This is a genomic window from Pseudolabrys sp., assembly GCF_050250095.1.
GTDB lineage: Bacteria > Pseudomonadota > Alphaproteobacteria > Rhizobiales > Xanthobacteraceae > Pseudolabrys.
Genome location: NZ_JBFWPH010000003.1, coordinates 613,105 through 723,876, shown reverse-complemented (window position 1 = coordinate 723,876; position 110,772 = coordinate 613,105). Strand labels below are relative to the sequence as shown.

At 62.8% G+C, this 110,772-nt stretch carries 88 protein-coding genes and 1 tRNA gene (1 of these 89 only partly in view); 54 read left to right on the top strand and 35 right to left on the bottom strand.

Features of this window, described 5'->3' with window-relative positions:
- The 4 genes from AB7F10_RS12875 to AB7F10_RS12860 all read right to left on the bottom strand — a co-directional run.
- The coding region (locus tag AB7F10_RS12875; protein WP_428587163.1) for an ArdC family protein at positions 1–943 on the bottom strand (943 nt) is incomplete at its 3' end.
- A gap of 239 nt (positions 944–1,182) precedes the next feature.
- Positions 1,183–1,479, bottom strand: a complete 297-nt coding sequence (locus tag AB7F10_RS12870; RefSeq protein WP_428561538.1) for a hypothetical protein — start codon at positions 1,477–1,479, stop codon at positions 1,183–1,185.
- Between the two features lie 189 nt (positions 1,480–1,668).
- Entirely contained in the window at positions 1,669–3,693 is a 2,025-nt protein-coding gene (locus tag AB7F10_RS12865) for a Druantia anti-phage system protein DruA (RefSeq protein WP_428561536.1), read from the bottom strand.
- A 9-nt stretch (positions 3,694–3,702) separates the two neighbouring features.
- The gene (locus AB7F10_RS12860) at positions 3,703–5,289 is read right to left on the bottom strand and encodes an ATP-binding protein (RefSeq protein WP_428561534.1); all 1,587 of its coding nucleotides are present in this window, start codon (positions 5,287–5,289) and stop codon (positions 3,703–3,705) included.
- A 321-nt stretch (positions 5,290–5,610) separates the two neighbouring features.
- Here AB7F10_RS12860 and AB7F10_RS12855 point away from each other — a divergent pair, with 321 nt between their 5' ends.
- The 6 genes from AB7F10_RS12855 (at position 5,611) to AB7F10_RS12830 (ending at position 17,446) form a co-directional block, all read left to right on the top strand.
- Entirely contained in the window at positions 5,611–7,536 is a 1,926-nt protein-coding gene (locus AB7F10_RS12855; protein WP_428561532.1) for an ATP-binding protein, read from the top strand.
- A 188-nt stretch (positions 7,537–7,724) separates the two neighbouring features.
- Positions 7,725–8,318 (top strand): sigma factor, encoded by a 594-nt coding sequence (locus AB7F10_RS12850; protein ID WP_428561529.1) that lies wholly within the window; start codon positions 7,725–7,727, stop codon positions 8,316–8,318.
- A gap of 148 nt (positions 8,319–8,466) precedes the next feature.
- Positions 8,467–9,867: a toll/interleukin-1 receptor domain-containing protein gene (locus tag AB7F10_RS12845; protein ID WP_428561526.1), complete on the top strand. Its 1,401-nt coding sequence runs from the start codon at positions 8,467–8,469 to the stop codon at positions 9,865–9,867.
- Positions 9,864–11,405: an argonaute/piwi family protein gene (locus AB7F10_RS12840; protein ID WP_428561525.1), complete on the top strand. Its 1,542-nt coding sequence runs from the start codon at positions 9,864–9,866 to the stop codon at positions 11,403–11,405. Before AB7F10_RS12845 ends, AB7F10_RS12840 begins: the two co-directional genes overlap by 4 nt.
- A gap of 282 nt (positions 11,406–11,687) precedes the next feature.
- Positions 11,688–14,591, top strand: a complete 2,904-nt coding sequence (locus AB7F10_RS12835) for a hypothetical protein (protein WP_428561522.1) — start codon at positions 11,688–11,690, stop codon at positions 14,589–14,591.
- Complete coding sequence (locus AB7F10_RS12830) at positions 14,588–17,446, top strand: helicase-related protein (protein WP_428561520.1); 2,859 nt, start codon at positions 14,588–14,590, stop codon at positions 17,444–17,446. The genes AB7F10_RS12835 and AB7F10_RS12830 overlap by 4 nt, the downstream gene beginning before the upstream one ends.
- Here the strand turns inward: AB7F10_RS12830 and AB7F10_RS12825 are convergent.
- Genes AB7F10_RS12825 through AB7F10_RS12815 form a run of 3 tightly spaced genes read right to left on the bottom strand, consistent with a single transcriptional unit; the run spans position 17,427 to position 26,283 of the window.
- Positions 17,427–18,392, bottom strand: coding sequence for a hypothetical protein (locus AB7F10_RS12825; RefSeq protein WP_428561518.1), 966 nt, complete (start codon positions 18,390–18,392; stop codon positions 17,427–17,429). The two genes, AB7F10_RS12830 and AB7F10_RS12825, sit on opposite strands and share 20 nt — an antisense overlap.
- Positions 18,389–20,110, bottom strand: coding sequence for an NERD domain-containing protein (locus AB7F10_RS12820; protein WP_428561515.1), 1,722 nt, complete (start codon positions 20,108–20,110; stop codon positions 18,389–18,391). Before AB7F10_RS12820 ends, AB7F10_RS12825 begins: the two co-directional genes overlap by 4 nt.
- A complete protein-coding gene (locus AB7F10_RS12815; protein ID WP_428561513.1) occupies positions 20,110–26,283 on the bottom strand; it encodes a DEAD/DEAH box helicase in 6,174 nt (2,057 codons plus the stop codon). The genes AB7F10_RS12820 and AB7F10_RS12815 overlap by 1 nt, the downstream gene beginning before the upstream one ends.
- Before the next feature lie 233 nt (positions 26,284–26,516).
- On the opposite strand from AB7F10_RS12815, the gene AB7F10_RS12810 reads away from it, so the two are divergent.
- On the top strand, positions 26,517–27,320 hold the full coding sequence (locus tag AB7F10_RS12810) for a hypothetical protein (protein ID WP_428587161.1): 804 nt from the start codon (positions 26,517–26,519) through the stop codon (positions 27,318–27,320).
- Positions 27,321–27,400: 80 nt separating this feature from the next.
- Positions 27,401–29,704, top strand: coding sequence for a hypothetical protein (locus tag AB7F10_RS12805; RefSeq protein ID WP_428561507.1), 2,304 nt, complete (start codon positions 27,401–27,403; stop codon positions 29,702–29,704).
- A 75-nt stretch (positions 29,705–29,779) separates the two neighbouring features.
- Here the strand turns inward: AB7F10_RS12805 and AB7F10_RS12800 are convergent, their stop codons facing one another.
- Positions 29,780–31,138, bottom strand: a complete 1,359-nt coding sequence (locus AB7F10_RS12800) for a tyrosine-type recombinase/integrase (protein ID WP_428561505.1) — start codon at positions 31,136–31,138, stop codon at positions 29,780–29,782.
- Between the two features lie 304 nt (positions 31,139–31,442).
- Between AB7F10_RS12800 and AB7F10_RS12795 the strand changes: the two genes are divergently transcribed.
- Positions 31,443–32,459 carry a tyrosine-type recombinase/integrase gene (locus AB7F10_RS12795; protein WP_428561502.1) on the top strand — a complete coding sequence of 339 codons (1,017 nt, stop codon included), beginning with the start codon at positions 31,443–31,445 and terminating at the stop codon, positions 32,457–32,459.
- Between the two features lie 13 nt (positions 32,460–32,472).
- Here the strand turns inward: AB7F10_RS12795 and AB7F10_RS12790 are convergent, their stop codons facing one another.
- The 3 genes from AB7F10_RS12790 to AB7F10_RS12780 all read right to left on the bottom strand — a co-directional run bounded on the left by AB7F10_RS12790 (position 32,473) and on the right by AB7F10_RS12780 (position 37,083).
- Positions 32,473–32,907, bottom strand: coding sequence for a hypothetical protein (locus AB7F10_RS12790; RefSeq protein WP_428561500.1), 435 nt, complete (start codon positions 32,905–32,907; stop codon positions 32,473–32,475).
- Positions 32,908–32,918: 11 nt separating this feature from the next.
- Complete coding sequence (locus AB7F10_RS12785; protein WP_428561497.1) at positions 32,919–33,431, bottom strand: hypothetical protein; 513 nt, start codon at positions 33,429–33,431, stop codon at positions 32,919–32,921.
- A gap of 286 nt (positions 33,432–33,717) precedes the next feature.
- On the bottom strand, positions 33,718–37,083 hold the full coding sequence (locus AB7F10_RS12780; protein WP_428561495.1) for a type ISP restriction/modification enzyme: 3,366 nt from the start codon (positions 37,081–37,083) through the stop codon (positions 33,718–33,720).
- A 717-nt stretch (positions 37,084–37,800) separates the two neighbouring features.
- On the opposite strand from AB7F10_RS12780, the gene AB7F10_RS12775 reads away from it, so the two are divergent.
- The 3 genes from AB7F10_RS12775 (at position 37,801) to AB7F10_RS12765 (ending at position 41,694) form a co-directional block, all read left to right on the top strand.
- Positions 37,801–40,617, top strand: a complete 2,817-nt coding sequence (locus AB7F10_RS12775; RefSeq protein WP_428561493.1) for a PriCT-2 domain-containing protein — start codon at positions 37,801–37,803, stop codon at positions 40,615–40,617.
- 599 nt (positions 40,618–41,216) lie between these two features.
- Positions 41,217–41,293 (top strand) — tRNA-Arg (locus AB7F10_RS12770).
- Between the two features lie 44 nt (positions 41,294–41,337).
- Positions 41,338–41,694, top strand: coding sequence for a YbaN family protein (locus AB7F10_RS12765; RefSeq protein WP_428561490.1), 357 nt, complete (start codon positions 41,338–41,340; stop codon positions 41,692–41,694).
- A gap of 78 nt (positions 41,695–41,772) precedes the next feature.
- On the opposite strand, the gene AB7F10_RS12760 is transcribed toward AB7F10_RS12765, so the two are convergent.
- Both AB7F10_RS12760 and AB7F10_RS12755 read right to left on the bottom strand, forming a co-directional pair.
- A complete protein-coding gene (locus AB7F10_RS12760) occupies positions 41,773–42,072 on the bottom strand; it encodes an HU family DNA-binding protein (protein ID WP_428561487.1) in 300 nt (99 codons plus the stop codon).
- A 171-nt stretch (positions 42,073–42,243) separates the two neighbouring features.
- Positions 42,244–42,816 (bottom strand): bactofilin family protein, encoded by a 573-nt coding sequence (locus AB7F10_RS12755; RefSeq protein ID WP_428561485.1) that lies wholly within the window; start codon positions 42,814–42,816, stop codon positions 42,244–42,246.
- 180 nt (positions 42,817–42,996) lie between these two features.
- On the opposite strand from AB7F10_RS12755, the gene AB7F10_RS12750 reads away from it, so the two are divergent.
- Both AB7F10_RS12750 and AB7F10_RS12745 read left to right on the top strand, forming a co-directional pair.
- A complete protein-coding gene (locus AB7F10_RS12750; protein WP_428561483.1) occupies positions 42,997–43,200 on the top strand; it encodes a DUF6494 family protein in 204 nt (67 codons plus the stop codon).
- A gap of 37 nt (positions 43,201–43,237) precedes the next feature.
- Positions 43,238–43,597, top strand: coding sequence for a DUF427 domain-containing protein (locus AB7F10_RS12745; RefSeq protein ID WP_428561480.1), 360 nt, complete (start codon positions 43,238–43,240; stop codon positions 43,595–43,597).
- A 23-nt stretch (positions 43,598–43,620) separates the two neighbouring features.
- Here the strand turns inward: AB7F10_RS12745 and AB7F10_RS12740 are convergent, their stop codons facing one another.
- A complete protein-coding gene (locus AB7F10_RS12740) occupies positions 43,621–44,106 on the bottom strand; it encodes a response regulator (RefSeq protein ID WP_428561478.1) in 486 nt (161 codons plus the stop codon).
- A gap of 274 nt (positions 44,107–44,380) precedes the next feature.
- Here AB7F10_RS12740 and AB7F10_RS12735 point away from each other — a divergent pair, with 274 nt between their 5' ends.
- A complete protein-coding gene (locus AB7F10_RS12735) occupies positions 44,381–44,869 on the top strand; it encodes a hypothetical protein (RefSeq protein ID WP_428561476.1) in 489 nt (162 codons plus the stop codon).
- Here the strand turns inward: AB7F10_RS12735 and AB7F10_RS12730 are convergent.
- Positions 44,866–45,837 (bottom strand): S1C family serine protease, encoded by a 972-nt coding sequence (locus tag AB7F10_RS12730; protein WP_428561474.1) that lies wholly within the window; start codon positions 45,835–45,837, stop codon positions 44,866–44,868. The two genes, AB7F10_RS12735 and AB7F10_RS12730, sit on opposite strands and share 4 nt — an antisense overlap.
- Before the next feature lie 114 nt (positions 45,838–45,951).
- Between AB7F10_RS12730 and AB7F10_RS12725 the strand changes: the two genes are divergently transcribed.
- Together AB7F10_RS12725 and AB7F10_RS12720 are read left to right on the top strand one after the other, a co-directional pair.
- The gene (locus AB7F10_RS12725) at positions 45,952–46,980 is read left to right on the top strand and encodes an LLM class flavin-dependent oxidoreductase (protein ID WP_428561472.1); all 1,029 of its coding nucleotides are present in this window, start codon (positions 45,952–45,954) and stop codon (positions 46,978–46,980) included.
- 78 nt (positions 46,981–47,058) lie between these two features.
- Positions 47,059–47,730, top strand: coding sequence for a dienelactone hydrolase family protein (locus AB7F10_RS12720; protein ID WP_428561469.1), 672 nt, complete (start codon positions 47,059–47,061; stop codon positions 47,728–47,730).
- A gap of 99 nt (positions 47,731–47,829) precedes the next feature.
- Here the strand turns inward: AB7F10_RS12720 and AB7F10_RS12715 are convergent, their stop codons facing one another.
- From AB7F10_RS12715 to AB7F10_RS12705, 3 genes are all read right to left on the bottom strand, one after another.
- Positions 47,830–48,747 (bottom strand): polysaccharide biosynthesis/export family protein, encoded by a 918-nt coding sequence (locus AB7F10_RS12715; RefSeq protein WP_428561467.1) that lies wholly within the window; start codon positions 48,745–48,747, stop codon positions 47,830–47,832.
- A gap of 177 nt (positions 48,748–48,924) precedes the next feature.
- A complete protein-coding gene (msrA, locus tag AB7F10_RS12710; protein WP_428561464.1) occupies positions 48,925–49,587 on the bottom strand; it encodes a peptide-methionine (S)-S-oxide reductase MsrA in 663 nt (220 codons plus the stop codon).
- Positions 49,588–49,713: 126 nt separating this feature from the next.
- Positions 49,714–50,031 (bottom strand): hypothetical protein, encoded by a 318-nt coding sequence (locus AB7F10_RS12705; RefSeq protein ID WP_428561462.1) that lies wholly within the window; start codon positions 50,029–50,031, stop codon positions 49,714–49,716.
- 193 nt (positions 50,032–50,224) lie between these two features.
- On the opposite strand from AB7F10_RS12705, the gene AB7F10_RS12700 reads away from it, so the two are divergent.
- The 7 genes from AB7F10_RS12700 to gyrB all read left to right on the top strand — a co-directional run bounded on the left by AB7F10_RS12700 (position 50,225) and on the right by gyrB (position 61,682).
- On the top strand, positions 50,225–52,516 hold the full coding sequence (locus AB7F10_RS12700) for an NADP-dependent malic enzyme (RefSeq protein ID WP_428561460.1): 2,292 nt from the start codon (positions 50,225–50,227) through the stop codon (positions 52,514–52,516).
- Between the two features lie 25 nt (positions 52,517–52,541).
- Complete coding sequence (locus AB7F10_RS12695; protein ID WP_428561457.1) at positions 52,542–53,435, top strand: dihydrodipicolinate synthase family protein; 894 nt, start codon at positions 52,542–52,544, stop codon at positions 53,433–53,435.
- A 185-nt stretch (positions 53,436–53,620) separates the two neighbouring features.
- Positions 53,621–53,887 (top strand): 30S ribosomal protein S20, encoded by a 267-nt coding sequence (gene rpsT, locus AB7F10_RS12690; RefSeq protein ID WP_428561455.1) that lies wholly within the window; start codon positions 53,621–53,623, stop codon positions 53,885–53,887.
- Positions 53,888–55,030: 1,143 nt separating this feature from the next.
- Complete coding sequence (gene dnaA / locus AB7F10_RS12685) at positions 55,031–56,461, top strand: chromosomal replication initiator protein DnaA (protein WP_428561453.1); 1,431 nt, start codon at positions 55,031–55,033, stop codon at positions 56,459–56,461.
- Positions 56,462–56,742: 281 nt separating this feature from the next.
- The gene (gene dnaN, locus AB7F10_RS12680) at positions 56,743–57,861 is read left to right on the top strand and encodes a DNA polymerase III subunit beta (protein ID WP_428561450.1); all 1,119 of its coding nucleotides are present in this window, start codon (positions 56,743–56,745) and stop codon (positions 57,859–57,861) included.
- Positions 57,862–57,892: 31 nt separating this feature from the next.
- Entirely contained in the window at positions 57,893–59,035 is a 1,143-nt protein-coding gene (recF, locus tag AB7F10_RS12675) for a DNA replication/repair protein RecF (RefSeq protein WP_428561447.1), read from the top strand.
- A 220-nt stretch (positions 59,036–59,255) separates the two neighbouring features.
- The gene (gene gyrB / locus AB7F10_RS12670) at positions 59,256–61,682 is read left to right on the top strand and encodes a DNA topoisomerase (ATP-hydrolyzing) subunit B (protein WP_428561444.1); all 2,427 of its coding nucleotides are present in this window, start codon (positions 59,256–59,258) and stop codon (positions 61,680–61,682) included.
- 24 nt (positions 61,683–61,706) lie between these two features.
- On the opposite strand, the gene AB7F10_RS12665 is transcribed toward gyrB, so the two are convergent.
- From AB7F10_RS12665 to AB7F10_RS12655, 3 genes are all read right to left on the bottom strand, one after another.
- Complete coding sequence (locus AB7F10_RS12665) at positions 61,707–61,886, bottom strand: DUF1328 domain-containing protein (RefSeq protein WP_428561442.1); 180 nt, start codon at positions 61,884–61,886, stop codon at positions 61,707–61,709.
- A 129-nt stretch (positions 61,887–62,015) separates the two neighbouring features.
- Positions 62,016–63,494 (bottom strand): glutamine synthetase family protein, encoded by a 1,479-nt coding sequence (locus tag AB7F10_RS12660; protein WP_428561440.1) that lies wholly within the window; start codon positions 63,492–63,494, stop codon positions 62,016–62,018.
- Positions 63,495–63,514: 20 nt separating this feature from the next.
- Positions 63,515–64,831, bottom strand: a complete 1,317-nt coding sequence (locus AB7F10_RS12655; protein ID WP_428561438.1) for a Rieske 2Fe-2S domain-containing protein — start codon at positions 64,829–64,831, stop codon at positions 63,515–63,517.
- 173 nt (positions 64,832–65,004) lie between these two features.
- Here AB7F10_RS12655 and AB7F10_RS12650 point away from each other — a divergent pair, with 173 nt between their 5' ends.
- Positions 65,005–65,805, top strand: a complete 801-nt coding sequence (locus AB7F10_RS12650; protein WP_428561435.1) for an IclR family transcriptional regulator domain-containing protein — start codon at positions 65,005–65,007, stop codon at positions 65,803–65,805.
- Between the two features lie 56 nt (positions 65,806–65,861).
- Here AB7F10_RS12650 and AB7F10_RS12645 read toward each other — a convergent pair whose 3' ends face one another.
- The 4 genes from AB7F10_RS12645 to AB7F10_RS12630 all read right to left on the bottom strand — a co-directional run bounded on the left by AB7F10_RS12645 (position 65,862) and on the right by AB7F10_RS12630 (position 69,499).
- Positions 65,862–66,233, bottom strand: coding sequence for a hypothetical protein (locus AB7F10_RS12645; RefSeq protein ID WP_428561432.1), 372 nt, complete (start codon positions 66,231–66,233; stop codon positions 65,862–65,864).
- A gap of 177 nt (positions 66,234–66,410) precedes the next feature.
- Entirely contained in the window at positions 66,411–67,262 is an 852-nt protein-coding gene (locus tag AB7F10_RS12640; RefSeq protein WP_428561429.1) for an MBL fold metallo-hydrolase, read from the bottom strand.
- 145 nt (positions 67,263–67,407) lie between these two features.
- Complete coding sequence (locus AB7F10_RS12635; RefSeq protein WP_428561427.1) at positions 67,408–68,385, bottom strand: hypothetical protein; 978 nt, start codon at positions 68,383–68,385, stop codon at positions 67,408–67,410.
- Positions 68,386–68,497: 112 nt separating this feature from the next.
- Entirely contained in the window at positions 68,498–69,499 is a 1,002-nt protein-coding gene (locus AB7F10_RS12630; RefSeq protein ID WP_428561425.1) for an adenosine kinase, read from the bottom strand.
- Positions 69,500–69,960: 461 nt separating this feature from the next.
- Here AB7F10_RS12630 and trpS point away from each other — a divergent pair, with 461 nt between their 5' ends.
- From trpS to trmB, 15 genes are all read left to right on the top strand, one after another.
- On the top strand, positions 69,961–70,995 hold the full coding sequence (trpS, locus tag AB7F10_RS12625; protein WP_428561423.1) for a tryptophan--tRNA ligase: 1,035 nt from the start codon (positions 69,961–69,963) through the stop codon (positions 70,993–70,995).
- 104 nt (positions 70,996–71,099) lie between these two features.
- On the top strand, positions 71,100–71,597 hold the full coding sequence (locus tag AB7F10_RS12620) for a universal stress protein (protein WP_428561420.1): 498 nt from the start codon (positions 71,100–71,102) through the stop codon (positions 71,595–71,597).
- A 110-nt stretch (positions 71,598–71,707) separates the two neighbouring features.
- Positions 71,708–72,268, top strand: coding sequence for a NifU family protein (locus AB7F10_RS12615; RefSeq protein WP_428561418.1), 561 nt, complete (start codon positions 71,708–71,710; stop codon positions 72,266–72,268).
- A gap of 123 nt (positions 72,269–72,391) precedes the next feature.
- Positions 72,392–73,075 (top strand): tRNA (adenosine(37)-N6)-threonylcarbamoyltransferase complex dimerization subunit type 1 TsaB, encoded by a 684-nt coding sequence (gene tsaB / locus AB7F10_RS12610; RefSeq protein WP_428561416.1) that lies wholly within the window; start codon positions 72,392–72,394, stop codon positions 73,073–73,075.
- Positions 73,072–73,557 (top strand): GNAT family N-acetyltransferase, encoded by a 486-nt coding sequence (locus tag AB7F10_RS12605; protein WP_428561413.1) that lies wholly within the window; start codon positions 73,072–73,074, stop codon positions 73,555–73,557. The genes tsaB and AB7F10_RS12605 overlap by 4 nt, the downstream gene beginning before the upstream one ends.
- 103 nt (positions 73,558–73,660) lie before the next feature.
- On the top strand, positions 73,661–74,092 hold the full coding sequence (locus AB7F10_RS12600) for a Fur family transcriptional regulator (RefSeq protein ID WP_428561411.1): 432 nt from the start codon (positions 73,661–73,663) through the stop codon (positions 74,090–74,092).
- 6 nt (positions 74,093–74,098) lie between these two features.
- Positions 74,099–74,881 carry a lysophospholipid acyltransferase family protein gene (locus AB7F10_RS12595; RefSeq protein WP_428561409.1) on the top strand — a complete coding sequence of 261 codons (783 nt, stop codon included), beginning with the start codon at positions 74,099–74,101 and terminating at the stop codon, positions 74,879–74,881.
- Between the two features lie 222 nt (positions 74,882–75,103).
- Entirely contained in the window at positions 75,104–76,489 is a 1,386-nt protein-coding gene (miaB, locus tag AB7F10_RS12590; RefSeq protein ID WP_428561406.1) for a tRNA (N6-isopentenyl adenosine(37)-C2)-methylthiotransferase MiaB, read from the top strand.
- A 6-nt stretch (positions 76,490–76,495) separates the two neighbouring features.
- Positions 76,496–77,530 (top strand): PhoH family protein, encoded by a 1,035-nt coding sequence (locus tag AB7F10_RS12585; RefSeq protein ID WP_428561404.1) that lies wholly within the window; start codon positions 76,496–76,498, stop codon positions 77,528–77,530.
- Positions 77,527–78,036, top strand: a complete 510-nt coding sequence (gene ybeY, locus AB7F10_RS12580; protein WP_428561402.1) for an rRNA maturation RNase YbeY — start codon at positions 77,527–77,529, stop codon at positions 78,034–78,036. Before AB7F10_RS12585 ends, ybeY begins: the two co-directional genes overlap by 4 nt.
- 34 nt (positions 78,037–78,070) lie before the next feature.
- A complete protein-coding gene (locus AB7F10_RS12575; protein WP_428561399.1) occupies positions 78,071–79,183 on the top strand; it encodes a hemolysin family protein in 1,113 nt (370 codons plus the stop codon).
- Positions 79,180–80,769: an apolipoprotein N-acyltransferase gene (gene lnt, locus AB7F10_RS12570; RefSeq protein WP_428561396.1), complete on the top strand. Its 1,590-nt coding sequence runs from the start codon at positions 79,180–79,182 to the stop codon at positions 80,767–80,769. The genes AB7F10_RS12575 and lnt overlap by 4 nt, the downstream gene beginning before the upstream one ends.
- Before the next feature lie 271 nt (positions 80,770–81,040).
- Positions 81,041–81,448: a helix-turn-helix domain-containing protein gene (locus AB7F10_RS12565; protein ID WP_428561393.1), complete on the top strand. Its 408-nt coding sequence runs from the start codon at positions 81,041–81,043 to the stop codon at positions 81,446–81,448.
- A 155-nt stretch (positions 81,449–81,603) separates the two neighbouring features.
- Entirely contained in the window at positions 81,604–82,875 is a 1,272-nt protein-coding gene (metK, locus tag AB7F10_RS12560; RefSeq protein ID WP_428561391.1) for a methionine adenosyltransferase, read from the top strand.
- Positions 82,876–82,957: 82 nt separating this feature from the next.
- Positions 82,958–83,662, top strand: a complete 705-nt coding sequence (gene trmB / locus AB7F10_RS12555) for a tRNA (guanine(46)-N(7))-methyltransferase TrmB (RefSeq protein WP_428561610.1) — start codon at positions 82,958–82,960, stop codon at positions 83,660–83,662.
- A gap of 18 nt (positions 83,663–83,680) precedes the next feature.
- On the opposite strand, the gene AB7F10_RS12550 is transcribed toward trmB, so the two are convergent.
- Positions 83,681–84,751 carry a DUF2336 domain-containing protein gene (locus tag AB7F10_RS12550; RefSeq protein WP_428561389.1) on the bottom strand — a complete coding sequence of 357 codons (1,071 nt, stop codon included), beginning with the start codon at positions 84,749–84,751 and terminating at the stop codon, positions 83,681–83,683.
- Positions 84,752–85,003: 252 nt separating this feature from the next.
- Between AB7F10_RS12550 and rimP the strand changes: the two genes are divergently transcribed.
- The 8 genes from rimP (at position 85,004) to pnp (ending at position 94,951) form a co-directional block, all read left to right on the top strand.
- On the top strand, positions 85,004–85,678 hold the full coding sequence (rimP, locus tag AB7F10_RS12545) for a ribosome maturation factor RimP (RefSeq protein WP_428561387.1): 675 nt from the start codon (positions 85,004–85,006) through the stop codon (positions 85,676–85,678).
- Positions 85,679–85,681: 3 nt separating this feature from the next.
- Complete coding sequence (nusA, locus tag AB7F10_RS12540; RefSeq protein WP_428561384.1) at positions 85,682–87,298, top strand: transcription termination factor NusA; 1,617 nt, start codon at positions 85,682–85,684, stop codon at positions 87,296–87,298.
- A gap of 15 nt (positions 87,299–87,313) precedes the next feature.
- Positions 87,314–88,027 (top strand): RNA-binding protein, encoded by a 714-nt coding sequence (locus AB7F10_RS12535; protein ID WP_428561382.1) that lies wholly within the window; start codon positions 87,314–87,316, stop codon positions 88,025–88,027.
- Positions 88,024–90,585, top strand: coding sequence for a translation initiation factor IF-2 (gene infB / locus AB7F10_RS12530; RefSeq protein ID WP_428561380.1), 2,562 nt, complete (start codon positions 88,024–88,026; stop codon positions 90,583–90,585). Before AB7F10_RS12535 ends, infB begins: the two co-directional genes overlap by 4 nt.
- Before the next feature lie 156 nt (positions 90,586–90,741).
- Positions 90,742–91,152, top strand: coding sequence for a 30S ribosome-binding factor RbfA (rbfA, locus tag AB7F10_RS12525; RefSeq protein WP_428561377.1), 411 nt, complete (start codon positions 90,742–90,744; stop codon positions 91,150–91,152).
- Positions 91,153–91,154: 2 nt separating this feature from the next.
- Positions 91,155–92,264: a tRNA pseudouridine(55) synthase TruB gene (truB, locus tag AB7F10_RS12520; protein WP_428561374.1), complete on the top strand. Its 1,110-nt coding sequence runs from the start codon at positions 91,155–91,157 to the stop codon at positions 92,262–92,264.
- A gap of 3 nt (positions 92,265–92,267) precedes the next feature.
- Complete coding sequence (gene rpsO / locus AB7F10_RS12515; protein ID WP_428561372.1) at positions 92,268–92,537, top strand: 30S ribosomal protein S15; 270 nt, start codon at positions 92,268–92,270, stop codon at positions 92,535–92,537.
- A 263-nt stretch (positions 92,538–92,800) separates the two neighbouring features.
- Positions 92,801–94,951: a polyribonucleotide nucleotidyltransferase gene (pnp, locus tag AB7F10_RS12510; protein ID WP_428561370.1), complete on the top strand. Its 2,151-nt coding sequence runs from the start codon at positions 92,801–92,803 to the stop codon at positions 94,949–94,951.
- 169 nt (positions 94,952–95,120) lie between these two features.
- Here the strand turns inward: pnp and AB7F10_RS12505 are convergent, their stop codons facing one another.
- Positions 95,121–96,008 carry a LysR substrate-binding domain-containing protein gene (locus AB7F10_RS12505; RefSeq protein WP_428561367.1) on the bottom strand — a complete coding sequence of 296 codons (888 nt, stop codon included), beginning with the start codon at positions 96,006–96,008 and terminating at the stop codon, positions 95,121–95,123.
- Positions 96,009–96,262: 254 nt separating this feature from the next.
- Here AB7F10_RS12505 and katG point away from each other — a divergent pair, with 254 nt between their 5' ends.
- The gene (gene katG, locus AB7F10_RS12500; RefSeq protein WP_428561364.1) at positions 96,263–98,446 is read left to right on the top strand and encodes a catalase/peroxidase HPI; all 2,184 of its coding nucleotides are present in this window, start codon (positions 96,263–96,265) and stop codon (positions 98,444–98,446) included.
- A 72-nt stretch (positions 98,447–98,518) separates the two neighbouring features.
- Here the strand turns inward: katG and fabI are convergent, their stop codons facing one another.
- The 3 genes from fabI to fabA all read right to left on the bottom strand — a co-directional run bounded on the left by fabI (position 98,519) and on the right by fabA (position 101,395).
- Positions 98,519–99,382, bottom strand: coding sequence for an enoyl-ACP reductase FabI (gene fabI / locus AB7F10_RS12495; protein ID WP_428561362.1), 864 nt, complete (start codon positions 99,380–99,382; stop codon positions 98,519–98,521).
- Positions 99,383–99,553: 171 nt separating this feature from the next.
- Positions 99,554–100,771 (bottom strand): beta-ketoacyl-ACP synthase I, encoded by a 1,218-nt coding sequence (gene fabB / locus AB7F10_RS12490; protein WP_428561359.1) that lies wholly within the window; start codon positions 100,769–100,771, stop codon positions 99,554–99,556.
- 90 nt (positions 100,772–100,861) lie between these two features.
- Positions 100,862–101,395 carry a 3-hydroxyacyl-[acyl-carrier-protein] dehydratase FabA gene (gene fabA / locus AB7F10_RS12485; protein WP_428561356.1) on the bottom strand — a complete coding sequence of 178 codons (534 nt, stop codon included), beginning with the start codon at positions 101,393–101,395 and terminating at the stop codon, positions 100,862–100,864.
- Between the two features lie 355 nt (positions 101,396–101,750).
- On the opposite strand from fabA, the gene irrA reads away from it, so the two are divergent.
- Positions 101,751–102,167 carry an iron response transcriptional regulator IrrA gene (gene irrA, locus AB7F10_RS12480; RefSeq protein ID WP_428561608.1) on the top strand — a complete coding sequence of 139 codons (417 nt, stop codon included), beginning with the start codon at positions 101,751–101,753 and terminating at the stop codon, positions 102,165–102,167.
- Between the two features lie 101 nt (positions 102,168–102,268).
- Here the strand turns inward: irrA and AB7F10_RS12475 are convergent, their stop codons facing one another.
- Positions 102,269–102,832 (bottom strand): SH3 domain-containing protein, encoded by a 564-nt coding sequence (locus tag AB7F10_RS12475; protein WP_428561354.1) that lies wholly within the window; start codon positions 102,830–102,832, stop codon positions 102,269–102,271.
- A gap of 151 nt (positions 102,833–102,983) precedes the next feature.
- On the opposite strand from AB7F10_RS12475, the gene AB7F10_RS12470 reads away from it, so the two are divergent.
- Positions 102,984–103,985 (top strand): 2-hydroxyacid dehydrogenase, encoded by a 1,002-nt coding sequence (locus AB7F10_RS12470; protein ID WP_428561352.1) that lies wholly within the window; start codon positions 102,984–102,986, stop codon positions 103,983–103,985.
- Between the two features lie 9 nt (positions 103,986–103,994).
- On the opposite strand, the gene AB7F10_RS12465 is transcribed toward AB7F10_RS12470, so the two are convergent.
- Positions 103,995–104,795 (bottom strand): HesA/MoeB/ThiF family protein, encoded by an 801-nt coding sequence (locus AB7F10_RS12465; protein WP_428561350.1) that lies wholly within the window; start codon positions 104,793–104,795, stop codon positions 103,995–103,997.
- 158 nt (positions 104,796–104,953) lie between these two features.
- On the opposite strand from AB7F10_RS12465, the gene AB7F10_RS12460 reads away from it, so the two are divergent.
- Together AB7F10_RS12460 and AB7F10_RS12455 are read left to right on the top strand one after the other, a co-directional pair.
- Positions 104,954–106,582, top strand: coding sequence for a S1 family peptidase (locus AB7F10_RS12460; RefSeq protein WP_428561348.1), 1,629 nt, complete (start codon positions 104,954–104,956; stop codon positions 106,580–106,582).
- A gap of 30 nt (positions 106,583–106,612) precedes the next feature.
- On the top strand, positions 106,613–107,518 hold the full coding sequence (locus tag AB7F10_RS12455; protein ID WP_428561346.1) for an MBL fold metallo-hydrolase: 906 nt from the start codon (positions 106,613–106,615) through the stop codon (positions 107,516–107,518).
- Positions 107,519–107,643: 125 nt separating this feature from the next.
- On the opposite strand, the gene AB7F10_RS12450 is transcribed toward AB7F10_RS12455, so the two are convergent.
- Genes AB7F10_RS12450 through mutM form a run of 3 tightly spaced genes read right to left on the bottom strand, consistent with a single transcriptional unit; the run spans position 107,644 to position 109,941 of the window.
- On the bottom strand, positions 107,644–108,255 hold the full coding sequence (locus tag AB7F10_RS12450) for a LysE family translocator (RefSeq protein ID WP_428561343.1): 612 nt from the start codon (positions 108,253–108,255) through the stop codon (positions 107,644–107,646).
- A gap of 10 nt (positions 108,256–108,265) precedes the next feature.
- Positions 108,266–109,039 carry an enoyl-CoA hydratase gene (locus AB7F10_RS12445; RefSeq protein WP_428561341.1) on the bottom strand — a complete coding sequence of 258 codons (774 nt, stop codon included), beginning with the start codon at positions 109,037–109,039 and terminating at the stop codon, positions 108,266–108,268.
- Between the two features lie 32 nt (positions 109,040–109,071).
- Positions 109,072–109,941 (bottom strand): bifunctional DNA-formamidopyrimidine glycosylase/DNA-(apurinic or apyrimidinic site) lyase, encoded by an 870-nt coding sequence (gene mutM / locus AB7F10_RS12440; RefSeq protein WP_428561339.1) that lies wholly within the window; start codon positions 109,939–109,941, stop codon positions 109,072–109,074.
- Between the two features lie 78 nt (positions 109,942–110,019).
- On the opposite strand from mutM, the gene ubiE reads away from it, so the two are divergent.
- Positions 110,020–110,772, top strand: partial view of a bifunctional demethylmenaquinone methyltransferase/2-methoxy-6-polyprenyl-1,4-benzoquinol methylase UbiE gene (ubiE, locus tag AB7F10_RS12435; protein WP_428561336.1) — the 5' portion only. 18 nt of this gene lie beyond the right edge of the window; only the first 753 of its 771 coding nucleotides appear in the window; it begins with the start codon at positions 110,020–110,022; its stop codon lies beyond the right edge, outside the window.

The window sequence follows — 110,772 nt, the reverse complement described above, 5'->3', positions numbered from 1 at the left end:
CGCCGGCTATATCAATGGAGGTGCTCACGAGCGGGTCTGAACGGAAGCTAAGCAGCCACTCGGCCGCTTTGCTTGCTTGCGACGCGGCGCGGACGATGGCGCGATTGTCCTCGCGCAGCACATTCAGCCACGAACCGATGTAGTCCGCGTGCCGCACCGTCGGCACGATTCCGAGCGACGCACACGAGAACGCGGCGCACAGTTCCGCGATCAGTTCTTCGAAGGCGTACTTCTTTGAGCCGAACGAGCCAGACAGATCGCGGTTGAGACGAGAACGGTGGCCGCTGGCATGACCCAACTCGTGCAACGCCGTGCGGTGCCAATTAATCGGTTCGAAATACGCGGCAGGCGGCGGCACCTGCACGTAGTCTTCCGATGGTATGTAGAAGGCGCGGTTGCCCCCGATGCGAAAGTCGATGCCGGTCGACTTGATTAGCGCTTCCACCTCCGGCTCGATCATGCCGGGCGGTGGCAGCGGCGGGACTGTTGCGATCTCGTCCGGCAGCGCGTCACACTGGTCGGTGTTAAAGACCGTAAAGCGCTTCAGGAACGGAATCGCCTGCGCTTCTTCCCCGCTTTCTGCTGCGCGCTTTTTCTCATCATCGGGAATGAAGCGGTCGGCATAGACGACGGTGGTGCCACGCTCGCCCTTGCGGACATGGCCGCCGAGCGACAAGGCCTGGCGGAAGGTCAGCCAGTTCTGGCCGGCGAAGCCGTGCTCGATCACCGCTCCCCAGAGGATGAGGACGTTCACGCCGCTATACTGTCGGCTCGTGGAAGCGTTTTTCGGCATGGCGAGCGGCGCTTTTGCCGCTGCCGTGCCCCAGGGCTGGACCCACGGCACGCGGCCGGCCTCCAATTCGGCGATGATCTTGTCGGTGATCTCGTCATAGAGGCTCGCCCGGTCCTCGCCGGCGCGCGCCCGGTATCGATGTCTGGACATCGCGGGTCTCCGCGACGGGCGCCGCGAGCCTCTCTCGCAGCCTTAAACCCGTCGCGGAAAAGTTGTCCGCACTCTCGCTCTTCTGCTGCGACGCCTTATGCCGACACAGACGGGTCCTGAGAGCGCCGCGTCAGGGATGGAAGCCCGAAGGGTGAAGACCCGGCGCTTGCCGGGGCTTCAGCGGAGCCGACAGCCCGGCCCCGTAGGGAGACGCCCCGACGTGAACAATGTCGAGGCGGTCAACGTTCGGGATCGATCGGCACCAAGTGCCAATGCCAACCACCATTGCCGCCAGTAGAAAGGAAGGGAACGACATAGATGAGCTCGCGCTTGCATATGGTGCATTCGCAAGATGTGGGGCCGGGTTTGTCTTCCCAATCATTGATGTCTACACGGGCGCCTTCGAAAAAGTTCAGCGCATGTCCGCAATTAGGACATGCGTTTTTCTGTACCAGAGAGCGCAAGACATACTGGCGTTGCTTGTCGATCGGCGGAAGATCTTGACGCTTGGCCGTCAGCAGTTCGGAATTCTTCATGGCGGGCTCTCCACGACGGGCGGCCAAGAGCTTTTCTCTCAACCTCCAACCCGTCACGGAACGTCGCCCGAACTTTCCCTCTCTGGCTGACAGTCCGGTCCGGCCAACCGACTCCGACCAATCCGTCTCGACCGCTTTTCACATCTGCACGAGTCCAACTGTGAGCGAGCGCCGCGGTGCGCTACTGGATCAATCGACCCGGAACGACAATTGGTCTGTGTCATCGGTAGGCAGCAACACGCGGGCTCCATGGCGGATTGGGCGCACAAGCGTATGAGCCAACAACTTCAATTCTGTTTCGCTTCGTTCCATACGTGCCGAAGCCCAACGTTCAAACCAATGTTGCGCGATCCTCACCGTACTCGCTTGTGCCTCATCGAGCGAGAAAAGGTATTGAGGCATGTCATCTAGTCGAAGGAGGTACCGGGCAGTGTTTGAGATCAATGTCGCGCCATAGACCACTTTTTCTATGCCGTGTTGGAGCATTTCGTCCGAACTCATGCCGAGGGCATTCAGGCCATCACGGAGCGAACGAAGCTTTGGACTCGTGCCCTCGCCAAACACATTGTTGACCCGGCGTCCATTTGTTGTGCTCGACAGATATTTCTCGATTGCAGCTTTTGTGTCGCGACCGAACTGAAAGGTACCGACACCCGACGTGCGGTTGCGTTCGTGACTCGTAAGATATCGATAACGAACAGATTCCCCTTTCGGTCCGCCGACAACGTCGCAGGGATACGATGTTCGGTCGTATTGGTTTGGACGCTCGCCGTACAGGCTGGTGGTTCCAATGAACACGAGATTTGCAGGACGCACGATCGCACGGCCGGCCATTGAGGACGCGATGATGCTCGGAAGCGATTGATACCGCTTTCTGTACTCAACAACGACTTCGGGGCTTGCGGCCAGCATCGCCACCAACTTTCCGCCCAGGAGCGCATTGTAAGGCGGCACCGCACCACACACCGTGAGATCCGCGATCTCAGTCCCGACGGTCATCGAGCGGGCAAGGCGCACGACTTTTGAAAAAGCCGTGCGGCCAGTTCCAGACGCAAACAGGGCTTCGAGTCGCTTCGCTTTGGCCACGCCGTCGAAAGTTATTTGCAACGTATTGCGCGTTTCGAGGAGGGCCGCGATCTCTCGTGCGCGCTTAGAGGTGAAAAGCGGAGAGCGTGCGTATCTTTGCCAATCTGCCGCCTTCACTCTGGACGCATCACCGCTCGCCTTATTTAACGTCGCTTCCGCGCGCGCGTAGTGATCGTCGCGTGCTTTCGCGGCAAGCTTCTGCAGCTTCGTGACAACCGACTGCGGGATATGTTTGGGAAGTTTCGCAGGCAAGATGCCCTTCTCAAGGAAATCTTGCCGATAGATCGCCTTCAGAGCTTTATCGATCGTTGTGAGTGCCCAATCGGCATATTCTGGATTGGGATTCTTTTGACACTCTGCGATGATATCTTCGCCGAGCCATCCAATGAAGCGATCTCGTGCATCCAGTTGGACAGCAGCGCTGCTGATGGCTCCGATACCCATGACCGGATGGTTGGGCGCGGCTCCATCCCGCACGAGGAACAGCATGCTGCGTCCGGGCACACTCTCATAGGGATTGGTCCAAGTGTGACGAAAATAGCGCCAAATGTCCTGCAGCGGTAAGCCGGTGATGGCGCAATTCGACGCGGAGTGAACGAACTGGATATAAGGCCGCACAAGATCGGCAAGTGTTTTCCCTGATGTGCCTGCTAGTGCGCCGGTGATCTCGAATTGGAGATGTCGACCATCCCGCATCAACGAGAAGATTGAATGGCGTCCGGTGCTCGTCAGCACGCCGCGCTCCATACGCTCGATGAATGCACGCGTGGCAGGCTGCCTGAGTTGTGCATCCCGCGCGGCTTGATAACGGCGGCGCTTGTGTACACGTACTTCCTCATCGTCGTCGGATGGACGATGGGCAAGAATTCTTTCTTTCCTGTTGACCTTGATGAGCCAGCCTTGGTCGATCAGATCGGCGATAACTGTCGCTGACGCAATGAGACCGAGTTTATCCTTTGTCTTCAATTTTTCTGCATTGGCAAGCAAGCGGCTTCGCGCACGGAGTCGCTGCGACTTGACCTCCGCGAGATCGGCTCCGCCGAGAGACAGATCCGTTACGAACTGCGCAAGAAGGTGCTTCGATGCTGCAGCCGTAACTGCTGTCGGTGTGATGTCAATGGCGCCCAATATGTCATCCTATGAGCGCAGCAGAGCGTCGAACACCTCACTCCATTCCTTGCGGAACTTGGCGAGCGTCTTTCGTTCGTCTTTATTGTTCAAAAGCGCTTCAGCACGCGTCGCGGCCAGAAGCATAAGATTTATTATGTGGGATGCTTTGGTCGAATCCAAACCGTTCTGACCAACGAGGGGCTCATAGAACTTCCGGAAGAAGAGATGATTTGAGTTGAGAACTGCAACGAGAACTCCGTCGGAGACGAGCGGCTTGTAAAATGGCCCGCTGTCTTGCTCGTCCTGGACCAGGAGATATTTTGTTTCCGAGCCTTTCTGCGTTAGCGCGTCTTTGACTCTCGTGTGACGATCTGCGAGATCGGAAAGTGCTCTTGTGTCGCTACCTTGTCCCTTCGCTCTGGGAATCGGGCGAAGGCGGTCATGCCGCTTAGCAGCTAGTTTTTCGGCTTCGATGCCTGTCTTCTCAGTTTTGAGATTCAGATGCTTTTGCCGGACACGTGAGTTGAGGGCCTTTGCCGTATCTTCAAGGATTGGCTGAAGCGCTTCGCTCAGGTAGTCTTTCGGCCTGATCTGCTGCTTGGTGTGTGTGATACCAAATGCATCGTCGAGGTCGGGGTTGAATCTGATTTCGCAGCGCCACCAGTCGTCGTAATTCTCGCGACGCTTTGCTCCCATGAAGAACCAGCCGAAATCGACCTCACGTTTGCCACGCACAATGGACACACCGGCACCGTTCGCAACGCCGCGAGCGCGCTTTTCCTCGTTAGATAGTTCGTGCCATTCCGCGACGGGCAATTCGGTGAAGATTATCTCGACCTGTCCCGCAGGGCTCGAGGGATTTTCGGGGTCTGTCGCAACTTCGACCGTAATGACGTCTTGAAATTTCTTGGCGCTACCGTCGTCGAAGGACGTCTGAAGGAATATTGGATCGACGGGAGCGATCGCTTTGCCGTTCAGCGCGATCACGGTCCCGGCCCAGAGGAAATGGCGGAAGATACGCCCAAGCCCCGCGTGCAGACGCTTTTCAATCGTGGAAGCGCGGCGATGGTCGAGGCGATCGCAACGGGTCCAGACCACGAGAGTGCCGGACTTCTTGGCCTTTACGGCAGTCGGAAGCGATTGACGCATCGGCTTCGGGATAGCCGAGAGGGTGCCGGAGACGATCTGATCAACGTCGAGATAACTCGTGATCGGCGCCTCGCCCTGCTGCCATGTGTACACGTCCACACGCCGGGCTTGGCTAAGCGAGGCATTCGGCAATCCCATGCCGAATCGACCCAGTCCTTTGCGGCTGTTGAATCGTGTCGTCCCTCCGAAGCGCAACGCCTCCGTCAGCGTCTCGGCGTCCATACCGGTGCCGTCATCCAGAACCGAGACCTCGAAGTCATCCCCGGTTGCCGATTTCCGGACATGGATGTCGATGCGCCGGGCGGATGCTTCCAGAGCGTTATCGACCAGTTCGGCGATGGCGCTGACGGTGCCCTTGTAACCGGAGTCCCGCGTGGACTGGATGAAGCGGTCCAGGGCGATGATCGAGGTGTCGGGCTCCGAACCGGCTGTGCCCCCTCTTCGGATTGCGGTAACTTTCGACATTTCTCGTATTCCACCCTGCCCGCGACCTCGCCCGCTAACCGATAAAGCAATCCGAGCGGCCCGTCAGCTCCTTTTGACGATGCCGCCCCCCTGAGCCGCCACGATCCACTGAAAACGCTCGATCTAGGCGGACTAAGGGAGGGGACGTACCAAATCTAGCACTAACGAGCCTGGGCGTGGGGATGCCGAAGATCTTCGGGCCCGTCGGACGGCGGCGGCCGTCAAAAAATTCTGGGCTCGCGTGCACATCTTCCTAGAATCCGGCCCATATTGCATTGTCACCACCGCTGCCACGCGCAGCCATGAAAACGGAGATCGAAAATGACTGTCACTGTTGACGCCTTGGACGCCGAAGTCGCGCGCCAAGAGAAGCACCTCGCGCAACTGCCCGAGAACTTCGACTTCCCCCTGTTCAATTCCAAGCACGCGATCGAATCGCAGCGCCGGAGCGGGTACCGCAACACCTCCGCCGCTGCGCGTGAAATCGTGGACAATGCGATCGAGGCGAAGGCCTCTCGGATCGACATCTTCTTCGATCAGGCCAAGCGCCAGAAGGGGAAGAAGGACGCCGAAGCCGTTACGGCGGTCGCCTTCATGGACGACGGGTCCGGGATGTCCGCGAAGATGGTTCGCTACGCCCTCAGTTGGGGCGCAGGGACGCATTTTGACGAAATGGGCACCATCGGCAAGTTCGGCTTTGGCCTCCCGAACGCGTCCATCAATCAGACGCGGCGCGTCGAGGTCTACACCAAGCGACGCACCGACACGGTCATTACCAAGGCGTGGCTCGACATCAACAATGTCCAGGCCCACGGCCTCACGCATATTGAGGAACCCGAGATCGCGGAGTTGCCTGAGTTCGTTCAGCGCTATCTCAAAGACAATGGCCTGACCTTCGATCACGGCACCGTCGTGATCTGGGTCACGCCGGATCGGCTGACTTACCGCAAGGCATCGACGCTGAAGGAGCATCTCCTCGACGATTTCGGCGTGGTCTATCGCTACATGCTGGGGGACGTCACGTTGAACGTCGCCGGCAAGACGGTGGAGCCGGTGGATCCGCTGTTCCTGACGCCCGGCGCTCGCTACCACATTCCCAAGGATAAGGGCGGCGCGATCGAGGTCTACAACCAGATGATCCCGGTCCGGTATTATCAGGACGAGGAAACGGGCGGTCTGCACCTGTCGCACGTCGAGAAGGCGAGCGACCTCGATCCGGACAACGAGAAGACGCTGGCGGTGGGGGCTATCGAAGTCCGCATTGTGCGGTTTCCCCCGGGCTTTTCGGTGCACAAGAAGGGCAAGGCCGAATCCGACGCCAACCGCCGGTTCGAAATCCGGAAAGCGCGGCGCGGAATGTCGTTCGTGCGGCATGATCGCGAGATCGAGACGGTCGATGTCTTCCCGCGGTCGATGCGCGACATCAGCGCCGGACTTGGTGACTGGCCGTTGCTCCAGGGCTACGCCTATCACTGGGGCATTGAGGTGAAGTTCAATCCTCAACTCGACGAGGTCTTCGGCATCGCCAACGACAAGCAGACCGTGCGTCCGATCGAGGATTTCTGGCGCCTGCTTGCCTCAGAGCCCTTCGAAATCGACGCTTTGCTTAAGGCCGAGAACCTTTGGCAGACGAAGAACCGCCAGAAGCCCGATCCGGTCGTCGAGACTCGCGAAGAACCCTCGCCGGCCGAGAACGCGGCGGCTCTGGCCGACCGAATCGACGGCGAACTTATCCAGGTCCCGGAAAAGGACAAGGAGAAGGTCGAGAAGGCGACCGAGGAGGAGGCGAAGAAGCGTGTCGGCGTCACTGAAAAGACGCTGGAGGAGGCGAAGGAAGCCATCAAGAAGCAGGGCCAGCGTCGCGGCTATAGGATCGAGTACTTCGACGATCCGAATGGCGCGTTCTTCGAGCCTGAGTGGCAGCCGGGCAACGTCGTGGTCGCGAAAGTGAACCGCCAGCACCCCTTCTACTCGGCTTTTTATGCCGCGCTGCTGAACCTCGAAGGGGGTAACCGGGCCAGGTACGCGCTCGACCTTATGCTTCTCGCGCTGGCGAAGGGCGAACTGCGGATCGACGACCCCGTCACCAAGCTCTGGAACGAGAACCTTCGCAAGAAGCAGTGGAGCCCGTTCTTGTCCAACGCCTTGAGGGTGCTTGAACAAACGGCCCATGCGGGCGACTCGCATGAGGAATCCCAAGGCGACCAGGAAGACACGTTCACCGCCGACGCGCCAAGCGTCGCGTGAACCTTGGGGCGCGCTCGCGAAATCGGGCGCGCCTCTCCGGCATATCGCTTGCAGGTTGCGGTATTGCCTTGTATTTTAACGATTGCGATAGGCAGAGCAGGCGTGGCCATGTGCCACCAGGTCCCCCAGGGCACTGCATTGACCTCCGCAAGACATGGTCAATGCAGTAACCGGAAGGGACTCGAAGTATGCCTACGCCCGATGACTCCAATTTGAATCAAAGCCTTATTGCTTTTCTCGGCGGCAACCGCCGCGCGGGCGATGCGATCTATACGCAGATGCGGGCCGCTGTTCTCGCGATCGTGCGCGATCGCGCTCCCGATCTCGCCAATGACCGCGAAGATGTTCTCAACGAGATCTTCGTGTTGATGATGGAGGCCCCGCACCGTTTCGATCCCGGGCGCGGTTCAGCACGTGTCTTCATCACATCGGTGATTCTCCCCGATGCGATGCAGCGCGTTCGCGCCAAGATGGCTCGCCCCGGGACCACGACTCGCCGCCGCAAGGTCGTCGAACCTACGCGCGAGGCGACCTTCCCGATGCTGTATCCGGCGCCAGACCCTGAGACCGTCGAAGTGATCGGCTATGGCTCTCTGGCAGCAATGGAAGCCGCATGCGATGCGCGCGTGATCTGGTCGCGGGCGACGCCGCCGGTGCGTGTGATTATTGGCGGCCTGATGGACGGTAAGGCCCAGATCGACATCGCGTCGGAGATGAACATGGACAGGTTTAAAGTCGCGCGTATGGTCACGACGCTGCGCCAGTTCGCGGACGCCGCGTAAAATACGAGATGCCCGATCAGCGCAAACGCGCTGATCGGGCATGACTTTGGTCATTGGGTTTCGTCCGCCACCTGCTTGGAACTGGCGTTTTCCGTCATTTCGGTCCCGCTTAACGCGTCGCCTCCCTCAGACTTGGAGCGAATCGAGAATGCAAATTATGGGGAATTCGCCGCGCGACGCGCTGTTCATCAGTCACGCCACGCCTGACGACAATGCTTTTACGCTCTGGTTGGGCGCGAAATTGACAGCGCTTGGCTATACCGTATTTGCCGATGTGCTTCGGTTGCGAGGAGGCGACGATTGGGAGCGCATTCTGGAAGATGCCATCCGCAATAAAGCAGCCAAAGTCCTGCTGGCGGCGACTCCCCACGGCGTTCAGAAGCAGGGCGTGCGCAACGAAATCACCATCGCGTCGCAGGTGGCGAAAAACCTCGGCGACACCAATTTTATTATCCCGCTCCGCCTCGCGCCATTTGAACCCCAATTGCAGATCGCGCATGCGCAGTATCTCGAGTTTTCCAAGAGTTGGGCTGCAGGACTGAGCGACCTTCTGGCCTTGTTGGTCGAGTCGAAAATTCCATGCACCGGAAATTCGTCGCATGCGGATATGTGGCGCGGCGTGCAACTGAAGGACGCGCGCACAATTGGCACAACACCCGAACGGCTGACGTCAAACTGGCTCGCGATCGACGCCGTACCGGACCAGATCCGACTCTACGATTTCAAGGGCGGCATCTCGCTCGGCACCGCGCAGAAGGCCATCAAGGAATCCCCGATTCCACTTGCGGCTTTTAATCGTGGTTTCCTGTCGTTCGCTCCGCTTCATCAACTTCAGGAGTATTTTGGTCCAAATCTTCCCCTTGAAGCAATTTCGGAATGCACGACGGATGTTTTTCTGGAAAAGGGTTGGCGGGATCTCAACATCGCAGTGCGGGACAGCCGGCCCAAGTTCACCGACCTGGCGCGTCAAGGTATGGATGCGTTCTTCCTTGCAAAAGGACTCGAGTCATTTGAACTGGCGTCAGGACACTTAGCTTGGTGGCCGACAGCCGGTCAGGCGACGACCAAGCGGCTGAGTTTCAGATGGAATGACGGGCCTTCGGGTTCGCGGCAGATCGTGGGTCGCTCGGACAAGCGGGGATTTCACTGGCACTACGGCATAAGTTGCTGGGCGCGAACCATGCCCGTGCGCCATATGCGTATCGCGGGCCGCGTGATTTTCACGGCAGATGGAAAAGACCCTATTGGCGACACCAGGCGCCTGCACCGGATGCGTCGATCCTTTTGCAAGAGTTGGCGCAACGACAAATGGCGCGATCTCCTGCTCGCATTCTGGTTTTGGTTGGCCGAGGGCGCGGATGTCGTGGACATTCCCATGGGCGACGGCGTCGCGATGCGACTCCGGCTTCCGCCGATAGGTTTCGATGCCAGCTTTGGGATCGACGACCAAGAGGACAGCGACGAGGATCAAGACGAGAGCGGAGACAGGCAGACGTCCGGCGACGAAGGCGGCGAGGACGATCCTGATGAACTGGATGACGACGAATGACTAGCCTCGCCCTCATTCATGTTGACGAGCCGCTGCTCGAATTCCGCTTCGGGCAAACACTCGCGTATCCGCGAGATGGCCTGTTCCTGTACGGTCCCGTTGATGGCGGACGGCCGAGCATTAACTATGGAGCGATTGGGACGCCCGCGGGTCTTGCACGACTCGGGCGCTGGACGGAGGCCGTTAACGGCTTCTTGCCGCCACCGGACCCCCGCCGCGGGGCAAAGCTGGTTGAGCCGCAGCATGTCGCATTCCCAGGATTTTCCGCCGCTTACAATTCGATCTGGCCCATCAAACCTCGCGCCATGATTGCGACGATCGATGGCGAAGCGCTCGCCAAGGCGCTCCGTATTTCCAATCGTAATGAAGCGATCAAGGCTGCTGTAGACCTGTATGTCGACCCCTTAATCGCGGCCGCAGCTCGGCTGGAGGACCCACCCAGTTTCTGGTTCGTGGTGATCCCGGAAGAGGTGTACGAACTTGGACGTCCGTTGTCGAAGGTGCCGGTGCCTGAACGAATCCAGGGTCACGTCCGCATGACGAAGGGCGAGGCATTGAAGCTAGACGAGCAGCATACACTCTTCGGCATCGAGGAGGCTGAGGCCGAAGTCTACAAGTACGCGACCCATTTTCGACGCCAACTCAAGGCGCGACTGTTGAATGACAAGATTGTCACGCAGATCGTACGAGAGACGACGCTAGCCCCAAATGATTTCCTGAAGAGCAACGGTCAACTCAAGCGCCGCGTCGAGGATCCAGCAACCATAGCCTGGAAACTCACCACCGGCGCATACTACAAAGACGGCGGCAGACCCTGGCAGCTTGCCAACGTACGTTCGGGAGTCTGCTACGTTGGGTTGGCTTACAAGCGCCGCAATGCGGAGAGCGACGATCGCTTCTCGGTCTGCGCGGCGCAGATGTTCTTGTCGAGCGGCGAAGGCGTAGTGTTTCGAGGCGCGCTCGGGCCTTGGTATCGCGCAGATTCAAAGCAATTTCATCTCGATGAGGCGGCAGCACGCAATCTGATCGCGATGGTGGTCAAAGAATATCGGGATCAGCATAATGACCAGCCACCAGTCGAACTATTCCTGCACGCCAAATCATCCTTCACGGACGAAGAATGGAAGGGCTTTGTCAGCGGCGCTCCGCCGGAGACAAATGTCGTTGGTGTGCAGATTGCGGATGCCAAGGATAATTTGAAGCTCTTTCGACCGGGCAAGTATCCAATCCTGCGCGGGTCGTCGCTGCTACTGGATGATGGCCAAGCGTTCTTGTGGACGGCCGGATACGCGCCGCGGCTTGACACTTATCTTGGCCCGGAAACACCAAATCCATTGCTGATCCGGCGACAACGGGGCGAATGCTCCTTCGACACGATTCTTCGTGATGTAATGGGACTGACGAAGATCAATTTCAATTCGTGTCTACATAACGACCGCCTGCCTGTAACGATCCGCTTTGCCGACGCGGTGGGAGATATCATGCTTGCGGCTCCGCAAACGGGGGAGCCACGCCTACCGTTCAAGTTCTACATTTGATCCACGCGGCGGATCAGAACTTCGCTGAAAGGGGGGACCTCTACGGGGGCAAGAGTGCGCCGAAGGACATACGGCTTGTTGGCGGTGCGCTCCCGTTTCGTCCGGGCAGTGAACTTCACAAAGAGCGGGAGTTCGATTCGCTTCTTCGTTGATCATCTTCATCCAGGCAGCCGATCGGCTGGCGCTCTTCGCTGGCGACAGTGGTCGGCGTGCTCGATCTAGGTAGGGACTTACTTGTTGCCAATCCTACGCTATTGTCAGTTGTGATTTTCCCGGTGGGCCATGTTGAACCGTAGCGAGCTTAAACAGATTGAGGGGCGACTTCGCGCGTCTGCTCTTGCCCTCGCCCGGCGCAACATTCCTGACATAACGACGATCGAGGTAATCGATGAGGCGGGCGTCTGGTCACAGAATTTCGATGGGATTGATTTGAAAGACGGAAAACTTGATCTCGACTACTTGATTGAACACACGCCGTTGCTCATTTGCGCAATCGCAACGGAAATAGGGTTTCGCTTCGAAGGTGTCGGCACAGTATTCTGGGCGCATTTCGACGAAGTGTTCGGGCATTCGGCGACAATGGCCCAGCGACAGCGCATAGCGGACATATTTCGCGCACAAGCTGACCGTTACAGTCTTTCGCGCCCGGCCCAAACGGCGTTCAGCGAACATTTCTCAAATATCTCCTGGCCGATTGCCAATGCTTTGCTGCCCTCCGATTTGATCGGTGCCGTAACGCGGCTTCTAGCGCGGGCGCCCGTGGGCGCGCTTCCGGGGCCAGGGCGCTCCCCAAGCTTTCCCAGCCTTCGCGCGTGGGCGAGCGCAGCCGAAGGCGCGCGGCTTGCCGATTGGCTACGTCTTGAGGCACCGACCGCGCGTGTGCTCACGGCGCTTCTTACGGAAAACCATGGAAACTCGCTGTCCCCAGCAAGCTATCAGCGGCTTCGTGATGCAATTGCCAAGCGGCCCGATGCGTTTTTCACGGCTCGTGCCGCTCGCTTGCGCGCGCGTACAGCCAAATTGCCGACGCCTACAGGATCCACCTTGGGCCAACTCGCTCTGGCCCATGAGGCGTCGGGCCTTCGGATGTTCGTAAGTTGGCCGACCTTACCGGTGGTCCTCTTCGAGGAGGCGCGGACGGTCGCGCGATCGGCTGCCTGGCGCCCGCGACTTTGGAATGCCGGTGGCTATCTTCATCCCGACATGGCGCTTGGTCCCGGACCGTTTGCTTTAGCATTTGACACTGTACAAGGCGACGACGAGCCTGCTTATCCCGGCGCCGCAGCAATCTTCGGCGAAGGCAGCGAAGCGGCAGCAGCGCTCGCCGCCCGAATAATCGCATGGAAGGAAGTTCTCCTGTTCGATCCGAGCGAGGATCGGACCCGCGCTGAACAGCGCTTCGACGCGCTCACGGAAACTTCTGGGCACGTCTGGGTCGCGAGCCGCTCTGGCAACGCGTCGCTGGAAGGGCTGCGCAGGTTGGGACACGCTTGCGGCTACACGGTGTTCGAAGCCGATCTCGCCGCTGCCAGCGACCGCGCCATACTAGGCCGCGTCGGGCTCACCAGCGCAGACAAACGTTCCCTTATCGCGCGTCATCCGACGGACGCCTTAACCGCTCCGCATGGCATCGTTCGGCCCGATCGGCCCTTTCTTGTTTACACGGAGGATCTCAATGAGCATGAGCGTATGCCCCAGCAACTTTCCGCCGGCGGACGTTTGGCGCCAATTACGGGTGCCTCGGGGCGGCCGGGTCTCCGTGTCGAGCCCGCGGCACCCGGCCTAGCGAGTGTTGTCGATCTTGTCTTATTTGAGCGCGAGAATCTCTTCGACGCTTTGGTCGAACGTCGCCTGCAACTCCGCCTAGAAAGCCTCCTTCCTCTGATCGACGTGCCGATGGTGGCGGAGTTAGAGGTCGGCGGTCGATTGATCGCGCGTGGCCGCGCTACCTTTGCGTCCGTCCCGATCACGGTGCCACGCGATTCGTCCCTGTTCGCGCCACTTTATGACGATTATGCCCGAGGCAAACTGCTTGAGTTTGGGAACGCTTCACTACACCTTGCCGTTAATCACTCCGCCATACTTCGGGTCGAACTGCAACGCCCTGCAGCCTCCGTCGAATGGGCCGACGGTACACCACGATCAGTCGGGTCCAGCCTTGATACGAAGTTGGTCGCGGCCAAAGGCCGCCGCCCACATCGCTTCGCACCGACAGCAATCATCGAGGCGCCTGCTCGCGGGGCGACTGCTTATGGGCTGCAGTTCTCGGACGGGCGCATTGCCGATCCGGTGCAGATTCTGACTTCCGGCAAGTTTGATTTAGGCGACCTTGCCGTGCAATTTGGCGAGGACATGGGATCGCGGCGCATGTTCGATGATGGTGGAGGTGTTGGCGACATCGCGCGCGCTCTGGTCGTTTGGTCACGCGGAGTCTGCTCCTCGCTGCCGGCGGTTGCTGCCAAGACTCGGATCGTGCGGCAGTTCGAAGAGCCGCTCGTCATCAGCCTGTGCGGGCGCTCCTGGTGGCGAGCGGAAGAAGCGTCGCTTTCAGAGGCGACGGACGCGCACATCGCTCTTTGGCATGTCGCACTTGAGCGAGGGCTCGTTCATGTGCCGGAAGGTTTCACGCCCGACAACGTGCAAGCCTTTGCTCTCGCCTTTCGGCGCCATGCCCGGGCGCTTGCTCCGGATTGGCCCGCGGGTGATCAACCGCCACTGGATGGCATCATGGATGATGCGCTCAACCAAGCTTTTGCTCAGGTTGTCCACGAAGGCCAGACGAAGGGAGCGCTGCTAGACATCGATGCGGACGATGTTGACTTCGGCAGCCCAGCCGAAGACTGGGAACGCAGTGCCGGTGATGCTCTTAACATTATTCGGCGACCGCGCCTCTATGAACTGATGGTGCCCTCTGGTGGCGCACGCGAACTCATGCAACGCTCCTACGCCAATCTCAGTCTTCCTGAACTTGCTGAAGATCTATCAGCCTGGACCCGACGATGGGCTCTCGCGCGCGGTCGAATGAGTCCCGATGTCGCGGCCAGTGCGCTTCATCTTTGGCTGACGCCCGCCGCCTGCGATGACGTTGATGGCGCTACACATGCGCTGGTAGTTGATCCCTTTGTAGCGCGCGCGGTGCGCTACGCTGCGCTTCGGTTCTCAAGCACAATCGAAGGCCATATGTGAGCGAATTCCACCGGCTTCTTCTAGGACTACACGCTCGGGCGCGCCGAATCGATCGCGACCAGGCCTTGCTTGGCGCGCTGGGGGTCGCCGCGCTCGCTTATGAGCATCAGATTGACAACGTGCATCGTATGGTGACCGGGACGAACTGCCGCTGGCTGTTGGCCGACGAGGTCGGCCTCGGAAAGACCATTCAGGCGATTATGGTCATGCGCGCGCTAGCGGCACAAAGTCCACGCCTCCTCAATGTGGCGTTGGTAGTGCCCGACGACCTTGCTTCGCAGTGGGCTGAAGAATTGCTTGCGCGGGGGCATGTCCTTCCGCTCGAAGCGGGTCAAGACGGGGGCATTAGCGGCAATCTCGTGCTTAGGCTAGCGCGCCCGAGCCGCCTCGCGGCGGGGGGCCGACTCGCCGCGGAGAAGATCGATCTACTCATCATTGACGAATTTACAAAGCTCCAAGTGCAGGTTCGTCGCGATCTCATCGTCGCGTCGCGCAGCGTTCCGCATGTCCTGGTCGTGACGGCGACGCCGGCGCTTCACCTTGCGTCGATGCGCCAAGAATTGATGGCGCTGATCGAACCTGAAGCGGACCGAATGGCACAGGCGGAAGAGCGCGACATTTTGGCCGTGCTAGCGGAACGCGAGCGACGTGCGATCGAACACCACAGCGATCGTCTTAAAGATGCTGGCGGCCGGCGTGCGCTCGAGCAAGCCCATGGCCTCTATCGCCGTCTGATCCGTACCGTACGGACCGACTATCCCAATGCATTACCGAAGCGACACTACCAGCCCATTCGGCTCAACCCTACTGATGGCGACGTGGAGCGTGCCCGGACCACTCGCACATATCTTGATGCGGCCAAAGCTAGCGACGTTGAGATTAGGCGCGACCTTCTATTGCAGGTCGCCAGCCGCAGCCCGGTGTCCCTGCGCGAGCGCCTAAGCACACTTCGGCGGAGTTCACCCTCTTTGCACGCCTCCTGGCAACAGATCGATATCTGTTTGCGTGAAGAACCGGGCGACGCCAAGCTCGATGCCTTGATTGATCATCTTCGTGCGCTGCACGCCCGCAATGAAAAGACTCGCGTCGTCATCGTCGCCGAGGACAATCCGACCACGGACTATCTGCGGGAAGCGATCGAAGCGCTTGCCGACCTCAAGGTAGCCAACAAGCGCCGTGTTGTTAGCGCTGCCGAAGAGCTTGCGGTGCAAGTCGCTGGGCTGAAGGAGGCCCTTGAGGATTTTATCACCGGTGAGGCCAAGGTTCTGGTTGCCGCCGACGTAGCCAAGGAAGGGCATAATCTCCAGTTTGCGAACGAGATCATCTTCTTCGCTTTGCCTTGGTCGCCGCTCGACATCCAACAATGGATCGGGCGCATTGATCGTCTTGGCACGAAAGGCATACCAGCTAATCGGCACATCACGATCACGCCCATCGTGACTGAAGGCTCGATCGAAGACCAGATTCTGAGTGTTCTCGAAGGGACCGGCGTGTTTCTTCGCAGCGAAGTGTTCGACGAGGCGGAATGGCAGGACATTAGCAACGCCATCAACGCGGCAGCCGAGGGTATCGCTGGCGCCAGTTGGAACGATGCGCTCCGTACCGCCAAGGCCTTGGGCGAAACCTACGACGCTTGGCTGGACACAGCGAGCCTGAAGCCAATGCCGAGAGCGGAGATCGCCGCACGTCGCATGTCGCAGTTTCGCGATCGGCACTACGCCATGCCGATGGCCGAGGTCGATGGCTATTCGTGGAACTGGTATCACATGCGCGAGCGCGCCGCCGACCTCATGCTGAGACTTGCACGCGAAGACTATCTCGCCTTACGCAACGGCTACATGGGCGAGCAGCGTTTCCGGACCATGTGGTACAAGTCGAAACCAGGGCCCGAAGATTTTACGATCCCTGATCTCGATACGCGTAATTCCTGGTACCACTTGGCCTTCATCACGCGCCGCTCAGCGATTGAGTGCCCGCCCTACACGTACGTCGTTCAAAACAACGGCGATAAGCGGCAACTTCATTTCTTCGATCACGGCTGTTCGCTGCACGACCATGCGGTCGCTGCGTTCGAGCGGCAGATGCCGGCGACGGATATTCAGACGGAATTCACGGTCGAATATCCTTCCGGCCATCCCATCTTGCAGTGGGAAGGCCGTCGGCTGTTGATCGGCATCAGCGAGTTCGATGTTCGCGATGTTTTTGCCTTTGATTTCGAAACAATGATTCCGCCTCAGACTGGCCGCACGTCAAAGGCGGAGCAAGACGCGCGCGAAGCCGTCTCGCGGTCGGCGCTGGTGGAGTTCGAGGCCGACCGGCGCTGGCTAATCGATCTGGCACCGCCCGAACTTTTGGTGGCCGTGCTTGCCGAAGATAGGGGCCATCTCGCTGTTGCGGAACAATCGGCTGCGGCGTTGTTTGATCCCTCATACGAGGGGGCTTACGCCCGGCAAATCGGCAAGCGTCGCCTCATGCCATCCGAAAATCTCAACGCAGCCCGCGCAGCACTCGACAACCGCCTTCAGCAACTTGGCCGCGATGGCCTTAACCGGACGCTGACGGCTCTGCGCGGCGCGTTCGAAAGTCGGCTCTTTGCCGTGCAGGCTGACATCGAGAATCTGACAGCCGCCGCCAAAGCCGAGATCACGGCTGCGGCATCGCTCGACGCCAAGCTTGAGTTTAATCGTGCCATCCAGCGCGGCGCCGCGCTGAGGCTTGAGCTAACGGAAAGAGCAGCAGTTCTGCGCCTGGCGCGTCTCAAGAGACTGCAGGATGCCGTCAAGGGGACCGCTCGGATATCAACTGCCAAAGTCTTTTGGCTTTTGCCGCGTGGGGTCAGCGCGTCGTCCCCATAATTTTGGCCAGCGTCTCGTAGGCCTTATCATCGATGCGCCAAGACCAAGGACTTGTTTGGTGCCCGGTTAAGAGCGCGGCGCGCTCAACCTGCCGCGGTGGTGGCGTCAGAAAATCAAGCGCGCCCGTGGTTCGATCATACCGCAGTACGGGATTGTCCAGCGCTAGAGTCGCGCCGACGACAACCCAACGCCACAAGTCCAAAGACGGGGGCTGCCATAGTGTCGCGCTGTTACCCGCAATCGCCAAGACCACCAGTCGCGTGGTGAAGCCCGTTCGGATCGCAGCTGGAAAGCAGCCATCGCCGTCGATGCGTTTCCATCGGCCTGAAGGTGCATTTTCGGATTTGCCGAAGAATTCGCCGCGTCCGCCAACGACCGCCACCCGCTCAGGCTCGTCTAGAGAATATCGCTCGCCGCTCGCCGCCAGCGCTTGAGAATGTTGAAAGAGAGTTACTGCATTGCCTTGTGGCTCGTCGCTTCCCCCTAATTCAACGAGCGCAGATCGCCAGTCTGGCCGGCCCAACTCATCATCGAGTTGAACATTCATCAGCGTTTCTTCGGTCTCGGATACGGCCATGCGGCGAACAGTCACTGGCGAAGCAGCGATCGTTGTTGCACCGAGCACGGCCACCTCGCTGCCGCCCCATTCGACTCGTCGCGGCGGTGTCGCAGCGTATCCACGGCCCGCACTGGTGTGAAATTCGTCGATATCTCCGCTCAGGCGAAGCAGATCTATGGACTGCTTGATCTTCGCGGTCAGCGCGGATTCATCGAGATGAAATGGTCCATAAGCTTCTTTAAGGCCTCGCGTGATTTTTCCCCGGCTGACGAAGCCGGCTTCAACGACGGCGGATCGAATATGGTGGAGAACGCTTGCAAGCGCGAGTTGTCCGTCCTCGTCGCGCTCAAATTCGATCGCTTGCGCCCAGGGATCGGTGCTGTTCATTCATCTGCACCCATCGCGATAGCTGCCGCAAGCGCCGATTCAAGGCGCTCTTTGGCCGTCCGGTCATGCGCAACGATGATCAAGAAGGAGCGGGCGCGTGTCAGCACCACGTAGAGATCGCTGACCGTGAAGAGATGGCCGATCCCGGAGAAGTCACAAAGGATCACGACATCGGCCTCAAGGCCCTTGAAACTTCGCGCTGTGCTACAAAGCACGCCTCGACCTTCACGCCAGGAGACGGCATCTTCGACGAGCGGTATGCCATCAATGTTCGAGACAGGACCGAGCGGCCCCTTGGCTTTGCTTGCAGGGCCGATAATCGCGATCTGTCGCGGCTCAAGGCGATGGTCCTTTAGGAGCGTACGGACCTCCGCTTGAACGAGTCCGCTGATCGCCGCGGGATTGGACGGCACTATCATTCTCGGCGGCTGGCCGAGCGGCGCCATTTCGAAGGCGCCGCTTACAACGTTGGCAGCGGCGTTAGCGCAGGCGACAATGCGGCGTGTGTTGCGGCAATTCACATCGAGCGCGAACTGAAACGCGTCTTTGAGCGGCGGCTCCATCGGCTCGCGGCGCAGGCTCTGCGCCTTGTCGAGAAACGCCCATATCGGCCCCTTGTTATCCCAAAGATAGTCAAGTGCATCCCACCAACCTGGGCTAAAATCCTGCGCTTCATCGACCACGATCGCCGCGTACGGCTGCTCGCCTCCGTAAAGGTCGAGGGCCGCCTGCGCGAGCAGGTCGGGCGCTATCTCATCCCACCAGCGCGCGGGATCATCTGCACTGACGTTGAAATCGAGTCCAGCCCGCTTGCAGAGTTCGGCGGCGAGGCGGTGAAAATTCGACACCGTGATCTTGCCCCCGTTCTCGACCAAGTCGTCTGCCAATTCTTCACGCATCCATTTGGCGAGTTCTGCATTGAAGCAGGTGAGTAGTACAGTTGGGTACTTAGCAGCGAAGGAGCGGGCGCGCTGCATTGCCAGTAGAGTCTTTCCCGAACCGGCCACGCCTTCGATGATCGCGCGTGGATTTGCGTCAAAGCCGCGCAGCACCTGAAGCTGCTGGCGGGTCAATAGCGCGAGCATCTGAGCATTGGTATCGACGCTGAGCCGAAGCGGCTCGTAAACCCGGAACTCGGGCGCCAGCGCGCGGCGCACGGCTTCGAAATCCGCGGCTGACATTTCTTTTTGCCCGCCGCCCCCCGCGCGATAGGCGCGCAGGATCGCCGGTTCAAGGTCGGCCATGTCGTCCATCGAAATGATGGCGCCGCGCGGTAAATCGGGTGGCGGTTGATCCTTAAACAAACAGTGCGGAAATCCGACCGCGACCGAGATCACGGTTTGATCCGCGACCGCTTTACCGCAGATATGCGCAATTCTAGTCTTGAAGGCCCAGAGGCTTCGTCGCGCTTGACGCACCGGGTCCTTAATCGGCTTCAGATTCGCTTTGACGTGGCGATACCAGAGGCGCCCTTTCAGCGTGATTTCGCCGCCTTTCACTTCAAGGATCAGCAAGCCGTACTGGCGATGCAGAATTAAGAAATCGGCCTCGCCCTCGCGCGCTGGTGCGTCGAGGTCATCGCGAGCCGGATTAACCCAGGGTAGCGAGTGCATCACGATGTAGCTCGCCGATAGGCACTTGAGCATCGCGCGAGCGACGTCGGCCTCCGAGCCATGCTCCATGGTTGACGGATCAATCGGGGGAGTGAAGAGGGCCATTAACTCACCGGTTTGACAAAAGCAGCGATGGCTTCGACAGCGCTCGCGGGCATGACCAGTTCGCTTGCGCACTCTATGTGCTGCACGGCAGCGCGATAGCGAACACGCATTCCGCCGTTGCTGGTTTGCTGAAGAAGTCCAACAGTCCACGCGGCGCCCGTTGCGCCGAAGGCCAGGCCGTCGGTGCGGCGGATCAGATAGACATCGACCTTTGAGGCTTCGCCGGAGAAGGGGCGGAAAAGGCACAAGCTGCCTTTCGCCACCGGCGCTCCCGTGCCATCGCCTTTCTTTCCGCTAAGGGTATTCGCGTTCAAACGGAACAGGAAATCGTCCCTCTCCGCTCCGGCAACCGCAAAGCGGACGGCGGGCGCCGCGGGCTTCACGTTCCCCTCAACCGCCTGCTCGGGTTTGAGTTCGGGAACCCCATCGGCACTCGGCCTGAGCGTCATTGCAACTGCGACGTTCGGCACCGCTAGCGCGACGTTTGACGCAATCGGCAACGCGCGCAGCACGAGTAAGAGATCGACCGCTGTCGCCCTCTTGCCGTCAGCGAGTTCGCGCGCGTGTTTCGAACAAGGTTCGCGGTCCAAGAAGGGATGCGAGAGTGCAACGACTCGGCCATCGCCGAGGATCAGGCCGCCATCGACGCGGGTCACCGTCGCGCCACTTTCCTCGAGATCATTTGCAAGACGCTTGAGCGCATAGTCTTCGCGCGCGGGATCGATATTCAGTGGCACGCCCTTGAAACAGGCACGCAGAAGGTCGGCGCCGATATGCCGATCGAACAGTGCGTGCTCATACCGGTTCTTATACGATCGGAGGCACTGGTAGCAGCTGTCGTCGCACGTGCAGCCGTCGAGAAGCTTGAGGGCTGCACCGACTAAGCGTTGCGGATCGCGCGCCGCAGCTTTCACGAAGCCGGCACCGCCCGCCGCCTGATCATAAAGGTAAAGGTCGATAAACTGCCGCGTGCTGTCTCCGGGTGCAAAGCGGAAGTCGCCATCGATATCGTTGGGTTCGAGGTCCTCCAGCAGGCAAGCTGCGCGCCGAAGCGCTTCTACTGCCGATCGCGCGGCGATGGTCGTCGAGGGCCTGTCGGGATCGAGTTGCCAGTGGCTCGGCAGCGCCAAGCGGAAGACCGACACGTCGCTGCGAAACTCGTTGCCGAGCACGATCCGCATGACCGTTCCGGTACATTGATCCGGTTCCTTGGGGCGCTTAGGCCTGGGACGATTGTGCGGCTGGCCGCCGCCCAACTGCCGCATCGTCGGGTCAAAGTCGGCGGGTTCGATGCGTCCGCACTGGGTGCAATAATTGAATCCGGGATCGGTCGCGCTGAGGGAGCCGCGATTGGTCACGACGAGCGTCTTGCTGTCGCTCCAACCTTCCCAACCGGTTCCAATGGGCCAGCTTTCGCTGCCAAGCCGCGCGCCATCTGAGAATTGTAAGGAGTCGAGCGTGGCGCGTGTCGGCCGTAGCGGGGTTCCTGCATCAAAGTCAGGCGGCAGCGCTGTCACGCTCGGCGGATGCGAAAAGCCGGGCGGCCGAACCCAGCGCCGCGCAGGCCCCAGCGTCGCACGCCGGCCGCAGGCCGGGCAATCGCGTGTTTGCTCGGGATGACCTTCGTCGAGGTTGCGGAGATCGGCATAGTTGCAGACGCGACATTGAAAATAGAGTCGCCGGTCCTGATAAGCCTGAAGCCGATCCTCTTCATGCTCGGCATAGAGCCCAAGCGAAATGTAACGCTTGCCGTCCACCCAAACCTCGTGGCCTGGCGCATACTGGCTGAGCGCCGCGTTCAGGCTTTGCTGCGGCGAGTAGCGACGCTTCGGATTCCAGGGGTCCGCACCTTCTTCGAACACGCTGAAGGTCGCGACGTCGGTCGGAAAAGCGTATTTGGGAAGCAGCGCCTCGTCGAATAGCCGATCAAGCAGTTTGCCGTTGTCGACCACGCCACGTTCGTCGTCGCCACTGTCCTCCATGATCTCGTCTTCGACATCTAGACCATCCACGGCAGGCTTGGGCGTGATTTTGATCGGTTCGTTGGCTTGATCACCTGTGCCGAGATGCTGCTCCAGAATTTGAGGAAACTCATTGAGCACCCCATCGGGATCGAGCGTTGGACAGGAGGCGGTAAACAGCCGTTGAAGATCAGCGCGCAGAGCGCGTCGCTCGTCGGCGAACCATTTCTTTAGGCCGCGGACCGAGAACACGTCTTCCGCCCCATCGACGAAATCGGCGACGCTGCCAAGCGACGAGAAAACATCCGAACTGCTCCCGACCGTATCAATGCGCTCCTGCTGAAAGCGACCAATGAGGTAGGCGAAGGCTTGCCGACGCGCGATCACCGGGTTGTCGAGGTTGAGAATCGGGTCAGGGGCGGGGCCGGCGACCATCGGTGCTGGATCGCGGAAAAAGCTCTGGTCGTGACTATCGGCGCCACAGAACATCACGACCGTCGATAAACCCGCGCCACGGCGACCCGCGCGCCCGGCACGTTGCTGATAGTTGGCGCGGCCCGGCGGCACATTGCGCAGCGCGACCGCGGTGAGGCCGCCAATGTCGATGCCCACCTCCATGGTTGTTGTGCAACTCAGGATATCGATGGGCGATCCGATCTGACCGTCCTGCTCGATCGGAATATCCTGAAAACGCAATTCGTAGGCCTCGTTGCGCGACATCGCGTTCGCGAGGCCGCTATCGTTGAGCGCCGCTGAATGCTCTTCGGCGATCAGTTGGTGCGGCGCATAGCCGTCCTCGGCATCGCTTAAGCGTTCCCAGAGCCGTCGATAGAAGGCCTTGCGGCTCCGGAACACGGAGTCGCTGGTCGGGTCGATGATCTTGGCCGCGCCACCGCAATAGCCGCAGTTGGCGCCGAGGAGCGGGTTGTGCGGGCTCACGCTCGTGCAGCGCTCACACCGAATCCATTCCGCTTTATCACCCCGATCGAGCGCGATTTTGGACCCCTGCACAAAGAAAGAATCCCCGGCGCCCTGGCCGAACACGCCGCGCAGCGCGGGCTGGCACGCGTTCGCATAATCGCCCTTGAGCCAAACCTTCAAACCCCGGGCTTCGAGCAGTTTCGACACCACCCCGGAAAAGCGTCCGTTCCATTCGCGGATGCCCGACCACCCCTGCGCGCCCACGACGTTGTCCGGCGTGTGCTGAAGTTTGATTGCGTGCCGACGCATCGCTTGCCAGAGCCACAATTCAATCAGGGCAACTCGAACATCCTCCTCTTTCATCCCTTGAAGCGCCGGCAGTTTCAGTGCGTCCTTGAGTTTTTGTTGCTCGGTCTTGGTCAGTTTGGATCGCAGCATCGCCAGCGCGAGAGGGAACAAACCCGTGTGATCGTCCTGCAGGACCGCGTAGATACTCTGATAGACGGACAACGGCGTTTCGGCCGACGTTTGATTGGAAAGCGAGCGGAAATCCTCATTTTCGGCATCGTCGTTGCCGAGTAACTCGAGCGCTTGCTGGCCGGCCCGGTCCATGCGGCCATCATCGTCGCCGGCGGGACGCAGCCGCACCTCATGCGTCGCGGCGCCAAAGGCGATCGCGAGCGGGGCGTCATCGAGTGACGGACGGTAAGCCGGATGCCTAAGGCCATCCATGCCGACTAGCAGGAGTGGCCGCAGACTATCGCGGAAGGAAAAGGTCTTGAGCGTGCCGGCAAGGCGCGACGCCGTCTGGCGACCGTCGGAAAAAACCAACGCCTTCCGGCCCTGAAGGGCGGTCCGAACATATGGCCGCGGCGGTTGTTCGAGTACCTGGACTGATATCAGTTCCTGAAACGGCTGCTCCCCCTTCGTCTGTAGGTCCGAGATGCCCGCCGCTGCCGTCGGACCGGTCGCCGCGCCGCATCGCGGGCAACGATCGAAGAGCTTTGGCCCCATCTGCGGCGGCAACCAGATTTCACGGACGAATGACCCCGTCCCGTCGATCCGACCCGAACTTAGATCGACGAAAGCTGGCCGCACTGCGCTCGCGTCCTGCGGCATGGGATCTTCCAAGCAAACATGAATTGGCTCAATGAGCCCAGTGTCGCCCGCATAGGCACTGCCGTTGTCCTGCCAGAGATGCTCAACACCGGCTGGCGACCCGACATTGGCTCGGGCCACCGAAAGCCCGCACGACCGACAGCTATGCAACTCGTACACCTGCGATCCGCACGCGCAATTCTGACGCGGTTCGGCGTAAAGTGCGCCCGTTGGGCCTCCGCGATCCCCGGGCGGGATCTCACTGCATTTGGGGTTGGCACATGCCCATAACCCAGGAAGCCCGCGGAAAAGCATGTGCACGCGGGCAGGCAAGATTGGAGGTCCGTCCGGTGCGGGTTTGGCCAGCGAAGCGAGTTCGAGCAACGCATCAACGGCAGCGGCGCCCTTGGCGGCGGGCGTGTTCGGAAACAGCGCTTGCGGCAATTTTGAAATCGCCCAAGCGGCACCCGGTGAGTCTAGGGGGTCAGCAGCCGATTGAGCACCACTTGTTATATTGCGCAGACGCCCAATGACGGGTAACTCGGCCAGAATTTCGGCAAGCGCAGCGGGCAAATCGTCGGCCGTGGTCTTGAACCCTTCAACATCAGCTGTTCCAAGTTCATAGCGGCGACCAATAGTGACTCGGCCCTTCGGGCAAAGGACATCGTCCACGACCAAGAAACGCTGCTCGGTCTGGGCGACGCCGCCCGACGACAGCAGCACTTCTTCATCCACGCGTTCTCCCTTAGCGTTGAGGCCGTTGACCGTTACGATGATCTCACCCGTTCCGCTATCGATGCGGCGCACGGTCACGACCGCGCCAGTATTATGGGGTACGACCTTGGCGAGCGGCGTCACGACGGCGGAGCGCTCGCTTAACGACGACGAGTTCAATTGGAGCAGCGGCACTGAGGCCAACGCCTCCGCCAGGTCGACCGGTCCCTCCCCGGCGGGCTCGAACGTGCGCTTCGTCCCCGTGAGGGTCGTAATCGCGCTCTTATCGAGACCCGAAAGTCCGGCGACAAATTCCTTGGCGGACTCGGCGTTGGAGAACGACGCGCTCGTCGCGATGAAGATCACGCGCGAGGGCTCCAAGCCGAGCCGATCAAGGAGCCGCCGGATCAGGTAGGCTACCTCTGTGCCATTGGCGCCGCGATAGAGATGCGCTTCGTCGAGGATGAGGATGAATTTTTCCTCAGGATGCGCTGCGAAGAAATCGCGCGTGTCCGCAAAAATCTGCCGCTCAATCGGCCGCAGCAGCATATATTCCAACATCGAATAGTTGGTGACGAGCAGATCTGGACAAGCCGCCTGAATCTCATGCCGGGTCAGTAACTCAGCATCCTCAGCAGACTCGATGGCGCGCAGTGGCTCGCCGTTCGCGTCCTCCCAATGTTGCCCTGGATTGCCGTACCAGCGGCGAAGGCCGTCGAAGGCACCAACCACACTATCAGGCTTAGCCGGCCAACGTCCTTTCTGCTTCAGGACGTTCACGAGGGATTGGCCGCTGGCGTTTCCGCCCCGCGCGTCGTCCTCGATTCTTAAGTAATACTCCAATGTCTTAAGGCGCTTTTGATCGCGCGCGCCGTCGCGCACGCCCGGATAGAGCGTCCGTCCGGTGTAGCGTCCGAACTTCGCCGGACGACCACCGGTCGTTGTGAACCATTGCCGGACAGTCGAAGCGCCAAACAGCATTCGAAGGCGTCCGAGTTGGTCATTGACTAAGGCGTTCATGGGGTAAAGGAGCAGCGACCGGACTGCGCGCTCGGCGAACTGCTCTGATCGGTGCGCGGCCTCGTTGGCAAGCCGGGCCAATACCGGAAGCAAGAAGCTTTCGGTTTTGCCCGAACCGGTGCCGGTGGTGACGACGATGCCTGTACCACCCGCCTCGGGCGCCATGCTCAGTTCGAGCGCCTGCGACTGGTGCTCGTAAGGCGGATCGAAGAGAAGTTGCTCGCCGTCCTTGGTCGCTAGACTCGTAAGAAAATGGCGCACCGTTTGGTCGAGGGCGAGCGAAGCGAATTTGCGTTCACCGACATAGGCTGGCGTGCTCTCGACATAGGGGGTCTGAGCAATGCCGCCTTGCGTGAGCAGCCGCCGGCGCAACTCTACCACTTTGGGATGCGAAAGGTGGTAAGTCGCTTCGATGTAGGAAGCGAGCGCCTCCTGCATATGATTGATTTCGTTACGCATTCTGTCTGCCCTCCCGAGCTCGGCCAATCCCATCGGCCTGGTATCTTGGCACCAGTTTTTGATTCGGGCCCGGCACTTGTCCCAAACTATACTGAAGCGGGAACTCGGCAAATGCGCTCGTAAATCGAGAAGGTCGCGGGATGGCGTCAATCACGAAAGCCGTAGGACGGGGTACACGGCGACAAATCTGGTAGCATCGCGGTATGAAGAGAGGCTCACGATCACCTGGCGGCGTGGAGCCGCCCAAACCGGCGGCACCGGCCACACGTCCGCCATCGGATGATTTTCGCAAGCTCGTGAACGAGCAACCGGTCGATCTCAGCGAACTGCCCTCGGTACATATCAGCGATGGCCTGGGATTCCGCTCGATTGTCAAAGACGGCTACCTATCGGCTGAGCCTTGCTCGGTCTTCAACAACGAACCGCTGCTATACCTCTTCTATGGACGGCCCTCGTACCGGGTGAACAGCCAAATCCTCGCGTCGGCCATACGGGCCTATGCGCCCGTGTGCTTTGTGCTCAAGCCGGGCATAGTCCGATCGCCGCAGCGAGTTTTCCCTTTCGACAGCGGTGCATTTCACAACGATCTGTTCCGCGCTTCGATGCACCGCAAGATGCAGCGGGACGACTTCGCGCTGGAGCCCGACCCGGCCTCTGCTCAGCGTCTTATCCGGCTCTTTTTCAGCGACAATCAAAGCTACTACGACAACAAGCCCGTGGCCTCGGTCGACTTGCCACCGCTCGCATTCGAGGCGTCGAGCTATCACGCGCTGATCACCGACCGCCAGGAGAATGACTACGACGAGCGCATCTCCTCGGTCGAAATTCAGATTGCGGAAGATCTCCCGCTTAGGGGAGTCGTCGAGGCAGTTGTCCTGCCAGACGCCTTCCTCAGCGATGAAGTCACCAAATCGCTCACCGCGATGGAGGTAGAGGTCATCCCATACCCATTCATTGATCGCCTTCGTCCGGAACTCTACACCGCTTCCATCTATACGATCGTGAGGGACTATTATCGTCGGCGAGGCTATCTCTGAGTCAGACGGTCGAAAGTTTTCGCCTTTATGGAACCATAGATCCGGTCGGCGTGCCGCCTGGGTTTGTGGTGCCACTGTTCTTGAAGACCACTCAGAGCAACAGTCTTTACGTTCAAAAGATCGGTGAGGACGATCGGATCAAGGGGTTCGAACTCATCGACATCGGCGAAGCGCTCGTTTCGCCGCACGATTTCGAAGTCATCCGTGGTCCGGGCGATCTGGCGCTTTGGGCATTTCAGATGGAGAACGGGACCTGCGCCATTGAGGAGCGCGAAGCGCTGCGCTCCCACCTTATGCCACTCGAGCGACGCTTCCTGCCTCTTGTCCGGCTCCAGATCGCGACGCTTTTCGGCACGCCGGACGTCGCTACGCACATCAAATCCGCCAACGAAACCATAGCAAAATGCGGGTCGAGATCGGTCGATCTTTGGCGCGATCTAGTTATCCTTCTGCCGCGCATCCGCCAAGCCGCTTACGATAACCTCAGGCGCCCAGATGCTCGCTTGCGATCAAGCATTGATGCGATTGACCTCATCACTCGCGACGGCATCGCGCAGATCGGTGTTCCAGTTAATCTAGTTGAAAATGCAGGCGGCGATCGCGAATTCGCCGCCTGGCTCTCGCCCCTCAAGCCAATTTTCGCTGCCCTCGGCGTCGCGCGCTTGACAATCCAGCAACGCAGCGCTGTTACACCCATCCCGCGGGGACCAGCGGCCATCCCGCCGAGCGGGCTCGCGATCATCCATTGCTTGCGCAACGCAGGATCGGGACCAGCAAGCAAACTACGCGACGTTCGCCACCTCTTCCATGCCGACTTGGTGGCCGCCGGTAGAATTATTAGCCCCACAAGCGTGGCAAACCCGCGCGAAATCGTCTTCCTACTTATTGAAGATGATCCTGAACTTATCAGCGCTGCGATTGCTATCGCGGAGTCCTCGGCAGGCCGCAGTTCGATGACCGGCGCACTAATCGTCCCACGGATCGACGAGATGGGCACTGTGAAATACCAGCGTTCGATCATCGGGACACAGCGATTTTCGAAATTGGCGAGCCATTGTCACTGGATCGCCTTCGCGGGCGCGGTCTCCGAGTTTGAGGATGAGGATTTGGAACTGCTTGGCTCTAATCCGCATGTCAAACGACATACCACCGAGGTCAGCCGCTGGACACCGCACGCGTTACGCGCTTGCATCAATGTGGGCGAGGCAGGCCTTGCAGCGCTCCGCGCTCTCACCGTGGCCACTTCTAGCTTTAGAAGTACATCGATCACCACCATGGCATCGCGCGGAAAGAATGCCGGGGCGATAGCCGCACATGACGCGCTCAGCGCCAGCAAGCGGACCAAACATCCTGCGGTCAGCGCTCAGTTGATCGTTCTAGTGGCGTTTCACAATCGACCGCTCAGCGGCGAGACCTGCAACGAGATCGAACATGCGGCGCTAGCGTGCAGTCCAGAAGCAAAAATCGTGGTCGTCGAAGAGCATCGCAAGGAGATGTTGAAGCGCGTTCGGGTCGTCGCTTTCACTGCCGGCAATCAGCCTGTCGCTCGAGAAGCCTACACACCACCTGTCCAACTCATGCCTCTTGTGCGCGCAGGATGGAGAGTCGGTCCGTCGGCTCATTATTCGCCGTCGCCGATTCACACGATCCGATATGCCGGCCATTCCTACGCGTTGCGATTCGAGCCCGAACTCGTGGTGACGCTCGACAATGTCGACGACATCGTGAACTCCACACAGATGCACAACGGCGAGGTTGCACTGCTTGCGAAGGCGATCGGCGACGACCACGCTGTTGAACGGCTACTTTCCTCGGGCATCTTCTGCGCAAAAATCAGCACTCCCCAGTCCTTCGATCGCTTCGGCAGTGCGCCTGGTGCGGCAATGCGGTCCGCGCATGCGAGTTTAAACAGACCACAGATTTGCGAAAGGCTCGGCCAACTCGCCCGCCACTACGCGCTAGCCGGTCTCTGGGGACTCGCATATGATTGGCAACGCAATGGCCAAGGCATCCACACTCAGTGGGCAACCGGTATCTATCATCGCGAGCCTGACCTCGAACTGTTCGAGTTGCATCGAGTGAACCAGGACGGCACCTGCTTTTTCCGGGGTATCATTCGACTGGATCCGACCGGCCCGGCCGTCCCACGGCTGCGCTATACATTCGGCATGGCGCTCGACAACAAGGGCGTGCGCCTTACTCGGATGAAGCCGATCGACGGTGAATATGACGTGCGCGCGGAGAATCGCCGCCTCCTCGATGAGCGTTACGACCGTACATATGGCCGCCACCGTCGCAGAAGTGGCGCACAGCGAAATGCTGCTGGCGATGACGCGAACGCACAACTGGGACTGCCAGGTCTTTCCGATCGGGAACCGCAATGATTTTGACTGCCCGATCGGTTCGGACATTTCGTTTCCATCTGGACCGGCGCGCTATCCCCCACCTTGCTGAGAGTTCTAAGCAGCAAGGCGTTCCGTTTCTTCGATTTCTACATCAACCTTACCCGCCGCCCTGCAGAGGAAGCGGGCAAGCGCCGCCTTCCGGGAATCGCGATCGAGCGCATAGGCAGTCTGCTTAAACTCGACGCCGTCGAGTAATCCGTTAATGTAGCCGGAGATCGTATCGGCCGCCATGATGAGCGCGGTGTCGAGGGTGTGAATATATTTGCTCGTAACCGAGCCCTTGGAATGCCCGAGCAAGGCCGCAATTGTGACCTCGGTGAACCCGAGGTCGTTACCGATACTCGCAAAACTGTGTCGCAGGACGTGCGGCGTAATATCGGCAAGCGGCGTGTCCTCGAAAATCTTCTCCCAGTGATTGGGAAAGCTGCCGAACGCGTTGTCGTCCCCTTGGCCGGAGAAGACATAGGTACCGACGGCGCCGACCCTGCGATTTTCCAAGTATTCGACAACAGGCAAGCCGATCGGTCGAGTCGAAGCGCCTTCCTTACTGTCGATCAGTCGCAGGCAACTCGCGTCTGTATCTGCCTCTGTCCACCGCAACGTGATCATCTCGGTGCGGCGGCACCCGGTCAGAGCGATCTGCCGGATGATGTCGACCGTCATTTGATATTTCTCGTTCTTCGCGGCGTTGCTGAGAATATCTCCGAGCGTGCGATACTCTGCCTCGGTCAGTCGGCGATTGCGAATGTTGTCCTTCGGCTTTCGGATTCCATGGGCCGGATTGATTTCGATGATGCCGGCTTCGACAGCATAGGTGAGGATTCCACCGAGCAGGCCGACAGTGCGCGTTGCCGTTCCCGCGCCGCCTCGCACAATGGCCTTCCCACGCAGTTTCTTTGTCTTGACGGAAACGCGAGTCTTACCGGCCATGATGTCCTTCAAGACCTTGTTGACGTCGGCCTTGACGAGATCCTTGACCCTCCGCGTACCGATGAGCGGAATAATGTGGCGATGGATGCGGCCTGTATCGGTGACGATCGTCGTCGGTTTCTTCGGGCGACCACCTTTTCCAAGTATGAGACCCGCGTTCAGATCATTCAGGTACAGATCGCACAGTTCTTTGACCGTGATCGCCTTATGATCGAGTTGGCGTTCCTCGGCAGGATTGTCTCCCTGGGCCACCCTGCCCAACTGGATCTTCGCTTCTTTTCTTGCGAGTTCTGGCGTCCAGACACCATGCAATCCGATCGTGTAACGGCGCGAGCGGCCAGCGGATCGATACTGAATGACGTAGCTGCACTTGCCGGAGGCGAATACGCGAAGGCCGAATCCGGGCAGGTCATCGTCCCAGATGACGTAATCTTTCTCGCGAAATTCGGCGGCGTCGACCGCTCTCTTGTTGAGCTTAGCCACGGCACTTCTCCGGCTTGATGCCCTTCGCTCGCGTAAGCACCACGTAAGCAGTTGGAGCGAAATCAGGGCGTAGCCCAGGATACGTCAAACCGCCCCACGTTTCAATTTCATCAACGATTTCAGTAATATAGCGCACCATGGCGTAACCCATCGATTTTCGTCGTAGGGCAGCCTAAATTGCTCCGAAGGCAGAGGTCAGGGGTTCGAATCCCTTCGGGCGCGCCAACAATCCCAAGAGCTTAGCGGCCTTTTGCTCAGCCCCTTCCGGTGACTGTCACAGCTGTGTCACACCGGAGCAAGGCGCGTGGCGACAATCAGAAGGCGGGGACAGCGCTGGCAGGTTCAGGTCCGGCGCAAAGGCAGCCCTCCCCTCAGCAAGAGCTTTCATCAGCGCAGGGATGCCGAAGCCTGGGCGCGCATGATGGAGGTCCAAGCCGACAGGCGCGATCTGCCGCCTGATCTCAAGGTTCTCGACGGCCTGACATTGGGATCGCTGGTGGAGCGCTATCGCGACGAAATCACTATCCACCATCGCGGAAGCCACACCGAGAAAATCGTACTCAACGCCTTCCTGCGCGACCAGAAGGCTCTTTGTGCAAGACCTGTCGGCTCACTGACAGCAAAAGACTTCGCTGCCTATCGCGACGAGCGCTTGAAGACGGTCAGCCAGGCAACCGTGCGGCGGCAGTTTGTCCCGCTCAAGCACCTGTTCAAGGTTGCGCGCCGCGATTGGGGGCTACCGATCGACAGTCCCCTCCAACAGATCGCAATACAGGACAACTCAGCAAGGCGAGAACGCCGATTACGCAAGGGGGAGCTTGATCGCCTGCTCAGAGCCGCCGAGTCCCGTCACAGCAGCATTGTCGGCCGGATCATCATCTTTGCCATCGAGACCGGGATGCGACGAGGCGAAATCCTCGCGATGCGCTGGCGGGATATCGATTTTGCGGAGCCTTCGCTGCTCATCCCTAGCAGCAAAAATGGCCATTCGAGAGTGATTCCGCTCACGCCAAGAGCCTTGATAGTCCTGACGCCGCACAGCGGCTCTCTGGTGTTCCCACTGTCAGCCAATGCCTTTCGACTGTCATGGGAGCGCGTGAAAGAGCGGGCCAAGATTCCCGATTTGCATTTCCACGACCTTCGCCACGAGGCGATCAGCCGATTCTTCGAACGAGGTCTAACGGTGCCAGAAGTCAGCCTGATTAGCGGCCATCGTGATCCGCGAATGCTGTTTCGCTATGCCCATGCGATGCGGGATACGGTTCGGCACAAGTTAAGCCAATACGACGAAGCCCGTAGATCAACCACTTGTAAAAGCTAGGTATAGTCCCTTTTCAGAGGACGTCCCACCGATCCTCGTATGGCTCAACAGACTTCAGCAGCATAAACGCATTTGCTGTCCATTTCGGTGGTTTGTGTACGTATTTGGCTAGCTCGCGATTTCTAGCGATAAAATACCGAACGGGCTTTTGGCCGTCTTCCTTGCCTAGCAGAACATATATCGTGACCTGGTCGCGAAGATCGCCCTCAAAGCTGGCAACGTTTACGTACCACGGCGGCACACGAACGGTTTTGACTTGAACCTTACGAAGCACCTTATCCTCGGATCGGCCCACCAACAGATCGTACCCTTTGGTATTTCGATCAGCCAGTTGCGCATCGTAGCCGCGCCTTAACAATTCGCCCATCACGAAATATTCGCCCGAATTCCCTGTAGGAATGCCAGATTTGCGTTTTTTCCTGACCGGAACAGAAGTGCTTTTCTTCATTTATCGAACCGCTATTTATCTCCGGTCATACACTCGAAGAATTTCTGCTGATCAAGCAGACGACTACGCTGACTCCGAAGAAATTCAAATGGCGGGAATTCGACCTCTGCATCATACAACCTGTTCTTCATCTCACATCGAAATTGTCTCTCAGGCGGGACCACCGACGCGTAATCGCTCAATCGGAAAAAACGACGAAGTGCCTTCTCGTTTTCAGCGAGACATTCCATTTTTTTGCTCTGAGTCTCCCAACTCACGGCACATTTATACATCGCATAAGCCTTCATATAACTTAAGCCTTTCAAGCCCTCTATCGCCATTTGCTTGGTTGCCTCGTCACTGGGCTTCATCTGCGAAATCATCCAGTCATATTGCGCTCTAATCATTTGTTCGATTTCGTTGCGAACGCGCAGCTTACGAGCCATCGGCGCCTCTTGAGCAACCGCTGCGTAGGAAGCAAGGATGAAAGCTGCGGCCATGACGGCACGCAACGTTATATTGGCGCTAATTGTTGCTGCGCGCATAACACCCTCTCGATCTAACCCATGAACGATGTGGATACGCCGCCTAGCGAGACTAAGACAGACGGGTGTCTCGCAATGTCAGCAGCTTAATTGCCTCAACAACAGAAAGACGCCCCTCGGAAATGAAGGAAAATAGACACAATAGCCCGGTGATATAAAGGAAGGCGACCTACCAATTAATACGCAGACCTATTGCGACAAAACGCTCCTATCATCGGCCAATGAGCGCACGAATTGTAATTTTCGTGACCAAACTTACCATTGGGAGGCCTGAGTAGAAACTCGTTCACTCGTCGTCTTGGTCGCTTTCATCCACTTCGTCCTCTTTCGTTTCTATGCCCATAAACTCGAACAAACCGCCAGCGGTGCTGGCCGTTCCGGGAGCTTTCCGTTCCTCCGGTGTTGGACTCGGTAGATCGGTGGCAATGAAGCAGGGACTGGCTACGACCTTATCGACAATCTTCTCCAGCTTTGGTTCATCCGCCAACGTCGCTTCAAGAACCCACAAGAGCTCCAGAAGCTCGTCGCTCATCCGAGCCGTCCAGCGTTCGGGACGTATGTCGTCCAGTGACGAGGATTTCTTGCCGGCCCGCTTTTCCATCCGATAGCCAAGCCATGACTGCACGACCTTGAGGCCCGATACCTCAAACTCCCAGACGTCTGGCACAACGGGGCCGAACCGCCCGTCACCCACGGCAATCTCGAACGTGGAGGGGTCATAGGCAAAGGCTTCGGGATATTTCTTTGGATCATCGGAGACGCCTTTGATAGCCTTCGCTGAACCGTGTGGAACCTCGTCACCACGTCCCTCGCCCCGGAAACGTTCGGCATAGGTGTGCAGCCAGATCAACCTGCGGCCCAACTTTGCAGCTTCCGCGAATATCGAGCCATCTTTGGTCAACGGGACGCGAGGGCCGGGAGTTTCGAGTTCGTTCCAAAAGCGGCGAGTGTAGGACTGGCCTCCGAGAATGGCATAGACATAGGCCGCTAGGTCCTCAGCCTTAGGCGCAGTTCCGTATTCTTTGCTCAGCGTATCCAACAGGCCTCCGGTCACATTCGGATCGGTCCCGGCGGCGTCCCGGTAAAGAGGAATCACATCTTTGCCGCCAAAGGAGCCCCGGAAATGATGTAGGTCGGGCAAATCACTGCACGCAATCAAAGCCGCGCCGAACCCAAGCGGCGTAGTTAGCAAGGTCGTAATGAAAATCTGCGCCCCTAATGTCTCCTGCAGTTCGCCTCGGAGGTAATCTCCAAAGCGCGGATCAATAATTCCGAATTGACGATCGAATGAGCGAAACGCATAGCGACTGATCGGCGGGAGGAGGCTCGACGGCGTTAATTCGTAGATGGAAGGTAGAGATTTATTACTTGGTCGCCAAGTGACCTTCCTATCGCGACTTTCTCTGAAAAGAGTTTTTCGGTCTTCGAGCTTCGCAGTTATAAGCTTGGAATATCGCTGCGAGAGGACAGCCTGTGTTTCTCCAATCGGCCAAGACCTCTTGAATTGCGCCCCTGAGTGAGTCCACGGGAATATATCCTCGATCTTGGGCCAAGCTGCATAATCGCCTTGTCCAATTGGCAGGAACGGTTTGTGCCAATCGTCGGGGCAATCTCGCCACATCAGATCGTCCAAATCTGCGATAGTTTCGAGTTGGGTCAGTTTATTCTCGCGGGCAATCCCCTCGATCTTCACATATCGCACCTCAGCAGGCTTGTCGGGTGACGGTGTCGCCGCGCGAACCCCGATGGCAATGGCTACTGGCGTCTGAATATTGAACACGTTGGGCGTTTTGCGGGTGCCGAGATTGTCGCCCCCAAGGTCAATGATCCAGAGATTATCGAAAGTGCGCCGCATCACCTCGCGAACACCTACAAACCCCGGTCCTGCCAGATAGCTTGACGCCGTGATGAAAGTTACAACGCCGCCGCATTTCTGCTGCTCAAACAGCCGCCACAATGCCCAACGCCAAAAATAGACATAGTCATTATAAAGATTCTTGAGATGGACACCCGCGCCAGCTTTCGTCGCCGGCTCAGTGAAGTCCTTAAAGATCGCGCGGGCACCTTGTTGTTCTTGCTTCGCGCCACCCTTAACTTGATCCCCGAACCGGACCCAACCGCCTTTGCGTTGCGTGGCTGTATCCCCTTCTTCTATTGTCTGCCGATCATAGGGAGGATTACCAAGGCAAACGAGAATATCGCCGCCCTGCTTTACCTTGCGCGCGGCCTCGTGTTCCTGCGTCAACGCCTTGTGAGTCAGGTCGAGGCCACCCGGCGGAGCCTTGTTCGGGCTTTCCAGGGTGTCGGCTAAGAAGATGTTGAGTCGATGAGCGAGCCTTTCCTCTGAGTCTCCCGCTGCCTTCACCTCGTTCACCGCGCCTTCCAGCGTTTGAGTCAGCCGTAAATGCGCAACAGCATAAGGCCCCACCAAAATCTCGAAGGCATACATGTTGCTAGCCATCTGGTGGGCGCGGGCGGCCACCGCGCCTGCACCGGACTTTGCGCTGACCTTTTCCAGACCATGTTTGACCGCCGCCACGAGATAGGTGCCGGTGCCCGCTGCGGGGTCAAGAAACACCACGCCATCGTCGGCAAATCCAAGCTTCTTGCCGAATCGCTTTTCCAGAAGCTCGCTAGCAAGGCGGACCTGTAATTCCACAACCTCTCGTGGAGTGTAATAAACCCCGTAGTCCTTGCGCAGCTTGGGGTCATAGGCCGCAAGGAAATCCTCATAGAAATATAACCAGAGATCAGGCTTCGATTTCAGGAAGTCGTCAGGGTTTAGAGCTTCGAGCGAACGTTGCAGCATCTCGAAGCCTACCGCCAATTCGTCACGCGCCGCGTTCTGGCCGAGGAGTTCCAATGCCCGGGCCAGCAGGCCATTGTTCTTGTCGAGCGTCTTGGCCGCTTCGATTGGTTCCAGCTTGGTCGCACCCGAGAGGCGTGCGAGCAGCATCGCGTAAGTTACCGTCTGAGCATAGGCGTCTGCGAACTTGGCATTGTCGGCATCAGGAAAGAAAAATTGCCGCCATTCATTGGCAAGTAGTTCAACGGCAGAGCCGGACTGTCCGAGCGCGTTTTCAACCTCCGACCGCAGGAAGCGACTCAGAGGCGCAAGATATTTAGCAAGGCCGGGAGGATTGTGCGGAACGATTGGCTGCCAACCAAGAAAATCGCGAAACAACCGCTCCAGAAACTCAGAATTTTCTTTGGCGACCGCAGCCTTGCCTTTCTCAGTCGGATCGTCGTGCAGGCGCACGATGGGCTGGCCGCTCGAGCGCTCACCACTACGATAAAGGGCCCATTCCCGCCCATCCGTATAGATGAGGTTCGGCAGACCCTTGAGTTTTTCCCACTGCTTCTTGTTGTGTTCGCCTTTGAGCTTCGGAGCATCCGCCCCAAGGCCGGGAGCTTTTAATTCGATGTAGCCACAGATTAGTCCGCCTACATAGATCGCGATGTCCGGGCGAACCTTCTGTTCCGGCAAATGTGTTTCGGTGCGCGTTTCGACGGTTAGACCATACGAGACACCGGCAGCCTTTATGAGACCGGCAACAGCTGGCTTTAATTGATCTTCGGGCGAAGCCGCGCCGGGAAGTGAAAACTTCGTCTTCAGGCCATCCGCAAAATTTTCAAGATCAGTAAGGTTCATCCCCACCCCATACCTAATCGTTTCTGACCTTTAATTTTCTCGATGCGCTTTACGCCAGATGCAGCATCGAATCCTAATATCTCCTACAGTTCCAGAAGCTTCATCACGCTCAACCGGACGCCGACCGCTTTCGAGGTGCGCAATAACGACTAATATGGTGCGGAGCACATCGACATTCAAAACACACCGCACCCCTGATATCGCCTTCCTGTGGCTGATGCCCGCGCAGCTTTTCGCTCGTAGCCCGCGATATACAAGGCAATCACAGCACGTATTCGTTAAGGTCGGGTCAGGCGTTAAGAAAGAAACGCAGAATCTGTCACGCAGAACAAACCTTAAACTTGATTCCCTAAGCGCGCGCCTTATAATTCGCTCAAGTTCTGGAGCCTCGTAGGCTCCGCCTCTCAGTGGGAGAGAAGGACTCATGGCCCTTCCATATTGGGCCCGGTGCCACAGCGCCTTGTGTCACTGACTGAAACGCTTGTGGCGGCCTCGCGAGGGTCAGGATCGGACCCCAGGCGATGGACGGCGGAAACGGAACCCGCCCTGAATCTAAACTCACCCGCATTGCGTCTTGTGCAATTGAATGCAGCTGTCGAGCGGACAGCCATAGCAGAACTGTGATCCCCATTTCCCGTTAGAACTGTTCATCCGAGCAGTTCAGGTCGGCTTCCCAAAAGGAGGCCGGCCTTTTTATTTTTTCAAAGGAGTCACGTCATGAGCGCGTATGAATTCCTCAAACATCTCGACCCCACAGCAGATGTTTTTTGTTTTCAGACTTTCCCTGAGACATCAGGAGCAACGGGCCGGCCATTTCTGCAACACAGGCAATTTCAGGACATTGAAGAAGCGCTCAGAAAGCTAAATGGCGACGGTCACGGCATCTCCGTCTGCATCAACGAGACGGATGGCCAAGGCCGAAAAGCGGAAAATATTACACGGATCAGGGCAGTCTGGCACGACAACGATCGCGATCCCGACATCAAGTTTCCTCTTGCGCCATCCGTAACCGTCGCAACGTCTCCTGGACGCTGCCACCACTACTGGTTTGTCGATTGCGACTGGCCTGCTGATGATAAGGGCCGCCGCGAGTTCAATGCGGTGATGACGGCTCTGGTGGAGCACTTTGGTGCAGACAAACAAGCCACCGACATTTCACACGTCATGCGACTGCCGGGCTTCAACCACATCAAAGAGGAGCCGCATCCAGTCATAATCCGCGATATGAGCGGCGTTAGATACACCCGCGCAGAGATCCTCAAGCATTTCGCGTTGTGGCCAGAGCATCCGGCTTATCCAGCATACAAAACCGATGAGGACACCGGACAGGTTATCGAGATTCCGGCTACCGCACCTGTCGAAGCCCCTTCACTGGCTCCCGAACCGCAAGACGATGAAGCCGGGGATGCTGATACTCCCGACATCGAGCGTATTCGCGATGCAGTTGGATACATATCGGCAGAGGGTCGCGATATCTGGCTGAAGGTTGGGATGGGGCTTCACCATGCCACGTCAGGCAGTGAAGACGGCTACGTCATCTGGGATGAATGGTCACAGAACACGAAGGCAAAAAACTACGATCCAAAGGAGCAGAAAAGAGCCTGGGATAGTTTTCGAGACAGCCATCCCGAACCAACGACCATCGCCACGCTGTTCCACCTGGCAAGGAAGTTTGGTTGGCGCGATCCCGTCATCATCCGGCCGCTGGCCGATATTCCCCAAGCTGTTCTCGATGTTCCACGACGGAAGGGCGATCTCGTAGCGAAGACCATGATCGCGGTTCGGAAGGACTTTGAAACAAAGGAGCATAAACCTTCGGACCGTCACTATGAGGCGCTACAACACATCGCGATTGCAATCCAAGGTATGGCCGAAGGTCATCCCTCGCTTGCCAACAACATCCACCTGTCTTGCCTTCCACCCGGGATCGGCAAAACAACAACCGCCATTCACGCCATTCGCAATGTCATTGAACTTAAGGAGTATGCCGAAACCGGCATCATCGTGTTTCTTGCCCGCGTGGAGGAAATTAGAAAACTTGTCGATGCCATGAGCCTCTCGAACGATGACTTCGCCGTGATCGTTTCAGAGAACTATGAGGAAAGAAATCTCGGCAACCCAGAGAAGACAAAAGCGCGTGTTCTGTTCACGACACAACAAATGTTGCAGTCCCGATTAAGGTACCACAGGTCATTTGCAGAAATTTCTGACTTTCATTGGAACGGCAGACCGCGAGAGGTCCGTATCTGGGATGAGGCGATTTCGCCAGCACTGCCGACAACCATCAACCAGTATCAGATTGCCGGTCTCATCCCCAGAGCGGCACAAGAAGGTGGTTCGAAATTTGCTGGCTTATTGGAGCAAACTGCCGAATCGCTGCGACACGCCACGGATCGATCGATCATTGACATTCCGGGGATCGCCGACAGCGAAATATCTCTTGGGGCTGCACAGTCATGGTACGACGGCGCATCAGACAAAAACTACTGCGACACGCTATTTAAGCTGTCCGGTCATAAGGTTCGCGTTCGAAAGGATATCGGCAATGCCGCTACACATTATGAAGCACTACTGCCAGACGATATTGGCCCGATGCTGGTGCTCGATGCGTCGGGGCAGTTTCGCACGCTATATGAATTTTGGAGTCGGTCACGAGGCGGCTTAGTTGCACTGCCAGGTTCACAAAAATCTTACAGGAACCTGACTATCCATCATTGGGATCATGCGACTGGATATCAGGCAAGACGAGAAGACGGAGACGAACTGGTCAGCGGCATCGTCAAGATGGTCAATGCAATTTCAGCCGAACAGGCTGTTTTGGTCATCTATCCCAACCGAAAATCAAAAGCGGAACCAGACTGGGAGCCGGACATTCAAGCGAGACTGGGGCGTGAAAACGTCTATTTCTGCAATTGGGGACGTCATCTAGCCACGAACGACTATCGTCATTGCCGGCACGTCATCCTGATTGGAGCGCATCGATACGCGACCAGTCAGTGCGAAGCCTTGGCGCGAGGCGCGAAGGCACTCGAAGCCATTGACGACCTGAGCGAGAACGATGTTCGCGATACCCGGATCAGCGAAATGGCTCACAACATCTTTCAGGCAGCCTGCCGAGGCAGGATACGCCTGTCTGTTGGCGACGACTGTCCGCCCGGCTGCCACCTCTATGTGATTGGCTCCAGCCACATACAAGCCGGCGTTTCCGATGAGTTGCTTTCGCAAATCTTTCCCGGCACAGCTATAGAGAAGTGGCTTCCGGAGATCAGGCTAAAGGGTCGAGCGAAAGAGCTTTATGAATTATTGGCGGGATGTGAGCCGAAGCAGCCGATAACGAAATGGAGCATCTGTGAAAAGCTCGGGTTCAATCATCTACAGCAATTAAACGCCTTGCTGGAGCGAGATGACCTTCGCGCAATCTTCAAGGCTAACGGGGTAGAAATTGAATTAGGCCGAAAAGCCATCACAATCCATCGCCCGCACGAAGTGATGTTCGACAAGCAGAAGCTGGATAGTCTCGATCTTCCATTCTGATGCGACAAGATCAGGAAAACTGAACAGAGGCTCATAAGAGCTATTATGGAATCTTGTTCACTTTAGCTGTCGAAAACACCATTCAGCGGCGGATGTATTCGCATGCAGGCCTTTCCACTGAGTTTTCCGGCCTATCGGGCGCACCTTCATTGAATCTAAGATTCTGAGAAACAAGGACTTCTGGAAAATATCCTGAAACTCAGGAGGCCTGAACGATCGCCGGATACTTCGGGGGAGGGTTCGGGGACCCTTCGGACCACCCTTGAGCCACCCCTGTTGCGTGAACTTGCCGGCAGAGACAGCGCTCAGGAGTTTTCAGCTGCTAACGAGAATCCATCGGAATTTTGTGCGGAAACTTTTTGCCATGGGTCCCCTTTTGGCGAGTGACACCCCCCGCCCCCCTGCTACCCCCCACCCAGCCCCCTCAACGTCTCGCACGTTCATTTGAAATCTCAGGTGCGGGGACAATCGACCTGTCACACTGGTGTCACAACGAGCGGACGATTCAGACTCGATCACGCAAGAGAAATTCTGTTCGCTCAATCGGCGTGATGTGGTAAGCCACTCAAACGGAAGGGGTTTCTGTTCAAGAGACAGAAGCGCCCGTAGCTCAGCTGGATAGAGCGCTGCCCTCCGAAGGCAGAGGTCAGGGGTTCGAATCCCTTCGGGCGCGCCATTCCTCGGCTGCCGGCGGCATGCGTGCTGAACGGTGATCGCCCGATGCGCCGCCTGTATCTTGCACTCGGTCTTGCCTGCGTCGCGACCGGTTTCGTCGGCGCCTTCCTGCCGGTGCTGCCGACGACGCCGTTTCTCATCCTCGCCGCCGCCTGCTTCGCGCGTTCGTCGCCACGGCTGGAACGTTGGCTGCTGGACCATCCGAGATTCGGGCCGGCGCTGCGTGCCTGGCGCGAACACGGCGCAATCCCCCGCTCCGCGAAACGGATGGCGCTCATCGGCACCAGTCTTGGCTTTGCCGTGTTCTGGATCGGAACCGGACCCGGTCCGGCGGTGACGGCGGGCGTCGCCGCGCTGATGCTGACCGGACTCGTTTATGTGTTCAGCAGGCCGTCGCTATGACCGCCGACGTGCGGGCGCACCGCCAAGCAAAAACCCGCCGGCGGCTGCCGGCGGGTTTTGCTCGCGAGACGTGTCGTCTCAGATCGCTTCCTTGAGATCCTTGGCCGCGCGGAACGCAACTTTCTTGCTGGCCTTGATCTTGATCGCTTCGCCGGTCGCAGGATTGCGGCCCATGCGGGCGGCGCGCTTGCGAACCTGAAGGATGCCGAGGCCGACGATCTTGACCCGCTCGCCCTTCTTCAGGTGCTTGGTGATCAGGCTCACCAAATCGTGGAGCATCTCCTGCCCCTGCTTCTTGCTGAGCTCATGATCCTCGGCCAATTGGTTGCCAAGGTCCCGGATCGTAACGGGCCGGCTCTTCGCTGGCTTGCTTGCCATCGGTCGCGTACTCCAAAAGCGCCCCATGCGCTGCCCTGAGCACTATGAGATTCGCAGGCCAATGGCAGCGGTTAAATCGCTTTCGGGGGACGTTTCCCACGTCAAGTTTGCGACAACGAAACGCGCGCCTTTTTCAAGGCGCGCGCCACAATTCAAAAGCCGGCAGCCGGGTCAGAGTGCCGGCGAAACGCCCGGCGCCTGCTGTTCGGCCCGGAGCTCGAGCGGCGGCGCCGCAACACCGGCGCCATTGGCGGCACCGTTGACGGCGGCCATGTAACCCCTCCCCGTGACGCCGGCAGCCTCATCGCCGGTCGGCGCGGCGACCGGCTGGTCGAGCCGGCGCGCGATGCCTTCGAAAACCGCGTCCTGCTCGATCGCCAGCGACTTGTTGTAAATCTCGCCTTCGACCACCGCGGTCCGCTGCAGCTTGACCGCGTTGCCGTGGATGCTGCCGTTGAACGAGCCCTGGATCACCGTTTCCGGCGCGACGATCTTGCCTTCGACACGCGCGCCTTCGCAGATCGTCAGCTGCGCGGCGTGGATGTCGCCGTTGACGCGGCCGTGAATTTGCAGCGGGCCGGCGCAGACGATGTTGCCGATGACATGCATGCCGCTGGCGAGCGTCGAGACGTTGGTCTGCGCTGCCGCGACGGCCGGGCGCGCAGCCGGCGCCGGCTGCAACCGCGCCGGTTCGGCGGGCAGCTTGACGTCCTTGTCGTTCTTCGAAGCCGTAAAGTAGCTCACGCGATCCTCCTGTCCCCGCACGTTGTGCCCGTCAATCATAGGCCGCTCGCCGCGGCAATCCAGCCAAACCCGCAAACAGAGCTAACGGGCGCCGCCACAATTTGTCATGATTAACTGCGATTGCAGACGCCGGATGACGGCCGCTGCCGGCGCTGTTAACTGTGGCGAAAAGAGGCGCGCATGAACGACACCGACGTCAGAATGGCCGTGGCCCGGTTCCTGAAGAACATCAACGTGACCGCCCAGCGCGAAATCGAAAAGGCTCTCCAGCGCGCGCTGTCGGAAGGCAAGCTGCGGGGCCGCGACCCGCTCTCCGCCGCCATCACGCTGTCGAGCGACAAGGTCGGCCTCAATGTGACGATCCATAGCCGGATCGAACTTTAATCGTTGTGTCGTCCGGCTCATCGTGCATGCTGCACGCATGAAAATTCCCGGTCCCGATCACCCGATCAGCATTTCACCGACGGCCGGCCGCGTGCGCGTCACGCTCAACGGCAAGGTCGTCGCCGACACTTCCCGCGCGCTGACGCTGCAGGAGGCGAACTACCCGCCGGTGCAATACATTCCGCGCGAAGATGCCGACATGGCGCTGCTCGAGCGCACCGCGCACACGACGCATTGTCCCTACAAGGGTGAGGCCCGTTATTTCAGCATCGTCGCGGACGGCAAGACGGCGGAGAACGCGATCTGGACTTACGAGGAGCCCTATCCGGCGGTGCGCGACATCGCCGGCTATCTCGCGTTCTATCCGAACCGCGTCGACAAGATCGAAATTTTTTGAGCGTGCGACGAGTGCTTCGCCGCTCAGGCCGGCGACGGCGCAGCCTGCCGGCGGATCCGCGGCTCGGGCACGTAATAGTCGCCGATCTGAACCATCGGCCGCGGATTGCAGAAGATTGACAGCAGCCGGTCCTGCAACGCCTTCGGCGACGTCGGCTTGATCAGGAATTCGTGGGCGCCGAGCCGCATCGCCTCGACGACGTCGGAGCGCCGCGCGCGGTCAGTGAGCATGATGACCGGCAATTCCGGACGCGGGAACACCTCCGGCGAGCGCACGATACGCATCACCTCCGGCCCGTTCAGCACCGGCATGTCCCATTCGATCACCATGATGTCGGGATCGAAGATGCGGATGATCTCCAGCGCCGCGAGCCCGTCGCCGGCTTCATAAACCGACTTGGCGCCGAGATTCATCAGCATCATGCGGGTGACGCGCCGCATATAGGCGTTGTCGTCGACCACCAGGATGCTGAGACCCTGGATCATGTTTTGCACGAAATTGTTGGACATCGGGCTCAGGTCACATTGCTGCGTTACCGGCAAAGCTACCCCGGCGCCTGCTGCCATATCGCAAATCCGCCTAACGCAATTTTCTCGAAAACACGAAGGCAGGGACTGACCGATCTTTAAGGCTAACGCTTCGCTAACGCTCGGCGGCAACGCAATCGCAACCCGTCCCGCTCATAATTTCCAGGCACAGCGCGATCAGCGCCGCGCAGGGGGATGGAGTGTGTCGATGGCGGATACGGGCGCATCGAGGCCGCATGGAGATGCGGATCGCGGATTGATCGCCGTCGGCCTGATTGTCGGCGCCGGCGGACTTTATCTCGTGCTGGCCGGGATCGGAGTCGTCGCGCCGCCCGGCCCGGTGCATGCGCCGGGCTTCATTGTTGTCTGCGCGGGACTGGCCTTTCTCGGCGGCGGCGGCTCGGTCGCGATCCGCGGCCTTGCCGGGGCGACCGATCGCCAGGCCGAACTGCCGGCGGAGACGCCGCGTGCCATCGTTGCCCTATCTGCATTGTGCGGGATCGTCGCTTTCGCCCCGCTCGCCATCATCGCCACCTGGATCGCCTTGGGATCTGGCGAGCGCGCTTTCTCCGGTTCCGGCGCGATGCTGTTCGGCCCGCTGAGTGAAATGGCCGGCCGCGCCATGTTCGGCGTCGGCGCGCTCATCGCCTGGCTGGCGCTCGCCGGCTTCGTGCATGCCAGCGCGAAGAAACTGCGCGCGGGCGCGCCGCGCACCGCGCTGGGCGCCCGCAAGTTCAAAAGCTAGTGCAGCCGCGGTGCCTTGAGGAATTTGACGCGGTCGGATGAATTCACCCGCACGTCGAAAGTGACGCCGTCGCGATAGAGCGTCAGCGGCACTTCAACACCGGCCGAGCCGAGCGACCAGATCGCGTGATAGAGCGCCGTCAGCGTCGACACCTTTTTGCCGCCGACCGCGACGACGACGTCGCCGGTCTTGATCTCGGCGCGCGCCGCCGGCCCCTTGCCGGCCAGCCCGACCACGACGACGCGATCCTCGATTTCCGTCGAGTAGATGCCGAGCCACGGCCGCACCGGCTTGTCGACGCGGCCGAACTTCACCAGATCGTCGCGGATCGGTTTCAGCAGATCGATCGGCACGATCATGTTGAGATGCTCGTTCTTGCCGGAACGTTCGCGCTCGAGCTGCAGCGAGCCGAGGCCAATCAGCTCGCCGGCCGACGAGATCACGCCGGTGCCACCCCAATTCGGATGCGACGGGAACGTGAAGATCGCGTCGTCGAGCGAATATTCCCAGTAGCCGGAAAATTCCTGCCGTGCCGCGATGCGGGCCGCGACCGAGCGGGAGCGTCCGCCCGCGCCGGCCACCACCACGCGATCGCCGACATCGGCCGCCGCCGATGAACCGATCGGCAGCGGCGGCACGTCGACGCGCGCCAGCGCCTGCACCAGACCGAAACCGGTTTCCTGATCGATCGCCAGCGCATGACCCGGAACCACGCGGCCGTCATGCAGATGCACCCAGATCGTCTCGGCTTCGGTGATGAGATAGCCGATGGTCAGTATCAGGCCGTCGTCGATCAGCACGCCATTGCCGGCGCGCTCGGTGCCGAGCGTCTCCGCGGTAAAGCCGTCCGAGGGAATATGCGCGTGCAGCGCGACCATCGCGGTCAGCGCCCGCTCGAGGTCGTAGCCGTAGTCCCCCGCGCGCGGTTGGACGTCAGACGGCACTTTCCATTCCGACAACTCAGCCATGCGTGGCGCTCCGCAACCGGTCCGCTCATTATCACAGGCAGCGCGGCCATTTTGCAAACCGCCGATCTGTGCAGAACTTGCGCCGCAGCGCACTCCCGCCGATAGATAGGCGCCATGACGACCAAGTCCAAGACAACGCTGCCCAAGACGGCACTGTCCATCCTCGACCTCTCGCCGGTATCGGCGGGCGCCAGCGGCCCGCAGGCGCTGCGCAACACGCTCGACCTTGCACGGCTTGCCGACAGCCTCGGCTATGTCCGTTACTGGGTCGCCGAACACCACAACATGCCGGCGATCGCGAGTTCCGCGCCGGACATCATGATCGGACAGATCGCCGCGGTGACGAGCGCGATCCGCGTCGGCTCCGGCGGCGTCATGCTGCCAAACCATGCGCCGCTGATGGTGGCGGAACGCTTCAAGGTGCTGGAGGCACTTTATCCCGGCCGCATCGATCTCGGTCTCGGCCGCGCGCCGGGCACCGATCCCGCCACCTCCTACCTGCTGCGCCGCCGGCAGGGCATCAGCGAGGAGGACGACTTCATCGACCGCTTCAACGAGCTGATGCTGCTGGAGACCCGCGGCTTCCCGCCGGGTCACCCGTTTCACAAAGTCCGCGCGATGCCGGCCGACGTGCCGCTGCCGCCGATCTTCCTGCTCGGCTCGTCCGATTACAGCGCGCAACTTGCGGGCCGTATCGGCGCACCGTTTTCCTTCGCGCATCACTTCGCCACTTTCGACGCCGGCGAAGCGATGCGGCTCTATCGCGACAACTTTCAGCCGTCGTCGCGCTTCGCGGAACCCTATGCGATCCTCGGCACCGCGGTGGTCTGCGCCGACACCGACGAGGAAGCTGAAATTCTCGCCAGCGCCGCCGACCTGCATTTCGTCCGCCGCGGCAAGGGCGAATATCTGCCGCTCGCCTCGCCGGAGGAGGCCGCCGCCTACGCCTACACGCCCGAGGACCGCGCCCGCCTCGCGCAATACCGCACGCGGCTGACGGTCGGCGGCCCGGACAAAGTCAAAGCGCGGCTCGACGCACTTTTGGCGGAGACGCAAGCTCAGGAACTCATGGTCACCACCATGGTCTACAGCCATGCGGCGCGGCGGCGCTCCTATGAGTTGCTGGCGCAACTCTACGCTTAGGCCCGGGGTTGCAGCGCGCGGGCGGGCGCGGCTAACCTCCCGCCACCATCGTCACAAGAAACATTCAGGGAGGCTCTCGTGGGCAAGCACGTCAATCTGACCGCCGCGGACCGTTTCAAGTTCGGCGGCTACCGCGCCGATCCCGCCGGCACGCCCAAGGGCGGCCTCGTCGTCATTCAGGAAATTTTCGGCGTCAACAGCCATATCCGCAACGTCACCGACCGGCTCGCCAAGGAAGGCTATGTCGCGGTGGCGCCGGCGCTGTTCGACCGCCAGCAGAAAGACTTCCAGTCCGGCTACACGCCCGACGAAATCGCCAACGCCCGCAAGTTCATCGCCAACCCGGACTGGGACGCGATGCTGCGCGACACCCAGGCGGCGATCGACGAGATCAAGGGCGCGGGCCCGATTGGGATCATCGGTTTCTGCATGGGCGGCAGCGTGTCGTTCCTCGCCGCCACCCGCTTGAACGGCCTGAAGGCCGCGGTCTGCTACTACGGCGGCGCCATCGTGAAATTCGCCGACGAGAAGCCGAAATGCCCGGTGCAGATGCATTTCGGCGCGCAGGACCAGGGCATCCCGCTCACCGACGTCGAGACCATCAAGCAGAAGCGGCCGGAGGCGGAAGTCTATATCTATGACGACGCCGGTCACGGCTTCCATTGCGACGAGCGCGGCGCGTTCCACAAGCCGAGCGCCGACATCGCCTGGGGCCGCACCACGGAATTTCTGAAGAAGAACTTGAAGTGAGGCAATTACCTCAACCGTTCGTCCCCGCGAAAGCGGGGACCCAGCACAAGGTAAAATGAAAGCTGGATTCCCGCTTTCGCGGGAATGAGCGGAGCTGGTTCAGAACCAGCGCTCCGGCACCTTGATGGTGTCGCCGGGGCGCAGCGGCATGTTGAGCGGCACCTTGCCGTGGAACTGCTGGCCGCTGACATTGCGCGTCAACTCGACCTGCTTCTTGCTCGCACGCGGCGCGAAGCCGCCGGCAATCGCAATCGCGGTCTCCGCCGTCATGTTCGGCACATAGGCGTACTGGCCGGGATTGGTGACCTCGCCGAGAATGAAGAACGGCCGGTAGGCTTCGACCTCGACGCTGACGTGAGGCTCGCGCACATAGCCGTGGCGCAGCTTGTCTGCGATCACTTTCGAAAGCTGCTGCGTGGTCGCGCCGCGCGCCGGCACGGTGCCGATCAGCGGCAGGCTCACATTACCGGCGGCATCGACGATGTAGCTGTTGGTGATGCCGTCCTGCCCGAACACCACGATGCGCAGGCGGTCGCCCGCGTCGAGCGTGTAAGCCGGCTGCGCCTGATAGGCCGGCGCCGAGGCATAAGCGCCGTAGGCACCCGCGCCGCCCGGCGCGACGGCGTAGCCTTGCGGATAGGACGGTTGCGGATAGACGGCCTGCGGCGCGGGGTAAACCGGCTGCGGCGGCGGTGTGTATTGGATGACGGCAGGCGACTGCATCGGCTGTGGCCGCGCAGCGTAACCCGGGGCGCCCTGCCGTCCGAACAGACCCCGGCCCGACGAAGAACGCGCTGTGCGCTGCTGCGGTGGCGCAGCCTGCGCATAAGCCTGCTGCGCTGGCGCCTGTGCATACGCCTGCGGCGCGTAGACATTCGCCGCGGCAGCCTGCGGCGTCGCCTGCACCGCACCGATCTGCTGGCCGGTCGCCGGATCGATCGCGACATAGCTCGGCCCTGACCGGCGCATACAGCCGGTGACGGCCAACGCCGCAACCATCAGCAGAACAAGCCTCATCACAGGCATCGCGTGAACCCGCTTCCGCGCGCGAGACGACAGACTGCGACTTAACGCGATTTATGGTTAACAAAACCTCACCAGCCGCCGCCGGCGCGGGATTTTCATAAGAAAAACGGGCGCCTGGCCGGGCGCCCGCCTTTCACAACCGAAATACGGACCGGGCGGACCGCCGCCTCAGCCGGGCACCGCGACCTTGGTTCCGATCGGACACGAGACGCCCGTGCCGCCGAGCCCGCAATAGCCAAACGGGTTCTTGGCGAGATACTGCTGATGATAGTCCTCGGCAAAATAGAATTCTGGTGCGTCGACGATTTCGGTCGTCACCGCGCCGTAGCCCCTCTTCTTCAGTTCAGCCTCGAACATCGCCTTCGATGTCTCGGCCGCTTTCTTCTGCTCGGCCGTGAACGTGTAGATGCCGGAGCGATACTGCGTGCCCACGTCGTTGCCCTGGCGCATGCCCTGCGTCGGATCGTGGTTCTCCCAGAACGTTTTCAGCAGTTGCTCGTAAGAGATCTTCTTCGGATCGAACACGACCAGCACGACTTCGTTGTGCCCGGTCCGGCCGGAGCAGACTTCCTCGTAAATCGGATTGGGCGTGTAGCCGCCGGCGTAACCGACCGCGGTGATATAGACGCTGTCGCCGAGTTCCCAGAACTTGCGCTCGGCGCCCCAGAAGCACCCGAGGCCGAACATCGCGGTCTCGCTGCCATCCGGGTACGGGCCTTTCAGCGGATGGCCGTTGATGAAATGAGTCTCGGCGGTGCGGATCGCGTGGGCACGGCCCGGCAGCGCCTCGGACGCCTTCGGCATCGCAACCGACTTCTTGAACATGAACATCGCTGTTCTCCTGCAATCGCTGCGGCAAATATAAGCGGTGCCCGCCCTTTTCGCATCGGGCGGTGCGATCACATCGCGGGCAACGGGCGATTTCAGGCGATCACGAGGCCGCGAGCGGCCCGCGGGTCAGCGCGCGTAGCCGATCAGCGGCTTCCTCTTGCGGCCAAGCACGATCAGCACGATGCCGAGCACCGCGAGCACGGCCCAGCTCGGCCACGACAGGAACGTCGTGACGACCGGATCCCACAGATAGGGCACGGTGTTCTGCTCGATCAGAGGCCGCAAGCTTGCGAGGCTCCCCGCGCTCAGGGTGTCCCATAGCGCGCGAACGCTGGTCAGGACGACAGCGTTCGACGCAATCGATTTCGTGCCGTCATAGATGACGAGGATGAAGGCCGCCGCGAGGCTGAAAAGGCCGAGCATCCGCAGGAAAAACCGGATCATGGCGTCGTTTTTCGGGTTGGTATCGGCGCCGGGCGCCAATTCATTTGTGCACCGATTAACCCGTGTTGGCCTCCCGTTCAACTCGGGCACAAAACTCCCTTGCCGTGCAATCGCTTGAGCGGGCGGCGGTCGATCCGCTAGGGTCCGATATTGCCCCCGGGGGTTCCCGGCCAGTCAGGAGTTCTGCGTAAAAATGTCCGCCGACACCCCCAAAAAGTCCGCCAAAAAAGGCACCCGTCCGACCTTTACCGATCAGGAAGCCCTGCAGTTCCACAGCGGCGGCCGTCCCGGCAAGCTCGAAGTCGTCGCCACCAAGCCGATGGCGACACAGCGCGACCTGTCGCTCGCCTATTCGCCGGGCGTCGCCGTGCCGGTGCTCGCCATCGCCGAAGACGAAGGCCGCGCCTACGACTACACGACCAAGGGCAATTTCGTCGCCGTCATCACCAACGGCACCGCCATTCTCGGCCTCGGCAACCGCGGCGCGCTCGCCGCGAAGCCGGTGATGGAAGGCAAGGCGGTCCTGTTCAAGCGCTTTGCCGACATCGACTCGATCGACCTCGAAGTGTCGACCGAGGACCCGGACGAATTCATCAACTGCGTGAAGTATCTCGGCAAGGGCTGGGGCGGCATCAACCTCGAGGACATCAAGGCGCCGGAGTGCTTCATCATCGAGCAGAAGCTGCGTGAGTTGCTCGACATCCCGGTGTTCCACGACGACCAGCATGGCACCGCGATCATCGCGACCGCCGGCCTCCTCAATGCGCTCGACCTGACCGGGCGCAAGATGGAAAACACCAAGATCGTCTGCAACGGCGCCGGCGCCGCAGGCATCGCCTGCCTTGAGCTGCTGCGCTCGATCGGCTTCCGCCCGGAGAACCTGATCCTCTGCGACACCAAGGGCGTCATCTACAAGGGCCGCACCGATGGCATGAACCAGTGGAAGTCGGCCTATGCGGTCGACACCAAGGCGCGCACGCTGGCCGACGCACTGAAGGGCGCCGACGTGTTCTACGGTCTCTCCGCCAAGGGCGCGGTGACCAAGGACATGGTGAAGTCGATGGCGGCGAAGCCGATCATCTTCGCGATGGCCAATCCCGACCCCGAAATCACCGCGGAGGAAGTCGCCGAGGTGCGCGACGACGCCATCATGGCGACCGGGCGCTCGGACTATCCAAACCAGATCAACAACGTGCTCGGCTTCCCGTTCCTGTTCCGCGGCGCGCTCGACGTGCGCGCCAGCGCGATCAACATGGAAATGAAGATCGCCGCAGCGCGGGCGCTCGCCGCGCTCGCCCGCGAGGATGTCCCCGATGAGGTCGTCGCCGTCTACGGCACGCGGCTGAAATTCGGTCCCGACTACATCATCCCGGTGCCGTTCGATCCGCGGCTCATTCACGCCGTGCCGCCGGCGGTGGCCAAAGCGGCGATGGACACCGGCGTCGCGCGCAAGCCGATCGTCGACATGGAGGCTTATGGCCAGCAGCTTCGTTCGCGGCGCGATCCGATCGCGAGCACGCTGGTCACCGTCTACAACCGGCTGCGCCGCCAGCCGCGCCGCGTCGTCTTCGCCGAGGGCGAGGAGGAACAGGTGATCCGCGCCGCTGCGAGCTTCGTGAGCCAGGGGCTCGGCACCGCCGTCCTGGTCGGCCGCGAGGACCGCGTGAAGAACGCCGCCGGCGAGGCCGGCATTGAGCTCGGCGACGGCATCGAGATCATCAATGCGCGGCTGTCGACCCGCAACACGTCGTACATCAACCACCTGTACGAGCGGCTGCAGCGCCACGGCTATCTGCTGCGCGATTGCCAGCGGCTGGTGAACCAGGACCGCAATTCGTTCGCGGCCTGCATGGTTGCGCTCGGCGATGCCGACGCGATGGTGACCGGCACCACCCGCAACTTCTCGGTCGCCCTCGAAGACGTGCGCCGCGTCATCGACCCCAAGCCCGGCCATCGCGTGATCGGCGTGTCGCTGGTCGTTGCGCGCGGACGCACCGTGCTGGTTGCCGACACCGCCGTCACCGAAATGCCGGACGCGCAGGAACTCGCCGAGATCGCCATCGAGGCGGCCGGTGTCGCGCGACGGCTCGGCTACGAGCCGCGGCTTGCGATGCTCGCCTTCTCGACCTTCGGCCACCCGCCGGGCGAGCGTTCCTCGCGCGTCATCGAAGCGGTCAAGATCCTCGACGGCAAGCGGGTCGATTTCGAATATGACGGCGAGATGGCGGCCGATGTCGCTCTCAATCCCGATCTCGCCGCCGCCTATCCGTTCTGCCGCCTGTCCGGCCCCGCCAATGTGCTGGTGATGCCGGCGTTCCACTCAGCGTCGATCTCGACAAAGATGCTGCAGGAACTCGGCGGCGCGACCGTGATCGGCCCGATCCTGGTCGGCCTTGACCGTCCGGTGCAAATCGTGCCGCTTGGCGCCAAGGACAACCAGATTGTCAATATGGCGGCACTCGCGGCCTTCAACGTCAGCGGCTAGGCCGGCCCATCCGCAGGAGATTTCGATGGCATCCACTCTGAAGGGCGTCATTGCCGCCGTGGCGACGCCGATCGCCGAGGACGGCGGGCCCGATACCGGCCGCGCGGTCAAGCTCGGCCGCTTCCTGCTCGACAATGGTTGCGATGGGCTCAATGTGCTCGGCACCACCGGCGAGGCGACCTCGTTCTCGCTCGACGAGCGCAAGAGCGTGATGACTGCCTACAAGACCGCCGGCCTGCCGCTGAACCGGTTGATGGTCGGAACCGGCGCCGCGTCGGTGGCCGACGCCGTCGCGCTGACGAAGCACGCCGCGGCGCTCGGCTTTGCCGGCGCGCTGGTGCTGCCGCCGTTCTATTACAAAGGTGTGCCGGACGACGGGCTGGTGGCTTATATCGACACGATCGTCCAGGCGACGGTCAGCCAGCCGGTCCCGCTTTATCTCTATCACTTCCCGGCCCTGTCCGGCCTGCCGTGGCATATCGAGCTGGTGAAGCGGCTGCGCGACAAATACGGCACGCGGATCGCCGGCCTGAAGGATTCCTCCGGCGACATGGTCTATGCCCGCGCGGCGGCCGGGGTCGCTGCGGATTTCGACGTCTTCCCCTCGACGGAGGGCTGCCTGATGGAAGCCCGCGAGGGCATTTTCGCCGGCTGCATCTCCGCCACCGCCAACGTGAATGCCGATCTGTGCGCAGATGCCTGGCGGGCCGGCAACAAGGCCTCCCACGACGCCGCCGTCGCCATTCGCAAGCTGTTCGACGGCAAGGCGCTGGTCAGCGGCGTGAAGTCGCTGCTGTCATATATCCATAATGACCCGGCGCTTGCCCGCGTCCGCCCGCCGCTGACGGATTTTGCCGAGGCCGACCGCGCGTCGGTCGTCGCCGGATATGACGCCGTCCGGCGTCAAATGGTGGCTTAACCGGCTTAAAAACCCGCCTGATTCGCGGTTATTGACGCATCGGCGGGGGCTGACTATAAGCCTCGCCCGTCGCCCCTTTTTGTGCGGCGACGTCATTCATTATCACCAGCGATGGTCCTCCGGGTATCGGTACCCGCGGGCATCGGCCCGACCGAAGACCGAAACGAGACGGACTAGAGAGTTTCATGGCCAATACCACCTCCGCCCGCAAAGCCACCCGCAAGATTGCGCGCCGCACCGCGATCAACAAGACGCGCCGGTCGACCATGCGCGGCTCGCTGAAGAAGGTGGAGGAAGCAATCGCCTCCGGCGACCGCAAGGCGGCCGAGGCGGCCTTCAAGGCGGCCGAGCCGGTCATCATGCGCTCGGCGCAGCAGGGTGTCGTTCACAAGAACAACGCCAGCCGGAAAGTGTCGCGTCTCGCCCACCGCATCGCGAAGCTCGGCAAGTAATCCGGGGCAAGCGTCCGGCTCGAGCGACGCCGGCTCCTGAAAGTTTGGCTCCGCTGCTTCGAAGGTCCGGCCCGCGCCGGACCTTTTGTCATCCGACGAAAATCCAGCCTGTCACATCGACCGCGCCGGCGCTCACCGCCGCGATCGGTCTTATTTTCTTTATGACAGCGTCATCAAGAAATGCCGCAGTCGAATAATTGCGGCAAGCACGCGCTCTACGCGCATCGGCGTGCAAGAAGTCCGCATGCGCCAGTGCTTTCTTGCAACGGCTACCCTGCGTGGACGGCCAAAAAAAATTTCGTTCGATGAATGACTTACTCCCCATAAATTTGCGGGACCTCGGAATCGCCGTGCCGCGCAGCGTTTTTTTGAAGCGGAGCAAAAAAAATTTTGATCGCGTCGCGGCTGCTGCGACAACATCGCCACGAGAAAATTTGCGGACGATTCAACGCGTTAAAAATTTGAGGCACAACACACCTGTCACCGCAACCACACACTGCGCGCGGACGGTGAGAACCGGTTAAGTAAATTCGTTGCAGGGCGGGGACGCTCGTGTAACTTGATCAAACGCGCTCGGGCTTCTCCGGGTCGCTGCACCAAAAAAGGTTCTGACGACATCACTCATCCGCGGGTGAGGACGGCTTTCATTTGTCCGAAACTCGCACGCCGCGCGATGGGAATGGCCGATGAGTCCGGACATTGGTGCAGCAAACGAAGACTGCGACACAGACGCGCGAAAAAAGACGACCGAAGAAGACGACCAGAGAAAACGACAACGGGGGTCACCAATGGCGGCAGCAGCGGGAATAACGGTCACGGCCGGACGGACCGGAACTTCTGGTTCCGGGTTTCAAGACAGCAGCCGGTCATCGATGGTTCCCGTCATCTGCAAGGCCAGCCGGCCGATTTCAACGTCTTCGGTCTTCATCATCGAAACACGAGGCATGGCGCCGCCGCGCCGTTAGAAGACGCGGCTTGCTCCCTTTGCGCTCGTGCCCTTGGCTGCACGCCTAACAGGCAGCCCACCCACCGGCATCGCGCGAATCCGAGTGATGTTGCGTCCAGTCAGGCGCGTTGACGGCAGCCCGCCGTCAGCCTGGCCACCCGAGTCCGTTTGAACACCGAGCCGAGAAGAGACTTGCAATGACGAAGACGGATCAGGAGCGCTGGCTGAGGGTCAAGGATCGCCTGCGCGCCGAGCTTGGCGAGGACGTGTTTTCGAGCTGGTTCGCCAGCATGGAAATCGAGGCCTGCGAGGCGGGCGCCATCCGCCAGTCGGTGCCGACGCGCTTTCTCAAGAGCTGGGTGCAATCGCACTATGCTGAGCGGCTGCTCGCCTGCTGGCAGTCCGAGGACAAGGACGTCATCCGCATCGAGTTGGTCGTGCGCTCCGCGGTGCTCAAGACCGCGACGACCAAACCGAAGAACGGCGAGGCGGAGGTCTTCAACGGCGGCGCCATCCGCCACAATGGCGGCGACGGCCGCGGCATTCCGCTCGGCGACGCCGGAGCTCACGACGCACTCGGCGGCTCGCCGCTCGACCCGCGGCTGACCTTCGACAACTTCGTCGTCGGCCGCTCGAACACGCTGGCCCATGCCGCGGCGCGGCAAGTCGCCACCGCCAAGCGCGGCGACCCGGTGATGTTCAACCCGCTCTACATCCATGCCGGCGTCGGCCTCGGCAAGACGCACCTGCTGCAGGCCATCACCTGGACCGGCAACGGCATCGGCGAGCGCAAGGTGCTCTACCTCACCGCCGAAAAGTTCATGTACGGCTTCGTCTCGGCGCTGCGCTCGCAGACGGCGCTGGCCTTCAAGGAGGCGCTGCGCGGCATCGGCGTGCTGGTGATCGACGATCTGCAGTTCCTGCAGGGCAAATCGACCCAGGCCGAGTTCTGCCACACCCTGAATGCGCTGATCGATGCCGGCCGCCAGGTCGTCATCGCCTCGGACCGGCCGCCCTCCGACCTCGAAAGCCTCGACGACCGGGTGCGCTCGCGTCTTGCCGGCGGCCTCGTGGTCGAGGTCGGCTCGCTCGGCGAGGAGCTGCGGCTCGAAATCCTCAAGGCCCGCGTCTCGGCGGCCCGCGCCCATCATCCGGGCTTCGATGTGCCGCTGCCGGTGCTGAACTACATCGCCAAGGCGGTCACCCATAACGGCCGCGACCTCGAAGGCGCGCTCAACCAGCTGCTCGCCCAGAACAAGCTGACCGGCCACCCGATCACGCTGGAAATGGCCGAGCGCGCGGTGCGCGACCTGGTGCGGCCGATGGAGCCCAAGCGCGTCAAGATCGAGGACATCCAGCGCGTGGTGGCCCGCCAGTACAATGTCAGCAGGTCCGACCTGCTGTCCTCGCGGCGCACCGCCAATGTGGTGCGGCCCCGTCAGGTGGCGATGTATCTCGCCAAGACGCTGACACTACGCTCGCTGCCGGAAATCGGCCGCCGCTTCGGCGGACGCGACCACACCACGGTTCTCCACGCCGTTCGCAAGATCGAAAACCTGGTCGGCAACGACATGGCGTTGGCCGAGGAGATCGAGATCCTGAAGCGGCAGCTGCAGGATAACCCCTAGAGAAGCCTGCTCGCGCCGCTGCGGCGCGACCACGGACGACACTCCCACCCGGCCGGGTCACCCGCCGGGGTGAATTTCTCAAAGGCAAGCGCGGGCTCCGGTGGCTGTGAATCAGCCGGGAAAAACGTCGCAAAGGCACCTGAGGTCTTGCGAAATCCCGGCCCGCGCGTCACTTTCGCCGTCCGGCCTCCCCCGCAACGGGCGGCCGGTTTGTCGTCGCGCCTGAGCCACATCACAGCCACCGGCGCCACCGGCACATCCAATTTAGCGGGCGGGGTCCGATGAAGGTAACGGTCGAGCGTGCGGAACTCCTGAGGTCGCTGGGTCACGTTCATCGCGTGGTCGAGCGCCGCAATACCATCCCGATCCTCGCCAACGTGCTGCTCAAGGCCGAGAAGGCCAAGCTCAGCCTGAAGGCGACCGACCTGGACCTCGAAGTCACCGACACCATCGCCGCGGAAGTCTCGCCGGGTGGCTCCACCACCGTTCCGGCGCACATGATCTACGAGATCGTGCGCAAGCTGCCGGACGGCGCTCAGGTCGTGCTCGAAGGCTCCGGCGACCGCGCGGTGCTCTCGATCCGCGCCGGGCGCTCGCGCTTCACGCTGCAGACGCTGCCCGAGAGCGATTTTCCCGATCTCGCCGCGGGCGAGATGAGCCACTCGTTCAAGCTCGCGGCCGCCGATCTCAAGCGCCTCATCGACAAGACGCAGTTTGCGATCTCGACGGAAGAGACGCGCTACTACCTCAACGGTATCTATCTGCACGTCACCGGCAATGCGAAGTCGGGCACGCTGCGCGCGGTCGCAACCGACGGTCACCGTCTCGCTCAGGTGGAACTGCCGCTGCCGCAGGGCGCTGCCGGCATGCCGGGCGTCATCGTGCCGCGCAAGACGGTGAGCGAAGTGCAGCGCCTGATCGAAACCGGCGAAGGCGAGATCGGCATCGAACTCAGCGCCGGCAAGATTCGCTTCACGATCGGCGATGTGGTGCTGACCTCGAAGCTGATCGATGGCACCTTCCCCGACTACAACCGCGTCATTCCGGTCAACAACGACAAGACGCTCGTCGTCGACAAGAAGGATTTCGAAGCCGCCGTCGACCGCGTTTCGACGGTGTCGAGCGAGCGCGGCCGCGCGGTGAAACTGTCGATCGCGGGCGCGCGCCTTGTGCTCTCGGTCACCAATCCTGACAGCGGCAGCGCGACGGAAGAACTCGAAGTCGAGTACAGCGCCGATCCGCTCGATATCGGATTCAACTCCCGCTACATGCTCGACATCGCGGCGCAGATCGAGGGCGAGGTCGCTGTCCTGAAGCTCGCCGATCCCGGCTCGCCGACGCTGATCCAGGACAAGGACGCCAAGGGCGCGCTTTACGTCCTGATGCCGATGCGGGTGTGACCGCCGCCGCTCCGGTGGTAAGGCTCATGCCATGCCCGCCGCTGCGATTCTCAAGCTCTCGCTGACCAGCTTCCGCAGCTACCACGCGGCGCGGCTTGATTTGACGGGCGCCGGTCCGGTGGTGCTGACCGGACCGAACGGCGCCGGCAAGACCAATCTGATCGAGGCGATCTCGTTTCTGGCGCCCGGCCGCGGCCTGCGCCGCGCCACGCTCGAGGAGGTCGCATTCGGCGAAGGTGACGGCTCGTGGGCCGTCTCCGCCGAGGTCGAGGGCCTTTACGGCCTCGCGACGCTCGGCACCGGCATCCTGCCGCCCTCGCCCGATACGCCGGTATCGCGCCAGAACCGCATCGACCGCGAACCGGTATCGTCGGCGATTGCGTTCTCCGATCATCTGCGGGTGATCTGGCTGGTTCCAGCGATGGATCAGCTGTTCAACGGCCCGGCTTCCGAGCGCCGGCGCTTCCTCGACCGTCTGGTGCTCGCGGTCGATGCCCAGCATTCGAGCCGTGTCTCCGCGCTCGAACGCTCGCTGCGCTCGCGCAACCGCCTGCTCGAAACCGGCGAGCGCGACACCCACTGGCTCGATGCGGTGGAGCGCGAGACCGCCGAGCTTGCGGTTGCGGTCACCGCCGCGCGTTCCGAAACCGTCAACCGCCTTGCCGCGGCACTGGCCGCAAGCCGCGACGACGGCGCGCCCTTCCCCGTTGCGGCCATCGCGCTCGACGGCTGGATGGAGCGGCTTCTGCCGAGCTACAGCGCCACCGAAATCGAGGACAGATACCGGGAGGTCCTCCGCGAGAACCGCGCGCGCGACGCCGCCGCCGGCCGCACGCTCGACGGGCCGCACCTCAGCGACCTCGCGGTGCGCTTCGCCGGCAAGGACATCGCGGCGGCGGATGCCTCGACCGGCGAGCAGAAGGCGTTGCTGATCCGGCTGGTGCTTGCGCATGCCGGTCTTTTGAAAGACATGACCGGCGCCGCGCCGATCCTGCTGCTCGACGAGGTCGTCGCGCATCTCGATCCCGGCCGGCGCGCCGCGCTCTACGACGCCTTGAGCGCGCTCGGCGCACAAGTCTGGATGACCGGCGCCGATCCCGCCGCGTTCCACGAGATCAAATCCCGCGCGCAGATGTTCGAAGTCCGGCCCGGAACCGTCACGCCGGCCGGCTGACGGCCACAATTTCAGCCGCGGCGAGCGGCCCGAATCGGCGCTCGGAAGCGGCGGTTTTGGGCGCCGGAATCGGGCCGTTTTTGAGGTCGGAAAAGTGCCGAAAGCCCTTTATTTTCGGGCACTTCTGCCCCTTCACTTTGCGCTGTACGCGCCCCATATTTCATGACAGAAAACTTGTGTCACTCCGATTCATTTTTAGCCCGCAGTGAAGGTCACGCCGATGGCTGAACCGGCCCGCAACATTCCGTCCGAATATGGCGCAGAGTCGATCAAGGTCCTCAAAGGCCTCGACGCCGTGCGCAAGCGGCCGGGCATGTATATCGGCGACACCGATGACGGCTCGGGCCTTCACCACATGGTCTACGAGGTCGTCGACAACGCGATCGACGAAGCGCTCGCCGGACACGCCACCGAAGTCGCGATCACGCTCAATCCCGACGGCTCGGTGACGGTGCGCGACAACGGCCGCGGCATCCCGACCGACATTCATAAGGAAGAAGGCGTCTCGGCGGCCGAAGTCATCATGACGCAGCTGCACGCCGGCGGAAAATTCGACCAGAACTCCTACAAGGTGTCGGGCGGTCTGCACGGCGTCGGTGTTTCCGTCGTCAACGCGCTGTCGACCTGGCTGAAGCTGCGCATCTGGCGCGGCGGCAAAGAGCACTTCATGGAGTTCCACGACGGCGAGGCGGTGGCGCCCCTTAAGGTCGTCGGCGACGCCAAGGACCAGCGCGGCACGGAGGTTACCTTCCTCGCCTCGCCGAAGACCTTCACGATGACGGAATACGATTTCCAGACGCTGGAACATCGCCTGCGCGAACTCGCCTTCTTGAACTCCGGCGTGCAGATCGTGCTGTCCGACAAGCGCCATGCCGTCGAGAAGCGCGAGGAGATGAAATACGAAGGCGGCATCGAAGCCTTCGTCAAATATCTCGACCGCAACAAGAAGCCGCTGGTGCCGGCGCCGATCACCGTGCAGGCCGAGCGCGACGGCATCACCGTCGAAGCGGCGCTGTGGTGGAACGACGGTTATCACGAGGCCGTGCTCTGCTTCACCAACAACATTCCGCAGCGCGACGGCGGCACCCATCTCGCCGGGTTCCGCGGCGCGCTGACGCGACAGATCACCGGCTATGCCGACAAGCAGGGCTCCGCGCGCAAGGAAAAGGTGGCGCTGACCGGCGACGACTGCCGCGAGGGCCTGACCGCCGTGCTGTCGGTGAAGGTCCCGGACCCGAAATTCTCCTCGCAGACCAAGGACAAGCTCGTCTCGTCCGAGGTGCGCCCGGTCGTCGAAGGCGTGCTCAACGACGCGCTCGACAAATGGTTCGAGGAAAATCCGGCCAATGCCCGCACCATTGTCGGCAAGGTGGTCGAGGCTGCCGCGGCCCGCGAGGCGGCACGCAAGGCGCGCGAACTGACGCGCCGGAAAGGCGCCCTCGACATCTCCTCGCTGCCCGGCAAGCTCGCCGACTGCCAGGAGCGCGACCCCGCGAAATCCGAACTGTTCATCGTCGAGGGCGACTCGGCCGGCGGCTCCGCCAAACAGGGCCGCAACCGCGAGTTTCAGGCCGTGCTGCCGCTGCGCGGCAAGATCCTCAACGTCGAACGCGCCCGCATGGACAAGATGCTGTCGTCGGCGGAAATCGGCACGCTGATCACCGCGCTCGGCACCGGCATCGGCGAGGAATTCGATCCCGCCAAGCTGCGCTACCACAAGATCATCATCATGACGGACGCCGACGTCGACGGCGCGCATATCCGCACGCTGCTGCTGACGTTCTTCTTCCGGCAGATGGGTCAGCTCATCGATAACGGCAACATCTACATCGCGCAGCCGCCGCTCTACAAAGTCGCACGCGGCAAGTCCGAGCAGTATGTGAAGGACGAGCGCGGGCTGGAAGATTACCTGATCGCGACCGGCATCGAGGACGCCGTGCTGCGGCTCGCCTCCGGCGAGGAACGCGCGAGCGTCGACCTGCAGAAGCTGGTCGCTGATGCCCGCGCCATCCGCGCGACGTTGCAGGGGCTGCACAGCCGCTACAACCGCAAGGTCATCGAGCAGGCGGCGATCGCCGGCGTGCTGACGCCGAAGATCACCGACGACGTCAAGGTCGCCAATCAGGCGGCCGGCTACATCGCCAAACGGCTCGACGCGCTGGAAGACGAGACCGAGCGCGGCTGGGAAGGCTCGTTCAACGACGAAGGCTTCGTGTTCGAGCGTACCGTGCGCGGCGTGAAAGAAATCGCGACCATCGACCAGGCATTGCTCGGCTCGGCCGACGCGCGCAAGCTCGACGAGTATGCGCCGATGCTGCAGCAGATTTTCCCGCGGCCCACGCCGCCGGCGATGCTCCGCCGCAAGGACGAAACGATTGCGATCCACGGCCCCGTCGGGCTGTTCGACGCGCTGACCGGCGCCGGACGCAAGGGTATCGCCGTGCAGCGCTACAAAGGTCTCGGCGAGATGAACCCGGAGCAGCTCTGGGAAACCACGCTCGACCTCAACGCGCGCTCCCTGCTGCAGGTCAAGGTGAAGGAAGTCGACGAGGCGCAGAACATCTTCGGCCAGCTGATGGGCGAGGAAGTCGAGCCGCGCCGCATCTTCATCGAGCAGAACGCGCTCAACGCCAGCGTCGACGTCTAGGCCTTCAAGCTCAGTGAGTTTGCGCTAGACGCCGATGCGGCGGTGGCCGGACGTCGCGACGCCGGCGGCAAGCGCGCCAAAGAACAGCACGACAAAAATTCCGAACAGCATTTGCGCGAGGGTGGCCATGGCGGATTCGCTGTTGGCATAACCAAAAGCGCCGGACGCGACGGCAAAAAACAAAAACATCAGGGCCAGTTTCAACATCGCCCGACTCCAGCGATCAAAAAAGCCCCGCGCCCGGTATTTTCGTAGGCGCCAATTGTGGCGGAATTCTACGCGCGGCCTGCCGCCGACGGCGGTAAGGCGCGACGGACCCTCCAGCAGCTCCGTTCAGAACAGGTCGAAATATTCGCGCTGTTCCCAGCCGGTCGGCTCCGGCCCGTCGCGTTCGTCGGCCTTGAAGCGGGCCAGCTCGGCGCTCTTGATGTGCGCATAGTAATCGACGAAGCCGCCGCCGAAGCCCTGCCGGAAGCAGTCGTCGGCGCGCAGCGCGGTCAACGCCTCGTCGAGGCTTTTCGGCAGCAGCGCCGCGGACATCTCATAGGGTGTATCGGCAGAAGGCCCCGGATCGAGCCGCCGCGCGATGCCGTCCAGCCCCGAATAAATCTGCGAAGCGAGATAGAGATAGGGGTTGGCCGCCGGCTCGCCGACGCGGTTTTCCAGATGTGTCGCCGGATCGCCGGGCTGACCGAGCACCCGGATCATCACGCCGCGATTGTCGCGCGCCCAGATCGCGCGGTCGGGCGCGAGCGAGTACGGCCGGTAGCGCTTGTAGCCGTTGATGGTCGGCGTGGTGAAGGCCGCCGCCGCGCGCGCATGCGCCAGCAACCCGCTGAGATAATAGCGGCCGACGGTCGAGAGCCCGTCCTTGTCGTCGAGCATGAAAGCATTCGACTTCGACCGCTTCTCGATCAACGACTGATGCAGATGCCAGCCGCTCGACACACAGTTCTGCACCGCGGGGCGGCACATGAAGCTCGCCATCAGGCCGTGGCGGCGCGCCACCTGTTTCACCGCGGAGCGGAACAGGATCATCGCGTCGGCGGCGGCGAGTCCGGGCTGCGGCCGGAACGTGAATTCGCACTGGCTCGGCCCCAACTCGATCTCGACCGAGCGCAGCGGCAGGTCGAGCGCGGCCATCGCGCGACGCAGCGGCTCGATCGCGGGCTCGAGCCGGTCGTAACGGCTTTCGGTCAGATACTGATAGCCCTGCGTAATCAGACTCACGTCGGCGGCCTGCGGCGGCCATGTCGCATCCGCCGGCGCGAGGCGCGGATTTTCGATGCGGAACAGGTGAAACTCGACCTCGAGGCCGGACAGGAAATCGAAGCCGGCGGAGGCGAGCCGCGCAAGCGCATTGCGGCCGATCTGCCGTGTCGAGAACGGCACCGGCTTGCCGTTGGTGAAGTAGATGTCGCACAGCAGCCAGCCGGTCTTGTCCGCCCACGGCAACACACGGAACGTCGAAGGGTCCGCGACCATGACGAAGTCGCCGCCGCCCTGCATCTCCGGCATGTCGAAGCCGCCGCCTGCCGTGAACACCGGGAATACGGTCTTGTGCGAGGTGTCCTTGGCCAGCAGCGTCGTCGTCATGGTGACGCCGCTCTTGAGCGCCGCTACCGCGTCGGCGGCAAGCAGCGTCTTGCCGCGCAGCACGCCGTGCTGATCGGCGAACGAGAACCGCACCAGTTCGAGCTTGTTCGCCTTGATGGCGCGCTCGACCTCGCGCGCCTGCTTCGCCTGCGCCTCGCTCCAGAGGCCGTGGCGGTCGACGAAGCTGGCGGTGGATCGGCTTTTGCGCGGGGCCATGCGGAACGGATGATAGCCTATCAGTGCCGCGGGCGCTGCCAGCTTGCGGTCTGCCGGCGGTCGGCGTCGGTCGTCTGCCAGTAGTCCTGCCACTGCGCCGCAGGGCCGATGCCGTCCACGCAGGCCGGGCCAGTGACATCGGTGGCCTTGGCGCGGTCCAGCACCATGATCGGCGTCTCGCCCTTGCCGTTTTCCTCAAGCGACTGCCGCAGCAGCTTGCGGTAGGCGATGATCGCCTTGTCCGACGTGCCGAGATGCTCCTGCGTGCGGTCCTGGATCGCGCCCATCGACTCGCAGGCCCACTGGTCGTGCACGTTGATGTCGGCGCCCATGCCGGTGTAGGTCGCGTGCTCCTGTTCGTGCGGGTCGTAGCCGTAATTGTTGGTCTTGTTCCGGCGCGGCACATAATCCGGCAGTTCGTAAAGCTCGAGCCGCTGGCGGCGCATCTCCTCCTTGTTCACCGGTTCGCCGAACGAAGTGAAGATCGCGTACCAGTAGTGCCGGGTATCGTCGATCGGAACGTGCCACTGCGAGATCGTCATCTCGCGGCTCATCGGGATCATGAAGGCGTTGGGGAATACGAGGTTGGTCAGGCGCACATGCGCCTTGCCCTCGCCGATCTCGCGCAACGTGGCGACACGGAAGCCGTAATTGGTCGGCTCCACCTCGATGCGCGGCCGGGTGAACTCGCGCATGATCTGCGTCATCGGCATTTCAGTGTCGCGCGACTTGTCGCGGAACATCTTGCCATAGGCTTGCGTCGGATCCTCGTCCTCGAAGAAGCGATGCAGGAACGAGGTGTGCACCGGATCGATGCCGACCTCGAGCGACTGCAGCCAGTTGCAGTCGATCAGACCCTTGAAGGCGAAGGTGTGGGTGCCCGGCGCCACGAAACAGTCGAACTCCGGGAAGGCCGGTGGCTCGCCGGGACCCATGTAAGCGAACAGGATGCCGCTCTTCTCGACCACCGGATAGGCCTTGTGCCGCAGCTTGGCGCACAGCCTGCTGTCGTCCGGCTCTGCCGGCGTTTCGAGGCACTGGCCGTCGGCGCCGAATTTCCAGCCGTGGAAGGCGCAGCGCAGCCCGTCGCTCTCGAGCCGGCCGAAGGCGAGATCGGTGCCGCGATGCGGGCAGTGGCGGCCGACGAGACCGTAACGGCCCTTGCCGTCCTTGAAGATCACGAGATCCTCGCCGAACAGCCGCAGCGGCTTGATCGGCCGGTTGCCGGTCAGTTCCTCGACCAGCGCCGCCGGCTGCCAGTAACGCCGCATCAGCTTGCCGCCCTCGGTGCCGGGGCCGGTGTGGGTGATGAGTTCGTTCAGCTGCGCGCTCAACATGACAACCACTCCTCTGTCCGAATTTTTTCGGCGGCGGACCGCTTGTTCGTAGACCGAACAAATGTTCGGATATATTCTAACTGGAACAAGTCTGAACAGTAAACCGGATTTGCGGTGCGCTCTGCGCCGCAACCGAACCGTTCGCTGATCGAACGCGGGAGTCGCAGCCGGCAATGCCACGGCGCAAACGCAGCAAGTCGGAGCAGAAGCTCGCCGACGACGCCGGCCCCGATTTTCTCGAGGCCCTCGCCCGCGGCCTCAGCGTCATCGAAGCGTTCAACCGCGATCGCCGCGCAATGTCGCTGAGCGACGTCGCACGGCTGGTCGATTTGCCCCGCGCCTCGGCGCGGCGGACGCTGCTGACGCTGGTTCATCTCGGCCACGCGGAGACGGACGGCCGGCTGTTCCGGTTGACGCCGCGCATCCTGCGGCTGGCCAACGCTTACCTGTCGTCGAATGCGGTGTCCGACATTCTCCAGCCGGCGCTCGAACGGTTGAGCGGCGAACTGAACGAGGCCTGCTCGGCCGCCGTGCGCGACGGCGACGAAGTCATCATGATCGCGCACGCCTCGCCGAACCGTGTACTCACGGTCAGCGCGCAGATCGGCTTCCGTCTGCCGGCGCTGTCGACGTCGCTCGGCCGCGTGCTGCTCGCCGCGCTCGACGACGATGCGCTCGATACATTTCTGGCGCAGACCAAGGTGCCGAAGCTCACGTCCACCACGGTGACCGACAGGAAGAAACTGCGTGGGCTCATCGTCAAAACCCGCGCGGAAGGCTTCTCGCTGGTCGATCAGGAAGCCGAAGCCGGCTTCCGCTCCATTTCGGTGCCGTTGTCGCGGCGCGACGGCAAGGTCATCGCCGCGCTGAATGTCGGCGCGCACAGCGAGCGCGGCACGCTCAAGACCATGCAGAGCGTATTCCTGCCGAAACTGCTGGCGCTGGCCGAAGATCTGCAACCGCAATTGCTTTGAGCAATAAAAAAACCGGCATTGCGGCCGGCTCCATCATCACAACGAACATCTGACGCTCAGCTTCCGGGCCAGCCACGTGCCGCGCGGCCGGTTTCCAGCCGTTTGCGCCAGTAGGATTGCCGCAGCTTCTGCATTCGGTCGGCCGCCGTCTTGGCGTCGGCGCGCGTCGCGGTGGCGCAGGTGCGGTATTCCAGCTCGTTGACCGGCGGCTTCGGGCTGACGCGGCGGAACAGCCGCGTCCAGGTGCCGCCGCCGTCATCGACCTTCAACTCCGCAAGCGCATTGGCAACGTTTGCGGCGTGGCCGAACGCAACCACGTTGCCGCTCGGCGTATGACGAACCTCGTACACGCCCGGCCCGATCGGCGCCTCGACAGAGTCGCCGCTCGTCGCGTTCGGAAAACGCTTCCAACTGCTCCAGGTTTGCAAACCCGATAACCTTTTCAGAGAACCCAGCTCTTAGGACGTCACAACCGCCGAGGCGGGCGGTCTCTTAGCAAACGGCGGGCCGTTAATGAATATGCATTAATCGCCGAAAATCGAGAGCCTGTTGATAGAAAAGGGACAATTTTCCGCATTTCACTGCAATGTGAAGCGCTTGTTTGGTTAACGGCCGGGCAGCACCAGCAGCTTCGCCTTCTGCGGTAGCGTCGTTTTCGACACCACGACCGAGGGCACGTCGCTGATCTCAACCTCCCAGTCCTGCCGTACGCGCGAGAGGAACCGATCGAGCGTGTAAGCGCTGAAATAGTGCATCGGGATCATCAGCGGCGCTTTCATCGCCTTCAACACCTCGATCATGCCTTCAAGGTCGAGCGTGTAACTGCCGTCAACCGGCACCAGCACGATATCGACGCGGCCGATTTCGTCGAGCTGCTGCTGGGTCAGCGTGTGATGCAGATGGCCGAGATGCGCGATGCACAGGTTCGCGATCTCGAAGATGAAAATGGAATTGCCGTGCCGCTCGGTACCGCCCTCGAAGGTGCGGATATTGGTCGGCACGTTGCGCACCCGAACGTCCTTTTCCTGGATATCGATACGCGCCGGCTTCTCATTGCCGGCCCAGCCGCGCAGCACGTGCTTGATGTTCGGATCGGGACGGTCGGTGTAGTGCGTCGTATGCGCGTGGTTCATCGTCGCGATGTCGGGCGTAACCGGCGGACGCACATAGTCGTTATAGTCGGTGGCGATGCGAACGAGTTGCGGGCTTTCGATCAGGAAGGTCGAATGGCCGATATAGGTCAGCCGCACCTGATCGGAGGCGAGCGCCACGCGCCGGACGAGATCCTGCCTGAACAGCGGCGACCGCTGCGCGATCAGGCCCGGACAGTTCGCCGCCATCTCCGGTTTTGCCGGAGCGGGCGCCGGCGCAGCACCCTGCGCAAACGCCACCGACCCTGACAGCGCAATGCCGGCAACTGCCGCCAAAACAGACCGTGCCGGACCAGAACCGCGCATGCACGCCTCCACATCCACCGGGCGCGCGAAGTCTGCCACGCCGCCGCAGGGCGACCAACCGCGCCCCGCCCCGCCCACGCAGATGTGAAGGGACAAAAAGAAAAGCGGCGCCGAAGCGCCGCTTCAACCGCGCGCGATGCGCGTCTCAGTATCGCTCGAAAAAGGGCGGGAACCGGTCGTAGGAACGGCGCACGGTCCGCCGTGGCGGCGAAACGATGATGCCCTTCGCGGTCACGACCTCGACCTGGCCGCCGTCACGTCGGATCGCCTCGACCCGGCCAAGACCGGGCAGCGGCGCGCCGGCCGACACCTGGAACAGATCGCCGCCCTGCTGCTCGACCAGAATGGCGCCGTCCGGCGCGACATAGGCGCTCCATCCCTTCACGACCTGCGCAACGGCCGGCCGCGGCTGCGGCAGCGGCGCGGTGATGGTCGCGGCGGTGGCGTTGGCGATCGCGCTCGATGCTGCCGCAGCCGGCGCCGAGGCGGTCTTGATCGACCCGGTGACGATAGCGTCGCTGTGCTTGTCTTCGCGCTTGGCGGCATCGACGCGCGCGCTGATCTTGCCGACCTGCGTCTGTATCGATTTCTCCGCCTTGTCGATGTTCGACTTCAGCGCTGTCACTTCCTTGGCGAGCAGCACGATCGACTTCTGCATCGCCTGCCGCTCTTCGAGCAATGCGACGTCCTGTTTCGGCGTTTTCGACGGCAGCACATACGTGCTCAGCACGCCCGCCGTCGCGCCGAGGCCGGCTGCGATCAAAAGCATCGCGGCGCGCATGGCGTTGCGGCGCGCGCGGCGGCTCATCGTGATATTCATGCGCGGCATCTTGATCCGCTCGCGCGTGCGTTCGGTGCGCGGCAGAATCATGAGCTGACCCGGCGCGGCATCGGACTGATCCGCAGTGGCGGCGTCCTGTGCGGCCTGCTTGTTGTCTTTGCTGTCGCCGCCGGCGGCGTTCGTCTCACCCTTCACCGGCTCGGCTTTTTCCGTTTCCCGGCCGGCCGGCGAAATCGACGGGCTATCGACTTCGGGCAGATGATCGAATGAGTGTTTCGAAGCGGAGGCCGGCTTGGACGGCGTGGCATCCTTGCCGCTCTGGGCGTCGGACGGCTCAGACATGGGTCGCTCCGGACATTGGCCAACAGCTTTGCTGTTCACCAATCGGTAACCAGAACCTGGTTAACAGATGGTTACCGGTCCAGAGCGCCGCCGCTTAATCCCGCAATCAGCTCTAAATCGGAAGACCCGCCTGCCCGGCCAGGTCCTTCAGCGACACCGCCGGCCGTGCGCCGACATGCTGGATGACCTCCGCCGCCGCGATGGCGCCGAGCTTCGCGGCGGTGACATTGTCCTTGCCGCGCGCGTGGCCGACCAGAAAGCCGGCCGCGAACAGATCGCCCGCGCCGGTGGCATCGACCAGCCGGTCGATTTTCGCAGCCGGCACCAGTTCGATCTTGTCGCCCTGCACGACGGCGCAGCCCTTCTCGCTGCGGGTGACCACCGAAAGCCGGCTCTCCATCTGCAGCGCCTTCGCCGCGGTGTCGAAGTCCGAGGTTTCGTAGAGCGACAGCAGCTCGCTCTCATTGGCGAACAGGATGTCGACGGTCTTGTCGCGGATCAGCTTGAGAAATTCGTCGCGATAGCGGCCGACGCAGAACGAATCCGACAGCGTCAGCGCCACCTTGCGCCCGGCCTTGTGAGCGATATCGGCGGCCTTGAGAAAAGCTTCCTTCGCCTTCGGCGGATCCCACAGATAGCCTTCAAGATAGACGATGGACGATGAGGCGACGGCATCGGCGTCGATGTCGTTCGGATGCAGGTCCTGCGCGGCGCCGAGATAGGTGTTCATCGTGCGCTCGCCGTCCGGCGTCACCAGAATATAGCAGCGCGCGGTCGAGGGGCCTTCGGAGGCCGGCGCGGTGGCGAACGCGACATTCGCCGCGCGGATGTCGTGCGCGAAAGCGCCTCCCAGCTCGTCGTCCTTCACCTTGCCGACGAAGGCCGTGCGCGCGCCGAAGCTCGCACAGCCGACGATGGTGTTCGCGGCGGAGCCGCCGGAGCTTTCGGTCGCCGGACCCATCGCGTCGTAGATCGCCTGCGCGCGCTGCTCGTCGATCAGCGCCATGCCGCCCTTGTTCATACCCTGCTTCACGAGAAAGTCGTCTTCGGCTTTCGCGATCACGTCGACAATCGCGTTGCCGATTCCGAGCACATCGTAGCGTAGGGCGGTCATGCGTTACCTCGTTTGATGAAAGCGCGGCGCACTATAGCGAGTGAGCCTCGCGAGGCAATGCGGGGGCAGGCGGCGGCTGCCCAATCGCCGGGATTGGGCAAGCTCCGGCCGCGCTCGGCGGTTTGCGTTCATGCAACATCGATCGCTGTCGAAGCGGCGGCCATGCCCCGAATTGACGGGTTCGCCGCTAGTGCGGAGGAGGAAGCCGGTTCAGCACTTCGAGACTCCACCAGAGAAAATATCCGCCAATGAGGATACCCAAGCCCACTTTCACCAGCTGTATGATCAGTTCGTCTTTGCTCATGTCCGTCCTGCCGGTCGCCCGCGCTTCGCCGGCCTCTTGCCGAACGCACGACCTGCCCCTTTGATAGCGGCATGCGCCACGCCGGGAAACCCGGCCGGGGGTTGCGCCGTAAACGCCGTTATGCGATGTGGCGCGCCTCGATCCCGGAGTGAGGTTTATGCCGTTCAAGCAACTGGTGTTTTCCGGCGTCCAGCCGACCGGAAACCTGCATCTCGGCAATTATCTCGGCGCCATCACCAAATTCGTGGCGTTGCAGGACAACTACGACTGCATCTACTGCGTCGTCGACATGCACGCCATCACCGTCTGGCAGGAGCCGGCGGAGCTGACGCACACCACGCGCGAAGTCACCGCGGCGTTTCTTGCCTGCGGCATCGACCCCAAGAAGCACATCATCTTCAATCAAAGCCAGGTCGCGGAGCACACCGAGCTGACCTGGGTGTTCAACTGCGTCGCCCGCCTCGGCTGGCTCAACCGCATGACGCAGTTCAAGGAGAAGGCAGGCAAGGATCGCGAGAACGTCTCGGTCGGCTTGTTCGCCTACCCGAACCTGATGGCCGCCGACATTCTGGTCTATCGCGCGACGCATGTTCCGGTCGGCGAGGACCAGAAGCAGCACCTCGAACTATCGCGCGACATCGCGCAGAAGTTCAACAACGACTTCGCCAAGTCGATCAGCGAGCGCGGTTTCGGCGATGCGTTCTTTCCGCTGCCGGAACCGATCATCCAGGGACCGGCAACGCGCGTGATGAGCCTGCGCGACGGCTCCAAGAAAATGTCAAAGTCGGACCCGTCCGACTATTCGCGCATCAATCTGACCGACGACGCCGACAACATCGCGCAGAAGATCCGCAAGGCCAGGACCGATCCCGAGCCGCTGCCGAGCGAGGAGAAGGGTCTCGAGACGCGGCCCGAAGCCGAGAACCTCGTCGGCATCTATGCGGCACTCGAAGGCACCACGCGCGCAGCAGTGCTCGGCCAGTTCGGCGGCGGGCAATTCTCCACCTTCAAGAACGCGCTGGTCGATCTCGCGGTCGCCAGGCTCGGCCCGATCGGAGCCGAGATGAAGAAGCTGATGCAGGATCCAGGACACATCGACGCCATCCTGGCCGACGGCTCGGCGCGCGCGCGCGTGATCGCCGCGCAAACCATGACGGCGGTCAAGGATATCGTCGGTTTCGTGCGAAGCTGACGTTCCAAGGCGAGCGCGGCATCAACGCCTTGCGTTGCATCATTGCCACGGGCGCGCATATCGCCGCTTGCTGGCCGCCCACGCGGCATGCCACCATTTGAGCCATGAGCACCAAGCGCCGCAGCTTCGAAGCCGGACACAAGCGCAAATATCTCGTCGTCATCGACGACACCGAGGAATGCGACCGCGCGGTCTATTGGGCGGCGAAGCGCGCCGGGCGCACCAAGTCGGCGGTCGTGATGCTGCGCGTGATCGAGACCGGCGATGCCGGCGCGCAATGGCTCGGCGTCGCCGACATCATGAAGGCGGAGGCCGCCGACGCCGCCAAGGCGGCGTTCAAGAAATATTCCGAGCGCATCAAGAAGATCGCCAAGGGCGTCAAGACCGACGAAGTGATCCGCGAGGGCGCGACCTCCGAGCAGATCATCAAGCTGATCGACGAGGACCAGGACATCGGCATCCTGGTGCTGGCCGCGGCGGCGAACAAGGACGGTCCGGGACCGCTGGTCGCCAACCTGTCGAAGATCGCCGGCACCTTCCCGATTCCGGTGGCCATCGTGCCGGGCCACCTCAGCGACGACGACATCGACGCCAGTTCCTGAGCATTTCCGGCCGTTTCTGCGCGGGTTGACCGCGCGCAGGCGCAGGTCCATCTATTCTATAGTCATTCGTAAGAGCCCGCGGGCCTTGAACCCGTGCGAGGAGCAAGACGATGTTCATCCAGACTGAAGCGACGCCGAACCCGGCGACGATGAAATTCCTGCCCGGCAAGCCGGTGCTGAACGACCGCACGCTCGACATGCCGACCCGCGAGGCGGCGACGCAGTCCCCGCTCGCCGAACGGCTGTTCGGCCTGCCGCATGTCGGCGGCGTGATGCTCGGCCCCGACTTCATTTCCGTCACCAAGACCGACGGCGACTGGCAGCAGATCAAGCCGTCCGTGCTCGGCGCCATCATGGAACACTTCATGAGCGGCGCGCCGGTGCTGGCCGAAAGCGCCACGGTGGCGGCGAGCGGCGATGACGAGTTCTTCGATCCGGCCGACGCCGAAACCGTCGCCACCATCAAGGATCTGATCGAGACCCGCGTGCGTCCGGCGGTGGCCGGTGACGGCGGCGACATCACCTTCCGCGGCTACAAGGAAGGCATCGTCTACCTGCACATGAAGGGCGCCTGCTCGGGCTGCCCGTCCTCGACCGCCACGCTGAAACACGGCATCCAGAACCTGCTGCGGCATTTCGTGCCGGACGTGCAGGAAGTGCGGCCGATGTAATTCGGCGTCGCCATTCATTTTGCTATGGCCGGGCTAACCACCCGGCCATTTGCTTTTGGACGAGCGGCTTTCACTGGACCGCGCGGCGCAACGCGGTGCTAAAGTCCGCCTCGGAAACGACCCATGCGCCTCCTCGCCATCGACACTGCCCTCGAAGCCTGCTCGGTCGCCGTGCTCGACACCGGCAACCCATCCGGCTTCGTGCACGAGTCGCAGCCGATGGCGCGCGGCCATGCCGAGGCGCTGATGCCGATGATCGCGCGCGTGCTCGACGCCGCAAAGCTCGCCGCCACCGATCTCGACCGCATCGCCGTCACCGTCGGCCCCGGCAGCTTTACCGGGCTGCGTGTCGGGATCGCGGCGGCGCGGGGCCTTGCGCTCGCGATCGGCAAGCCCGCCGTCGGCGTCACCACCTTCGCCGGCTTCGCCGCGCCCTACATCGCCGCCGACGATACGCTTCCCGTCGTCGCCGCGATCGATGCGCGACACGGTCACCTCTACATCCATGTGTTCGGTCCCGGCGGGCGCACGCTGGTCCCGCCGAAGCTCGTCAGCCTGACGGATGCTTTGCGGATCGCGACTTCCGGCTCGCCGCGCGTGATCGGCACCGGCGCGCGCATGCTCGCCTCGCACTGGCCGTCCGCCGCCGCGATCCCCGCTGCGATCGATCCACGCCGCGCACCGGACATCGGCTGGGTGGCGCGGATCGGCGCCGTCGCGCAGGACACCGGCGCGGCGCCGAAGCCGCTTTATCTTCGTGCGCCGGATGCAAAACCGCCGGCGACGGCGCAACTGGCGCGACGATGATCGGCTGGCTGCGACGGCTGTTCTCCGGACGCGCGCCGGCCATCGTCTTGGCCGCCTCGCGTGACGCCGGCGGCATCGCGACGTTGCACGGCGCATCATTCCGGCGCGGCTGGGGCGAAGCGGAGGTCGAGGGCCTGATTGCGGAGCGCAACGTGCTGACCCATGTCGCGCGCGCCGGGCGCAGCACCGCCGGCTTCATCATGTCGCGCAGCGCCGCCGACGAAGCGGAAATCCTTTCGGTCGCGGTCGGACGATCCTGGCGCGGCCGCGGCCTCGCACGCGAACTTCTGACCGCGCATCTGCGCCGGCTCGCGGGCCTGGGCACGCGGACGGTGTTCCTCGAGGTCGACGAGAACAACGAGCCGGCGATCAGGCTCTATGCCCGCGCCGGTTTTCGCGAGGTGTCGCGCCGGGCAAATTATTACCCGATAGAAAACGGCAAAACGGCCGCCGCGCTCATCCTCCGCCGCGATCTCGGGTAATGGACGACAAATCGTAAATGCTGCGCGGTTTTGCGCGAGCAGCCAAACCAATGGACACTTTGCCTGCGCCGTTAATATGATAAGACGCAGCCACGGAGACGACATGGCCGCGACCGATCAGACCGACATCGAGGCCCTGTGCGCATCGAAAGGCATGCGCATGACCGAGCAGCGCCGCGTCATCGCGCGCGTGCTGGCGGCTGCCGAAGATCACCCGGACGTCGAGGAGCTGTACCGGCGCTGCATCAAGGTCGACGATCGCATTTCGATTTCCACCGTCTACCGCACCGTCAAGCTGTTCGAGGATGCCGGCATCATCGAGCGGCACGACTTCCGCGAGGGCCGCGCGCGTTACGAGCAGAGCCGCGAGTCGCATCACGATCACCTCATCAACCTGCGCAACGGCGAGGTGATCGAATTCACCTCGGAGGAAATCGAACGCCTGCAGGCGGAAGTCGCGCGCAAGCTCGGCTATCGCCTGATCGATCATCGTCTGGAGCTTTACGCCGTTCCGCTCGACGACAAAAAGTCCTGACCGCCAATGCTGCGCGTTCCGTTCGTGCTCGCGGTCTTCTTCTCCTCGCTGCCGTTCATGATCGCCCTGCAATGGGGGCTGGCATATGTCGCACCATCACGCTGGGGGGCGGCCTCGGTCGCCTATTACCGCTTCCTCTGCCGGCTGCTGCGCATCCGCGTTCGCGTGCAGGGCGTTCCGGCCACCGGCACGCCGGTGCTGATCGTGTCGAACCATGTGTCCTGGGCGGACATCGTGGTGCTCGGCGCGATTTCGCCGATGGTGTTCGTCGCCAAGCGCGAAGTATCCGGCTGGCCGCTGATCGGCGCCGCCGCCCGCGTGCAGAAGGTGGTGTTCGTCGACCGCGAGCGCCGCCAGCAGACCGGCACGGCTGTCAACGAGATCGCGGCGCGCCTCGCCGCGGGGCATCCGGTCGTCCTGTTCGCCGAAGGCACCTCGAGCGACGGCAACCGCGTGCTGCCGTTCCGCACCGCGCTGATCGGAGCCGCAGCCGCGGCGCGCGACGACGCGGCCATCGCGACGCTCGCACTCCAGCCGCTGTCGATCTGTTACCCCGGCATGGGCGGCCTGCCGATGGGCCGCGCCCGACGCCCACGCGTCGCCTGGTACGGCGACCTCGACTTCCTGCCCCACCTGAAAAACTTCATCCGCCGCAACGACGTCGACGCCGTGGTGAGCTTCGGGCCGCCGGTGACCGCAACAGCGAGCGACGACCGCAAGACCTTGGCACGGAAGCTCGAGACCGCGGTGCGCCAGATGACCGTCGGCGCGCTGCGCGGCCGCGCCTAGAGCCCGGCTTTGCCAGCAAAGGCCGGCATCCACGATAACGCTCCAGCCTGCCAAAACCGGCTGAGAAACGCCCGGAAGACGGCCATTTTCAGCGGCATTCCTTTTTGCCGGGAAAGGCGCTAAACCCGGACCGGTAGCGCCGCGCCGGGCGCGGCACACGGTAAAATCAGAGGCTTCGCAAGGACTTGTCGGCCTATTCCGACAACCCATATCCCCAGTGGCATGAGCGAAACCCGCAAACTCTACGTCAAATCCTTCGGCTGTCAGATGAACGTCTACGACTCCCGCCGCATGGCGGACGTCATGGCGCCGTCCGGCTTTGCCGAGACGGACGGACCTGAGGGCGCCGACCTCGTCATCCTCAACACCTGCCACATCCGCGAGAAGGCGGCCGAGAAGATCTATTCCGAGATCGGCCGCCTGCGCGTGCTGAAACAGGAAGCCGCCGCCGCCGGACGCAACGTGACCATCGCGGTCGCCGGCTGTGTCGCACAGGCGGAAGGACAGGAGATCGTGCGCCGCGCGCCCGCCGTCGACATCGTGGTCGGCTCGCAGAACTATCATCGCCTGCCGGAGATGGTCGCGCGCGCGAAAGGCGGCGCGAAGATCGTCGACACGGATTTCCCGGTCGAAGACCGGTTCGACGCGCTGCCGACCCCGAAACGCGAGACCATCCGCAGCCGCGGCATCGCGGCCTTCGTCACCGTGCAGGAAGGCTGCGACAAGTTCTGCACCTTTTGCGTGGTGCCCTATACGCGTGGCGCGGAAGTCTCGCGCCCGGTGGAGAAGATCGCCGACGAGGTCATGCGGCTTGCCGACGGCGGCGTGCGCGAGATCACGCTGATCGGGCAGAACGTCAACGCCTATCACGGAGAAGGCAAGGACGGCCGCGAATGGCCGTTCGGCAAATTGATGCATCGCCTCGCGGAGATTCCGGGCATTGCGCGCATCCGCTACACCACCAGTCATCCCAATGACATGGAAGACAGCTTGATTGCGGCGCATCGCGATTTGCCGGCGCTGATGCCGTTTCTCCATCTTCCGGTGCAATCGGGCAACGACCGCGTGCTCGAAGCCATGAACCGCCGACACACGCGGGCCGACTATTTCGCCGTGATCGAGCGCCTGCGCGGTGCGCGGCCGGACATCGCGCTCTCGTCGGACTTCATCGTCGGCTTCCCCGGCGAGACGGAAGCCGAGTTTCGCGACACACTGTCGCTGATCGAGGAGGTCGGCTTCGCCAGCGCCTACTCCTTCATGTATTCGCCGCGCCCCGGCACGCCGGCCGCCGAAATGGACGGACAGATCGCCGAGCCGGAGAAATCCGAGCGGTTGCAGCGCCTGCAGGCGATCGTCAACCGCCAGCAAAAGGCCTTCAACGCCGCGGCTGTCGGACACACGCTCAACGTGCTGCTGGAGCGGCCCGGCCGCCATCCCGGCCAGATCGTCGGCAAGACGCCCTATATGCAGGCCGTGCAGGTGATGGCCCCCGCCGAACTGATCGGCAGCGTGCTGCCCGTCACCATCACCGATGTCGGGACTTTCAGCCTGTTCGGCGCACTGGCGCAGCACGGCGCCACGCCTTCCCTCGCCACTCTCGGAGCCTGAACCGCCTTGCGCAGCAACGAGCCCACGCTTCCGCCGGCCGCCGCTTCGGAAGATACCGCGACGACGCAGGTCGTCATCGCTTTCGACGACAACCGCCTCGCCTCCTTGCTGTTCGGCCAGTACGGGCAGAACCTCGCGCTGATCGAGCGCCGGCTCGGCGTCGTCGCCGATCAGCGCGGCAACCACGTCACCATCGAAGGCTCGCGCGCCGGCTGCGAGCAGGCCCGCCGCGTACTCGAAGGTCTCTACGAGCAGATCAAGCGCGGCGCCGAAGTCGTGCAGGGCGACGTCGAAGGCGCGATCCGCCAGGTGATCGCGCAAGGCTCGCTGTTCGATTTCGATCCGGCGACCAAACGCTCGAACTTCGAGGAGATCAACCTGCGCAAGCGTCCGGTGCGCGCCCGCACCGCCGCGCAGGACGCCTATATCCGCGCGCTGAAGCGCCATTCGCTGACCTTCGGCATCGGCCCGGCCGGCACCGGCAAGACATGGCTCGCCGTCGCCTATGCGTTGCAGCTTTTCGAGCGCAAGGAAGTCGATCGCATCATTCTGTCGCGTCCCGCGGTCGAAGCCGGCGAACGCCTCGGCTTCCTGCCCGGCGACATGCGCGAGAAGGTCGATCCTTATCTGCGGCCGATCTACGACGCGCTGCACGATCTGATGGACGACCGCATCGTCGAGCGCGCGATGCAAAACGGCGAAATCGAGATCGCTCCGCTCGCCTTCATGCGCGGCCGCACGCTGTCGAACGCCGCCGTCATTCTCGACGAGGCGCAGAACACGACGTCGATGCAGATGAAGATGTTCCTCACCCGGCTCGGCGAGAACTCGCGCATGATCGTCACCGGCGATCCCAGCCAGATCGACCTGCCGCCGGGCCAGACCTCCGGTCTCGTCGAAGCGGTGCGGCTGCTCGACGGTGTTGACGGCATCGCTCAGGTCAAGTTCACCTCCGCCGACGTCATCCGCCACGAGCTGGTAACGCGCATCGTCGAAGCCTACGACCGCGCCACGCCGCCCCCGCGCGGAGCGAAGGCATGAGCGGCAAGGCCGCGACGAAGCCCGCGACGGCGGACGGCGCATTGACGATCGATATTCTCGTTCAATCGCCGTTATGGCAGCGCGAACCGGAGGCGGAAGCGACCGTCACACGCGCGATTTCAGCCGCCGCAAAGCGCCTCTCAACAAGCGGCGGCGAGGTCGCTATTGTTCTCACCGACGATTCGGCAATCCGGGCGCTGAACCGCGACTGGCGCGGGTTCGACAAGCCGACGAATGTGCTGTCGTTCCCGGCGGCCAAGGCCGGCAATCAGGCGCCGGCGATGCTCGGTGATATCGTAATCGCCTATGAAACACTGGCGCGCGAATGCAGCGATGAAGGCAAACCGTTTTCCGATCATCTCGCCCATCTCGCCGTGCACGGTTTCCTTCACCTTGCCGGCCACGACCACGAGAATGACCGCGACGCCGACGCGATGGAGCGGCTCGAAACCGAAATTCTCGGCCAACTCGGCGTCCCCGACCCCTATGCGCGCGACCACGCCTGATCGCGCCAACGCCTGAGTGCCACCCGGACCGTCAATGCCAGACAGCGACCCGCCAAGTTCACCCGACCCCGCCAATCCGCCGTTCGACGGCAAGAATCTCCCGGTTCCGGTGCCGCAGCCGCGCGAGGTCGCCCGCGATTCCGAAAGCTGGATCGGCCGCGCCTTGCGCGCGCTGTTCGGCTGGAAGCCGGGCTCGATCCGCGCCGACCTCACCGACGTGCTCGACGCCGCGCCCGGCGAATCCGGCTTCTCGCCGCAGGAAAGCCGGATGCTCAAGAACATCCTCGACCTGCGCGAGCGGCGCGTCGACGACGTCATGGTGCCGCGCGCCGACATCATCGCCGTGCAGCAGGATCTTTCGCTCGGCGAACTGATGAAGGTGTTCCAGTCGGCCGGGCATTCGCGGCTCGTCGCCTATGACGACACGCTCGACGATCCGGTCGGCATGGTGCACATCCGCGACCTGCACGCCTTCATGGCGGAACGCGCCAGCGCAGCCCCTGCCAAGCCGACGCGGCGCAAGAGGCCGCCGCCGGCCGGCCTCGACATGAAAGCGATCGATCTGGCGCTGCCGCTGTCGTCGGTGCGGCTGGTGCGCGAAATCCTGTTCGTGCCGCCGTCGATGCGCGTGCTCGACCTGCTCGGCCGCATGCAGGCGACGCGCATCCATCTCGCGCTCGTCGTCGACGAATACGGCGGCACCGACGGCCTCGTTTCGATGGAAGACATCGTCGAACAGATCGTCGGCGACATCGCCGACGAGCACGATCTCGACGAGACGCCGCAGGTCGTCCGCCAGCCCGACGATTCCTACATCGCCGACGCGCGCACCAGCATCGAGAACGTCGTCGCGGTGATCGGTCCGGCCTTCGAGGTCGGCGCCGCGGGCGAAGAGGTCGACACCATCGGCGGCTATCTGGTGACGCGCGCGGGCCGCGTTCCTGTGCGCGGCGAGCTGGTGCCCGGCCCCGACAGTTTCGAAATCGAAGTGCTCGATGCCGATCCGCGCCGCGTCAAGCGCGTGCGCATCTATCGGCAGAAGGAGCCGCGCGATCGCCCCCGCGATTCATCGCGCGATCCGCGCCGGCGCCTCGAGCAGGACAACGCACCGACCACGGCTCCGACCGGAACGGCGACCAAGACGTGATATTCGCCCGCCTCTCGCAGTCGATCGTTCTCGCCGACGGCTGGCGGCGCGCGGGAATTGCCTTCGTGGCGGGCGCGGCGTCGGCGCTGGCGATGGCCCCGTTCAATGCCTGGCCGGTGCTGCTCGTCACTTTTCCGGTCCTGATCTGGCTGACCGACGGCGCCGGCGGGCGCTTCAACGGCGCGCTATCGGCCGCGATCGCCGGCTGGTCATTCGGCTTCGGCTATTTCGTCGCGGGGCTTTACTGGATCGGCTACGCCTTCCTGGTCGATGCCAAGACCTTCGGCTGGCTGCTGCCGTTCGCGGTCGCCGGACTGCCGGCCTATCTTGCGCTCTACACCGCAGCGGGGCTTGCCGCCGCGCGGCTGATGTGGAGCCGCGGACCGGCGCGCGTCGTCGCCTTCGCGATGGCGATGACGGTCGCGGAATGGCTGCGTGGCCACCTGCTCACCGGCTTCCCCTGGAACACCTTCGGCTACGCACTGACGGAGCCGCTGGCGCTCGCGCAAAGCGCCTCGGTGATCGGCGCCTGGGGCCTGACATTCGTCGCGCTTCTGATCTTCGCGACACCCGCGCTGCTCAATGATGACGCGCTCGATACGCCGAACCCGCGCCGCTATGTCGTCGCGTCGATCGTCCTTATCGCGGCGATGACGGGCTACGGCGCGATGCGGCTTGCGACGATGCCGACCGAACTCGTGCCGCACGTTAAACTGCGCATCATGCAGCCCAACCTGCCGCAGGACGCCAAGTTCAACTACGCGGCCAAGGCGGAGGTGATGCAGCGCTATCTGCGGCTGTCGGATCGCTCGACCGGCCCGCAGGCGAACGGCGTGCGTGACGTCACGCATCTGATCTGGCCGGAGTCGGCGTTTCCGTTCTTTCTCACGCGCGAACCCGACGCGATGGCGCAGATCGTCGAGTTGATCCGGCCTTCGACCGTGCTGATCACCGGCGCGATCCGCGCACCGGTGACGCCCGCCAACACGCGCGTCACCCAAGCCTACAATTCCGTCTATGTGATCGACCGCGACGGCGCGATCCTCGACATCTACGACAAGGTGCATCTCGTTCCGTTCGGCGAGTACCTGCCGTTCCAGCGGCTGCTCGAGCGGATCGGCCTGATGCAACTCACCAAGATCCGCGGCGGCTTCATCGCCGGCGACCGCCGCCGCACCATGACGGTGCCGACCGCGCCGAAGATGCTGCCGCTGATCTGCTACGAGGCGATCTTTCCGGACGCCGCGGTGCCGGACGGTGAACGGCCCGGCTGGCTCGTCAATCTCACCAATGATGGCTGGTTCGGCATCAGCACCGGGCCCTACCAGCATTTTCAGCAGGCACGGGTGCGCGCGATCGAGGAAGGCCTGCCGCTGGTGCGCGCCGCCAACACCGGCATTTCCGGCGTGATCGACCCGGTTGGCCGGGTGCTGGCGTCCCTGCCGCTTGGGGCAGAAGGAGTAGTGGATGCCCGGCTGCCCGCCACAATTGCGCCGACTCTATACGCACGCTACGGCGACGCTGCTTTGATCCTGTTCCTGATCGCCAGCGCCATGATCGTTGCGCGCCGGCGGTTTGCTCGCTGAAAGGCTGCTTGCCTTAATTCGCCTTCATCCTCGTCTGCGAAGCTTAGCCTGCGTCAACAAAGTGTACTGGGGTTGACCAAAGCCGCCGGCATTGGCCGCTGTTTCGTTTCCGGCGGTGAAAGTAACCGGACATCCATGTATGGTTGCAGTTAATAATTTCTGCGCCTTTAACGCTACCGGTGAATCACGATTACAGCCCGGATTGCTTTCTTACGCGCGTCATGTGAGATGACCGTGCATCAAGAACTATAAAGGTGCATAGGAGAGCCTTATGGCCAAGAAGACGCCGAACCCGATCGACAAGCACGTCGGCAGTCGCGTGCGCATGCGTCGGATGATGCTCTCCATGAGCCAGGAGAAGCTCGGCGATTCGCTCAACCTCACCTTTCAGCAGGTTCAGAAATACGAGAAGGGCACCAACCGCATCGGCGCGAGCCGGCTGCAGCAAATCGCCGCGATCCTGCAGGTGCCGGTCTCGTTCTTCTTCGAAGGCGCGCCGCACGCGCCCGGCCAGGTCGACAACGGAATGGCCGAAGCTCCCTCGCCCGCTTACATCTCGGATTATCTCGCGACCTCCGATGGGCTTGCGCTGACCAAAGCCTTCATGCGCATCAAGAGCAGCAAGCTGCGCCGCAGAATCGTCGAACTGGTCGAGCAGATCGCCGGCGACGAGGACTGAGTTTCTCCGCATCCCAACGCATAGATTCCGGCCGCGCCCGCGTGGGTGGAAACTTCCCACCCTGCCCGCATCTTGACCTCGCCGGTCAGCGCTGCAAGAAACACTCAACTTTTCGAGATGTCGCGGCCCGACGCCGCGCGACAGGAGGATGATCCGTGGCTCACCGCAATTTTCTGTTCACGAGTGAATCGGTTTCCGAAGGCCATCCCGACAAGGTCTGCGACCAGATTTCCGACGCCGTCCTCGATGCGTTCCTCGAGAACGACATCAAGATGGGGATCGCCGACGACAGTCTCATCAACACCCGGCTCGGCTGCGAAACGCTGACCACCACCAACAAGATCGTGATCGCCGGCGAAGGCCGCGGCCAGTCGCCGCTGTTCGAGAAGCGCGGCGGCGTCACCATCGTCAACCGTGAGATGATCTCCGAGATCGCGCGCGGCGTGGTGAAGGACATCGGTTACGACCAGGACGGCTTCTCCTGGTACGGCGCGGACGTCGAGGTGCTGCTGCACGGCCAGTCGCCCGACATCGCGATGGGCGTCGATGCGAAGAAGAAAAAGGGCAAGGAAGAGGAAGGCGCCGGCGATCAGGGCATGATGTTCGGCTTCGCCTGCACCGAGAGCGAAGTCTACGAGAAGGGCTCGTTCATGCCGGCCCCGATCTATTTCGCGCACAAAATTCTGAAAGTGCTCGCCGACAAGCGCCACTCGAAGGCGCTGCCGGATCTGCAGCCCGACTCGAAGAGTCAGGTCACCGTCCGTTACGTCGACGGCAAGCCGGTCGGCTGCACCAAGGTCGTGGTCTCGACGCAGCACAATGCGGCGAACCGCAACAAGAAGAAGTATTCGCCGGGCATGGTGAAGGACATGATCGAAAGCGCGGTGCAGAGCGCGCTGCCGAAGGGCTGGATGCCCGATCGCCCGTCCGACTTCCTCGTCAACCCGACCGGCAACTTCGTGGTCGGCGGTCCTGACGGCGACTGCGGCCTCACCGGCCGCAAGATCATCGTCGACACCTACGGCGGCTATGCGCCGCACGGCGGCGGCGCCTTCTCCGGCAAGGACCCGACCAAGGTCGACCGTTCGGCCGCTTACGCCGCGCGCTATCTCGCCAAGAACGTGGTCGCCGCCGGCGTCGCCGAGCGCTGCACCATCCAGGTCGCCTACGCCATCGGCGTCGCCGATCCGATGTCGGTGCTGGTCGACACCCACGGCACCGGCAAGGTTGACGAGAAGAAGCTCGAAAAGATCCTGCCGCAGCTGTTCCGCCTGACGCCGACCAACATTCGCCGGTCGCTGAAGCTGAACCGCCCGATCTACCGTCGCACCGCGGCCTACGGCCATTTCGGCCGCAAGCCGGACAAGGACGGGGGCTTCTCCTGGGAGCGCACCGACCTCGCCGACGCGATCAAGCGCGCGTTCTGATCGCAGCAAATACAAGCTTTGTTGCGCGACGGCCGGACGCCACGTCCGGCCGTCGTCGTTTTTGCCCGCGGCATTGCCTATGATGCTTTCGATGCAGACCGACGCACAGAACCGCATTCGCGCCTTTTTCGGCCGCCGCAAAGGCCACCCGTTGCGGCGTCATCAGGCCGGACTGTTCGGCACGCTGTTGCCGCGCGTCGCGGTCGATCTGGACAAGCCCGCGCCCGCCGACCTGCGAACGCTGTTCCCGGCGGCCACGGTGGATTGCCGTCTCGAGATCGGCTTCGGCGGCGCCGAGCATCTCGCCGCGCAGGCGCAGGCGCATCCCTCGACCGGCTTCATCGGCAGCGACGGTTTCGAGAACGCCATCGCCAAGGCGCTGGCTTATGTCGAACAGCACGCGCTCGCCAATGTCCGGCTGCATCACGGCGACGCCGTGCATCTGCTCGAATGGCTGCCGGCGGCGTCGCTCGCGCGCGTCGACCTGCTCTACCCCGATCCGTGGCCGAAGCGGCGGCACTGGAAGCGGCGCTTCGTGCAGGACGAAAGCCTGGCGCTGATCGCGCGCACCATTCGTTCCGGCGGCGAGATGCGCTTTGCAACCGACATTCCCGACTATGCGGCATGGACGCTCGCCCGCATCCTGCGCTCGCCGGATTTCGAATGGACCGCCGAAACCGCCGACGACTGGCGCAAGCCGTGGGGCGGCTTCGTGCGCACCCGCTACGAGGCGAAGGCGATCCGCGAAGGCCGCACGCCCGCGTACTTCATCTTCCGCCGGAAATAGCCGGGATCGGCCGCCTGCTCAGATGCCGGGCCGGACCTGCCAGAAGCGCACCACGCGCTCCGCTGTCGCCGGACTGAGCATGTCGAAATTCTGCTTGGCGGCCTCGATCGCCTGCGTCGAGGTCCCCCTGGCGCCGCCGCGCGACTCGATGACGGTGCGCACCGTGTCCCAGCTGAAATTCGCGGCACGCGCCAGGATAATGACGGGATCGGAACGATCGCCGGACATCAGCCTGTCGACGGTTTCGACCGGCACGGCGGACAGCGTCGCAAGACCGGCGATCGTCTCTTCGTATTTCTCGTTGCGCGCGAAGCCGGTGATGGCGGCCTCGTTCAGCCGGCCGTCCTTTTGCATGTCGCGAACGACCGCGAGCGCGGCATCGTAATTGCGCGGCGGCGCTGTCGCCCCGACAGCCTCCGACACCTGCGACAGCACACGCAGGATTTCCTCGCGCGTTTCCGGCCGTGCATTGGCGAGCAACCGCTTCTGCACCACCTCGGTCGCCTGCAGCACGAGCTGGCGGAACAGATGCGGCGGAATGTCGGTGCGGCTGCCGATCCGCTCGGCCAGCACGCCGTCGAGCTTGGCGCGCTGCACCAGCTTCGAGAACGAGTCGGGAGAAAAGCGCGCCTGCCGATTGGTGGCGACGCTGCGCGCCACCGCGCCGTCGCCGCGGCGCACGAGAATATTGGTGAGCGTCTCGGTGAGGCCCGGCCGCTCCGAGATCGCCAGCAGGTGTTCCTGGCCGCGCGTCTCCGCGATCCGCTCGAGATCGGCGTCGGCGAGCGGCGTTCGCCGCAGCACCGGGCCCGCAACCGCGATGTCGTCGTCGATCGCAAGCTTGCGCACCACGCCGTCCGGCGCGTTGGGCACCGGCGCGATGCGGCGCGACAATTCGGCGAGCGCCTGCGTCTCGATCTCCGCAATCAAATAGCCGATGACGTCGTCGAACACGCCGACATGCTCCGGCGCGAATTGATCGGCGCCGCCAAGAAACAGGTCGGTGATGCGCTTGAGCATTTCCGCCCGCCGGCCGGGCGAGCCGCGCTGGAGGACCTCTTCCAGTTCCGGAAGAAGAGATGCTGGCATTGTCATGTCGAGAGTCGCCGGGAACGCCAAAACAAACCAGTTTCGCCGGGCGCGGCGCCCGGTTAACGCCTGTTTAGGCCCAGATTCTGAAGGAACGGTTAGCCTTGCGGCGGCGGGCCCTCGCGCACGGCCTTGTAAAACAGGGCCAAAAACGCTATATCGGCCTCGTCTTCGCTTAGTAAGACACCTCATAACCACACAATAGGTTTTGAGAGTGGGCCCCCCGGGACCCGCTCTTTTTTGTTACCGAAAATGGCCGACACAACCGCCACGGCACAGCGCGCACGCGCGAACGGCACCGAACCGCGGCTCATCACGGAGCCGGGTCTTGCCGCGCGCGTCGCCGCGATCGTCGAGCCGGTGTTGGAAGGCCTCGGCTACCGGCTGGTGCGGGTGAAGGTCTCCGCGCTCGACGGTTGCACCGTGCAGGTCATGGCGGAACGGCCCGACGGCACCATGACGATCGAGGACTGCGAGGACGTTTCGCGCAACCTGTCGCCGGTGCTCGAGGTTGCCGATCCAATCGACCGCGCCTACCGGCTGGAGATTTCCTCGCCGGGCATCGACCGGCCACTGGTGCGCAAGTCGGATTTCGAAAGCCATGTCGGACACGAAGTGAGAGTCGAGATGGCGGTGCCGGTCGACGGCCGCAAGCGCTTCCGCGGCACCATCGCCGCGGTGAAGGACGAACAGGTGACGCTGCACCGCGACGACGCGCCGCCCGATGTGCCGAGCAACGTGTCGTTGACGATGGACGAAATGAGCGACGCGCGGCTGGTGCTCACCGACGCTTTGGTGACGCAGGCCCTGCGGCGCGAGAAGGCTGCCAAGCGCGAAGCGAAAGCGGCAAAACGGGAAGAAAGACATTCACGGCAGCAGGCCCGCAAGGCCAACCGCTCGCCGAACGAATCCAACGAAGGAGAGTGAGCAATGGCTGTCAGCGCCAACAGGCTCGAACTTTTGCAGATCGCCGACGCCGTCGCCCGTGAAAAGGCGATCGACCGCGGCATCGTTATCGCCGCGATGGAAGACGCCATCGCCAAGGCGGCGCGCTCGCGCTACGGCGCCGAGACGGACGTGCATGCCGAGATCGATCCGAAGACCGGCGACCTGAAGCTCACCCGCCACATGCTGGTGTCCGAGGGCGTCGAGAACCCATCGAACCAGATCACGCTGGAAGACGCCCGCCGCCGCCACCCGGCCGCGCAGGTCGGCGACACCATCGCCGATCCGCTGCCGCCGCTCGAATATGGCCGCATCGCCGCGCAGTCGGCCAAGCAGGTGATCGTGCAGAAGGTGCGCGAGGCCGAGCGCGACCGGCAATATGCCGAGTACAAGGACCGCATCGGCGACATCGTCAACGGCATCGTCAAGCGCGTCGAATACGGCAACGTGGTGGTCGATCTCGGCCGCGGCGAGGCCATCGTGCGCCGCGACGAATTGCTGCCGCGCGAGGTGTTCCGCAACGGCGACCGCATCCGCGCCTATATCTTCGACGTGCGCCGCGAGCCGCGCGGCCCGCAGATTTTCCTGTCGCGCACGCACCCGCAGTTCACCTCCAAGCTCTTCGCGCAGGAAGTGCCGGAAATCTACGACGGCATCGTCGAGGTGAAGGCGGTTGCCCGCGACCCCGGCTCGCGCGCCAAGATCGCGGTGATCTCGCGCGACTCGTCGGTCGATCCGGTCGGCGCCTGCGTCGGCATGCGCGGTTCGCGCGTGCAGGCGGTGGTAAACGAGCTGCAGGGCGAGAAGATCGACATCATCCCGTGGTCGCCGGACATCGCCACCTTCGTGGTGAACGCGCTGGCGCCGGCGGAAGTCTCCAAGGTGGTGCTCGACGAAGACAAGGAGCGCATCGAGGTCGTCGTTCCCGATCAGCAGCTGTCGCTGGCGATCGGCCGTCGCGGCCAGAACGTGCGGCTTGCCTCGCAGCTGACCGGCTGGGACATCGACATCCTCACCGAGCAGGAAGAGTCGGACCGCCGCCAGGCCGAGTTCGAGAAACGCACCCAGGTGTTCGTCGAAGCGCTGAACCTCGACGAGGTCGTCGGCCAGTTGCTGGCGTCCGAAGGCTTCGAGTCGATCGAGGAACTCGCCGCCGTCGAGCTGAAGGAACTCTCCAGCATCGAGGGCTTCGACGAAGACACCGCACAGGAACTGCAGAACCGCGCCAAGGAATATCTCGACGCGCAGGAAGCCGAGCTGGATGCGAAGCGCAAGGAACTCGGCGTCGCCGATGAATTGCGCGACGTGCCCGGCATCACCACCGCGATCATGGTCAAGCTCGGCGAGAACGACGTCAAATCCGTCGAAGACCTCGCCGGCTGCGCCACCGACGATCTCACCGGCTGGACCGAGCGCAAGGACGGCGAGACCAAGCGCGAGCCGGGCTTCCTCGACGGCCTCGATGTCGGCCGCGACGAGGCGGAAGCCCTCATCATGCAGGCCCGCGTCAAGGCCGGCTGGATCACCGAAGCCGAACTCGCGGCCCCGCCGGCCGAGGAAGCGGCCGAAGCAGCTTCCGAAGTCGCGGAACAGCAGGCGTAAGGGAGAGCAGCCACGGTGCTGGCCATCGCACAGAACGACGAGCTCGATCGCGGCGCGGCGAAAGTCGCGTCCGGCGACGAGCGGTTCTGCGCGCTGACCCGCGTGGCGAAGCCGGTCGACGAGATGATCCGCTTCGTCGTCGGACCGGATGGCGACGTGGTCCCCGACGTCAAGCGCAAGCTTCCCGGCCGCGGCCTCTGGATCACCGGAACGCACGCGGCGGTGGCCGAGGCCGTGAAGCGCAATGTGTTCGCCCGCGGCTTCAAGCGGGCGGTACGCGCCGACGCCGCGCTCGCCGACCGGACCGGGGATCTGCTCGGCCGCGCCGCGCTCGACGCGCTGGCCATCGCCGCCAAGGCGGGCCGCGTGGTGTCGGGCTTCGGCAAGGTCGGGGATGCCGCCGCCCAGCCGGACCTCGCTGCGGTGATCGCGGCTTCCGACGGCGCCGCCGACGGCAAGCGCAAGGTTGCCGCCGCGCTGCGCCGCAGCGGCCCCGAACGCGCAGACGAAGTGCCCACTGTCGGCTGCTTTACCTCGTCGCAATTGGATTTGGCATTGAGCCGCTTAAATGTGGTACATGCAGCCCTGCTCGACGGACCGGTCAGCGAGACTTTTCTCGCCCGCACGGCGCGATTTGAGCGGTATCGCGCCGAAAATCCCGGCGAAACGGATCGAAATCACCTGGAACAGTCGCCCATCGCGGCGGCCGAGGATGAAAGAACGGCATGAGTGAGACGAAGACCCCTGGCGACAAGAAGCTGAGCGTGTCGGGCAAGACACTGACGCTCAAGCCACGCACGGAGACCGGCGTGGTGCGCCAGAGCTTCAGCCATGGCCGCAGCAAGTCCGTCGTCGTCGAGAAGGTCAAGCGCCGCTCGGTCGGCGGTCCCGCCGAAGCGAAGCCGGAAGCGCCGGCCCCGGTCGAAGCGCCTGCCAAGCGAGCGCCCGCGCCGGCGGCACGGACCGCAGCGACGCCGGGCGCCGAACCGAAGCCGAAGACCTCCGGCGTCGTGCTGCGTACGCTGACCGAAGAGGAGCGCGCCGCCCGTGCGCACGCGCTTGCCGACTCGCGCCTGCGCGAAGCCGAGGAGCGCAAGATCGCCGAGGAAGAGGCGAAGATCCGCGCTTCTCGCGAGAAGATCGAAAAGACCGAACGCGAAGCCGCCGAAGCGCGCAAGCGCGAGGAAGACGATCGCCGCAAGCACGACGATGAAGCCAAGCGCAAGGCCGACGAGGTCGCCAAGAAGCGCTTCGGCGACGAGCGCCCGGCCGGTGCGGCCGCCCGCATCACCACCGTCGAAGCCGACGAAGAAGAGACGCCGAAGTCGCGCCGTCCCGGTGGCGCCGCGCGTCCCGCGCCGCCTCCGCGTCTTGCGCCGAAGGTCGGCGGCGAGAAGCAGCGCGGCCGTCTCACGCTGTCCAACGCGCTCAATCAGGACGAAGTGCGCGAGCGCTCCGTCGCCTCGTTCCGCCGCCGCGTGAAGCGGCGCATGGGTCACGCTTCGGACGAGCCGAAGGAAAAGCTGACGCGCGAGGTCATCATTCCGGAGGCGATTTCCATTCAGGAACTCGCCAACCGCATGGCCGAGCGCGCGGTCGACGTCATCCGCCTGCTGATGAAGCAGGGCCAGATGGCGACGATCAACGACGTGATCGACGCCGACACCGCGCAGCTGATCGCGGAAGAACTGGGCCACAGCGTCCGCCGCGTCGCCGAGTCCGACGTCGAGGAAGGCCTGTTCGACGCCGCCGACGACCCGGCCGATCTCGTGTCGCGTCCGCCGGTCGTCACCGTGATGGGCCATGTCGACCACGGCAAGACCTCGCTGCTCGACGCGATCCGCTCGGCGGATGTCGCGGCCGGCGAAGCCGGCGGCATCACGCAGCACATCGGCGCCTATCAGGTCACCGCGCCGTCGGGCGCCAAGGTCACCTTCATCGACACGCCCGGCCACGCGGCCTTCACCGCGATGCGCGCGCGCGGCGCCAAGGTCACCGACATCGTCATTCTGGTGGTGGCGGCCGACGACGGCGTCATGCCGCAGACGATCGAGGCGATCAATCACGCCAAGGCGGCCAAGGTTCCGATCATCGTCGCCATCAACAAGATGGATAAGCCCGACGCCAACCCGACCCGCGTGCGCACCGACCTCCTCCAGCACGAAGTGCAGGTGGAATCGATGGGCGGCGACGTCGTCGAGGTCGAGGTTTCGGCGCTGAAGCGGACCGGCATCGACAAGCTGCTCGAGATGATCGGCCTGCAGGCCGAACTGCTCGACCTCAAGGCCAATCCGACGCGCGCCGCCGAAGGCACCGTCATCGAAGCGAAGCTCGACCGCGGCCGCGGCCCGGTCGCGACCGTACTGGTTCAGCGCGGCACCCTGCGGCCCGGCGGCATCGTGGTCGCCGGCGCGGAGTGGGGCCGCGTGCGCGCCCTCGTCTCCGACACCGGCAACGCCGTCGAAACCGCCGGCCCGTCGACCCCGGTCGAAGTGCTCGGTTTCTCCGGAACGCCGGAAGCCGGCGACCGTCTCGCCGTCGTCGAGAACGAGGCCCGCGCCCGCGAAGTCACCGACTATCGCGCCCGCCAGAAGCGCGAAAAGCAGGTCGCGCGCTCCGCCGGCATGCGCGGCTCGCTCGAGCAGATGATGGCGCAGGCGAAGACCGCCGGCCGCAAGGAATTCCCGCTGGTGGTGAAGGCCGACGTGCAGGGATCGCTCGAAGCGATCGTCGGCGCGCTGGAAAAGCTCGGCACCGACGAGGTCGCCGCGCGCGTGCTGCATGGCGGCGTCGGCGGCATCACCGAGTCCGATGTCACGCTGGCGGAAGCCTCCGGCGTTCCGATCATCGCCTTCAACGTACGCGCGCACAAGGAAGCGCGCGAGGCGGCGGAACGCAGCGGCATCGAAATCCGCTACTACAACATCATCTACGATCTCGTCGACGACGTGAAGAAGGCGATGTCGGGTCTGCTCGCGCCGACGCTGCGCGAGACCATGCTCGGCAATGCGCAGATACTCGAGGTGTTCAACATCTCGAAGGTCGGCAAGATCGCCGGCTGCCGCGTCACCGACGGCACCGTGGAACGCGGCGCCAATGTCCGCCTCATCCGCGACAATGTGGTCATCCACGAAGGCAAGCTTTCGCAGCTCAAGCGCTTCAAGGACGATGTGAAGGAAGTCGCCGCCGGCATGGAATGCGGCATGGCCTTTGAAAACTATCAGGACATGCGCGCCGGCGACGTCATCGAATGTTACCGGGTGGAGACGATACAGCGCTCGCTGTGAGTCCAATTCTCACTGCGTAGGCTTGAAGTATCCGCCTATTTTTCATCCGTCATGGCCGGGCTTGTCCCGGCCATCCACGTCTTGCTTCTAAACGATGAAGGAAGACGTGGATGCCCGGCATAAAGCCGGGCATGACGAATTGAGAGTCACAATTTAATGGCCCGAACGAAAAAACACCGCGACAGCGGACCCAACGCCTCGCAGCGCCAGTTGCGCGTCGGCGAACTGGTGCGTCACGCCGTAGCAGAGCTGCTGACGCGCGGCGACGTCCATGACGAGGTGATCGAAAGCCACATGATCACCGTGCCGGAGGTGAAGATGACCGCCGACATGCGGCTCGCCACCGTCTACATCATGCCGCTCGGCGGCAGGGACGGCCAGGCGGTGCTGGCGGCGCTCGAACGCAACAAGAAGTTCCTGCGCGGCGAGATCGCCCACCGCGTCAATCTGAAGTTTGCGCCCGATCTGCGCTTCCGCCTCGACGAGCGTTTCGACGAGGCGGAGCGCATCGACAAGCTGCTGCGCTCGCCCTCCGTGTCGCGCGACCTCGACGGGGACGACGAGTGACGATGAACAAGGACATTCTGCAGAGGCTTGCCCAGCCTCACGGTGAGGAGACGCCCGGCGCCGCCTCGAACCATGAGAGCGCCTCATCCTTCGAGACGCACCCTTCCGCGCCTCCTCGGGATGAGGGCGGAAAGAAGCCGCGCAAAGCGCAGTTCAGGCGCGACAAGCGCGACGTCCACGGCTGGGTCGTGCTCGACAAGCCGCTGGGCATGACCTCGACCCACGCCGTCGCCGTCATCAAGCGGCTGTTTTCGGCGAAACGCTGCGGCCATGCCGGCACACTCGATCCGCTCGCGTCCGGCTGCCTGCCGATCGCGATGGGCGAGGCCACCAAGACCGTCCCCTTTGTGATGGATGGCCGCAAGCTCTACCGCTTCACCGTGCTGTGGGGCGAGGAGCGCGACACCGACGACAGCGAGGGCCGCGTCACGCAGACGAGCGACGCCCGCCCCGACGAGGCCGCGATCCGCGCGCTGCTGCCCGCCTTCACCGGCCGCATCGAGCAGACGCCGCCGAAGTTCTCCGCGATCAAGGTGGACGGCGAGCGCGCCTACGACCTCGCCCGCGACGGCGCCGCGGTCGAACTTGCCGCCCGTCCGGTCGACATCCACCGGCTGGCGCTGGTCGAGCGGCCGGACCCCGACCATGCGGTTTTCGAGGCCGAATGCGGCAAAGGCACCTATGTCCGGTCGCTGGCGCGCGATATGGGCCGCGCTTTGGGCTGTTTTGGCCATGTTTGCGCCCTGCGGCGGGTCTCGGTCGGCCCGTTTGCCGAGAAAACCATGATTTTGCTGGAACAACTGGAGGCCCTATGTCATAGAGCCGCAGCCGGCGAGGCTAGCCTCGCCGACGCGCTCATGCCCGTCGAGACCGCACTGGACGACATCCCGGTGCTGGCCGTCAGCCGGGCAGATGCGGCAAGGCTCGCAAGGGGCCAGGCCGTTTTGTTGCGCGGACGGGACGCGCCCAATTTTCGCGGCACGGTCTATGTGACGGTTGCGGGCCAATTGCTCGCACTCGGCGAAATGGACCACGGCGAAATCGTCCCCAAGCGCGTGTTCAACCTGACCGGGCTCGTGGGCCGAGCCGGGTCGCAGTCAAAGGACGTATGACCGATGTCGGTTACCGCCAGCCGCAAGGCTGAAGTGATCAAAGAGTTCGCGCAGAAGCAGGGCGATACCGGTTCGCCGGAAGTGCAGATCGCGATCCTCTCCGAACGCATCAACAATCTCACCGAGCACTTCAAGACCCACGCCAAGGACAATCATTCCCGCCGTGGTCTGCTCAAGCTCGTCAGCCAGCGCCGCCAGCTGCTCGACTACCTGCGGCGCAGCAACGAGACGAGCTACAAGTCGCTGATCGAAAAGCTCGGCATCCGCCGCTAAGTCGCTTCGCGCGGGACGCATGCTCCCGCGCGTTCCATGAGCGAATGCCATTTGCGTTCGCTGATCTGGCCAGGCGGCGATACGCGCCGCCGGCATTCTGGACCGGACGAAAGGGTTCGTCCGGCCGCCAAGGCAAGGCTTCGACAAGCCATGGCAGGATCGCCGGACACTGTTGCACGGAGCGCGATCCGCGCGCGCGACAGTGTCTCGCCGTCTTGCTCATGGCTTTCGGGCCGCGCCGAAACCCATGAAAGACGAAAACTATGTTCGATATGCATCGAGTTGAACTCGATTGGGGCGGGCGCAAGCTCGTTCTCGAGACGGGGCGCATAGCGCGCCAGGCCGACGGCGCCGTGCTCGCCACCTACGGCGAAACCACGGTTCTCGCCACGGTCGTCGCGGCGAAGGCGCCGCGCGAAGGCGTCGACTTCCTCCCGCTCACCGTCGACTACCAGGAAAAATTCTACGCAGCCGGCCGCATTCCCGGCGGCTACTTCAAGCGCGAAGGCCGGCCGACCGAAAAGGAGACGCTGGTCTCCCGCCTGATCGACCGCCCGGTGCGTCCGCTGTTCGCCGAAGGCTGGCGCAATGAGACGCAGGTGATCGTGACGACGCTCTCGCACGACCTCGAAAACGATCCGGATATTCTCGCGATGGTCGCCTCCTCGGCGGCGCTGACCTTGTCCGGCGCGCCCTTCATGGGCCCGATCGGCGCCGCCCGTGTCGGCTTCGCCAACAACGAGTATGTGCTCAATCCGACTCTCGAAGAGATGAAGGAGAGCCAACTCGACCTCGTCATCGCCGGCACGCAGGATGCCGTGATGATGGTGGAGTCGGAAGCCAAGGAGCTTTCGGAAGACATCATGCTCGGCGCGGTGATGTTCGGTCACCGGCACTTCCAGCCGGTCATCAACGCCATCATCCAGCTCGCCGAGAAGGCCGCCAAGGATCCGCGCGACCACCAGATCCCGGACAACGCGGCGCTGGAAAAGGAAATGCTCGGCATCTGCGAGAAGGATCTGCGCGCCGCTTACGCGATCCCGCGCAAGCAGGAGCGCCAGAACGCCGTCGCCGCCGTCAAGAAGACGGTGATGGACCACTACTTCCCGGAAGGCGCCGAGCCCAAGCACGACAAGATCAAGGTCGCCGGCGTATTCAAGGAGCTGGAAGCCAAGATCGTGCGCTGGAACGTGCTCGACACCGGCAAGCGCATCGACGGCCGCGACACCAAGACCGTGCGCCAGATCGACGTGCAAGTCGGCGTGCTCCCGCGCGCCCACGGCTCCGCGCTTTTCACCCGCGGCGAGACGCAGGCGCTGGTCGTCACCACGCTCGGCACCGGCGAGGACGAGCAGTGGATCGACGCGCTGCAGGGCACCTATAAAGAAACGTTCCTGCTGCACTACAACTTTCCGCCCTACTCGGTCGGCGAGACCGGCCGCATGGGCGGCACCAAGCGCCGCGAGATCGGCCACGGCAAGCTCGCCTGGCGCGCGATTCACCCGATGCTGCCGTCGAAGGAAGAGTTCCCCTACACGATCCGCGTCGTCTCGGAGATCACCGAGTCGAACGGCTCGTCCTCGATGGCCTCGGTGTGCGGCGGCTCGCTCGCGCTGATGGATGCCGGCGTTCCGCTGAAGCGGCCGACCGCGGGCATCGCGATGGGCCTCATCCTCGAGGACAAGCGCTACGCCGTGTTGTCGGACATCCTCGGCGACGAGGATCATCTCGGCGACATGGACTTCAAGGTGGCCGGCACCGAAAGCGGCATCACTTCGCTGCAGATGGACATCAAGATCGCCGGCATCACCGAGGAGATCATGAAGACCGCCCTCGCCCAGGCGAAGGACGGCCGCCTGCACATCCTCGGCGAGATGTCGAAGGCGCTGACCTCGGCCCGCGCCGAGCTTGGCGAGCATGCTCCGCGCATCGAGACCTTCAAGATCCCGACCGACAAGATCCGCGAAGTGATCGGCACCGGCGGCAAGGTGATCCGCGAGATCGTCGAGAAGACCGGCGCCAAGATCAACATCGAGGACGACGGCTCCGTGAAGGTCGCCTCTGCCAACGGCGAGTCGATCAAGGCGGCGATCAACTGGATCAAGTCGATCGCCTCCGATCCGGAAGTCGGCCACATCTACGAGGGCACGGTCGTCAAGGTGATGGACTTCGGCGCTTTCGTGAACTTCTTCGGCGCCAAAGACGGCCTCGTTCACATCAGCCAGCTGGCGAAGAACCGCGTCAACAAGGTCAACGACGTCGTCAAGGAAGGCGACAAGGTCAAGGTCAAGCTGCTCGGCGTCGACGATCGCGGCAAGGTCCGCCTGTCGATGAAGGCGGTCGATCAGGCCACCGGCGAGGACATCGAGAACAAGAAGGACGGCGACGACCAGCAGGCCGCCAGCGCCGAGTAAATCTTCGGCTGCAACGAATGAAAGAGGCCGGGCATTGCCCGGCCTTTTTTTTAATTATCCTCCGCTCATTCCCGCGCAAGCGGGAATCCAGTTTTATTTTTCTTTAGGTGGATCCCCGCTTTCGCGGGGATGAACAGGGAACTTGACTGTTTTTTGAAATTGATAGCCGTCACTGCACCTTCAGCGTCTCGGCGATGATGTCGCCGAGCGCAACGAAGTCCGCCTTGCGCGGCGAGGTGCGCCGCCACGCGAGCCCGACCGCCCGGCCGGGGGCGGGATCGGAGAAGCGCAGCAGCTTGACGCGGTCATCGCGCAGCTCGACGTCGATGGCAATCTTCGGCAGCAGCGTGACGCCGTAACCGTTCGCCACCATCTGCATCACCGTCGCAAGGCTGGTCGCGCCGAGCGCGGAGTCGCGCCGCTCGCTCGCGCACAGCGCCAAGGCCTGATCGCGCAAACAGTGGCCCTCTTCGAGAAGGATCAGCCGCTTCTGGTCGATATCCTTGGCGGAGACGCGACCGCCGCCGCGCTGGCAGTCATTCGATGGCACGGCGAGCAGGAACGGGTCGTGAAAAATCTCGCGGGTCTCAAGCTCGGAGTCGTGAACCGGCAGCGCCAGCAGCACCGCGTCGAGCGAACCGCGCGTCAGTTCGTCGAGCAGCATGCGCGTCTGCGTTTCGCGCAGCTCGATCTGCAAATCGGGGAACCGACGCTGCAGCTCGGGCAGGACTTTCGGCAGGACGTAAGGCGCGAGCGAGGGAATGACGCCGAACTGCAAACGGCCGCTCAGCAACTGGCCGCGATGGCGCGCGAAGTCCTGCAGATCGCGCGCTTCGGACAGCACGCGCTCGGCGCGGCGCACCACTTCGGCGCCCACGTCGGTCATCGCGATCTCGCCGGCACGCCGCTCGACCAGTTCGACGCCAAGCTCGCTTTCCAGCTCCTTGATCTGCATCGACAGCGCCGGCTGCGTCACCGAGCAGTCTTCCGCCGCCCGCCCGAAATGCATGTGCCGGGAAAGCGCGGTCAGATATCGGAGCTGACGCAAAGTAATCATGATGATTAGATATTCTTATCACCTGTTCCAGAGAATACGATTAGACCTTATCGACGATCTGGAGCAAGCTGAAATTGCAAGCCCATGAGAGGGCTCACCGATCCGGACCAGCAGGCGGACAGCGCGGGGCACGCCAGGCCAGGCTACGGCAGCAGCAAGGCTGCACAATCCCGCCGGCCATGGCTCGTGAACGCCATAAGGTTTAGATACGGAACAATTCGAAGAACACGACCGAACGAAATCGGGAGAGAGAGATGGACGCAAAGACTGACGACAAGAACGCGGGCAAATGTCCCTTCACGGGATCGCGCGGTCCTACCAACCGCGACTGGTGGCCCGATCATCTGGATATCCAGATGCTGCACACCAATTCGAAGCTCTCCGATCCGATGGATGCGAGTTTCGACTACGCCAAGGAATTCCAGAGCCTCGATCTCGACGCGGTGATGAAAGACCTCAAGGCGCTGATGACGGACTCGCAGGAGTGGTGGCCGGCGGACTTCGGTCACTACGGCGGCCTGATGATCCGTCTCGCCTGGCATTCGGCCGGCACCTATCGCATCACTGACGGCCGCGGCGGCGCCGGCGCGGGACAGCAGCGCTTCGCGCCGCTCAACTCGTGGCCGGACAACGTCAACCTCGACAAGGCGCGCCGGCTGCTGTGGCCGATCAAGCAGAAATACGGCCGCAAGCTGTCGTGGGCCGACCTGATGGTGCTGGCCGGCAACGCCGCGCTGGAATCGATGGGCTTCAAGACCTTCGGCTTTGCCGGCGGCCGCGCCGATGTATGGGAGCCGGAAGAGCTTTATTGGGGCCCGGAAGGCACCTGGCTCGGTGACGAACGCTATTCCGGCGAGCGCCAGCTCTCGGAGCCGCTCGGTGCGGTGCAGATGGGCCTCATTTACGTCAACCCGGAAGGGCCGAACGGCAATCCTGATCCCGTCGCCGCGGCGAAGGATATCCGCGAGACGTTCTTCCGCATGGCGATGAATGACGAGGAAACGGTGGCGCTGATCGCCGGCGGTCATACGTTCGGCAAGACCCACGGCGCGGGCGATCCGTCGCTGGTCGGTCCGGCGCCGGAAGCGACCGAGATCGAGGATCAGGGCCTCGGCTGGAAGAGCACGCATGGCAGCGGCATGGGCGCCGACGCGATCGGCGGCGGCCCGGAAGTCATCTGGACGCAGAAGCCCACCGAATGGAGCAACCTGTTCTTCAAGAACCTGTTCGAGAACGAGTGGGAGCTGACCAAGAGCCCGGCCGGCGCCAAGCAGTGGGTGGCGAAGAACGCCAAGGCCGATGTGCCGGATGCGTTCGACAAGTCGAAGAAACATCGGCCGACGATGCTGACCACCGACCTGTCGCTGCGCTTCGATCCCGAGTACGGCAAGATCTCGCGGCGATTCTATGAGAATCCGGATCAGTTCGCGGACGCGTTTGCCCGCGCCTGGTTCAAGCTGACCCACCGCGATATGGGCCCGCGCGTGCGCTATCTCGGTTCGATGGTGCCGAAGGAAGTGCTGATCTGGCAGGATCCGATCCCGGCCGTCGATCACAAGCTCATCGACGACAAGGACATCGCCGATCTCAAGGCGAAGATCCTCGCGTCGGGCCTCACCGTGTCGCAGCTCGTCTCGGCGGCATGGGCCTCGGCCTCGACGTTCCGCCGCTCCGACAAGCGCGGCGGCGCCAACGGTGCGCGCGTCCGTCTCAGCCCCCAGAAGGACTGGAAGGTCAACAACCCGGCGCAGCTCAAGACGGTGCTGGGGAAGCTCGAAGCGATCCAGAAGGACTTCGGCAAGAAGGTCTCGCTCGCCGATCTGATCGTGCTCGGCGGCGCGGCTGCGGTGGAGAAGGCGGCGAAGGATGCCGGCGTCAACGCCAAGGTCGGCTTCATTCCGGGCCGGATGGATGCGTCGCAGGAGCAAACCGACGTCGACTCCTTCGCGCCGCTCGAACCGCGTGCCGATGCGTTCCGCAACTATCTCAGCGGCCGGCAGTTCATGCATCCGGAAGAAGCCATGATCGACAAGGCGCAGCTCCTGACCCTCACAGGACCGGAGATGACGGCGTTGCTCGGCGGCCTGCGGGTGCTCGGCGCCAATGCCGAGGACTCCAAGAATGGCGTTTTCACCAAGACGCCGGGCAAGCTGACCAACGACTTCTTCGTCAACCTGCTTGACATGGGCACGGTGTGGTCGAAGAAGGACGACAACCTCTACGAGGGCCGTGACCGGAAAACCAAAGAGCTCAAGTGGACCGGCACGCGCGTCGACCTGGTGTTCGGGTCGCACTCGCAGCTTCGCGCCTTCGCGGAAGTCTATGCCTGCACCGACTCCAGGGAGAAGTTCGTCAAGGACTTCATCGCCGCCTGGAACAAGGTGATGAACGCCGACCGCTTCGAACTGCCCGGCGAGACGCTACGGCAGAGCGCGTAAGCGTCATCGGCACTGGAAACGAAAACGGCCGGGACTTTGTCCCGGCCGTTTGTCTTTGCAGCTGTGGCTTTGCTAGGAGGCGTCCTTGCCGGGCGCGGTATAGCCGGAAGCGATGCCGTTCTCGCGCAGTGCATCGGGCTGCGGCATGGCGATGACGTTATAACCGGCATCGACGAAATGGATTTCGCCGGTCACGCCGCCGGACAAGTCCGACAGCAGATAAAGCCCTGCGCCGCCGAGGTCTTCGAGCGTCACGCCGCGGCGCAACGGCGAATATTTCTGCTGGAAGGCGAACATATAGCGCGCATCGTTGATGCCGGCGCCGGCCAGCGTGCGGATCGGCCCCGCCGAGATCGCGTTGACGCGGATGCCCTGGCCGCCGAAATCGACCGCGAGATAGCGCACCGAGGATTCGAGCGCCGCCTTGGCGAGCCCCATCACGTTGTAATTCGGCATGGCGCGATCGCCGCCGTTGTAGGTCAGCGTCAGCATGCTGCCGCCCTGCGGCATGATGGCGGCGGCGCGCTTGGCGACTTCGGTGAAGGAGAAGCACGAGATCACCATGGTGCGCACGAAATTCTCGCGCGTCGTGTCGGCGTAGCGGCCCTTCAGCTCATTCTTGTCGGAGAAGCCGATGGCATGGACGAGAAAATCGAGCCCGCCCCACTGCTTGCCGATCTCCGTGAAGACCTTATCGACGCTGGCGATGCTTTCGACGTCGCATTCCAGCATGAAGTCGGAACCGACCGACGCGGCGAGCGGCTTCACCCGCTTGCCCAGCGCCTCGCCCTGATAGGTGAAGGCGAGCTTGGCGCCCTGATTGAAAAGCGCCTGGGAAATGCCCCAGGCGATCGAATGATCGTTGGCGACCCCCATGATGAGGCCGCGCTTGCCCTGCATCAGACCGCCGGTGTTGTTCTTCGCCTCAGAAGCCATGACGGGCCTCCGCGGAACGAAGGGAACCACCGAGCTTCCGGAACCGCTGTCCATGCGCTGCCCCATCGCGAATCGCAGATATGCGAGACTCGCGCGGCGCTGTGACAGGGTGACGACAAAGGGACGACGCGGCCGTGGCCGACTGCGCCGGGATCAGGCTTGCGGGATGGTTCATGCGTCGGTTCGCTTGAAGACGATGGAAGCGTTGGTGCCGCCGAAGCCGAACGAATTCGACAGCACGCAACCGAGGGAAACATTGTCGCGCCGCTCGCGGACGATCGGCATGTCGGCAAAGGCGGGATCGATCGTTTCGATATTGGCGCTTTCGCAGATGAAGCCGCTGTTCATCATCAGAAGCGAATAAATCGCCTCCTGCACGCCAGCGGCGCCGAGCGAATGTCCGGTCAGCGACTTGGTCGCGGAAATCGCCGGCGCCTTGGCGCCGAACACCTCGCGGATCGCCTCGATCTCTTTCAGATCGCCGACCGGCGTTGAAGTAGCGTGCGGGTTGATGTAGTCGACCGGCGCCTTGACGTTGGCCAGCGCCATGCGCATGCAACGCTTGGCGCCCTCGCCCGACGGCGCCACCATGTCGTAGCCGTCCGACGTCGCGCCGTAGCCGGCGACTTCGGCATAGATCTTCGCGCCGCGCGCCTTGGCGCGCTCATATTCTTCGAGCACCAGCACGCCGGCGCCGCCGGCAATGACGAAGCCGTCGCGGTTGGCGTCATAGGCGCGCGAGGCTTTTCCCGGAGTGTCGTTGTAGCCGGACGACATCGCGCCCATCGCATCGAACAGCACCGACAGCGTCCAGTCGAGCTCCTCGCAGCCGCCGGCGAACATCACGTCCTGCTTGCCGTACTGAATCATCTCCGCGGCATTGCCGATGCAATGGTTGGATGTCGCGCAGGCCGACGAGATCGAATAGTTGACGCCCTTGATCTTGAACCAGGTCGCGAGCGTCGCGGAGGCGGTCGACGACATCGCCTTCGGCACCGCGAAGGGACCGACGCGCTTCGGACCCTTGGTGCGCGCGGTGTCGGCGGCATCGACGATGGCGCGGGTCGACGGTCCGCCCGAACCCATGATGATGCCGCTGCGTTCGTTGGAGACGTCGCTCTCCTCGAGCCCGGCGTCGCGGATCGCCTGCTCCATCGCGACGTGATTCCAGGCCGCGCCGCCGCCGAGGAAGCGCATCGCACGGCGGTCGACCGCCTCTTCAGGCGCGAGCGTCGGCGCGCCATGCACCTGACAGCGGAAGCCCAGCTCGGCATACTTCTCGGCGCGCACGATGCCGGACTTGGCTTCGCGCAGGCTCGCCAGCACTTCCTGGGTGTTGTTGCCGATGGACGAAACGATGCCCATCCCAGTAACGACCACACGCCTCATAACGTTGACTTTCGTTCCTCGACCTTCAAGGCCACGTTAGCATTCAAATGGGACCGGCGGGACAATCCAGCAACCGGCCCAACGCTAGGTTCAGGCACCGCTGGCTTGCGGCGCCTCGTCCTGCTTGAACAGACCGACCTTCAGGTCGCTCGCCCGATAAATAACGTTGCCATCGGCCGACAGCCAGCCGTCGGCGACGCCGAGCACCAGCTTGGAGCGCATCACGCGCTTCAGCTCGACGCCGTAGACGACCTTCTTCACGCTCGGCAGCACCTGGCCGGAAAATTTCAACTCGCCAAGGCCGAGCGCGCGTCCCTTGCCCGGCGAGCCGAGCCAGCCGAGAAAGAAGCCGAGCAACTGCCACAACGCATCGAGGCCGAGGCAGCCCGGCATCACGGGATCGCCCTTGAAGTGGCAGCCGAAGAACCAGAGATCCGGCTTCACGTCGAGTTCCGCGCGGATCATCCCCTTGCCGTGTTCACCGCCGGTTTCCGAAATCTCGGCGATGCGGTCGAACATCAGCATCGGCGGCAGCGGCAGTTGCGCATTACCGGCCCCGAACAACTCGCCGCGGCCACAGGCCAGCAATTCCTCATATTCATAGCTGCTGCGTCGCTCGTTCATAATCATTCCAATCTGGGAGGCCGAGGTGGCCAGTCTGCTGCCGCAAGTCCTAACATTAGGAGGCAAAAGCGGCAAAGATTCCACGGCTTTCCTGCAGCGGGCTCTGTTCGCCGGTAGCCGCCTTTCCGGCGCAGCGGATCACGGAACTGACATGCACAATTTCCTGTTTGTTGCGAAAGAGTTGCATCTGGCGGCGTCATTCGTATATGTTTCTGGCGAGTTTAGTAAAAAGGCGCCCCCGGATTCCCGACACCGGAGGCTGTCAGTTCAGGAATTCGAAATGGCCGAAGCTCGTACCGTTGTCGTCAGCCGCACGCTCAAGCCGGAAGCGGCGTCGACTCCCGACCGCACCGAGATGAACGGGTGCCCCTGGCACGACGTGAAGGAAATGCTGCGTCAGGTCGGTCTGCGTCCGACCCGTCAGCGCATGGCGCTCGGCTGGCTGCTGTTCAACAAGGGCGATCGTCACCTCACCGCTGAAATGCTTTACGAGGAAGCGACCCGCGCCAAGGTGCCGGTCTCGCTGGCGACGATCTACAACACGCTTCACCAGTTCACCGATGCGGGCCTGCTGCGCCCCGTCGCGGTCGACGGCTCGAAGGCTTACTTCGACACCAACGTCACCGACCATCACCACTTTTTCATCGAGAGCGAGAACGAACTGTTCGACGTTCCGAACGCCGAATTCTCGCTCGACAAGACGCCGGTCGCGCCGGAAGGCTACGAGATCGCCCGCGTCGATGTCGTGGTTCGCCTTCGCCGCAAGAGCTGATCGCGCAAGCTTTCGTTTCAAAGCTTCGGTTTCAAAACAAAAGCCCGGCGGTTAGCCGGGCTTTTTGCTAGCCGATCCTTGGTCCTTTTGTCCCCTCGGCGCTAGTCGACCTTCTCGTTCGGATAGGCGCCCCACAGGCGCTCCTGCTCGATATAGCCCTCGAAATTCTTGCCGGCGACCCGGCACCATTTCCCGTCGCAGGACTTCAAATTCATCAGCACGCCGTCCTGCAGCTTGGCGACAACAGCCGACGCGGCATCGGCGTCGTGATGCAACGGCACTATTTCTTCCTTCTTCTTCGGCACCACGACCGCGGTGCGCTTGCCGGACAGCAGCGCATGGTAGACCCAGCCTTCGGAACCCTCCCAGTCGCGGATCCGCCGCCAGTTTTCGAATTCGGCGATGATTTCGACCGGCATCCCGGCCCGCGTATAGACGAAGCGGACGTCCTGGTCGCGGTTCGGGCCGACCCGCGCATTGACCCGGTCCGACTTTAGGCTGACGAAGCGCGGCACCTGGAGGCCCGAGACCGAGCCGGTCGTATCCCCGGCGGCCGCGGCCGGCCGGCCGCCGAGCACCGCAACGGCAAGCATCAGCGCGGCCAGCAGAATGCCGAACGCACGCAGACACGCCTCCGAGCCGCTGCTTTTTCTTGTGACAACCATCTGGTAGGAAATACTGCCGTTGCCGCTGTCGAGAGCCCTTCGCCCCCGGGGGAAGGGCCGGTAACCGGGGTTACAGTGTCGGTGACCGGGGTTAAAGAGACCTGAACGGCAGGCGGGTGAAGAACAGGCCGCGGGCCATAGGGCGGAACGAATGCCGAAGATCAAGAAACCTCTGGTGGTCGTCACCCGCAAGCTGCCCGACCGCGTCGAATTGCGGATGCGCGAGCTGTTCGACGTCCGCTTCAACGACGACGACAAGCCGATGTCCGCCGCTCAGCTCGCCGAGGCGGTAAAGACCGCCAATGTGCTGGTGCCGACCGTCACCGACGAGATCGACAGCTCGGTGCTGTCGAAAGCCGGCGAACAGCTCAAGCTGATTGCCAATTTCGGCAACGGCGTCGACAATATCGACGTCGCCTCCGCGATCCAGCGCGGCATCACCGTCACCAATACGCCCGGCGTGCTGACCGAGGACACCGCCGACATGACGATGGCGTTGATCCTCAGCGTGCCGCGCCGGCTCGCCGAAGGCTCGCAGGTTCTCACCTCCGACAAGGATTGGGACGGCTGGTCGCCGACCTGGATGCTCGGTCACCGTATCTGGGGCAAGCGGCTCGGCATCATCGGCATGGGCCGCATCGGCCAGGCGGTGGCGCGGCGCGCCCGCGCCTTCGGCCTGCAGATTCATTATCACAACCGCCGCCGCGTCCCGACGCGCGTCGAGGAAGAACTCGACGCCACCTATTGGGAGAGCCTCGACCAGATGCTCGCCCGCATGGACATCGTCTCGGTGAATTGCCCGCACACGCCAGCGACCTATCATCTGCTTTCGGCGCGCCGGCTGAAGCTGATGCGCGAGGACGCCTATATCGTCAACACCGCGCGCGGCGAGGTGATCGACGAAAACGCGCTGGCGCGCATGCTGGAGGCCGACGAGATCGCCGGCGCGGGCCTCGACGTATTCGAGCAGGAGCCGGCGGTGAACCCTAAGCTCGTCAAGCTCGCGCGCGCCGGCAAGGTCGTGCTGCTGCCCCACATGGGCTCGGCGACGCTCGAAGGCCGCGTCGACATGGGCGAGAAGGTCATCATCAACATCAAAACCTTCATGGATGGCCACAGGCCGCCTGACCGCGTGCTGCCGTCGATGCTGTGATGCACGCCGTCAGGCGTGGATCGACAAGTCCCGTATCGTCGGATTCCGACCCGACAGTGGATTGTTGTCGTCCCAGCCGTAATTGACCGTCTCGAAGCGCATGTCGCGCGCGTCGACCATCAACAGCCGCCCGACCAATCCTTCGCCAAAACCGACAATGGCACGGATCACCTCGAGCGCCATCATCGAACCGAGAATGCCGGGCAGCGCGCCGAGAATGCCGGCCTCGGAACAGGCGGGAATTGAACCCGCGGGCGGCGGCTCGGGGAACACGCAGCGATAGCTCGGGTTGGGCGTTCCATCGGCGCGTCTTTCATGCGCGCGGATCGTCGTCAGCGTGCCGTCGAACACGCCAAGCGCGGCGGCGACCAGCGGCTTCTTCGCGAAGTAACACGCATCGGAGACGAGATAGCGCGTCGCGAAATTATCCGAGCCGTCCGCCACGACATCGTATTGCGCGAGGAGGTCGAGCGCGTTTGCTGCCGTCAGCCGCTCATTGTAGACGTCAAGCGCGACATGCGGATTGAGCCGTGCGATCGCGGCGCCCGCGCGCTCCGCCTTCGGCGCGCCGACATCGCCGGTTGAAAAGATCACCTGCCGCTGCAAGTTCGACAGCGACACCGTATCGTCATCGACGATGCCGATCCGGCCGACGCCCGCCGCCGCGAGGTACATCAATGCCGGCGCACCGAGCCCGCCGGCGCCGACCACGAGAACACGGGCAGCCTTGAGTTTCGCCTGGCCGGGGCCGCCGACCTCGCGCAGCACGATGTGGCGGGCGTAACGTTCGAGTTCCTGCGCGTCGAGCATGGGCGATAAACCTATGGCGGCGCGGTGCTTTTGGCCAGTCTGCCGCCCCTAATTCACCATCTGAAACCGCTGGCAGCGCGCAGCGGCCGGGCAGGTTGCGCACCCCTGCTCATCATCTATGGTGGCCGCACGATGAGCGCGACCAGGGCGTTAACGTGATGCGTGCCGGTTTGATGATCCCTATCGTTGCGGCGGTCCTTGCCGTCACCGGCGGATTCGCAGCCGCGCAGGAACTCGACAACAACGGCCGCTATATCCCTGCAGCCGAAAGCGCGGCAGCGAACGCCGCGCCGGCCGATAATACGGCCACCAGCGACACCAAGACCGCCAAGCCGAAACCTGCCGCAGCAAAGCCGGCACCGAAACCCGCCGAGCAGAAAGCCGCCGCAGACAAACCCGACGCGAAGGCGCCGGAGAAGAAGACCACAGCAAAACCCGCGGCCGAAAAGGAACCGGCCAAAGAGGCGGCCAAAGAACCGCCGAAGCGCGAAGCGAAAGCCGAGCCGGTCGTCCCCAAAGCAGACGCCAAGGCCGACGCCAAAGCGGAGACCAAGGCAGACACCAAGACCGATCCTTTGGCCGATATTCCGTTCTCGCAGCGCGCGGGCGTGCGCGCCGCCCTGCTGTGGGCCGCCGGCGAAGATGCCTTCCGCAGCGGCGACCAGATCGCGGCCGCGATCGAAGCGTTCCGCAAGCGTAACAAGTCATCCGCCAACGGCCCGCTCACCGCGCAGGAGCGCGAGACGCTGCTCGCCGCGGCGAAGACGCACGACGACCAGTTCGGCTGGCGTGTGGTGACCGATCCCGCGACCGGCATTCGCCTCGGCCTGCCGTCGAAGATGGTGCCGCATGCGACGCTCGCCGATCAGGGCACACGCTGGTCGTCGCGCCACGGCGAGATCCAGATCGAGACGTTCCGTTACAAGACCGATGATCCGCTCGCCGCGGTGTTCGCTCGCATGAAGAACGAGCCGGCCAACCGCAAGGTCGAGTACAGCGCGATCCGCGCCGATAATTTCATCATCAGCGGCATGCAGGGCTTGCGCAAGTTCTCCGTGCGCGCTTACGCCCGCGACGGCGAGGTGCGCGGCTTCACGATGAAATTCGACCAGGCGATGGAAGGCATCGTCGCGCCGGTGATGGTGGCGATGGCGAGCGCCTTCGCGCCGTTCCCCGGCCGCATCGCGCCGATCGCGGCGCTGACGCGCAAGGTCGAATACGGCACCGGCATCGTCGTCACCGCCGTTGGCCATATCGTCACCGACCGCAAGCTCGTCGACGGCTGCCAGGTCATCGTTGTGTCCGGCATCGGCAATGCCGAGCCGATCGCGCGCGATGACGAACACGGTCTGGCTTTGCTGCGCGTCTATGGCCGCCGCAATCTCAAGCCCGCCTCGCTTGCCCCCTCCGCGCCTGAGAACAGCGATTTGACACTTGTCGGCGTTCCCGATCCGCATATCCAGAACGGCAACGGCAAGCTGGCCGAGCTGAAGGCGCGGCTTGCCGGCGCGAACGGCAAGGCGGCGATCGAACTGAAAGACCCGATGCCGGTCGCGGGCTTCTCCGGCGCCGCGGCACTCGACGCGCGGGGCCGCGTCGCCGGCATGATGGAAACCCGCAGTATCATGCTCGCCAGCGCCGACGCGTCCATTCCGCCGGTGCGTCTCATTCCCACCGAGACCATCCGTAACTTTCTTGCCGCCAACCGCGTCACCCCCGCGGCCAACGACGACCGCGCCTCCGACGCCCGCAGCGCGGTGGTCCGCGTGATCTGCGTGCGGCAATAGACATCACCGAAAACATCACGAGGAAACATCATGGCCAGTGACATGAAGGGCCCGCTGCGGCCGACGCTCTATCGTTTCAAGCTCGGCGCGTTCGAGATGATGAACGTGCTCGACAGCTTGGCCGTGCGCGGCGGACTCGCCGACGTTCACGGCGGCGGCGCGGCGCCGGGCGAAGTGGCGGAACTGGCCAAGGCCCACAACATCGACCCCGACAGGTTCGAGCACCCCTTCGTTCCGGTCGTCGTCAACACCGGCAAGCAGGTCGTGCTGTTCGACACCGGAAACGGCTCGCTCGCCCGCGACAACGAGGCGCTCAAGGGCCGCGTGCCGGACGGCCATCTCGTCGAGCGGCTGGCGCAGGCCGGCTACAAGCCGGACGACATCGACGTCATCTGCATCACCCACTGCCACCCCGACCACATCGGCGGCAACATGAGCGCCGGCAAGGAAGTATTCCCCAAGGCGCGCTACGTCGTTGCCGCTGCCGAGTTCGACTACTGGAAGAAGAACGAGGGCATCAGCGACGCCCGCAAGCCGACGCAGATGCAGTTCACCAAGCTGATGGCGCCGCTCGCCGACAAGACCACCTTCATCAAGTCGGGCGATGAGGTGGTGCCCGGCATCCGCGCGGTCGATGCCTCAGGCCATTCGGCGGGCCTCACCGCCTTCCATGTCGAAAGCGCTGGCAAAAGCCTGCTGATCTGGGCCGATACCTGCCTGCACTATGTCTGCGCGCCGTCGCATCCGGAATGGACCATCGGCTTCGACGACGACCAGCAGAAGGCGGTCGCGACCCGCAAGCGCATCCTCGCCATGACCTCCGCCGAGAAGATGATGGTGACCGGCTTCCACATGCCGTTCCCGTCGATCGGCTGGATCGAAAAGGCCGGCAACGCCTATCGCTGGGTCCCGGCGACTTATCAGATGAATATCTGACCTCTACCCGCTCACCCCCGCGAAAGCGGGGGTCCACTCTGCAATAGCAGATGTTTGAGTTGGTTCTGGATTCCCGCTTTCGCGGGAATGAGCGGAGTTTCGATAATATCGGTTCGGTTTGTGCTTTACCGGTCCGCCAGCGCCAGCCGCAGCCCCAGCGCGATGAAGGCGCCGGCGAAAGTCCGCCGCAGCCAGGTCATCACCCGCGGCCGCGAGATCACGCGGTCGCGAAGCGATGCGGCGAACAGCCCGTAGCCGACGAACACGACGAAAGTCATCAGCATGAAGACCGCGCTCAGTTCGAGCATGCGGGCGAGCGGCTGCGCCTCATCGGCGCGGATGAACTGCGGCAGGAAGGCGAGGAAGAAGATCGACAGCTTCGGATTGAGGATGTTGATCAGCACGCCGGTCACCGCGACCTGCGCCGCCGAGCGGGCGTCAAGGTCGCTCTCCACCTTCAGCGCGCCACGTTCGCGCAACGTGTTCCACGCCATATAGAGCAGATAGGCGACGCCGACATATTTGAAGGTGTGGAACGCGACGGCGCTGGCGTGCAGCAGCGCCGCAAGGCCGAGGATCGCCGCCGCCATGTGCGGCACGATGCCGAGCGTGCAGCCGAACGCGGCAAACATGCTGGCGCGCGAGCCGCGCGAAAGCCCCGTCGCCAGCGTGTAGAGTACGCCGGTTCCCGGCGCGACGACGACGATCAGCGAGGTGATGAGGAATTCGAGGCTCACGCCTCTCCTCCTACTTGTTGGTCCAGTTCGGCTTACGCTTCTCGATAAAGGCTTTCATGCCTTCCTTCTGGTCGGCGGTGGCGAACAGCGAGTGGAACAGGCGGCGCTCGAAGGCAACGCCCTGCGCCAGCGTCGTCTCGAACGCGGCGTTGACCGCCTCCTTCGCCGCAAGCACCGACGGCAGCGACATATTGGCGATGGTATCGGCGACCTTCATCGCTTCCTCCATCAGCTTGTCGGCCGGCACCACGCGTGCGACGAGACCGGAGGCTTCAGCCTCCTTCGCGTCCATCATGCGGCCGGTCAGATTCATGTCCATTGCCTTGGCCTTGCCGATGGCGCGGGTGAGCCGCTGCGTGCCGCCGATTCCCGGAATGACGCCGAGCTTGATTTCCGGCTGGCCGAATTTGGCGTTGTCGGCGGCGATGACGATGTCGCACTGCATGGCAAGTTCGCAGCCGCCGCCGAGCGCGAAGCCGGCGACCGCCGCAACGATCGGCTTGCGGGCGCGCGAGGCGCGGTCCCAGGTGCCGGCGAAATTGCCCAGGAAGGCTTCGATAAACGTCTTGTCCGCCATCTCCTTGATGTCGGCGCCGGCGGCGAAGGCCTTCTCGCTGCCGGTGATGAGCATGCAGCCGATGCCGTCGTCCGCCTCGAAATCGTCGATCGCCTTCGACAGCTCGGCCTTGAGCGCCATGTTGAGCGCGTTGAGCGCTTGCGGACGGTTTAGCGTGATGACGCCGACACGGCCCTGCTTGTCGACAATGATGTTCTGGTAGCTCATGGCTCAACTCCTGCGACGGACGGCTTGGATCGTTATTTCTGGCACGCCGGGCACCAGAAGGTCGAGCGGCCGTTTTGCACGAAGCGACGGATGCTGCCCTTGCAGCCGCGCATGCGGCATTTCTCGCCTTCCCGGTCGTAGACCCGGAAATTGTGCTGGAACATGCCGAGTTCGCCGTCGGTCTGGCGGTGGTCGCGCAGCGAGGAGCCGCCGGCCGCGATGGCGTCGCTCAGCACTGCCTTGATGGCGTCGACCAGCGCATGAGCGCGCTCGTTCGGCGCACCCTTGCGGTCCGCAATCGTCGAGGCCTGCCGCTTCGGCGACAGGTGCGCGCGATAGAGCGCCTCGCAGACATAGATATTGCCGAGCCCGGCGACGATGGTCTGATCGAGCAGCGCGGCCTTGAGCGAGGTTTTCTTCCCGGCGCAGGCCGCCGCCAGCATCGCGGCATCGAACTGGTTGCCAAGCGGTTCGGGACCCAGCTCGCGCAGCAGTGGTTCGCGTTCCATCTCCGCGCGCTTGACCAGCTTCATCGAACCGAAGCGGCGCGGATCGTTGAAGGTCACCACCGCGCCGTTCGACATATGGAACACGACATGGTCGTGCGCGGCGAGCTTGCCCTTCTCATGATAATAGGCGCTGGCCTGCTCGTGGCCGACGCGAAACGAGCCGGACATGCCGAGATGCATGACGAGCACCTCGCCGGAAGACAGGTCCGCCAGCAGATATTTGGCGCGGCGACCGAGGCCGGTGACCGTCTCGCCCTCGAGCCGCGCGACAAAATCCTTCGGCAGCGGCCAGCGCAGATCGGCGCGGCGCGCCTCCACCTTGGCGAAGCGTGCGCCTTCCATGGCCGGCGCGAGGCCGCGGCGCACGGTTTCGACTTCGGGAAGCTCTGGCATGGTTAACCTGTCCGGGCGACAGACATAGCGCCCCTCTGGCTGCCGCGCTATGGTCCTGCCGGACAAGGATTATCGGCGATGACGGCCTCCCGGACACCTGAGCAGGACACCCATTTCGGCTACGAAACCGTGCCGCTTGGCGACAAGCAGGCCCGCGTGGACGAGGTGTTCCATTCGGTCGCCGGACGCTACGACCTGATGAACGACCTGATGTCCGGCGGCCTGCACCGCGCCTGGAAAGAGGCGATGGTGACGGCGGTGAACCCGCCGCGTTCGGACAAGCCGTTTAAGCTGCTCGACCTCGCCGGCGGCACCGGCGACATCGCGCAGCGGGTGGTCGATGCCGGCGGCGCGGGCCTCCACGTCACCGTGTTCGACATCAACGCCAACATGCTCGCGGTCGGCCGCGAGCGCGCGCAGAAGCGCAGCCTCGATGGCGTGATCGACTTCATCGAGGGCAATGCCGAGGAACTGCCGTTCCCGGACAACAGCTTCGACGCCGTGACGATCGCCTTTGGCATCCGCAACGTGCCCCGCATCCAGAGCGCGCTCGACGAAGCGCATCGCGTGTTGCGCATCGGCGGGCGGTTCCTCTGCCTCGAGTTCTCGTCAGTCGACACGCCCGGCCTCGACAAGCTCTACGAGCTTTATTCGTTCAACGTGATCCCGCGCGTCGGCGCGGCGGTGACCGGCGACCGCGCGGCCTATCAGTATCTCGTCGAGTCGATCCGCAAGTTTCCAAAGCCGAAAGCCTTCGCGCAGATGATCGAGCAGGCCGGCTTCCGCCGCGTCAGCTATACGCCGATGACCGGGGGCGTGGTCGCGCTGCAT

Excerpts from the sequence above, each read along its gene's own strand:
- AB7F10_RS12760 (WP_428561487.1), bottom strand. The coding sequence starts at position 42,072 with ATGGCAAGCAAGCCAGCGAAGAGCCGGCCCGTTACGATCCGGGACCTT.
- AB7F10_RS12650 (WP_428561435.1), top strand. The coding sequence starts at position 65,005 with ATGCCACGGCGCAAACGCAGCAAGTCGGAGCAGAAGCTCGCCGACGAC.
- rimP (WP_428561387.1), top strand. The coding sequence starts at position 85,004 with ATGGCCGACACAACCGCCACGGCACAGCGCGCACGCGCGAACGGCACC.
- AB7F10_RS12870 (WP_428561538.1), bottom strand. The coding sequence starts at position 1,479 with ATGAAGAATTCCGAACTGCTGACGGCCAAGCGTCAAGATCTTCCGCCG.
- trmB (WP_428561610.1), top strand. The coding sequence starts at position 82,958 with ATGCTTTCGATGCAGACCGACGCACAGAACCGCATTCGCGCCTTTTTC.
- AB7F10_RS12600 (WP_428561411.1), top strand. The coding sequence starts at position 73,661 with ATGGCCGCGACCGATCAGACCGACATCGAGGCCCTGTGCGCATCGAAA.
- tsaB (WP_428561416.1), top strand. The coding sequence starts at position 72,392 with ATGCGCCTCCTCGCCATCGACACTGCCCTCGAAGCCTGCTCGGTCGCC.
- AB7F10_RS12840 (WP_428561525.1), top strand. The coding sequence starts at position 9,864 with ATGACTAGCCTCGCCCTCATTCATGTTGACGAGCCGCTGCTCGAATTC.
- AB7F10_RS12835 (WP_428561522.1), top strand. The coding sequence starts at position 11,688 with ATGTTGAACCGTAGCGAGCTTAAACAGATTGAGGGGCGACTTCGCGCG.
- trpS (WP_428561423.1), top strand. The coding sequence starts at position 69,961 with ATGCCGTTCAAGCAACTGGTGTTTTCCGGCGTCCAGCCGACCGGAAAC.
- AB7F10_RS12565 (WP_428561393.1), top strand. The coding sequence starts at position 81,041 with ATGGCCAAGAAGACGCCGAACCCGATCGACAAGCACGTCGGCAGTCGC.
- AB7F10_RS12845 (WP_428561526.1), top strand. The coding sequence starts at position 8,467 with ATGCAAATTATGGGGAATTCGCCGCGCGACGCGCTGTTCATCAGTCAC.
- AB7F10_RS12740 (WP_428561478.1), bottom strand. The coding sequence starts at position 44,106 with ATGTCCAACAATTTCGTGCAAAACATGATCCAGGGTCTCAGCATCCTG.
- infB (WP_428561380.1), top strand. The coding sequence starts at position 88,024 with ATGAGTGAGACGAAGACCCCTGGCGACAAGAAGCTGAGCGTGTCGGGC.
- AB7F10_RS12635 (WP_428561427.1), bottom strand. The coding sequence starts at position 68,385 with ATGTCTGAGCCGTCCGACGCCCAGAGCGGCAAGGATGCCACGCCGTCC.
- AB7F10_RS12785 (WP_428561497.1), bottom strand. The coding sequence starts at position 33,431 with ATGCGCGCAGCAACAATTAGCGCCAATATAACGTTGCGTGCCGTCATG.
- fabB (WP_428561359.1), bottom strand. The coding sequence starts at position 100,771 with ATGAGGCGTGTGGTCGTTACTGGGATGGGCATCGTTTCGTCCATCGGC.
- AB7F10_RS12655 (WP_428561438.1), bottom strand. The coding sequence starts at position 64,831 with ATGTTGAGCGCGCAGCTGAACGAACTCATCACCCACACCGGCCCCGGC.
- rpsO (WP_428561372.1), top strand. The coding sequence starts at position 92,268 with ATGTCGGTTACCGCCAGCCGCAAGGCTGAAGTGATCAAAGAGTTCGCG.
- katG (WP_428561364.1), top strand. The coding sequence starts at position 96,263 with ATGGACGCAAAGACTGACGACAAGAACGCGGGCAAATGTCCCTTCACG.
- AB7F10_RS12730 (WP_428561474.1), bottom strand. The coding sequence starts at position 45,837 with ATGGCTGAGTTGTCGGAATGGAAAGTGCCGTCTGACGTCCAACCGCGC.
- ybeY (WP_428561402.1), top strand. The coding sequence starts at position 77,527 with ATGAGCGGCAAGGCCGCGACGAAGCCCGCGACGGCGGACGGCGCATTG.
- nusA (WP_428561384.1), top strand. The coding sequence starts at position 85,682 with ATGGCTGTCAGCGCCAACAGGCTCGAACTTTTGCAGATCGCCGACGCC.
- AB7F10_RS12640 (WP_428561429.1), bottom strand. The coding sequence starts at position 67,262 with ATGCGCGGTTCTGGTCCGGCACGGTCTGTTTTGGCGGCAGTTGCCGGC.
- AB7F10_RS12790 (WP_428561500.1), bottom strand. The coding sequence starts at position 32,907 with ATGAAGAAAAGCACTTCTGTTCCGGTCAGGAAAAAACGCAAATCTGGC.
- AB7F10_RS12605 (WP_428561413.1), top strand. The coding sequence starts at position 73,072 with ATGATCGGCTGGCTGCGACGGCTGTTCTCCGGACGCGCGCCGGCCATC.
- AB7F10_RS12750 (WP_428561483.1), top strand. The coding sequence starts at position 42,997 with ATGAACGACACCGACGTCAGAATGGCCGTGGCCCGGTTCCTGAAGAAC.
- AB7F10_RS12775 (WP_428561493.1), top strand. The coding sequence starts at position 37,801 with ATGAGCGCGTATGAATTCCTCAAACATCTCGACCCCACAGCAGATGTT.
- pnp (WP_428561370.1), top strand. The coding sequence starts at position 92,801 with ATGTTCGATATGCATCGAGTTGAACTCGATTGGGGCGGGCGCAAGCTC.
- AB7F10_RS12660 (WP_428561440.1), bottom strand. The coding sequence starts at position 63,494 with ATGGCCCCGCGCAAAAGCCGATCCACCGCCAGCTTCGTCGACCGCCAC.
- AB7F10_RS12815 (WP_428561513.1), bottom strand. The coding sequence starts at position 26,283 with ATGCGTAACGAAATCAATCATATGCAGGAGGCGCTCGCTTCCTACATC.
- AB7F10_RS12620 (WP_428561420.1), top strand. The coding sequence starts at position 71,100 with ATGAGCACCAAGCGCCGCAGCTTCGAAGCCGGACACAAGCGCAAATAT.
- AB7F10_RS12470 (WP_428561352.1), top strand. The coding sequence starts at position 102,984 with ATGCCGAAGATCAAGAAACCTCTGGTGGTCGTCACCCGCAAGCTGCCC.
- gyrB (WP_428561444.1), top strand. The coding sequence starts at position 59,256 with ATGGCTGAACCGGCCCGCAACATTCCGTCCGAATATGGCGCAGAGTCG.
- fabI (WP_428561362.1), bottom strand. The coding sequence starts at position 99,382 with ATGGCTTCTGAGGCGAAGAACAACACCGGCGGTCTGATGCAGGGCAAG.
- AB7F10_RS12825 (WP_428561518.1), bottom strand. The coding sequence starts at position 18,392 with ATGAACAGCACCGATCCCTGGGCGCAAGCGATCGAATTTGAGCGCGAC.
- AB7F10_RS12700 (WP_428561460.1), top strand. The coding sequence starts at position 50,225 with ATGTCCGCCGACACCCCCAAAAAGTCCGCCAAAAAAGGCACCCGTCCG.
- AB7F10_RS12465 (WP_428561350.1), bottom strand. The coding sequence starts at position 104,795 with ATGCTCGACGCGCAGGAACTCGAACGTTACGCCCGCCACATCGTGCTG.
- recF (WP_428561447.1), top strand. The coding sequence starts at position 57,893 with ATGCCCGCCGCTGCGATTCTCAAGCTCTCGCTGACCAGCTTCCGCAGC.
- truB (WP_428561374.1), top strand. The coding sequence starts at position 91,155 with ATGAACAAGGACATTCTGCAGAGGCTTGCCCAGCCTCACGGTGAGGAG.
- AB7F10_RS12630 (WP_428561425.1), bottom strand. The coding sequence starts at position 69,499 with ATGACCGCCCTACGCTACGATGTGCTCGGAATCGGCAACGCGATTGTC.
- AB7F10_RS12575 (WP_428561399.1), top strand. The coding sequence starts at position 78,071 with ATGCCAGACAGCGACCCGCCAAGTTCACCCGACCCCGCCAATCCGCCG.
- dnaA (WP_428561453.1), top strand. The coding sequence starts at position 55,031 with ATGACGAAGACGGATCAGGAGCGCTGGCTGAGGGTCAAGGATCGCCTG.
- AB7F10_RS12595 (WP_428561409.1), top strand. The coding sequence starts at position 74,099 with ATGCTGCGCGTTCCGTTCGTGCTCGCGGTCTTCTTCTCCTCGCTGCCG.
- rpsT (WP_428561455.1), top strand. The coding sequence starts at position 53,621 with ATGGCCAATACCACCTCCGCCCGCAAAGCCACCCGCAAGATTGCGCGC.
- AB7F10_RS12715 (WP_428561467.1), bottom strand. The coding sequence starts at position 48,747 with ATGAGGCTTGTTCTGCTGATGGTTGCGGCGTTGGCCGTCACCGGCTGT.
- irrA (WP_428561608.1), top strand. The coding sequence starts at position 101,751 with ATGAACGGGTGCCCCTGGCACGACGTGAAGGAAATGCTGCGTCAGGTC.
- rbfA (WP_428561377.1), top strand. The coding sequence starts at position 90,742 with ATGGCCCGAACGAAAAAACACCGCGACAGCGGACCCAACGCCTCGCAG.
- AB7F10_RS12455 (WP_428561346.1), top strand. The coding sequence starts at position 106,613 with ATGGCCAGTGACATGAAGGGCCCGCTGCGGCCGACGCTCTATCGTTTC.
- AB7F10_RS12460 (WP_428561348.1), top strand. The coding sequence starts at position 104,954 with ATGCGTGCCGGTTTGATGATCCCTATCGTTGCGGCGGTCCTTGCCGTC.
- fabA (WP_428561356.1), bottom strand. The coding sequence starts at position 101,395 with ATGAACGAGCGACGCAGCAGCTATGAATATGAGGAATTGCTGGCCTGT.
- miaB (WP_428561406.1), top strand. The coding sequence starts at position 75,104 with ATGAGCGAAACCCGCAAACTCTACGTCAAATCCTTCGGCTGTCAGATG.
- AB7F10_RS12695 (WP_428561457.1), top strand. The coding sequence starts at position 52,542 with ATGGCATCCACTCTGAAGGGCGTCATTGCCGCCGTGGCGACGCCGATC.
- msrA (WP_428561464.1), bottom strand. The coding sequence starts at position 49,587 with ATGTTCATGTTCAAGAAGTCGGTTGCGATGCCGAAGGCGTCCGAGGCG.
- mutM (WP_428561339.1), bottom strand. The coding sequence starts at position 109,941 with ATGCCAGAGCTTCCCGAAGTCGAAACCGTGCGCCGCGGCCTCGCGCCG.
- AB7F10_RS12820 (WP_428561515.1), bottom strand. The coding sequence starts at position 20,110 with ATGGCCCTCTTCACTCCCCCGATTGATCCGTCAACCATGGAGCATGGC.
- AB7F10_RS12505 (WP_428561367.1), bottom strand. The coding sequence starts at position 96,008 with ATGATTACTTTGCGTCAGCTCCGATATCTGACCGCGCTTTCCCGGCAC.
- AB7F10_RS12445 (WP_428561341.1), bottom strand. The coding sequence starts at position 109,039 with ATGAGCTACCAGAACATCATTGTCGACAAGCAGGGCCGTGTCGGCGTC.
- AB7F10_RS12765 (WP_428561490.1), top strand. The coding sequence starts at position 41,338 with ATGCGCCGCCTGTATCTTGCACTCGGTCTTGCCTGCGTCGCGACCGGT.
- AB7F10_RS12550 (WP_428561389.1), bottom strand. The coding sequence starts at position 84,751 with ATGCCAGCATCTCTTCTTCCGGAACTGGAAGAGGTCCTCCAGCGCGGC.
- AB7F10_RS12705 (WP_428561462.1), bottom strand. The coding sequence starts at position 50,031 with ATGATCCGGTTTTTCCTGCGGATGCTCGGCCTTTTCAGCCTCGCGGCG.
- AB7F10_RS12780 (WP_428561495.1), bottom strand. The coding sequence starts at position 37,083 with ATGAACCTTACTGATCTTGAAAATTTTGCGGATGGCCTGAAGACGAAG.
- AB7F10_RS12855 (WP_428561532.1), top strand. The coding sequence starts at position 5,611 with ATGACTGTCACTGTTGACGCCTTGGACGCCGAAGTCGCGCGCCAAGAG.
- AB7F10_RS12860 (WP_428561534.1), bottom strand. The coding sequence starts at position 5,289 with ATGTCGAAAGTTACCGCAATCCGAAGAGGGGGCACAGCCGGTTCGGAG.
- AB7F10_RS12725 (WP_428561472.1), top strand. The coding sequence starts at position 45,952 with ATGACGACCAAGTCCAAGACAACGCTGCCCAAGACGGCACTGTCCATC.
- AB7F10_RS12850 (WP_428561529.1), top strand. The coding sequence starts at position 7,725 with ATGCCTACGCCCGATGACTCCAATTTGAATCAAAGCCTTATTGCTTTT.
- AB7F10_RS12745 (WP_428561480.1), top strand. The coding sequence starts at position 43,238 with ATGAAAATTCCCGGTCCCGATCACCCGATCAGCATTTCACCGACGGCC.
- AB7F10_RS12475 (WP_428561354.1), bottom strand. The coding sequence starts at position 102,832 with ATGGTTGTCACAAGAAAAAGCAGCGGCTCGGAGGCGTGTCTGCGTGCG.
- AB7F10_RS12615 (WP_428561418.1), top strand. The coding sequence starts at position 71,708 with ATGTTCATCCAGACTGAAGCGACGCCGAACCCGGCGACGATGAAATTC.
- dnaN (WP_428561450.1), top strand. The coding sequence starts at position 56,743 with ATGAAGGTAACGGTCGAGCGTGCGGAACTCCTGAGGTCGCTGGGTCAC.